Here is a 111,904-nt window from a genome sequence, read left to right on the forward strand (position 1 = left end):
GCGTAGGCGCCGTCGAGGTTCTTCGCCACGGCCGCCAGGTCGGCCGGGACCGCACCCGCGTACGCGCCCTTGACCTTCAACTCCGGCGCGTAGGACGGCTGCAGTTCCGCGGCCGCCGCCGAAGCGCCGCCGCCCTGCGAGTATCCGGCGATCGCGACCGGTCCGTCGTCGGGCAGGTTCGCCGCTTCGAGCCGCTGCGCCGCGCGGATCGCGTCGAGCACGGTGTGCGCCTGCGACTCGCGGTTGGCGTAGGTGTGCGTGCCGGGCGTGCCGAGGCCCTCGTAGTCGCTGACCACCACGCCGTACCCGCGCAGCAGCAGCCCCGAGATGAACGGGCCTTCGTACTCCATGCCCGCGGCCATCGCCCTGGACGGCGCGCAGTTGTCGCCGACGCCCTGGGTGCCCGCCGCGTAGCTGACGATCGGCCGCTCGCCGCCGCCGGTCCACGCCTGGTGCGGGGTGAGCACGGTGCCGGTGACCGCGATCGGGTCGCCGTGCGTGTCGCGGCTGCGGTACATGATCCGCTGGACCTTGGCCGGCGCCCGGATGAGCTTCACCGGGTCGATGAAGAAGTCGGCCGGTTCGTGCTTGATGATGTCGCCGTTCTCGCCCGCCGGCAGCGGGGACGGCGGATCGTAGAACGATCCTGCGGTCGCCGGTGCCGCGACGAACGCCACGAGGCCCGTGAACGTGAGGGCGGACAGGGCCGTGGCGAACGCACGGCTGAGTGATCGGCGCAAGGTGGCTCCCCGTTGAGCTGCGCAACTTTTCCGACGACAGTGTCGGAAATATGGTCAGGTGAGGTGGCGCACATGTCAAGACGGGTGGGCAGGCCGCGGAAGCTACCGGTCGACGAGCAGCGCGCGCTGATCCTGGGCGCGGCCAGGAAGGTGTTCGCCGGGAGCGGGCTCCAGGCGGCCACCGTCGAGCAGATCGCCAGTGCCGCCGGACTGACCCGCCAGGCCGTCTACGAGACCTACGGCGGCAAGAAGGAACTCTTCGCCGAAACCGTGAAGGCCACCGAGGAACTGGTGCACGCCAAGGTCGGCAAGCCCGCGCTCGACGCTTCCGAGCCGAAGCTGCGGGTGTGGGCGCGCGCGAACTACGCCGCGATGTTCGCCTTCGTCGCCGAGCACCCCGACGCGCTGCCCCTGCTGCTCCAGGCCGAGCGCGCCGGTGATCCGGCGATGAACCGCGTGCGGGCCAGGCTCGCGACGATCTACGCCGAAGCGAGCCGGGCCCGGTGGGCCGCGCAGGGGGTCGAGTCCGGGCGGACCGACAAGGCACTGGTGGCCATGTACTTCGCGATGACCGAAGCGCTGGTCGGCATGAGCTGGGACGACCCCGCGCCCGACCCGGAGGCGCTGATCGACCTGCTCACCGAATTCACCGTCGGCGGCGTCCTGCGGCTACAAGGCCACGCACCGGAGATCATCGCCCGTCTGCGCTAGCCGGCGCACGCCTCCGCGAGGTCGCGCTAGTGCGCTAGCTCCGGCACGCCCCCGCGAGGTCGCGCCGGAGGCGCGGCCAAAGATTCAGCACCTACCGAGCATGTCCGTCAGCGCGGTCTTCTCGGCGTCGTTGACGGTCAGCTCCCACTTGTGCTTCACGCCGACCCACATGCGCGCGTAGGTGCACCAGTAGCCGGTCGACGGCGGCTTCCAGTCTTCCGGCGACTTGTCGCCCTTCTCCTGGTTGACGTTGTCGGTGACGGCGATCAGCTGCGGCGCGTCGAGGTCGTTGGCGTACTGCTCGCGCTTGGCGTCGGTCCAGCTCGCCGCACCCGTGCGCCACGCGGCGGCCAGCGGCACCACGTGGTCGATGTCCACATCGGACGCGTTCGTCCAGGTGGCGTCGTCGTACGGGCTGAACCAGCTGCCGGAGGTGGCCGCGCAGTCGGTGCCGGTCTCCACGCCGGTGCCGTCGCGCTTGAGCACCACTTCGCGGGTGTTGCAGCTGTCGCCCTGGTCGCTCCAGTGCGGGAACTTCTCGCGGTCGTACCCGTCCTGGGACCCGTCGGGGGCCACGGTCAGCTCGCCCAGCTGGGTCTGCGCGGTGCCCGCGTCCGGGATGTTCGGCGGCTCGGCGGAAGCGATCCCCGGCAGCCCCGCGACGAGCAGGGCGGAGATTCCGAGCGTGGCCAGTGCGGTGCGGCGATGCAGGGTCACCCTTGTCACCTTCCGATCAGCTGTTGGGAACTTTCTGACCTTGACTCACAAGGGTGAAGCTAGCAACGCCCCGGGGTGAACAGTAGGCACTTTCGTCTGGCGTCAGACCAGGCCGCGCACCAGCCGCAGGTCCTCGGTGTGCCGGTACCAGGTCCAGCGCTTCATCTCGCGCGGGTACGGCACGCCGTCGGAGACCGGGACCGCCGGGATGCAGCCGAGCTGGAACGCGCGGCCGTAGAAGGTGACCGGCCGCCGGAAGATCAGCCCCTTGGTGACCTGGACGACCAGTCCGGCGCCGCCTTCGGTGTCCGGGGTGACCACAATGGACCGCGCGCGACCACGCAGCGCGACCTGGTCGTCGCAGTAACCGACGCCCTGCGCCGGGCCGATCTCGCCGCGGCCGAGCAGCACGCCGCCCGCGTCGTCGCGGATCAGCGGGACCGGGTCGACGTCACCGCGCACGGCCAGCCGGAAGGCCGTCGCCGGGTCCCGCGGCAGCCCCCACAGGCCCGCCACCTCGGACTCCCCGCCGAGCGGGACGAACCCGACCGTGGTGGCGCCGAGGCGGTCTTTTCGCAGCAGCCGCAACACGATCGCGGCCAGGTCGGCGTCGGTCCCGGCGACCACCAGGTGCCCGGATCCGGGCAGCAGCGGGTCCACCTCGGCCTTGCCGGGACGGGCGGGCAACGCCTCGGTGGTGAGTCCCTCGATCGCCGGAAAATCCGGCGCGCCGGGCCCGCAAACCAGCACCACTCCACGCACGCCCAGGTCCTCCGTTACAGTCATGCACCGGCATTTACCAGCGCCAAGTCCTTGTTGCCGAAACCTCATGGAGTGTCACATGCCGGCCATCGTGCTCATCGGTGCCCAATGGGGCGACGAAGGCAAGGGAAAGGCCACCGACCTGCTCGGCGACCGCGTGCAGTGGGTCGTCCGGTACCAGGGTGGTAACAACGCCGGGCACACCGTGGTGCTCCCGGACGGCCAGGACTTCGCGCTCCACCTCATCCCGTCCGGCATCCTCACCCCCGGCGTGACCAACGTCATCGGCAACGGCGTGGTGGTCGACCCCGGGGTGCTGCTCGACGAACTCGCCGGGCTCGAAGCGCGCGGGGTGGACACCTCGCGGCTGCTCCTCTCCGCCGACGCGCACCTGATCATGCCGTACCACGTGGCGATCGATAAGGTCACCGAGCGTTACCTCGGCGCGAAGAAGATCGGCACCACCGGCCGCGGCATCGGGCCCTGCTACCAGGACAAGATCGCCCGCGTCGGCGTCCGCGTGCAGGACCTGCTCGACGAGAAGATCCTGCGCCAGAAGGTGGAAGCGGCGCTGGAGTTCAAGAACCAGGTGCTGGTCAAGGTCTACAACCGCCGGGCGCTCGAGCCCGAGCAGGTGGCCGACGAGGTGCTCTCGGCGGGCGAGAAGTTCGCGCACCGCATCGCCGACACCCGCCTGGAGCTGAACAAGGCCCTCGAGCGCGGGGAAACCGTGCTGCTGGAGGGGTCGCAGGGCACCCTGCTCGACGTCGACCACGGCACCTACCCGTTCGTCACCTCGTCGAACCCGACCTCGGGCGGCGCCAGCGCCGGGTCCGGCATCGGGCCGGGCCGGATCACCACGGTGCTCGGCATCCTCAAGGCCTACACCACGCGCGTGGGCTCCGGGCCGTTCCCGACCGAGCTGCACGACGAAGCGGGCGAGAACCTGCGCAAGGCCGGTGGCGAGTTCGGCGTGACCACCGGGCGGTCGCGCCGCACCGGCTGGTTCGACGCGGTCATCGCGCGCTACGCCGTGCGGGTCAACGGGATCACCGACTACTTCCTGACCAAATTGGACGTTCTCTCCGGGCTGGAGAAGGTGCCGGTGTGCGTCGGCTACGAGGTGGACGGCATGCGCACCGACGACATGCCGATGACGCAGACCGACGTGCACCACGCCGTGCCGATCTACGAAGAGCTGCCCGGCTGGTGGGAAGACCTGTCGGAGTGCCGCAGCTTCGAGGACCTGCCGGCGAACGCGCGGGCGTACGTGGAGCGGCTGGAGGAGTTGTCCGGGGCGCGGATCTCGGCGATCGGCGTCGGCCCCGGCCGTGAGCAGACCATCGTGCGCCACCAGTTCCTCTAGTTCTCCGGGAATCCTGGCTCGCGGGCGTAGGTTGGGCCGGTTATGAGACTGGGAACAGCCATCGCCCCGGCCGCCGGCGCGGTCAACGCCGTGGACGACGTCGTCGGCCAGGCCCGCCGCGCGGCGGCCGCCGGGGTGCGTTCGGCCTGGTTCGGCCAGGTCTTCAGCTACGACGCGATCACGCTGGCGACGGTGGTCGGGCGCGCGGTGCCGGAGGTGTCGGTCGGCGTGTCCGTGGTGCCGCTCGCCGGGCGGCACCCGCTGCTGGTCGCGTCGCAGGCGCAGACCGCGCAGGCGGCCACCGGCGGGCGCTTCACCCTCGGACTGGGGCTGGGGGCGGCGCAGTTCGCCGAGCCGGTCTTCGGCACGCCCCACGACCGCCCGATCGCGCGGCTGCGTGAGTTCCTGACGGTGGTGCGGTCGGTGTTCGAGACCGGCACCACGGCGTTCGAGGGTGAGCTGATCACCGCGAAGCCACCGATGCCGGCGAAGGTGGCGGGCGCGAACCCGGTGCCGGTGGTGGTCGCCGCGATGGGCCCGCAGGCGCTGCGAGCCGCCGGCGAACTGGCCGACGGCACGCTCCCGTTCCTCGCGGGCCCGAAGGCGCTGGCGAACCACATCGTCCCGGCGATCACGGCCGCGGCCGACGCGGCGGGCCGCCCGGCGCCTCGGATCGTCGCCGCGCTGCCCGCCGTGGTGACGGACGACCTGGAAACCGCCCGTCGGCGCGTCGCCGAGCAGACCGGGTTCTACGACACGATCCCTTCGTACCAGCGGATCGTGGCGTTGAGCGGCGCCTCGAAGGCAGCTGAGCTGGCAGTGGTCGGCGACGAGGAATTGGTGGCGGCGGAGATCCGGCGGTACTTCGAAGCGGGGGCTACGGAGGTCGTGGTCACGCAGTCGGATCTGGTGGGCACGACGGATCAGCTGCGGACCTGGCGGTTGCTGGGTGAGTTGACTCGGAGCTTGTAGTGGTTCTTGGCCACCCCGGCTTTTTAGTGTGACTACGGCGGGGATGGCTTTGGACCGGGGTGAGGGAGGGACTGGGCGGTCTCGTCGGTTCACGTCGCTGGCTTCGGTTTGGGAGGGGCGCGGTCTCGTTCGGGCTTCGGCTTGGCGGGGTCGGTGACGCTTGCTTCGGCTTCGGAGGTTCGCGGGTCTGCTTCGGCTGGGGTTCGGGTGCTCGGACTCGGCCTCCCGAAGGTGGGACTCGCCCGGGCGCGCTGGCCTGGCAGCTTCCCTCGCTCGCCACCCGGCCCTTGGATCGTTCCAACTCAGGCGCCCGAATGCGGCGTTCGGCTGCGCGAGCGTGGGGGTCGGCTGCGCGAGCGTGGGGGTCGGCTGCGCGAGCGTGGAACTCGGCTGCCTGAACGTGGGACTCGGCTACCCGGATGTGGGACTCGGCTGCGCGGGTGTGGGTTTCGGCTACCCGGATGTGGGACTCGGCTGTTTGGACGTGGGGTTCGGCTGCGCGGGTGTGGGTTTCGGCTTCCTGAACGTGGAACTCGGCTGTTTGGACGTGGGGGTCGGCTGTTGGACGTGGGGCTCGTGGGGGCGTTTCATTGGGTGGAATGGGGGCTTCGTGGGGTGGGGCTGGCCACTCATGATGGGACGCCGGAAGGTGGAGGTGTGGTGTGAAGCCCTCGGCGGTGTTGCCCCTGTGCTGGGCCGCGGTCCTGCTCGACGGGTTCGACCTGGTGGTGCTGGGCACGGTGATCCCCGTGCTGCTGGAGGACGGGGTGTGGGGGTTCACCCCCGCCACCGGCTCCGCGGTGTCGACCGTCGGACTGGTCGGGATGATGCTCGGCGCGCTCGCGATCGGGACGGTCACCGACACCATCGGCCGCCGCAAGGCGCTGATCGCGGCGGTGGCCGGGTTCTCCCTGTTCACCTTGCTGTGCGCGTTCGCGCCGTCGGTGCTGGTGTTCGGGATACTGCGGTTCCTCGCCGGGCTCGGGCTCGGCGGGTGCCTGCCGACGGCGATCACGCTGGTCACCGAGTTTTCGAAGGGCAAGGTCGGCAGCGCGGCCACCACGATCATGACCGGCTACCACGTCGGCGCGGTGCTCACCGCGTTGCTCGGCATCGCGGTGCTGCCCGCGGCAGGCTGGCGCTGGATGTTCGTCATCGGCGCCGCACCCGCGCTCGTGCTGGTGCCGCTGATGATCAAGTACCTGCCCGAGTCGGAGGTCTTCGAGAAGGCCGAAAAGGTCGGCATGAAGGCCGTCGCCGGGTTGTTCAAGGGCGGGTTCCTGCGCGCCACGCTGGCGTTCTGGGTCGCGTCCTTCATGGGGCTGCTGCTGGTCTACGGGCTGAACACCTGGCTGCCGCAGATCATGCGCGTGGCCGGGTACGAACTCGGCGCCGCGCTGTCCCTGCTGCTCACCCTCAACGTCGGCGCGATCGTCGGGCTCGTCGTCGCCGGGCGGGTCGCGGACCGCGCCGGGGTGCGGCCGTCGACCATCGCGTGGTTCGCGGCGGGCGCGGTGTTCCTGGCGCTGCTGAGCGTGCGGCTGCCGACCGTCGGGCTCTACGTGGCGGTGTTCCTCGCCGGGTGCTTCGTGTTCAGCGCGCAGGTGCTGGTCTACGCCTACGTCGGGAGGACCTACCCGGCCGAGGGCCGCGCGACCGGGCTCGGCTGGACCGCCGGGATCGGCAGGCTCGGCGCGATCACCGGGCCACTGCTCGGCGGCGCGTTGCTGTCCGCCGGGATCGCCTACCCGTGGGGCTTCTACGTCTTCGCCGGGGTCGGCGCCCTGGGCGCCCTCGCCGTCCTGGCCGTGGGCGCCCGGGCGCTGACCCTTACCCAGCAGCCTCGATAGCGGTGTCGGGGTGGTCGGCGAACACGCCGTCCACCCCGGCCTTGAAGAACGCTTCGAACTCACCGAACGCGTTGCCCCACTCGGCCGGGTTCGCCGACGAGCGGAAGTTCAGCGGCAGGAAGTTGTTCTCGTTGCGGAAGGTGTAGGGCACGACCGGCAGCCCGGCCTTGTGCGCGTCGGCCACCAGTGAGGTCGCCGAACCGAGGTTGCCCGCCGCGTCCCGGCCGATCACCTGGTTCTTCTCCGGCCCGAGCGAGTCGGCGTACCCGGCGATCTCCTTCAGCCCGGCCGGGGTGACCAGGTCGGCGTAGGTGCGCGGGTCGCCGCTCTCGACGAAGTCGGCGGGCGCCCCGGTGGCCGAGGTCAGCTGCACCAGCCGCACCTTGAGCTGCTTGTTCAGCTCCTTGAGGTTGCCCACCTCGAACGACTGCACGATCACCGGCGCGTTCTTGCGGTTGAGCCCGTTGCGCTTGATCAGCTCGACCAGCTTCGGCTCGGTCGGGTTGCCGATCTTGCGGAAGTACGTCGAGTGCTTGACCTCGGGGTAGGTGCCCAGCTCCCGGCGCAGCTCGCGGCCGAGCTCGCGGGTCAGGTCCAGCACCTCCTGGTAGGTGGCGATCTGGAAGCGGCCGTCGTAGATCTTGTTGTTCGGCCGCAGGTCCGGGATGCGCTCCTTGGCCCGCAGCGTCTTCAGCTCGGCCAGGGTGAAGTCCTCGGTGAACCAGCCGGTGTAGCTGGTGCCGTCGATGACCTTGGTGGTCTTGCGGCCGGCGAACTCGGGGTGTGCGGCGACGTCCGTGGTGCCGCCGATCTCGTTCTCGTGCCGGGCCACGAGCTGCCCGTCCTTGGTCGGCACGAGGTCGACGTCCACCCAGTCCACGCCCTGGCGGTAGGCCAGTTCGTAGGAGGCCAGCGTGTGCTCGGGCCGGTAGCCCGGCGCACCGCGGTGTCCGACGATCACCGGCTCATCGTGCCCCTTGCCGAAGCCCGTCCGCACCTCGCCCGCCTGCGCCGCGGCGGGCACGGCGGCGAGGCCGAGCACGGCCAGCCCGCTCAGCGCCAGCACGGCGAGTCTCTTACGCACCATCTTCGTCCTCCTCGTGTGTGGGTCGGCGCTACCTTCACCGCCCCGGAAGTCCGGCCGGTTGATTACGGGTTAACGGGATCTGGATCAACCCTTCAACTGTGAGCCGGGACACCGTAGCGTGCATTCAGCGTGGTGGCGTGCGAGCGGAGTGTGCCTTGGCCGAAACGACGAAAGCACCGGAAACAGCGGATGTGGTCGCTGTTCAAGACGAGGAACGGCCCGCGCGGCAGCTTTCGCGCCGGCCGGACCTGCTCGTCGGCGTGGTCTGCTTCGCCGTCTCGCTGCTGGTGCTCAAGCAGGTGTTCTTCCCGTTCGCCCAGGGCGTCCAGTACTACCTGGTGATCTTCCTCGGCTGCACGCTGCCCGCGGTGTTCCTCTGCTACCGGCCGCGGTCGCGAAAGGACACCAGCGAGACCGACGACCCCGGCGTGCTCGACTGGGTGCTCGCGGTGATCGCCCTGCTGACCGGGCTGTACCCGGTGCTGCCGATCCCCGGCGGCGGCTTCGACGACTTCCTCGACCGCCAGGGCATCCTGTCCACAATGGACATCGTGGCCGGGGCGCTGCTCCTGCTGCTGGTGCTGGAGGCGACCAGGCGGACCACCGGGCTGGTGCTGCCGCTGGTCTGCGTCGCCTTCCTGGCCTACGCCTACTACGGCGGCTTCCTGCCGCAGAGCTGGGGCGTCGCACACGCCGGCATCGACTTCGGCCAGATCGTCAACGCGCTGTACAACGACGCGAGCGGCTTCTACGGCACCCCGCTGGACGTGGCCGCCAGCTACATCGTGCTGTTCACCATCTACGGCGCGGTGCTCAACGCCTCGGGCGCCGGGCAGTTCTTCGTCGAGTTCAGCTTCGCCCTGTTCAAGCGCTCGCGCACCGCGCCGGGGCGCACCACCGTCCTCTCCGGATTCCTGCTCGGCACGGTTTCCGGTTCCGGCACCGCGACCGCGGTCAGTCTCGGCTCGATCACCTGGCCGATCCTGCGCAAAGCCGGTTACCCCAAGGAGAACGCGGGCGGGCTGCTGGCCGCCTCGGGCATCGGCGCGATCCTGTCGCCGCCGACGCTGGGGGCCGCCGCCTTCATCATCGCCGAATACCTGCAGACCGAGTACCTGACCGTGCTGGTCTGGGCGATCGTGCCGACGCTGCTCTACTACCTCGGCATCGTGCTCGCGGTGGAGGCCGACGCCCGCCGGTTCGGCGCCAAGGCCGTCGAAATGGCGCACGGGAAGGCCGGGAAGCTGCTGCTGCGCGGCGGGTACCACTTCCTGTCGCTGGCGATCATCGTCGTCTTCCTGGCACTGGACATCCCGCCGTTCGCCGCGGTCGTCTACGCCACCGGTGTCGCGGCGTTGTTCGCGCTGATCGCCAGGCTGACCCGGGGTGAGCCGGTCAGGGACTGGCTGAAGGACATGGGCGTCGCGCTGGCGCTCGGCGTGCGGGGCGCGCTGCCGGTCATCGCGGTCTGCGCGGCGGCCGGGATCATCACCTCGACGATCACCAAGACCGGCCTCGGCCAGGTGCTCGCGGACGCGCTCGTCCAAGCGGCGCAAGCGATTTCGAGCGATCCGACCGCGGTGCTCGTGCTCACCGTGTTGTTCTCCGCGGTGGCGGTCGGCGTGCTCGGCCTCGCGGTGCCGGTGACCGCCTCGTTCATCATCGCCTGGGTGGTGCTCGGCCCGGCGCTGGCCGACGTCGGCGTCGCGGACGCCGAACGCGCGATGTTCATCTTCTACTACGCCGTGCTGTCCGAGGTGACCCCGCCGACCGCGCTGGCCGCGGTGGCCGCCGCCGCGATCACCGGCGGTTCGGTGATCGGCACGATGTGGCAGGCGTGGAAGTACACCCTGCCCGCCTTCCTGGTGCCGATCGCCTTCGTGCTCACCGACAACGGTTCGGCCCTGCTGCTCCAGGCCGATTTCGTGACCGTGCTGTGGGTGGCGGTGGTGTCCGCGCTCGCGGTGGCCGTGCTCGCCGTGGTCACCGGCGGCTGGGCGGCGGGCCCGGTCCGCTGGCAGGTGCGGGCGCTGTGCGTGCCCGCCGCGGTCTGCCTGCTCTACCTGGAACCGATCGCGATCGCCGTCGGCGTCGGGCTCTGCCTGGTCGCCGCGGTCGCCCACTTCGTCTGGCGTGAGAAGCAACCCGTCCGCGAAGCCGTCTAAGGAGAAGAGAGAGTCATGCGTTCGAAGCTTTTGCTGGCAGGCGCGCTGGCCGTCGTGCTCTCGGCGACCGCGTGCGGGGGCAAGCAGACCTCGGAACCCGCGCAGGGGCAGGGCGGTCAGGTCGCCTGCGAGGCGGCCGACGGCCGGATCACCATCGCCACCGGCAACGTCGGCGGCGTCTACTACGTGGTGGGCGGCGGGATCGCGCAGCTGCTCAGCAACAACTCCAAGCTCAAGGCCACCGCCGCGGAGACCGGCGCCTCGGTGCAGAACATCCAGCAGCTCACCGGCCGCGAGTACGACCTGGCCTTCACCCTGGCCGACACCGCGGCGGACGCGGTCAACGGCAAGGGCGCCTTCGACGGCAAACCGCAGAAGATCCAGGCGCTCTCGCGGATCTACCCGAACTCGACGCAGGTGGTGGTGCGCGCGGACGCGGGCATCAACTCGGTCGAGGACATGCGCGGCAAGCGGATCTCCACCGGCTCGCCGAAGTCGGGCACCGAGGTGATCGCGAACCGGCTGCTCACCGCGGCCGGGCTGAACCCGGACGCCGACATCCAGGCTCAGCGGCTGGCGCTGGGCAAGTCGGTCGAGGGCATGAAGGGTGGCACGATCGACGGGCTGGTGTGGTCCGGCGGGCTGCCGACGCCCGAGATCACCGACCTGACCACCTCGATGGGCACGGGCGTGAAGTTCATCGACATCACCCCGCTGCTGCCGAAGCTGCAGCAGATCAACCCGGTGTACGAAGCGGGGACCATCCCGGCGGCCACCTACCAGCTGCCCGCGGACGTGCCGACCATCGTGGTGCCGAACCTGCTGGTCGTCCGCGACGACTTCCCCACCGGGGACGCCTGCGCGGTGACCAAGCTGATCTTCGACCGGAAGGCGGAGCTGGAGCAGGTGCACCCGGCGGCGAAGCAGATCGTCAAGGAGCACGCCGGCCACACCGACCCGGTCCCGCTGCACGCCGGCGCGAAGCAGGCCCTGGGCAGCTGACCCGAATGCTATGAGTGGGGCATTACTAGCGCCTTCCCGTCGCCCACCACCACCCTCAACGGAGCTGCGCACAGTTCTGTTCAACGCTAGTAATGCCCCATTCACAGCGTTGAACGCTAGTAATGCCCCACTCCTGGCAATCCCGGCGGTGACCCGGGTACGCCTCACGTCTACCCTGGTCCCGTGCGTGTCCTGGTAATCGGGTCCGGTGCCCGTGAGCATGCCCTTGTCCTGGCCGTGTCGCACGATCCGGCGGTGACCGCGATCGCCTGCGCGCCCGGCAACGCGGGCATCGCCGCGCTGGCCGAGCCGCTCGCCGTCGACGTCTCCGACGCCGCCGCGGTCGCCGAGCTGGCCATCCGCTGGAAGGCGGACCTGGTGGTGATCGGCCCCGAGGTCCCGCTGGTGGCCGGGGCCGCCGACGCGGTCCGCCGGGCCGGCGTCCCGTGCTTCGGCCCGTCCGCCGCCGCCGCCCGGATCGAGGGCTCGAAGGCCTTCGCCAAGGACGTGATGAAGACCGCCGGGGTGCCGACCGCGCACAGCGAGGTCGTGGACAACCCCGCGCACCTCGACGCCGCGCTCGGCCGCTTCGGCCCGACCTGGGTGGTCAAGGACGACGGCCTCGCCGCGGGCAAGGGTGTGGTGGTCACCAGCGACTTCGACCGCGCCCGCGCCCACGCGATGACCCTGCTCGACGGCGGCCACCCGGTGCTGCTGGAGTCCTTCCTGGACGGCCCGGAACTGTCGCTGTTCTGCCTGGTCGACGGCCGGACCGTGGTGCCGCTGCTGCCCGCGCAGGACTTCAAGCGCGTCGGCGACGGCGACGCGGGCCCGAACACCGGCGGCATGGGCGCCTACGCCCCGCTGCCCTGGGCCCCGCCCGGCCTGGTCGACGAGATCGTGCGCGACGCGGTGCAGCCGGTGGTCGACGAGCTGGCGAACCGGGACACCCCGTTCTCCGGCCTGCTCTACGCCGGGCTCGCGCTGACCTCGGCCGGTCCGCAGGTGATCGAGTTCAACTGCCGCTTCGGCGACCCGGAGACCCAGGCGGTGCTGGCCCTGCTGCACACCCCGCTGGGCGGGCTGCTGCACGCGGTGGCCACCGGCGAGCTGGCCGAGCACCCGCCGCTGGACTGGGAGCCGGGCGCCGCGGTCACCGTGGTGATCGCCGCCGACGGCTACCCCGGCGTGCCGCGCTCCGGTGACGTGATCACCGGCTCCGAGGCCGACGGCGTGCTGCACGGCGGCACCCGCCGCCGCGACGACGGTGCCGTGGTCGCGCACGGCGGCCGCGTGCTGTCGGTGGTCGGCATCGGCACCGACCTCGCCGCCGCGCGCGACGAGGTCTACGCCAAGGTCGGGAAGGTCCACCTGCCCGGTTCGCACCACCGGACCGACATCGCGCTGCGCGCGGTCCACGGCGAGATCGCGGTTCCGGCGGGCTGAGGGGGAACCGCCACCGGGTTCTCCGCGTCCAAGAGCGGTCCGCCGTTGTCCGTGCGTTGGTAGCCTGCCAGCACAGGCGAGGAGTAGGTGGGGTGCGCAGATGTCAGAGAACCAGCCGTCGGTGACCGGGGCGGTCTACCGGCAATCCTCGTCGGGTCTGCCCGCGGCCGTGCCGTCGGTGCCCGGGGTGAAGGACCTCCAGGTCCAGCCCGGCCAGGTGGACGCGGTGGCCAAGGTCATCCACGACCAGGCCGAGCAGCTCGAGCAGCGGCTCGCGCAGCGCCTGGGCCAGCTGTGGATCGATCCGCCGTCGGAAGACATCGTGAGCAGGCACGCCGTGGAGGCGTGGAACGAGGTCGTGGTCGCGGGCGAGGGTTCGTACGAGAAGCAGGTCCGCGCCTACGTGTCCGGTCTGCGCACGCTGGCCGACCAGCTCCGGACCGCTTCGCAGACCTACCAGGGCAACGAGGAAGCGACCGTGGGCGCCCTCGAGGACCGGCGTGTCCACCCGGCTTAGGCCTGTCGTGTTCCTGGCCGCCGGGTTGGTGGCGGGCTGCGGGTCCGCGCCCGAACCGGCGCCCGTGCCTCCGCCGTCCGCGGCCGCGGTGGCGGGTTTGCCCGCGCGCCCGGCGGAACTGCGGCTGGACGGGGTCGACCCGTGCAAGCTGTTCACCGAGCAGCAACTGGACGAACTGAAGATCACCGAGCAGCCGGAGCCGCTGCCCGCGGACAACCAGCGCGAAGGGCCGACCTGCTCGCTGCCGGTGGCCCAGGGCGAGCCGCACTACACCTACTACGTCGAGGCGATCACCCAGGCCGATGTCGAGGCCTGGCGTTCCGGTGACCGGCGCAAGAGCAGCAAGAACACCGAGCCGATCGCGGTCGGGGACTATCCGGCGCTGGCCCACCACGGCCGCGGCAGCTCACCGAGCGACTGCGAGACGCTGGTCGGCGTGGCCGCCGGGCAGACGCTGCGGGTGCAGCTCTACCCGGTCACCCGTGACGCGTTCGACCAGCGGCAACTGTGCGAAATGTCCGCCAACGCCGCGACGCTGGCGGTTCGGACCTTGGGATCCAGGGGTTAGGGGAGAGATCGTGGACATTGCGGCGATGGTGGAGCGGATCCGCGGCCACCGATTCGACGGGTACACCCCCAACGGCATCGCGGACGAGATCGACAAGTTCCGCTCGGGCGCCGGGGTCGGCGCCATCGGCGAGGCGGTCGACGCGATGAAGGCCGTGGCCACCGAGCTGGCCGAGACCGACAAGACGCTGCGCGAGGAGCTGGCGAAGCTGGGCGTGGCCTGGACCAGCGGCGCCGGCGGCCGGGCCAGCGCGGTGCTGGTCGAGCAGGCCGGGTTCTCCAGCGACGCCGGGGACAAGGTCACCCAGTCCGCCGAACTGATCTTCGCCCAGGGCGAGGCGTTCACCCGCACCCTGCACAAGCTGCCGGAGTCGAGCGCGATCCGCGCCGGTTCGGGCGGGTACTCGGTCGGCGACGGGCTGATGAGCCTGATCGGCTACGAGACCGACCACGCGAAGGCGGTCAAGGCCTCCCGCGAGGCGAAGGAGCAGGCCGTCGGCGTGCTCAACGACTACGCCAAGGCCAGCGGCGACAACCTGTCCTGGACCGAGGCGCTGAACGCGCCCGAGGCGCTCAACCTGGCCGGGGCGCCGGGCGGGCCCAGCCCGCTGGACATCGGCACCCAGGCCGCCAACGTGCACGCCGGTGGCTCGCCGATCGACGACTGCCCGCCCACGAGCGGCGGCAAGGGCTCGATGCCGACCACGAAGTCCGGCGCCGGTTCCTTCGACCCGCCCACCCCGCCGATGGGCATTCCCGCGCAGTCACAGGGCGGCAGCCGCCCCGGTGTGTCCATTCCGGACTCTTCGACCGCGCCGAGCGGGGCGACCCCGCCCGCGGCCGCGCCCCCGGCGGCCGCTCCGCCGGTGTCCGGTGGCCCGGTCGTGCCCGCCCGCCCACCGCAGCACGGCACGCCGAACCACCCCAGCCCCACGCACCCCGGCGTCCCCGGTGCTCCGGGGGTGCCGCACACGCCCGGCGGGATCGGCCAGACCCCGCCCGGCGGGCAGAGCGGCGGCAAGCCGTTCCCCGGCGGCATCGGCACGCCCGTCTCGCCGGGCGCCCCCGGTGCGCCGGGGTCGACCGGTGGGTACGCGGGCAAGCTCGGCGGCCTCGCCGGTGGTGGTGGCGGTGCGGACAACCTGGTCGGCGGCAAGGGTGGTGCGCCGGGCGGTGGCACGGCGGACGGTCCGCTGGGCAAGGGCAAGGTCTTCGGTTCCGGCCCGCAGGCACCCACTCCGCAGTCGGTCGGCGGCGGGTTCACCGCGGTGCCGAAGCCGGGCGGGGTCGGTGACTTCGCCTCCGGCGCGGCGGCGCTCGGCGCCGGTGCGGTCGGCGGGGCGATGGCCGGTGACGGCGACCGGCGTGGTCGCGGGGTCGGCCGCGGTGGTTCCGCCGGTGCGTTCCCGCGGGCGAACCAGGTGCCGATGGGCGACCTCCCGGAGGAGGAGTCACGGGCGCTGCGCCGGTCCGGCCAGGGCGGCGAGACCGACAAGCGCCGCGGCTTCCTGGAGCAGGCGGCCACCCAGGACGGCGAGCACGACGCCGAGCACGTGCGCAAGTTCGGCATCGACGACAAGGATCTGTTCACCGACCAGCGGATGGTGGCGCCCGACGTGATCGGCCGCGACGATGCCGGCGACGCGCGCTGAGGAGCAACGAAGACGTGGGTTCGCCCAACGGCAGCCTGGTGCTGTCCGCGCTGGAATTCGACATGCTCTGGGAGGCGCAGGGCCTGCCCGATCGGCATGTCGCGCTCGACGTCCCGACGCCGGGCCACACCCACGCCGAACGGGCCGCGCTGGTCGAGCGCGCCTGGCGCACGCTCGCCGGGCGCGGCCTGGCCAGAGGGCGCCGCGCTGACGGCGCGGTGCTCGACATGCTCAACCTGCTCGCCCGTCCCAAGGTCAGCATCGACGTCTGGGTGTGGGCGGAACGGGAGATCCACGGGCTCGCGGTGAGCGTGGGCAGCGAGGCGCTGCTCGGCGTGGTCGACGGCGACGAGGTGTGGCTCATCCCGACCAGGGACAGCGCGCTGGCCGAGGCCGCGGTCTCGGTGCTCGGCGAGGTGCAACCGGGGGTGGGCCGTTCGGTGAGCCTGCCGCACGAGGTGCTCGTCGAGGCCGACGCCGACGCCCGCGGTGACGCGAAAGCGCTGGTCACCGCGTTGGAGGACCGCGGTGTGCCGTTGTGGCAGTGCCAGGAACTGGCGGGCATGCTGATCGGCACGGTCGCCCGCGGCCAGTTCGGCGTGGAGCGGCAGAGCCGGGACGGGCAGGTGCACCGGGCGTCCCGGGTGGTCGCCTTCCACGACACGGACGCCGGTCGCTACCTGTTCCAGCTGACCCGCAACACCGACAACCGGAACTGGGCCACCGTCGCCCCGGCCGACAACACCCTGCTCGCGCAGCGCGTCTGGGAACTGCTCGAAGAGGTCTAGACCTTCGGCAGCTTGGGGAGCACGCTCTTGGCCGCGTCCTCGGCTTTCGCGCAGGCGTTGCCACCGGTCGACGAGTAGTAGGTCAGCCGGACGTTCTCGCCCTCTTTGCCGTCCGACTGGCCGTGCACCCAGGTCAGCGCGCACGACAGCGAGCCGGAGCCCGAGGTTTCCTTGCGGCGGGCGGGAGTTCCGGCGAGGTCGAGCTCCTCGCCCTCGGTTTCCGGGTAACCCCTGTCGAGGACGACGGTGAGCGTGTCCCGCGCGGCCCACTCGCACCGGCGCAACGCCTTCGACGCCGGTTTCACCGCGGCGCCGAGGAGTTGTTGCGCGGTCGCGTCGTCGACCACCGAGCACGGGTCCACGGTGAGCAGGCTGCCCGGCACCGCCGGCCGGTCCACCACCGGGCTGCGGAGTTGTTCGAGTGCCTCGCGCAGCGCTTCCTCGGCGACCGCGCACGGGTCGCCGTCGCTGTTCTCGTTGTAGATCATCACGCTGGACCCGGGACGCGACGGCAGCCGGACCATCGCTTCGCAGCCCGCGCTGATGTCCGACAGCAGCACGCCGTGGCCGTCGATCACCGTCGGCGAGGTGCGGATGCCGGTGGTGGACAGCTCGTCGCCGAGCACCAGGTCGAACCGCACGTCCCCGGTGCCGGTGTACTTGCAGCGGTAGGTGTAGGAGTTGCTGTCGTCCGGGGTGTACTCGCTGTCGAGCACCTTGCAGGGATCCGCGCGCAGCAGGCGTTCCGGGGTCAGGGCGTCCTCAATGGACATCGCGGCCGGTGGGTCCCGCCGGTCCTTGTCGTCCTTCGCCAGGCGGTAGACGGTCACCGAACCGGCCACCAGCAGCACGGCGAGCACCGACGCGGCGGTCACCCAGATCCACCGCCGCGACTTCTTCGGCTTCGCGGGCGGGCGCCACGGCGGCAACGGCAGGGACAGCACGGCGCGTACCTCGGCGTCCTGCTGCCTGATTCGCGCGTGCACAGCTTCGGGCCAGGGCGCGGTGCCGGGCGCGACGTGGCCGAGGAAGTCGAGCAGCTGCGCCGGGGTCGGGCGGTGCGCGGGGTTCTTCGCCAGGCACGGCTCGGCGATCCGGCGCACCTCCGGCGGCACGCCGCTCAGGTCCGGCTGCGTGTGCACCACGTTGTAGAGGGTCTGCGCGGTGGTCGTGCCGGTGAACGGGCCGCGCCCGGTCGCCGCCATCACCAGCAGCGCACCGAGCGAGAACACGTCGCTGGCCGGGGTGAGCGGCGCGGTCCCGGCCTGCTCGGGTGACATGAACGCGGGCGAGCCGATGATCGCGCCGGTGCCGGTCAGCTCGTGCCCGTCCCCGGCGGCCCGCGCGATGCCGAAGTCGATCACGCGCGGACCGTCGTCGGTGAGCAAGACGTTGCTGGGCTTGAGGTCCCGGTGGATCAGCCCGGCGCGGTGGATGTCCAGCAGTGCCGCGGCGAGGCCGGTGGCCAGCTGCCGGACGGCCGCCACGGGCAGCGGTCCGGCCGCGTCCACCGCCTCCCGCAACGACGGCCCGGTGACGAAAACCGAGGCGAGCCAAGGGGTTTCGGCTTCCGGGTCGGCGTCCATCACGGCCGCGGTGTACGCGCCGGACACCATGCGCGAGGTGGCCACCTCGCGGCGGAACCGCTCGCGGAAACCGGGATCGTGCGCGAACTGGGCGTGCACCTGCTTGACCGCGACCAGCCTGCCGTCCGGCGCGACGCCGAGCAGCACCCGGCCCATGCCGCCCGCGCCGAGTGCGGCGACCAGGCGGTAGTGACCGAGCTGACGGGGTTCGTCCGGGGAAAGCGGCTGCACGGCGCGACTCTACGGTTTCGGCAACTTCGGCAGGATCAGCTTGGCGAAGTTGAGCGACGGCCCGCAGACCTCCTCGGGCGCGGGCCGGCTCCCGGTGATGCTGTGGTGCATCTGGACCACCTCGGCGCTGCGGTCGTCGATGGGGCGGTGCAGCCAGGTCAGCGTGCAGCTCGCAGCGGCGCCGTCCCGGTACTTCTTGGTCAGGTACACCGGGATGCCGTCGACGTCCACGGTGCCGGTGACGTCGTAGTAGCTGTCCTTCGACTGCGACGGCGGGTAGTTGGTGAGCAGCTCGACGTCCAGGAAGCCGGAGACCTCCCAGCGGCAGCCGTGCAGCGCCTTCGGCTCGACCTTGAGCACCGGCCCGAGCACGGGCTGGGCTTCGGCCGGGGAGGCGAGCGCGCAGACGTCGACCGGGATGATCGTGCCCGGCGGCTGCTCGTGCTGGGGCGGGTCCGTCCGCAGGCGCTGGACGGCCTCGGTGAGCATGGCCTTGGCGACCTCGCACGGCTGGTCCAGCTTCGCGCTGGCGCTGGTCGACGCCTTGATCACCACGTCGCTGCGGCCGTGGACCGGCACCGCCACTTCGCACGACTTGCCGTCCTTGACCGTCAGCGGCAGCCCGGCCAGCTCACCGGACGGCACGCCCTGGAGCGGCGGGGTGTCGCCGAGGCCGAGGTCCACCCAGTCGCCGTTGGGCCCGGTGTAGGTGCAGGTCCACAGGTGCACGTCGATCTCGGGTTCGAGCACGCCGACGCCGGGGACGGACCGGCCGTCGAGCACCTGGCACGGGTCCACCGTCCGCAGCTTGTCGGCGCCGAGCGGATCGGGGTCGGGCGTCCTGGTGGTGGGAGGCGCGGGCTGGGCCGCGGCGGCCGGTGGGGCGGGCGGCGGGTCCGCCGAGGTCAGCTCGACCACGAGAATGGACCCCGCGACCAGCGCGACCACCCCGGCCGCCGCCCCCGCGATCACCAGGCCACGGCGTGATTTCCGGGGCTTGGGCGGGTTCAGCGCCGCCTGCACGGCGACGCGCTGCTGTTCGATCAGGTGCGGCACGACCGGCGGCCACGGCCCGGCGACCGGCGCGATCGGGCCCAGCTGTTCGAGGATCCACCCGGGACCGGGCCGCTGCGCGGGGTCCTTGGCCAGGCACGGCTCGGCGATCCGGCGGAGCTCGGGTGGCAGGGCCCGCAGGTCGGGCTGGTTGTGCACGACGTTGTAGAGCGTGTGCGGGGTGGACGTGCCGGTGAACGGGCTCTGCCCGGTGGCCGCCATCGCGAGCAGCGCGCCGAGTGAGAAGACGTCGCTGGCCGGTGTGAGCGGGCGGCCCTCGGCCTGCTCGGGCGACATGAAGCCGGGCGAGCCGATGATCGAGCCGGTGTGCGTGAGTTCGGAGCCGCCCTCGACCGCGCGGGCGATGCCGAAGTCGATCACGCGCGGCCCGTCCACGGCGAGGATCACGTTGCTGGGCTTGAGGTCCCGGTGCACCAGCCCGGCGCGGTGGATCTCGGTCAGCGCCAGCGCCAGCCCCGCGGCCAGGTACCGCAGTGAGCCGGGCGGGAGCGGCCCACCGGCGGCCACGGCCTCGGTCAGCGACGGCCCCGGCACGAACACCGACGCCAGCCAGGGGGTGGGCGCGTCCGGATCGGCGTCCATCACCGCCGCGGTGTAGGCGCCGGAGACCATGCGCGAGGTGGCGACCTCCCGGCGGAAGCGCTCGCGGAACCCGGGATCGTGCGCAAAGCCGGGGTGGACCTGCTTGAGGGCCACCAGCCGCCCGTCCGGCGCGACGCCGAGCAGCACCCGGCCCATGCCGCCTTCCCCGAGCGCGGCCAGCAACCGGTAGCGCCCGACCTGACGCGGGTCTCCCGGATTCAACGGCTTCACGGCACCCTCCCCGGGTGGAGATGCTACAAACACCTCAGCGGGGGAAACCACGCACGCGGGGCGGCGGAAGTTCTAGGGTGGTCGAGGGAACCGCCGCCGTGACTTCTTCGTCTGATCGGCGGACGTTGGCTGGGTGAAGGGGATGACCGGACGTGCCTGTGTACGACTCGGAGTCGATGGGGATCGCGGCGCGGCGGGTGGCCAAGCTGCGCGACGAGTTCGACAAGTCCAAGGGCAAGGTCCTGCCGGTCGAAGGGGAGCACAACCCCTTCGGCGACATGGGCGGCTCGGAGGACGTCAAGGGAGCACTGGGCGGTTTCCAGACCGGGGTGCACTCGGAGTTCGAAGCGGGCGGCAAGCTGATGACCTCGCTCAGCGACGCACTGCTGCGAGCCGCGGGCTTGATCGCGGAGAACGACCAGGCCTCCGGCGAGGCCATTGCCCGGCAGCAACGCCAGGCGTGACATTTCTTCTGGCGTGAAGGGGCGGAATCGTGGCACTGGGTATGCCGGCCATCTGGCCGGAGGTGGAGAACAAGGCCAAAGAGGTCGAAAAGGTCAAACCGGCCACCATTCAGCAGGCGGCCGACGAATTCCGCGAGGCTTCCGCCGGCGCTGAGGACCACGCCGCGGAACTGAAGAACGCCGCCGCCTCCCTGCAGGACGGCAAGGTGTGGGACGGCCCGGCGGCCGACGAGTTCTTCGCCTACGTGGCGAAGGTCGGGGACGCGGGCAAGAAGTTCAAGGACAAGCTCGACGAGGTCGCGGAAAAGCTCGAGGGGCTGCAGAAGGACCTCGGCACCATCAAGCAGCAGATCGAGAGCAAGTTCAGCGACGCCAAGGGCAAGATCGAGGGCAACATCACCTCGGCGAACTCCGCCGCCGCGCTCGCGCAGCAGGCGGTCGACCGGGGTGAGAAGCCGAACCCGGGGCCCGAGCAGATCATCGCGACCGCCAAGGAAACGAACGACACCATCGCGAGCAACGCGAAAACGGACATCCAGGGCCTGCTCGACGACGCCAACGTCAAGATCGGCGAGGCGCAGAAGCTGATGAAGCAGGAGATCGAGGGCGGTTTCTCCTCGGTCACCCCGCCCGGCACTGCCAACGGCAACGGCAACTCCACCGGGGGTGGCGGCAGCAGCAGCTCCGGTGGCGGTGGCGGCTCGTCCAGCGGCGGTGGCGGCGGTGCCTCCGGCGGGGGCGGCGGCCTCGGCCCGAGCGGGGGCCCGCCCTCGAGTGGCCCGCCGCCCGGCAACGTCGAGCAGTGGATCCGGGAAGCCATCAAGATCCTGCAGGAGAACGGCATCCCGGTCACCGAAGAGAACATCGACGAGATCTGGACGATCATCGAGAAGGAGTCCGGCGGCAACCCGCACGCCCTCAACGACTGGGACTCCAACGCGGCGAAGGGCACCCCGTCCAAGGGCCTGATGCAGTGCATCGACCCGACGTTCCAGGCGCACAAGCTGCCCGGCCACGACGACATCTACAACCCGGTGGACAACATCATCGCCGGCGTCCGCTACACCTTCGACCGCTACGGCGGCTTCGAAGGCCACCCCGGCCTGAAGGCCATGGCCGGCGGCGGCGGTTACCAGGGCTACTGACCCCCAGCCAATGCTATGAATGGGGCATTACTTGCATAAGTACCGCGCGCAGCTCCGTTGAGGGTGGCGGTGGGCGACGGGAGGGCGCAAGTAATGCCCCACTCATAGCATTGCCGGCTGGCTGGCGTGAGGCCGTGAATGTGGAACTCGGCTGCCCGAGTGCGGGGTTCGGCTGCCTGAGTGTGGATTTCGGCTGCGGGAACGTGGGACTCGCCGCGGCCGAGGCCCTAGGACACGGGTCAGCGCACGACCTGGACGGCGTCTCCTACTTTCAGGGTGGAGAAGTACTTCGCCGAGGCGCCTGGCGACAGGTGGATGCAGCCGTGCGACTGCTGCGACAGGCTGCCGGCGTGGAAGGCGATGCCCGGTACGAAGAACACCGAGTTCGGCATCGGCGCGTCGAACTCCCTGCTGTGGTAGTTCTTCACCTTGTGGGACACGCTGAACGTGCCGACCGGCGTCGGGTGGCCCTTCTTGCCCGCGGTGATCGGCACCGGCCCGTAGGCCACCGCGCCGTCCCGCAGGATCCAGGTCTTCTTCGCCGACAGGTCCACGCAGGCCCCTGAGGTGATCGAGCACGGCACCCCGGCCGCGGGCTTCGGCTTCGGCTTGGGTGCGGGCTTCTTCGACGACGGCTTCGGCTTCGTGGTCGTCGGCTTCTCCGAGGTGGACGACGGCGCGGGTGCGGTGCTCGTCGTCTCCACCGGCGCCGGGGGCGGCGAAGTCGTGGTCACCACCGGCGCGACCTCACCGGCTGGCGCGGCCGCCCCGGCCGGGGCCCCCGACCCGCCCCCGGCCGAGCACGCCCCCAGCACGACGGCCGCGGCCACCCCGGTCGCCGCCAAGATCAGCTTTTCACGTTCCAACCCCCAGAAGGTCCGGTACACCCTTCTGGACGCCGAACGCGCTGTTCAGTTGCGGCCGCGGAGATCACACTTGCGCAACGCACCTACGCTCGGCCCCATGGCCACGTTCCCCGGTCCGGCCCGCCGCGCCGACGTCCCCCCGTTCCACGTGATGGATGTGCTCTCCGCCGCCCAGGCCCGCCGCCGTTCCCACGGCGACGTCGTCTCGCTCGCGGCAGGCCAGCCGACCGCGGGCGCACCGCGTCCGGTCCGCGAGGCCGCCGAGAAAGCACTGCACGACGACAACCTCGGTTACACCGTCCAGCTCGGCATCCCGGAGCTGCGCGAAGCGATCGCCGAGCACTACGACCGCCAGTACTCGCTCGAGGTCAGCGCCGACGACGTGATCGTCACGACCGGCTCCTCCGGCGGCTTCCTGCTCTCGTTCCTGTCCGCCTTCGACCCCGGCGACCGGGTCGCGATGGCCCGCCCCGGCTACCCCGCCTACCGCAACCTGCTGACCACGCTCGGCTGCGAGGTGGTCGAGTTCGGCGTGGACGCGAGCACCCGCTTCCAGCCCACCGTGGACCTCCTCGACTCGCTCGGCCCGATCAAGGGCCTGATCGTGGCCAGCCCGACCAATCCGGCGGGCACCGTGCTGCCGCCGGGTGAGCTGGCCGCCATCGCCGGCTGGTGCTCCTCCCACGGCGTGCAGCTGATCAGCGACGAGATCTACCACGGCATCACCTACGACACCGAGGCCGCGTGCGCCTGGCAGAGCTCCGGCGAGGCACTGGTGCTCGGCTCGTTCTCGAAGTACTTCGCGATGACCGGCTGGCGGCTCGGCTGGATGCTGGTGCCGCAGCGGCTGCACCGCGCGGTCGACGTGCTGACCGGCAACTTCACCATCTGCCCGCCCGCGCTGGCCCAGCGGGCCGCGGTCGCCGCCTTCCACCCGGAGTCCTACGCCGAACTGGACGGGCACGTCGCGCACTACCGCGCCAACCGCGACCTGCTGCTCGACGGCCTCCGAAGCATCGGCCTGGAGAACGCGGCCCCGGTCGACGGCGCCTTCTACGCCTACGTCGACGTCTCCGCGCACACCGACGACAGCCTGAGCTGGTGCCAGCGGCTGCTCGCCGACACCGGGCTCGCGATCACCCCCGGCATCGACTTCGACCCGGTGCACGGCGGCAAGTTCGTCCGCTTCAGCTTCGCCGGGGCGAGCGAGGACATCACCGAGGCCGTCCGGCGCCTGGGTGGCTGGCTCGGGGGAACCCCGGCTTTTCCCTGAACGTTGCCCGGATGACGAGCTGATCAGGCACCCGGCGTGGGAGTGTGGGGGCAAGTCGAGCAACGCGGAGGATGCCATGTTCTGGAAGATCGTCGGGGCGCTGATCGTCATCTGGCTGGCGTTCACCGTGCTCGGATTCGTGGTCGAGGGCCTGTTCTGGCTGGCGGTGATCGGTGGCGTGCTGTTCGTCGGTACCGCGGCCTACGGCGCCATCAAGGGCAAGAAAGACCCGAAGCGCCTGCGTCCCTGACCCTCGCGCGCGGGGCCGCCGGCGCGGCAGACTGACCGGATGACCTCCAGCGGCCTGGTGTTCTCGCCCCTGTCCGTCGTGCTGGCCGCGGTGTTCTGCGCGGCGGGCGGGTCGAAGCTCGCGGGCGCGCCCGCCATGCGGCAGTCGGCGGCGCACCTGCGGGTCACCCCGGCCAGGGACAGACTGGTCGGGGCGCTGGAACTGGCCGCGGTCGCCGGGCTGCTGATCGGCTTCTGGGTGGTGTGGCTGGGTATCGCCGCGTCGGCGGGGCTGGTGCTGCTGATGGCCGGGGCGGTCGTGGTCCACCTTCGGGTGCGTGACCAGCTCGGCCGGTACCTGCCCGCGCTGGTGCTCGGCCTGCTCGCGGCGGGCAACGTCGTACTGCTGGCCCTGTCCTAAGGCTTTCGGGCCACCGCGCACAGCATCATCCGGTGCAGGTTGTGCACCGGCAGGATGCGCGGGCCGTCCGGCCACCATTCGTGCGCGTGCACCAGGCCCGGTTCGAGGATGTCCAGGCCGTCGAGCAGGGAGGCGATCTGCTCCCGGCAGCGGGCCACCGCGCTGAGCGGGGTCCCCTGGTAGAGCTTCAGCACCTCCTTGGTGACGCGGTCCGCCTCGCTGCCGTCGCCGGCGTCGTGCATGTGCGTGAGCAGCACGTACGACCCGGGCGCCAGTGCGTCCACGTACCCGTGCAGCACCTTCTTGGCCTGGCCGAGGTCGTCGAGGTGGTGCAGCAGCGCGCAGACCACCAGCCCGACCGGCTGGTCCAGGTCGAGGTGCACGGCGAGGTCGCCGAGCGTCTCCCTGGGGTCGGTGTAGTCGCAGCCGAGGAAGTGCGTGGAGTCGTAGTTGGCCATCCGGGCGCGGCCGTGCGCCAGCACGAGCGGGTCGTTGTCCACGTAGACCACCTGCGCGCGCGGGTGGAACTGCTGCACGACCTGGTGGATGGTCGGTTCGGTGGGCAGGCCGGCGCCGAGGTCGGCGAACTGCGCGACCTCGCACCGCTCGGCCAGGAACCGCACCGCCCGCAGCATCCACTGCTGGAGTTCCCGCACCACCACCGGTGCTTCGGGTGCGACCTCGAGCACCCGCCGCATCATCGCCCGGTCCGCCTCGTAGTGATCGACACCGCCCAGCAGCGCGTCGTGGAAACGGGCCTGGCTCGGCTGCGAGTAGTCGATCGGCACCGGGCCGGGACCGGTCATGCAAGCACCTCGGAAAACTGTGACGGAAGCAACAGACGGTGCCCACTCTAGGTGGTGCCGCTCGTCAACTGAACGGCAGCGGCCCCGCAGCACTCTTCCAGCCCAACTGCGACCGCGCTCCCGCGCTGCCGATCCACCTTTCGGCGTGCAATCCAGCAGCGATCGCACCATCGACATTCGTCTGGCGGTCGTCGAAGAAGAGGCATTCTTCACCGGGTGCACCGAGCCGGTCCAGCAATGCGGCGAAAATCGCCGGATCGGGTTTGAGCACGCCGAGGTCACCGGAAAAGATCAAGTGCCGGAAATGCCGTGCCCACTCCTGCTCTTCCACCCAGCGGCCCATGGACGACGAGGCATTGGACAGCAGGGCCAGCGGCACGCCTGCCTCGTCCAGTTCGGCCAACAGGGCCAGGGTTTCCGGGTCAGTGCGTGACCAGCCCTCGATGTCCAGCGCGGTGAGTTCCGCCGAACGGGTGTCATCCACCTCGGTGCCGAGTTCGGCGCCGATCGCGCACCAGTATTCGAGGTCGCTGCCGCCCGCGTCGAAGTCGTCGCGGTATTTCCAGTAGACCGGCTCGAAGTCGCCGAGCGAAGCGCCGAAACGCGTGGCGAGTTCCGGCAGTGCTTCCGTGCGTTGCACGATCACTTCACCGAAGTCGAAGACCACCCAGTTCATCGTGTTCCTTTCACTGACCGGCAACGGATTTGATCCGGCGGAGCGCCTCGTCGATATCCGGCGCGGAAACGTCGCGGTGGGTCACGAACCGCACCTTGCCCGCCATCGGCGAGGCGAGCACGCCCGCGTTCTCCAGCCGGGAAATGGTCAGCGGCACGTCCGGGACCCCGGCCAGCACGATGTTCGTCTGCGGCGCGCCGACCGTCCAGCCGATCTCCGCCAGCCCCTCGGCCAGCCGCCGCGCGTTCTCGTGGTCCTGGGCGAGGTCGTCCATGTTGTCCAGCGCACGCAGGCAGGCCGCGGCGAGCACGCCGCCCTGGCGGACCCCGCCGCCGAGCATCTGACGCATCCGCCGGGCCTGCTCGATGAACTCGCGGCCGCCGACGAGCGCGGAGCCGACCGGCGCGCCGAGGCCCTTGCTGTAGCAGACCGACACGGTGTCGGCCCCGACGGCGAGCGCGGCCACCGGCAGGTCGAGCGCGACGGCGGCGTTCCACAGCCGTGCGCCGTCCAGGTGCACCTTGAGCCCGGCTTCCTTCGCCGTGGCGGCCAGTTGCGCGTGCTCGTGCGGCGGGATCACCGAGCCGCCCGCGGCGTTGTGGGTGTTCTCCAGGCAGAGCAGCGTGGTCCGCAGCAGCAGGTAGCTGTTGTCGCGCGGGCCGATCGCCCTGGCCAGCGAGGCCGCCGTCGGGCGGCCGGGACCGGCGTCGGGTTCGAGCGGCTCGGGCATGCCACCGGCCAGCCACGCCGAGGTGCCCAGCTCGCGCACCAGGACGTGGGCGTCGCGCGGGGCGAGGAAGCGGTCACCGCGGCCGAGGTAGAGGGTCAGCGCGATGACGTTCGCCATGGTCCCGCTCGGCACCCAGAGCGCGGCGGGCAGGCCGAGCAGTTCGGCGGTGCGCTCCTCGAGCTGCCGCATGGTGGGGTCGACGTCGATCACCGCGTCCCCGACCTCGGCGGAGGCCATCGCGGCGCGCATGGTTTCATCCGGGCGGGTGACGGTGTCCGATCGAAGGTCGATGGTCGGGCTCGTTGCGAAGGTCACGGGCGGATCACACCATATCGTTCGTTGCGCTTTCAAACGTTCCGGTGGAATCACGGTTCCGGTGGATCCGTTCGCGAACCCGTGCAACCGTGGACGGACCCGGTTCCGTCTACCCTATCGAACACCCGAGGAGCGGAGAGCCGACCGCGTGGACCAGCGCGAGGAGCAGGAGTTCGCGGAGTACTTCGCCGCCAAGCGGGACTCCGTGCGTAGAACCGCGTACATGCTCTGCGGCGACTGGCACCGCGCGGACGATCTCGCGCAGACGGCGTTCGTCTCGCTGCACCGGCGGTGGCGGAAGATCCGCGACCGCGCGGCGACCGACGCCTACCTGCGCAAGACGCTGGTCCGTGCCTCGATCGACGAGTCACGGCGGCCGTGGCGGCGGGAGCGGCAGGTGGAAGAGCTGCCGGAACCCGCCGGTCAGGGCGGCCCCCGGCTCGACGATCAGGTCGCGACCAGGGAGGACCTCCTGGCCGGGCTGCGCGGGGTGCCGTCGAGGCAGCGGGCGGTGCTGGTGCTCCGGTACTTCGAGGGGCTGGACGTCAGCGGCGCCGCGAAGGCGCTGGGGTGTTCCGAAGGGACGGTGAAGAGCCAGACCGCCCGCGGGTTGGAGAACCTGCGGAAGGTACTGGGTGGACTCGGTGAGGAGGTGGACTCCCGTGGATGACCGGCAGCTCGAGACGTTGTTCCGCGACGCGCCGGGTGAGCCCCCCGAGCCGACGTTCGACCTCGGCCGGGTGACCAGGGCGTCACACCGGGCGAAGGTGCGCAGGCGCAACGCGGTTTCGGCGGTTTGCGGCGCCGTCCTGGTGGTACTCGTGGGTGCCGGGGTGATCACGGGCGTCCGCGAGAGCGGGGACGAGATGTCCGCGGCGGCGCCCGCTTCGACCGAAGAGGTGAACGGCAACACCCAGTTGGGCCCCATGGGGCAACCTGGGGACCGGCCCGGACGTCCACCGGTCGCGGCACCAGAAAGCTTCCCGTCCGACTCGCCCATGCAGGGGGGCGAGACGACCGGGGAGACCGGCCCTCGGGCCGAAGGCACCTTCGGGTGCGACCAGGCGGACCGGGAGCTCGCCACCGCCCTCGCTGGCGAGCTCCCGGTCCCCGCCCCGGACGGGACGGCGATGCCCGGTCGCGTGTGCTCGACGGATTTCCGGTCTGCCTCATTCCCGGTCAACGGCGGGGTGGTGTCCGCGTCGGTGGTGCCCGCCGGGCTCTCGCTGACCCTGGCCACCCAACCGGAGGGGACGCTGCGCGCGGAGGCCCAGTCACCGACCGGCGCGACCGTGCTGGTGCTGAGCATCCCGGCCGCCGGTTCGACCGACGCCCCGTTCGCCAAGGACATGCAGGGTGTCGCCGACGCGCTCGCGAAGCGGTTCTGACCGGCCGGCGCGTGGCGGACTGGCAAAATGTCCGCCCATGACCACTGCCGCGAGCACGCCGAAGGGTGAGCGCCGCCGCGCCGCGCTCATCGAGGCGGCTTCGCAGCTGCTGGCCGAGAGCGGTTTCGACGCGATCCGCCACCGGGCCGTGGCCGAACGCGCGGGGTTGCCGCTGGCCTCCACCACGTACTACTTCGACTCGCTCGAGGAACTGGTGACCGCGGCCGTCGAGCACCACTCGCGGCTCGAACTGGTGCAGGGCAGGCAGTGCCTGGAGGAGACCGGGGACCGCTCGCTGGTCGACCTGGTGCTGGAACTGCTGCTCGGCCCGAAGCGGGACGACCGCGAAGCCGACGCCGAAGCGGTGTTGCTGCGGTACGAACGCCTGGTCGCCACGGGACGGCGGAAGTACCTGCGCCCCCTGATGCGGACCCTCTCGGCGGAGCTGGACCACCTGCTCCTGGAAATCTTCGCCCGCTCCGGCACGCCGGTGGACGCCGCCGAGCTGGAACGCCTGGTCGCCCTGGTCGACGGCGCCGTGGTGAACGCCCTGATCGAAATCGACCCGGACCCGAGAGCGGTGGCCGGTCGCATGCTGCGGGAAGCCCTGTCGTAGTTGTCCACACTCAGCTCCACCTGTGGACAACCTCTGTGGACAACGGGGATGCGTGGGTGGGGGGCGGTAGACTGGGCTTGGGGACGCCCCCCGAGGTGGGTGGGGGGATGTACTCGGTGTTCTGGCTGGGGGCCACCCCCGGATTTTTAGTGTGACTACGGCGAAGGTCTCCAGGTCAAGGCGGGAACGATGCCTTGACCTGGAGACCTTCGCCGTGTTTTTGGCTGGGGACCGGGGATGGGGAGGGCTGGGTGGGCTTGGGGGCAAGTTTTGGTGCCCGGCTTTCTTTGGGCGGGGATGGTGGGGTTCCTGGCTTTCCTTTGAAGGGGGCGGGCGAGGTTCTCGGCTCGCGGTTTGGCGGGCGGCCTGGGGGCGAGTGAGGTGCCCCGCGTTCCTTTTGAAAGGGCGGGTGGTCTTGGGGCGAGTGAGGCTCCCGGGTTTCGGTCTGAAGGGGGTTGCCTTCCGGAGGGGAGGGTGAGGGCGTCGGGGGGTGTCACGAATGTGGCTTTCGGGACGCAGGACGTCTCGAAAGCCACATTCGTGACATGAGGCACGGGCACCCCGGGAGGTTGGGTGATCGGGGGATAGCCTGAGCCGGTGAGTGAGAAGCCCTCCATCCCCAATGTGCTCGCCGCCCGTTACGCCTCCGCTGAGCTGGTCGCGTTGTGGTCCCCGGAGAACAAGGTCCGGCTCGAGCGTGAGCTGTGGCTCGCGGTGCTCCGCGCCCAGCGCGAGCTCGGGGTCGAGGTGCCCGACGGGGTGATCGAGGACTACGAGCGCGTGCTCGGCCAGGTCGACCTCGCGTCCATCGCCGAGCGGGAGCGGGTCACCCGTCACGATGTGAAGGCTCGCATCGAGGAGTTCAACGCGCTCGCCGGGCACGAGCACGTGCACAAGGGGATGACCTCCCGCGACCTCACCGAGAACGTCGAGCAGCTCCAGCTCAAGCGTTCCCTCGAGCTCGTCCGCGGGCGCGTCGTCGCGGTGTTGGGCAAGTTGGCGAGCCTCGCCGTCGAGCACACGGATCTGGTGATGGCCGGCCGCTCGCACAACGTCGCCGCGCAGGCGACCACGTTGGGCAAGCGCTTCGCCACCGCCGCCGACGAGTTGCTGGTGGCGTACGACCGCCTCGAGAACCTGCTCGAGCGCTACCCGCTGCGGGGCATCAAGGGGCCGGTCGGCACCGGGCAGGACATGCTCGACCTGCTCGGCGACAAGTCCACTTTGGACGAACTCGAAGCGAAGGTGGCCACCCATCTCGGCTTCACCAACCGGTTCGACAGCGTCGGCCAGGTGTACCCGCGCTCACTGGACTTCGACGTGCTGTCCACTGTGGTCCAGCTCGCCGCGGCGCCGTCCAGTCTGGCCAAGACGATCCGCCTGATGGCCGGGCACGAGCTGGTCACCGAGGGCTTCAAGGCCGGGCAGGTCGGCTCCTCGGCCATGCCGCACAAGATGAACACCCGCTCCTGCGAGCGGGTCAACGGCCTCGCCGTCGTCCTGCGCGGGTACCTGTCGATGATCGGCGAACTCTCCGGCGACCAGTGGAACGAGGGCGACGTCTCCGATTCCGTGGTGCGCCGCGTCGCGCTGCCCGACGCGTTCTTCGCGCTGGACGGCCTCTTCGAGACCTTCCTCACGGTGCTCACCGAGTTCGGCGCCTACCCGGCCGTCGTCGACCGTGAGCTCGCTCGCTACCTGCCGTTCCTGGCCACCACCAAGGTGCTGATGGCCGCGGTGCGGGCGGGCGTCGGCCGTGAGACCGCGCACGAGGCGATCAAGGAGAACGCGGTCGCCGTCGCGCTGGCCATGCGCGAGGAGGGCACCGGCGAGAACAACCTCGTCGCGCGCCTCGCCGCCGACGAGCGGATCCCGCTGGACGCCGGTGAGCTGGAGAAACTGCTCGCCGACCGCATCTCGTTCACCGGGGTCGCCACGGCCCAGGTCGGCGCGGTGGTCAAGCGCGTCGAGGGCGTGCTGCGGCGCTTCCCCGAGCACGCGGACTATGCGCCGGCGCCCATCCTCTAGACCTCCTGTGAGCAAGCGCACCGGGGCGTGTCCACGGTGTGGGACGGCATTTCCGGAACGGGCGAAATCCTTAGTGTTGGCGCGAACCTGCCGCGCCGACGCGCGCCCGAACCCCGGAAAGAAGCATGAGATCCACGCTGTCCAGAACCCTTGCCATCGCCACCGCGCTGCTCGCACTGGCCGGCTGCGGGTCGTCCGCCGGTGACCCCGCCGGGCAGACCCTGCGGGTCGGCACCCTCGCCGACGCGCCGCCGTCGATCTACCTGGAGAACGGCACCTTCACCGGCTACGACAACGAGCTGCTGCGCGACATCGCCCGCCGCGAGGGCTTTTCGGTGGAGTTCGTCGGCACCGAGTTCGCCAGTCTGCTGGCCAGCGTGAACAACGGGACCTTCGACATCGGCAGTTCCACCATCTCCACCACCGACGAGCGCAAGAAGACCGTCGCCTTCTCCAACGGCTACAGCACCGGCTTCACCACGATCGTGACGAAGAAGGACGCTGGGCTGAAGGAGATCCCGCAGTTTTCCGGCAAGCGCCTCGGGGTGGTCCAGGCCTCCGTGCAGGACGATTTCGCGAGCAAGAAGGTCGCCGGCGCCGAGGTGGTGCGCTTCCCGGACTACAACGCCGGTTTCGCGCAGCTCCGCAACGGCACGCTCGACGGCTGGGTGGTGCCCAAGGACATCGGGCAGAAGTACCTCGACCAGAACCCGGACGTGCCGCTGGAGTTCGGCTACACGGTCGAGACCAAGGACACCCCGTCCGCGTTCGCCGTGCGCAAGGACAACAAGGAACTGCTGGACAAGCTCAACCGGGGCCTGTCCGCGGCCATCGCCGACGGCACGGTCCAGCGCCTGCACGGGCAGTTCTTCAAGACCGAGCCGCTGCCCGCCGAGCTGGTGCCGGGCGGTCCCGGCCTGCCGGTGCCGAACCCGGGTCTCTGAGGGGAATGACGATGAAGAAGGCACTGCTCGCCACCCTTTCCGCCGCGCTGCTGCTCACCGCGTGCAGCGGCGGCGACGATGGTTCCGCCGCACTGCGTGTCGGCACGCTCAGTGACGCGCCGCCGAACATCTACCTGGAGAACGGCAACTACACCGGTTTCGACAACGAGTTGCTCAAGGCCATCGCGGCCAAGCAGAACCTCCAGCTCGAGTTCTCCGCGACCGAGTTCTCCGCGCTGCTCGGCCAGGTCGCCAACGGCCAGTTCGACCTCGCCAGCTCCGCGATCGCGCAGACCGATGAGCGCAAGAAGAACGTCGACTTCTCCGCGCCCTACAACTACGAGGTGATGAGCATCCAGGCCAAGGAGGGCTCGCCGGTCACCGACGAGAACTCGCTGGCGGGCAAGCGGGTCGCGGTGATCCAGGCGACCGTCGGCGACAAGTGGCTGACCTCGACCGTGCCCGCCGCACAGGCGGTGCGCTTCCCCGACTACGCCGCCGCGCTCACCGCGCTGAAGACCGGCTCGGTCGAGGCCTACATCCTCGACCTGACCATCGCGGAGAAGAACGTCACCGACAACCCCGACGCGAAGCTCAAGGTGGTCAAGCCGTTCACCACCGACGTGCCGCACGGGTTCGCCGTGCGCAAGGGCAACACCGAGCTGCTCGGCAAGCTGAACGAGGGGCTCGAGCAGGTGATCGCCGACGGCACCTGGGCGCGGCTGCACCAGCAGTTCCTGCCCACCGCACCGGCCGCTCCCGAGTTCAAGGCGTCCTGAGTGGACGTTCTGCTGGACACCTTCCTCAACTGGGAGTACATCTGGGCGGTCTTCCCGGAGCTGCTGGGGACCGGCCTGCTGAACACGCTCATCTTCGCCGTCTCCTCGGCGCTGCTGGGCACCCTGCTCGGCATGGTGCTCGCGGTGATGGGCCTGTCGGCGAAGTGGTGGCTGCGCTGGCCCGCCCGGGTGTACACCGACATCTTCCGCGGCCTGCCCGCCATCCTGACGATCCTGCTGATCGGCCAGGGGCTCGGCGTGCTGGCGCGGGACATCGTCGGCAACAACCCGTACCCGCTGGGCATCCTGGCGCTGAGCCTGATCGCCGCCGCCTACATCGGCGAGATCTTCCGCTCCGGCATCCAGAGTGTCGAAAAAGGACAGTTGGAGGCCAGCCGCGCGCTCGGCATGGGCTACGGCAAGGCGATGCTGCTGGTGGTCATCCCGCAGGGCGTGCGGCGGGTGCTGCCCGCGCTGGTGAACCAGTTCATCGCGCTGATCAAGGACTCCAGCCTGGTCTACTTCCTCGGCCTGCTGTCCTCGCAGCGCGACCTGTTCCGGATCGGCCAGGACCTCGCGGCGAACACCGGCAACCTCTCGCCGCTGGTCGCCGCCGGGTTCCTGTACCTGGTGATCACCGTGCCGCTGACGCACCTGGTCAACTTCATCGACAAGCGCCTGCGCCAGGGACGCAAGATCGACCGGCGCGACGAGGACGAGCTGGACCTGGTGGCCGGCGGGAAGGTCGGCCCATGAGCGGCGCGGCGAGTGTGGAACTGCGCGACATCCACGTGTCCTTCGGCACGCTCGAGGTGCTGCGCGGGGTCGACCTGCGGGTCGGCAAGGGCGAGACCACCTGCGTGATCGGCCCGTCCGGCTCCGGGAAGTCCACCCTGCTGCGGGTGGTCAACCGGCTGCAGGAGCCGGATTCCGGCGACATCCTGCTCGACGGCGAGAGCGTGGTGGCCACCGACGCCGATCAGCTGCGCCGGCGCGTGGGCATGGTGTTCCAGCACTTCAACCTGTTCCCGCACCGGACCGTGCTGGACAACATCACCCTGCCGCTGCGCAGCGTGAAGCGGCTGGACAAGGCCGAGGCGGAGCAGGTCGCACGCGACCGGCTGGCCGAGGTCGGCCTGGCCGACAAGGCGCCCTACCGGCCCGCGGCGTTGTCCGGCGGGCAGCAGCAGCGGGTGGCCATCGCCAGGGCGCTGGCGATGGACCCCGAGGTGATGCTGTTCGACGAGGCCACCAGCGCGCTGGACCCGGAGCTGGTCAAGGGCGTGCTGGAGCTGATGGCCGGGCTCGCCGAGCGCGGGCTGACCCTGCTGGTGGTGACCCACGAGATGGGCTTCGCGCGGCAGGTCGCCGATCACGTCGCGTTCATGGACCACGGCCGGATCGTCGAACTGGGTGAACCGGCGCAGGTCTTCGAGGAGCCGGAGAGCCCGCGGTTGCAGCGGTTCCTCTCGCAGGTCCTTTAGCCTGGTGGCGTGGCCCGTATCGCGAAGCTCGTCCACTACCCGGTGAAGGGGTGCGGCGGCGTCGAGCTGTCCGTCGCCGAGGTGACCGCCGCCGGGATCCGGCACGACCGCACCTTCATGGCGGCCGCGCCGGACGGCACCTTCCGCAGCCAGCGCCGCTACCCGGTGCTGGCCGCGGTCCGGGTCGAGGTGCTCGACGACGGCGCCCGGCTGCGCCTGCGCGCGCCGGGCGTCGAGGACCTCGTGCACGAGGTCGCCGTGGACGGCACGCGGCACGCGGCCTCGGTGTTCACCTTCGAAGGCAAGGGCGTGCACCAGGGCGCCGAGGCCGCCGAGTGGTTCTCCACGGTGCTCGGCGAGCCGTCGGTGTTCCTCCGGGTCACGCCCGAGCACGAACGGGTGACCAGCGGGCTGACCGCGGGCACCGCCGCCTTCGCCGACGGCCACGCCGTGCTGGTGGTCTCGGAGTCCTCTTTGGACTCGCTCAACGAGCGCATCGCCTCGGCGGGCGGGGACCCGGTGCCGATGAACCGGTTCCGCGCCAACATCGTGGTCGCGGGCTGGGCCGAACCGCACGTCGAAGACACCGTGCGCACCTTCGCCGCCGGTGGCGTCGAACTGGCCTACGCGAAGAAGTGCCTGCGCTGCACGGTCCCGCTGGTCGACCAGGAGACCGGCGAGCGCGCCGGTTCCGAGCCGATCCGCTCGCTGGCCAAGTACCGCCGGGTGCCGGCCGGCAAGATCGCCTTCGGCATGAAGGCCGCCGTGGTGCGGCCCGGTCAGCTCGCCGTGGGCGACGCGGTCACCGTGCAGACCTGGGACGCCGAACCTCCCGAGTAGTTCGGGGGTGCGGGGGTCGTCCCCCGTGCGGACCACGCGGGGTGAAGGCCGAGTGACGCGGCCGCCGAACCGCCGTTGACCGCCACCGCCAGCTGCTCGGCCGAGTCGGTGAACAGCACGCCCTCACCCGGTGGCAGGTCCGCGAAGGTGCGCCCGCGGCTCACGACCAGCTCGTGCGCACCACAGCGCACGACCAGGAACCCGGACAGTTCGGCCAGGTCGAGGTCCAACGCGGTGGCGGCGAGTTGCACGTTGCCGAACCGGTCCACCGTCAGCACCTCGGAGACCAGCTGACCCGGGCGGGCTAGCACCTTGGGGTCGGGCAGCCGGACCAGGTCGGACACCGGCTCGCCGAAGTCCGCCGGATCCGCGCCCAGCGCCAGGTGCGCGGCGGCGGGCGCGAAGATGTCGCGACCGTGGAAGGTGGCCGACACCTGCCGCAACCGGTACCGGGGCTCGGTCAGCTGGTAGGCCGCGCGCACCCCGCCGAGTGCTTCGGCCGCGGGCAGCAGCAGGCCGTTGTCCGGCCCGACCAGCAGCCCGCGGTCGGTCACCACGACCACGCCGAGCCTGCTGGTGCCGACGCCGGGGTCGACCACCGCCAGGTGCACGGCTTCGGGCAGGTAGGGCACGGTCTGGGCGAGCACGGCCGAGCCGTGGCGCACGTGCTGCGGGGGAATGGCGTGGCTCACGTCGAGCACGCGGACGAGGGTCGCGCGCTGGGCGATCACCCCGCGGCAGGCCGCGACGAAACCGTCGTCGAGGCCGTAGTCGGTGGTGAAGGAAATCCAGTCATAGGCCGTTCGGGGCATTTTTCTCCGCACCGCTCACCATCTGGGAAGTGCTGGAACAGCACGTGGACGTCTGGGACCATCGTGATCGTGACGACGCAGGTGCACCTCCTCGATGTAGTCGCGCTGGTCCAGCGCAGGCACATCGATCTCGTGCGCGTCGATTCCGCTCTCTGCCGCCGCTGACCCGCGGCCCTCTTCGTTCAGTCGAATTCTTCCTTTCTCCCTCCCCGTTCACGGCGGTTCCGGCAATCGTGCCGCCATCCTGCGAACCGAGGTTCCCATGCGCACGTTCCTGTTGTTCGGATTGGCTGGCCTGCTGGCCCAGCTCGTCGACGGCACCCTGGGCATGGCGTTCGGGGTGACGGCCACGACGACCCTGCTCGCGGTCGGGACCGCCCCGGCCGCCGCGTCGGCCGCGGTGCACCTGGCGGAGGTCGGCACGTCGCTGGCCTCGGGCCTGTCGCACTGGAAGTTCAAGAACATCGACTGGCGCACGGTGGGCATCCTGGCCCTGCCCGGCGCGATCGGCGCGGTGCTCGGCGCCTACGTGCTGACCTCACTGTCCACAGAGGACGCGACGGTGTGGATCACGCTGATCCTGCTGCTGCTCGGGCTCTACGTGCTGATCCGGTTCTCCTTCCTGAAGCTCAGCAAGCTGATCACCGGCACTCGGCCGGGCGCCAAGTTCCTCGCCCCGCTCGGCCTGGTGGCCGGGTTCGTCGACGCCACCGGCGGCGGTGGCTGGGGCCCGGTGGCGACCACCACGCTGCTCTCGTCGGGACGGCTGGAGCCGCGCAAGGTGGTCGGCTCGGTGGACACCTCGGAGTTCATCGTCGCGCTGGCGGCGAGCCTCGGCTTCCTGTTCACCCTGTCGCAGGAGGACAACCTCAACTACACCGTGGTGCTCGGGCTGATGATCGGTGGCATCATCGCCGCGCCGGTGGCCGCCTGGCTGGTCCGCCACCTCCCGCCGCGCCTGCTGGGCGCGCTGGCCGGTGGCCTGATCGTGTTCACCAACGCACGCACCCTGCTCAAGGAGTTCGGTGCCGCGGACTGGGTCTACACGGTCACCTACGCCGCGATCGTGGTCCTGTGGGCGGTCGGCGTCTTCGCCGCGGTCCGGTCGCTGCGCGAGGAGCGCAAGCTCAACGCGGCCGCCGGCGAGGACGACGCCCCCACCAAGGAACCCGTCGTGCAGTAGTTCCTGCCCCGCCTCCGGGAAGTCACCTCGCGGTCACTCCCGGCGCGCTTACTGGGCGGGTGGACACCAAGCTGCTCGTTTCCCTTTCCGGCATGAACCCGAGGACGCTGCACCGCTGCGCCGAGCTGGCCGAAGAGCTGGATCGGCGCAGCGTGCCGCTGTCCATGCTGTGCACTCCGTCGACCGGGGTGACGTCCTGGCTCAAGCAGCGCGTCGACCGCGGTGACGACCTGCTGCTGCACGGCTACGACCACACCGTCCCGCCCACGCACCGCACGGTGAACCTCGGGCGCAAGGCGGAGTTCGCCGCGCTGCCCGCGCACGAGGCGCGCCTGCGGCTGATCGCCGCGACGGCCCAGCTCGACCACGCCGGCCTGCGCACCGAGGGGTTCGCCCCGCCGCGCTGGCTGGCTTCGCGCGGCACGCTGGCCGCCCTGCGGGAACGCGGCTTCCGCTTCTGCGCCGACGTCACCTCGATCCGGGACCTGGAGACCGGCGAGGTGCGGCGGGCGCGGGTGCACGGTTTCGGCAGCCAGAAGCAGCGGACCGAGACCCTGCGCTGCTTCGCGCTCGTCCTCACCGCCGCCCGCGTGGCCCGCCGGGGTGGCTTGCTGCGCCTGGGCGTGGACGCCAGCGACCTGCTGCGCCCCAGCCGCCGCCAGGCCTTCCTCGACGCCGTCGACGTGGCACTGGAAACCGGCGCGCGGGGTGCGACTTATGGGCTGGTCGCCGCACCAGCACGCGTGGCCTAGGACGAGTGCCCACCGCTACAGCCGCGTCGGTTCGCCCTCGCGGAGCGGGCGGACCTCGGTTCCTTCCGGGCCCAGGTTCGTGAACATGCCGTACATCATTTCCGGCATGGCCAGGATCTTCTCGTGGATCGGCACCGCCACGCGGGGGCTCACCGCCCGCAGGAAGTCGATGCCCTCCGAGGCCTTCAGCCACGGCGCCGCCGTCGGCAGGCCCAGCACGTCGATCTGCTGGTCGGGCACGAAAAGCGCGTCGCCGGGGTGGTAGAAGGCGCCGTCGGCGAGCAGGTAGCCGACGTTCGGCACGGCGGGCAGGTCGCGGTGGATCTCCGCGTGGTGCCCGCCGACCACGTCGACCTCGGTGTCGCCGAAGGTGAAGGTGTCGCCCGGCAGCGCCGTCCGCGACTCGAGCCCCAGCTTCTCCACGGCCTCCTGCGAACCCGGGTCGATGATCAGCTTGGCACCGGGGTTCGCCTTGAGCAGCGCGGGCAGGCGATCGCCGTCGAGGTGGTCGAAGTGCTGGTGGGTGATCAGCACCGCATCCAGGTCGCGGACGTCCTCGAACCCACGCGAAAACGTGCCCGGGTCGAACAGGATCCGCGCGCCGTCCGTCTCGGCCAGCACACAAGAATGTCCAAAATGGACGAATTGCATCTCGTCATCCCTTGTCTCATCGGGTACTTCTCAGGCTAGCCGCTGTCCTGCAAGTCACGCTCGCGGTCTCCGCGCCCAGGCGGCCCCTGGCGGCACGAAGCCCATCGACCAGACTCACAGGACAGCGCCTAGGCCCCGACCAGGTCAGCGCCAAGTCGAGTGCGGGCGTACCGGACCGACCGGCCGGTGCGGGTGGCCGTCAGCAGCCCGGCCCCGGCCAGCGCGCCCAGGTGATCGGACACCGTGCCGGGCGCCAGGCCCAGCCGCCGGGCCAGCGCGGTGGTGGTCGACGGCTCGGCGAGCACCTGCAGCAGCAGCGCCCTGGTGCGCCCGAGCACCGCCACCAGCCGCGGGTCCGGGTCCTGCGCCGGCCGCCACAGCTTCGCCACCCCGCGTGCCGGGTACAGCAGCGACGGCTGCCACGGCGGCACCAGGATCACCCCGACCTTCGGCCAGGCGAACACGCTCGGCAGCAGCAGGAGTCCGCGCTCGTCGAGCGGCGTGCGCGCCCGGGTCGCGCTTTCCACGGTCAGCACGTCACCGGTGAGCTTCACCCGTGAGTGCAGATCGGCCAGCGCCAGTTCGATGCCGCCTTCGCCGAGGCGCCGGGTGCGGTGGTCGATGTCGGCGGCCAGCACCTCGTGCAGGCGCGGCCACTGCGGCTCGATCAGCTCGTGCCAGGCCAGTTCCAGCTGGTCACCGAGCAGATCGCGGGCCTGCGCCGGGTCCTCGGGCAGGTCGCTCAGATCGGCGTCGACCATCGCCAGCTCCAGCGCGACCTGCTCGGGTGGGGTCCGGCGCAGCTCCGCCAACTGGGCTTCGACGGTCGTGCGCGGGCTCTGCGGCGGCGGGCTGAGGAACTCGGTGATGTACCGGGTCGCGCTCAGCACGGTGCGCAGTTCCTTGATCGGCAACCCGTGCGGCGCGGTGCTCAACCACGGGCCGTACGCGGGATGACGACGGACGCCCTGCAGCACCTGGACGGCGCCGAGCACCTCTTCGAGCGGGGAGATCGCGAACCGCAGTCGCTGCGCCCCGGTGGCGGTGAGCACCAGCTCGATCATCGCGTCCTTTCGGCCATAGCCGAATCATTATCGCTCATCGGGACCGCCGAACAGGCTCTTCGCATGACGACCACCACCGAGAGCCTGCTGCGTCACCGCGCCTATTGGCGCTGGTCGATGGGGGTGCAGCTGGCGCGGTTACCGGCCACCATGGCACCGCTCGCGTTCACCGTGCTGACCACCGCGACCACCGGCTCCTACCGCCTCGGCGGCGTGATGATGGCCGTCTTCGTGGTCGCCGAACTCGCCGGTTCAGTGCCCGCGGGACGACTGCTCGACCGGATCGGGCCGTCACGCGGGCTGGTGGCCTTCCTGCTGTGCGCGGCGCTCGGCCTCGGCGCGCTGGCGTTCGCGGCCTCGGCGGGTGCGTCGCCGGCCGTGTTGCTGGTGCTGGTCGTGCTGCCGGGCACGATCGCGGGCGGGTTGTCCGGCGGGTTCCGCTCGCTGCTCGCGGGCACGGTCTCCGGTCCGCTGCTGCCGCGGGCGGTCTCGGTCGACGCCATGCTGATCGACGTGGTGATCATCGGCGGGCCGCTGCTGGTCGCGCTGCTCACCACGGTCCACGCGGTGCTGCCGATCGCCGCGATGGCGGTGGTCTTCGCGCTCGCCGCGCTGCTGGTGCCACGCCGGGAAGCACCGGTGCCGGTCGCCGGCGAGCGGCCGCCCCTGCCGATCCGCGCGGCCGTGCCCTGGCTGGCCTGCCAGTTCACCATCGGCCACCTGCTGTCCACGGTCGAAGTCGCGCCCTACGCGCTCGCGCAGCGGCTCGGGGCCGCGGAAGGCGCGGCGGCGCTGATCATCACCGTGCTCTCCGGCGCCAGCATCGCCGGTGGCGTGCTGTACGCCTGGCGTGGCATCCGGCTGACCGTGGCGCCGCGGGTGCAGGCGATCACGCTCCTCACCGGCTTCATCGCGGGCGGCTGCACGGTGGCGCTCGACCTCGGCTGGCCGGGGCTGCTCACCGGGGTGGCGCTGATCGGGTTCTGCACCGGTCCGCTGGTCACCGTGGCTTCGGTGCAGATGCAGGGGCTGCTGCCGGAGGGCCGCCGGTCGGAGGGGTTCTCGCTGACGTTCGTGGTGCAGGCGAGCGGGTTCGGCATCGGGTCGCTGACGGTCGGCGTGCTGCCGCTGTGGCTGGCGCCGGTGTTCGGCGTGGCCAGCGCGGTGCTCGCCTGTGCCATCCTGGGAAGAGGCCCCGCCAGAGTAGTTGGCACACCGCCAGCAACCTCGTAGCCTGGGGTCCCCCGACCCGAGTCAACTCCGGAGACGCCGATGACCGCCGTCCAGCCGAAATCCGCCGCTACCCAGGAGACCTTCGACTCGCTGAGCCCGGCCACCGACGAGGTGGTCGGCACCCACCCGGTGCACACCGCCGCCGAAGTCGAGGCCGCCGTCGCGCGGGCGCGCGAAGCGGCCGTCTGGTGGGAGTCGCTCGGCTTCGGCGGGCGTGCCCAGCGCCTGCAGCAGTGGAAAGGGGTGCTCACGCGCCGGCTGAAGCAGCTCTGCCAGGTCGTCCGCGACGAGACCGGCAAGCCGATCGCGGACGCGCAGCTGGAGTCCGTGCTGGCCATCGAGCACATCTCGTGGGCGGCCAAGAACGCCCGCAAGGTGCTCGGCCGCAAGCGCCGCTCCGCCGGGCTGCTGATGTCGAACCAGGCCGCGACCGTGGAGTACCTGCCGCTCGGCGTGGTCGGCGTGATCGGCCCGTGGAACTACCCGGTGTTCACCCCGCTCGGGTCCATCGCCTACGCGCTCGCCGCGGGCAACGCCGTGGTGTTCAAGCCGAGCGAGTTCACCCCGGGCGTCGGGAAGTGGCTGGTCGACGCGTTCGCCGAGGTCGTGCCGGAGCAGCCGGTGCTGCAGCTGATCACCGGTTACGGCGCCACCGGCGCGGCGCTGACCCGCGCGGGCGTGGACAAGATCGCCTTCACCGGCTCCACCGCGACCGGCAAGAAGATCATGGCGGCCTGCGCCGAGACGCTCACCCCGGTGGTCATCGAGGCGGGCGGCAAGGACCCGGTGCTGGTCGACGCGGACGCCGACCTCGAGGCCGCCGCCGACGCCACGGTGTGGGGCGCGTTCTCCAACTCGGGCCAGACCTGCATCGGCGTCGAGCGCGTCTACGTGCACGAACGGGTGCACGACGAGTTCGTCGCGAAGGTGGTGGAGAAGAGCCAGGCCGTGCGCGCGGGCTCCGATGAGGACGCCCAGTACGGCCCGGTGACCATGCCTTCGCAGCTCAAGGTCATCAAGCACCACATCACCGACGCGTTGTCGCGCGGTGGCAAGGCGCTGGTCGGCGGGGCCGAGGCGGTCGGCGACCGGTACGCCCAGCCGACCGTGCTGGTCGGCGTGCCCGAAGACGCCGAAGCCGTGCGCGAGGAGACCTTCGGGCCGACCGTGACCATCGCGAAGGTGGCCTCGATGGACGAGGCCGTGGAGAAGGCCAACAACACCCGCTACGGCCTCGCGGCGACGGTCTTCTCGAAGTCGCGTGGCATGGAACTGGCCCGGCGCCTGCGCACCGGCATGGCTTCGATCAACGCGCCGCTGTCCTTCGCCGGAATCGCTTCACTGCCGTTCGGCGGCGTCGGCGACTCCGGCTTCGGCCGCATCCACGGGCCGGAAGGGCTCCGCGAATTCGCCCGCACGAAGGCCATCGCGCGTCAGCGGTTCACCGCGCCGATCGCGCTGACCACCTTCGACCGCAAGGAGAAGACCGACGCGCTGGTGGCCAAGCTGATCACCGTCATGCACGGGAAGCGCTGATCAGGTCAGCCGCCTTTTCGGCGACCATGATGGTGGGCGCGTTGGTGTTGCCCCTGGGCACCACGGGCATGATCGACGCGTCCACCACCCGCAGGTTCTCCACCCCGCGCACCCGCAGCTCGGGGTCGACCACGGCCTGCTCGCCGGTGCCCATCGCGCAGGTGCCGACCGGGTGGTACAGCGTCTGCGTGTTCTGGCGGACGTGCTCGCCGAGCGCGTCGTCGTCGATGTCGTGGCGGTCGGGCAGGAACGGCCGGTCCAGGTACCGCTGGAGCCCGCCGCCGCGGCCGATGTCCATCAGCGTGCGCAACCCGGCCAGCATGGCGGTGAAGTCGGCCGGTTCGGCGTAGTACGACGGGTCGATTTCGGGGCGCCACAAGGGATTCGCCGACCGCAGGCGCAGGCGTCCGCGGCTGGCCACCTCGACCAGCGTGGCCGCGGCGGTGAAGCCGGGGGTGGTCGGTTCGCGCATCCCGTTGTCGTAGAACAGGGTCGGCGCCACGTGGAACTGCATGTCGGGCGCGTCCAGGCCGTCGATGGTGGGCATGAAGCCGCCCGCCTCGCCGATGTTCGAGGCCAGCGGCCCGCGCTTGGTCAGCTGGTAGCGCACCATGCCCAGCGGGGTGGCGGCGCTGACCAGGTCGGACGTGCCCTTGGTGGCCCAGATGACCCCGGCGGCCGGGTGGTCGTGCAGGTTCTCGCCGACGCCGGGCAGCGCGGCGACCACGTCGATGCCGTGCTCACGCAGGTGCTCGGCCGGGCCGACGCCGGAGAGCATGAGCAGCTGCGGTGAGTTGACCGCGCCGCCGGAGAGCAGCACCTCGCGCGCGGCGTGGACCGCGCGGTCGGCACCTTTGTCCAAATAGGACACACCGATCGCCTTGGTGCCGTCGAACAGCACGCGGGTGGTCTGCGCGTGCGTGCGCACGGTCAGGTTCGGCCGGTCCATCGCCGGACGGAGGTAGGCGTCGGCGGTGGACCAGCGGCGGCCCTGGTGGCAGGTGACCTGGTACTGGCCGACCCCCTCCTGGCTCTCACCGTTGAAGTCGTCGGTGGGCTTGAGGCCCCAGGTGGTCGCGGAATCGACCCAGGCGTGGGACAGCTCGTGGGTGAACACGCGGTCCTCGACGTGCAGCGGGCCCTCGGTGCCGTGCAGCGGCCCGCCGAGGCGGGTGTTGCGCTCGGCGCGGACGAAGTACGGCAGCACGTCGTCGTGCCCCCAGCCCACGGCGCCGTGCTCATCGCGCCAGCGGTCGTAGTCGGCGCGGTTGCCGCGGATGTAGATCATCGCGTTGATCGAGGAGCAGCCGCCGAGCACCTTGCCGCGTGGCCAGTAGGTGCTCTTGCCGAGGTACTTCTGCTCGACGGTCTCGTAGTTCCAGTCGTGCCGGGTCTTGAACAGCGACGGGAACGCGGCCGGGATGTGGAACTCGTCGTCGGTGTCCTCGCCGCCCGCTTCGAGCAGCAGCACCTCGACCGAGGGGTCCGCGCTGAGCCGGTTGGCCAGCACGCAGCCCGCACTGCCCGCCCCGACGATGACGTAGTCGAAAGTCTCCCGCTCGGCCACGTTGCCTCCTGTTGTTGACCTTCCGCCAAGGCGATGATGGTCTGCTCGGACCCCCGGGGGAAGAGGTGAACCGAGTGTCCCCCGGATGTCGGCGTTTAGCCACGCTCCGTGGTCGTCACGGGGCCGATCCGGTTAATTACCGACTCGCAAGCAACCATTTCCGTGGTCGTCACGTCCAGTCATCAGCAGCACACCAAACACGAGCTCGCACCAGCGAGCGGATGGGAGGCCCACCATGGGAACGCTGCGGAAGATCACCGGTGTGGTCGCGGGTACCGCGGCGATCAGCGCACTGGGGCTCTTCGGTGCCCCTGCGGCGAGCGCTGGTTCGTCGACGTCGATGCCGTGCAGTGCGAAGGCATCGGCCTGCGTGGATCTGAGCGCCAAGCAGGCGTGGCTGGCCGAAGGTGGCGACGTCACCTACGGACCGGTGCCGATGGCGTCCGGGAAGTCCGGCTACCGGACCCCGCCGGGCACGTTCAAGGTCACTTACAAGGACATCGACCACTGGAGCAAGGCCTTCGACGGGCCCATGCCCTATTCGGTGTTCTTCACCAACAGTGGCATCGCCTTTCACAAAGGGAACATCAAGCAGCAGTCGCACGGCTGCATCCGCTTGACGCACGACGCGGCCGTCACCTTCTACAACGCCCTGCAGCCGGGCGAAACGGTGGAGGTCGTGCGCTGAACCGGTCCGGTGGGTGGCTTCTGTCGGGGGGCTACCCACCGGTTCGCCGGTGGGCGTCAAGTACGCTCGTGGGGTACCGCTGACCTGCACACACATGGAGCGACCAGCCGTGGCCCGAGTCGTCGTAGACGTCATGCCCAAGCCGGAGATCCTGGACCCGCAAGGCCAAGCGGTGGCGGGCGCGCTGCCCCGCCTCGGCTTCGAAGGCGTGAGCGATGTCCGCCAGGGCAAGCACTTCGTGCTCGAGGTCGACGACTCCGTCGACGACGAGACGCTCGCCAAGATCGCCGAAGGACTGCTGGCCAACCCGGTGATCGAGGACTGGACCGTGCGGCGGGTGGACGCGTGACCGCCCGCATCGGGGTCATCACCTTCCCCGGCACCCTCGACGACGTCGACGCCGCCCGCGCGGCGCGCTATTCCGACGCCGAAGCCGTCCCCCTGTGGCACGCCGACCACGACCTCCGCGGCGTCGACGCGGTGATCGTGCCCGGCGGCTTCTCCTACGGCGACTACCTGCGCGCCGGGGCCATCGCCAAGTTCGCGCCGGTGATGACCGAGGTGATCGAGGCGGCGGGCAAGGGCATGCCGGTGCTCGGCATCTGCAACGGCTTCCAGATCCTGTGCGAGGCCGGACTGCTGCCGGGAGCGCTGGTGCGCAACCACAAACTGCACTTCGTCTGCCGTGACCAGTGGCTGCGGGTGGAGAACAACACCACCGCGTGGAGCACCCGGTACGAGCAGAATGCCGAAATCCTGATCCCGCTGAAGTCCGGTGAAGGCGGCTACGTCGCCGACCAGTCCACCCTGGACCAGCTGGAAGGCGAAGGCCGCGTGGTCTTCCGCTACGTCGGCGCGAACCCGAACGGCTCGCGCAACGACATCGCCGGCATCACCAGCGCGAACGGCCGGGTCGTCGGCCTCATGCCGCACCCGGAACACGCCATCGACGCCCTCACCGGCCCCTCGGACGACGGCCTGGGCATCTTCTACTCCGCCCTGGACGCCCTAACCCCCGCCCTAACCAGCTAACCCCGGCCCCCCACACTCGCGCACCCGAGTTCCACACTCGCGCACCCGAACCCCACGTTCGGGCACGCGCGTCCCGCGCTGGGGAAGCCGAACCCCACATTCAGGCACGTGAGTCCTGCACTGGGAAAGCCGAGTCCCACGTTCAGGCGCCCGAGTTCGACATTCGGGCAGCCGAGTTCCGCATTCGGGCCGATGAACCCCGCGTTCGCGGCGTGGGTACGAACGCGGGTTCGGGCGCGCGAATGCCCGACTCACCCACGCGAACGTGGGGTTCGGCTGCACGAGTGTGGGGTTCGGATGCCTGAACGTGGGGTTCGGATGCCTGAGTGTGGGACTCGCCCGGGATGGGGCGCCGGTCGGGCGTGTCCCACGTTCCTGCAGCCGAGTCCCACGTTCGGGCACCCAAGTCCGACACTCGGTTAAGCGAGTTCCACATTCGGCTGGCGAATCCACGTTCGCCACGCAGGTGTGTTCGGGCGCGCGAATGTCGAACTCGCCCGCGTGAACGTGGAGTTCGGCTGCACGAGTGCAGGGTTCGGGTGTCTGAACGTGGAACTCGGGTGCACGAGTGTGGGGTTAGGGGGTGGTGGAGCGGGTGGCGCCGATGGAGGCGGCGACGACGCAGCAGATGGCCAGCCATTGCGGCACGTGGAGTGCTTCGCCCAGGACGATGAGGCCGGCGACGGCGGCGACGGCGGGCTCCAGGCTCATGAGGATGCCGAAAACGCGTGGCGGGATCTTGCGCAGCGCCTCGAGTTCGAGTGAATAGGGAATCACCGAGGAGAGCAGCGCGACCATCAGGCCGATGAACAGGACCCACGGGTCCAGCAGGCCGGTGCCGGTTTCCAGGATGCCGGTGGGCATGGCCACCAGCGCCCCGAACGCCATGGCCAGTGCCAGGCCGTTTCCCTCGCTCGTGCGATTCCCGAGCGCCGCGCCCAGCAGGATGTAGGCGCCCCAGCAGAGACCGGCGGCGAGGGCGAAGGCCATGCCGAGCATCGACAGGTCCCCGCGCGTCTCGGAAAGCAGGATCACCCGCCCGCGGCGAGCAGGGCCCAGATGGCGTCTCGCCAGCGGCGCGAGCCTGCGAGCGCCACGCCCAGCGGGCCCAGGAACTCGATGGTCACCGCGATGCCCAGCGGGATCCGGGCGATCGCCTGGTAGAAGAAGATGTTCATGGCCGCCAGCACCAGGCCGTACCCCAGCACCACGGGCACCGCGCGGCGGTCCATGCGCAGGGCCGGGCGCCAGATCAGCAGCAGCACCACCGCGGCGAAGAACAGGCGCAGGGTGACCGTGCCCGCCGGCCCGGTGACCGCGAACAGTTGCTTCGCGAAAGCGGCCCCGACCTGCACGCTGACGATGCCGATGAGCACCTGCAGCGTGGGCGGTATCGCCCCGAGCGTCCGCCCGGCGATGGCGATCAGACCGGACCGGGGCAGCGGCTGCCCCGGTCCATCGATGTACGCACTGACCATGAGCCGAACGTACCAACCGCCCCCGACGATCCCGGATGCCGCAATCTATTGGAATGGAGCATTCCGTTCTGATACACTAGCGGCATGTGGATGAAGACGCTCGAAGAAGCACACGAAGCCCTCCGTACCGTCGTCCGCGGCGTACCCGCCGACGGCTGGCAGCTGCCGACCCCCTGCGACCAGTGGAACGTCACCCAGGTCCTCCAGCACGCCGCCGGCGACCAGCTCGGGTTCGCCGCGTTCCTCACCGGTGGCCCCGGACCGACCGAAGACCCGTTCGCCCCGTCGGGTGAACTCGACGGCAAGGACCCCAGAGCGGTGGTCGAGGCCGCGATCGGCACCGCCGCCGCGGCCTGGGCGACCGTCGACGAGGACGCCACCGAGGTCCCGGTGCCCGTGCCGCCGAACAAGCTGTCCGCCGCACTCGGCTCGGGGGCCTGCGCGCTCGACGCCGCCGTGCACGCCTGGGACATCGCCATCGCCACCGGGCAGCCGTCGCCGCTCACCGACGACCTCGCCCGCGCCCTGCGGCCGGTGGCCGAGGCCATCGTCGAACCGCTGCGCGCGTACGGCGCCTACGCACCCGCCCTGGAAAGCGAAAACGGCGGCGAGGCCGCGGAACTGCTCCGCTACCTCGGCCGCCGTCCGCGGTGAAGGATCCTCAGCCGAAGCGGCCGGAGATGTAGTCTTCGGTCGCCTTCTGGTCGGGGTTGGAGAAGATCTTCTCCGTGTCGTTCAGCTCGACGAGCTGCCCCGGGCGGCCGACCCCGGCCAGGTTGAAGAAGGCCGTCTGGTCCGACACGCGCGCCGCCTGCTGCATGTTGTGCGTGACGATGACGATGGTGAACTCCTTCTTCAGCTCGGCGATCAAGTCCTCGATCGCCAGCGTGGAGATGGGGTCCAGCGCTGAGCACGGCTCGTCCATCAGCAGCACGTCGGGCTGCACGGCGATCGCCCGCGCGATGCAGAGCCGCTGCTGCTGACCGCCGGAAAGGCCACCGCCGGGCTTGTTCAGCCGGTCCTTGACCTCGGTCCAGAGGTTCGCGCCGCGCAGCGCCCGCTCGGCCACCTCGTCCAGCTGCTTCCGGTTCTTCGTGCCAGCCAGCTTCAGCCCGGCCACCACGTTGTCCCTGATGGACATGGTGGGGAACGGGTTCGGCCGCTGGAACACCATGCCGATGGTGCGCCGGACCTGCACCGGGTCCACCGAGTTCGCGTAGATGTCCTCGCCGTCGAGCAGCACCTGGCCCTCGACCCTGGCACCCGGGATCACCTCGTGCATGCGGTTCAGCGTCCGCAGCACGGTCGACTTGCCACAGCCGGACGGCCCGATGAACGCCGTCACGTTCCGCGGCGGCACCGACAGCGACACGCTGTCCACCGCGTGGAACTTGCCGTAGTAGATGTCCACGTCCTTGACGTCGATGCGCTTGGCCATGCTCTTCCTACTTCTTCTTGGGAGCGACCAGGCGCCCGAGGACGGTGGCCGCGAGGTTGATCAGGGCGATGATGAGCACCAGCGTCAGCGCGGCGCCCCAGATGCGGTCGAAGCCGACGCTGCCCTCGGTCATCGAGTTCGTCGCGCGCTCGTTGTTGATCAGCAGCGGCAGCGAGGCCATCTCGCCCTGGAACATGTCCCAGTGCACGAAGGACGAGTACCCGACCAGCACCAGCAGCGGCGCGGTCTCGCCCATCACCCTGGCCAGCGCCATCATGATGCCGGTGATGATGCCGCTCAGCGCGGTCGGCAGCACGATCTTCACGATCGTCTTCCACTTGGGCACGCCCAGCGCGTACGAGGCCTCGCGCAGGTCGTCCGGCACGATCCGGAGCATCTCCTCCGAGGACCGCACGACCACCGGGATCATCAGCAGCACCAGCGCCAGCGACACGGCGAAGCCGTTGCGCGGCAGGCCCAGCGTGGTGATCCAGAGCGCGTAGATGAACAGCGCGGCCACGATCGAGGGCACCCCGGACAGGATGTCGACCATGAACGTGGTCACCTTGGCCAGCCGGGTCCCCCGGCCGTACTCCACCAGGTAGATCGCCACCAGCAGGCCGAGCGGCACGGCGATGAGCGCGCAGACCAGGCCCTGCAGCAGGGTGCCGACGATGGCGTGCAGCACGCCGCCGCCGACCTCGTCGGAGAGCACCAGCGAGAAGTCCTCGGTCCACCAGTTGGAGAACGGGATGCGGGTGATCCCGCTCTCCACCACCGTCCAGAGCACCCAGACCAGCGGCACCACGGCGACCAGGAAAGCCAGCCAGACCAGGACCGTCGCCAGCCCGTTCTTGCTCTTGCGGGCCAGGCTGACCTGCTGGAACGCGGGTGTGGTGGCCGGCCGGTCGGCGTCGGGAATCGTCGCGGTCATGGCTCAGTCCCCCTTCTTGTCGCCGATGATGGACCGGGCCGCGAAGTTGACCACGAAGGTCAGCAGGAACAGCACCAGCCCGGCGGCGATGTAGGCGCCCGCCGAGGTGACGTCGTTGAACTCCGCGTAGTTGGAGGCGATCTTCGAGGCGAAGGTGGCGCCGCCGTCGAACACGCTCCAGTCGAAGGTCCGCCCGACCGGGATGAACAGGATGATCGACAGCGCGATCGTCTCCCCGAGCGCGCGGCCGAGGCCGAGCATCGAGGCACCGACGTACCCGGCCTTGCCGAACGGCAGCACGGTGGTCCGGATGACCTCCCAGCGCGTCGCGCCCAGCGCCAGCGCGCCCTCGATCTGCGCGGTGGGCGTGCGCTCGAAGACCTCGCGGGTCAGCGAGGTGATGATCGGCAGCACCATCACCGCGAGCACCACCCCCGCGGTGAAGATGGTGCTGCGGATGTTCGGCGCGATGTTGCCGTCGCTGAAGATCGGGATCCAGGCGAAGGTGTCGTTGATCCACTGCGCGAACGGCTCCATCGCCGGCGCCAGGAACAGCAGGCCCCACAGGCCGAAGATGATCGACGGCACGGCGGCCAGCAGGTCGATCACGTAGGCGAACGGCCTGGCGAGCCGTGGTGGCGCGTACTGGGTGAGGAACAACGCGATGCCCAGCGACACCGGCATCGCGATGACCAGCGCGACCAGCGAGGTGGCCACGGTCACCGACAGCAGGTCGGCGATGCCGAAGCGCAGGTTCTTCGAGTCCCCGGTCTCCCAGACGCTGGAGAAGAAGCTGACCTGGTTGGCCTGCAGCGCGGGGATCGCCTGCAGCAGCAGGAACAACCCGATCAGCGCGATCAGGACGACCACGAAGATGCCGCTGCCGGTGGTGAGGTTCTTGAAGATGCGGTCACCCGGCCGCACCTTGCCCTTCCTGGGGGCGCTGGCGGGGGCTGGTTGCTCGGAAATCGGACCCTCCGGCACGGATGCGGACGGCGGACGCCCACCGGTGTCACCGGTGGGCGTCCGCGTCGAGGTTGGCTCGTTCATCGGCATGATCGCCTTGGCCTGTCTCTACCCTCGTCTCAAGCTGTCCGCAAGCAGGTCAGGCGATGGCCTTGACCGCGGTCAGCACCTTCTCCTGCAGGCTCTGCGGGATGGACACGTAGCCCTTGTCGGCCAGCGGCTGCTGCCCGTCGGTGGCGGCCACGTTCAGGAAGGCGCGGACGGCCTTGGCCACCTCGGGGTCGGCGTACTTGGAGCAGACGATCTCGTAGGTGACCAGCAGCAGCGGGTAGGTGCCCGCGGCCTTGGACGAGTAGATCGCGTTCAGGTCGAGCGCGAGGTCGTTGGTGCCCTCGGTCTTGAACTTCGCGCTGTCGAGCGTCTTGGCGACGTTCTCCGGGGTCAGCTCGACCGCACCGGCACCGCTGTCGATCTGGGCGGCCTTCACGCCGTCCTTGGCGAACGCGGCTTCGACGTAGGTGATCGCGCCGTCGGCGGCCTTGGCGGCCTCGACCACGCCGTTGGACTTCTCCGCGCCGTTGCCCACGCCGCCCTTGAACTGCTTGCCGGCGCCCTGGGTCCACGCCTGCGGGGCCGCGGCCTGCAGGTACAGCTGGAAGTTGTCGGTGGTGCCCGACTCGTCCGAGCGGGAGACGACCTGGATCGGCTTGGCGGGCAGGGTCAGGCTCTCGTTGCCCTTGACCGCCTTGATGGCCGGGTCGTCCCAGGTCTTGATGCCACCGTTGAAGATCTTGGCGGTGACCTCGGGGGTGAGGACCAGCTTGTCCACGCCCTGCAGGTTGTAGGCGACCGCGACCGGGCCGACCACCAGGGGCAGGTTCCAGGCGTCGCTACCGGCGCAACGCTCCTTGGCGTCGGCGACCTCGCCCTTCTCCGCGCTCAGCGGCGAGTCCGAACCGGCGAAGTCGACCTGGCCGGCGATGAACTGCTTGACGCCGGCACCGGAACCGCTGGGGTTGTAGTTCACCTGCTGACCGGCGCACTTGCGCTGGTACTGCTGGGAGAAGATGTCGATCGCGGCCTTCTGGGCCGAGGACCCTTCCGCCGAAAGCGGGGTCTTGCCACCGCAGTCGACCTGGGCGGTGCCCGACGGCGCCGCGGCGGCACCCGTCTGCGGCGCGTTGGTGTTGGTCGCCGCGGGGTCGGAACCACAGGCCGTCAGCACGAGGGCGGCGCCAGCCACCAGGCCGATGACCGCGTGCGGCCGCTTGATCTTCACTGCATTTCCTCCGCGTGGAAGAGAGTCCGTGGGTGTTCGCCGCGGCTAGTGACCGCGCCGATTCCGGACAGTAGGCAGCGACAATGGACGGATGGCCGTCAATAAATGAACGGAAGGTGAACAAGGCCGCCATTGTGAGCAGCGCGACTAGTCTCGACAGCCCCTCGTGTCCTGGCCGTGACCTGGGCGTTTGCCGACCGTGACGAGTTCATGGCTCCGGGTTAACGGGAATATTGCACGTCGACTTCGTAGCGCTGGAAACCCAGTTTCGTGTAAACGGCGACAGCGGGTGCGTTGTCCCCTTCGACGTACAGGATCACTCGCCGCAATCCCCGCGCGCGCAGATATCGGAGCCCGGCCAGGGTCAGTGCTTTGCCGAGGCCGCCGCCCTGCGCCCCGGGGTCCACGCCGACCACGTAGACCTCGCCGACGGGCTCGCCGTCGAAGCGGGTCGGGTTCGGTGGGTGCACCTTCGTCCAGTGGAAGCCGATCACGTCACCGTCGCGCTCGGCGACGAAGAAGCCGTCGGCGTCGAACCAGGATTCACGCTCGGTGGCCAGGAGTTCGTCGACGCTGAACGCGCCCTGCTCGGGGTGCCAGTCGAAGGCACGCGCGTTGACCGCGATCACGGCCTGCTCGTCGCGGCCGGGTTCGAAGGTGCGCAGGGAGACCGCGTCGGCGAGCTTGGGCTCGGGCCAGTCCTGGCCTTCGACCTCCGCGCTGAGCACCAGCAGCTCCCGCGCGCGCCGCATGCCGAGCTTCGAAGCGATCTTGGCGGCGCCCGGGTGGTCGCCGTGGGCCCAAACGCGCAGTTCGCCGTCACGGGCCAGTAGCGCCTGCGCCATCGCGGTTCCGTGCCCGCGACGGCGGTGGTCCGGGTGCACGACCAGCTCGGCGACCTGGCGGCCGAAGGAATCCCCGGCGGTGTCGAGGTGGGTGTGACCGACCAGCTCCCCACCCTCGCGCACGAGGAGGTGCAGCCCACCGGAGGGCGGTTCGACGTCTTCCGGGCGGCCGTCGGCCTCACGGGCGGCGAGCAGCAGCTCGCGCACCCGCCCGGCGTCGGCTTCGTCCAGTTCCTCCGACCACTGCGCGTTCATACAACCAAGTTAACGGTTGCTGTACTCCTGGCGCGGCACCTCGGCCTGCGGCTCGGCGGCCATCGACTTGCCGGCGCCCTTGACCGGGCGCTCGAACTTGTAGCCCACGTTGCGCACGGTGCCGATCATCTGCTCGTGCTCGGGGCCGAGCTTGGCGCGCAGCCGCCGGACGTGCACGTCGACCGTCCGGGTGCCGCCGAAGAAGTCGTAGCCCCAGACCTCCTGAAGCAGCTGGGCGCGGGTGAACACCCGGCCCGCGTGCTGCGCGAGGTACTTGAGCAGCTCGAACTCCTTGTAGGTCAGTTCGAGGGTGCGCTTGCGCAGGCGCGCGGTGTAGGTGGCCTCGTCGATCACCAGGTCACCGATGCGGACCTCGGCGTCGGCCTGCTGGCCACCGCCGTCGCGGGTGCTGACCAGCCGCAGCCGGGCGTCCACCTCGGCGGGACCGGCGGTGGGGAGCATGATGTCGTCGGTGCGCCACTCGGAGCTGACCGCGACCAGGCCGCCCTCGCCGACCACGGCGATCACCGGGGTGGCGGTGTCCTCGTCGCCGGCGCCCTTGAGCAGGCGGCACAGGCTCTTCGCCGAGGCCAGATCGGTGCGGGCGTCGAGCAGGATCACGTCGCGGTGGCCCGCGTCGAGCAGGGCGGTGACCTCCGGCGGCCGGACGCGTACGGTGTGCGGCAGCAGATCCAACGCGGGGAGCACCGAAGTGGCATCCGGTTCCGCAGTGAGTACCAGCAGGTCCAGGCTCATCGCCACACCGCCTTATCGTTTCGCGAGCACGCCGCTTCGGAACTGCTCGGGTCGGTGCTGAGTGAGAATAGCGACTGAACACGGGAAAGACATCCTGCTGCCGCCTTGGTCACATCCGATCACGGCAGCTTGCGTCGATCCAGAACCCCTGGTGAGAGGAAGCGCGGACGAGTGAGCGGCCCGGTGACCCAGTACGACACGAGCGCCCCCCGGCCCGATGGCCGGCCGCGCGGGAGACGGGCCCGGCGGATCATCATCGTGGTGGTCGTGCTGGCCGCGATCCTGACCGCGGCCGATTTCGGCGCCGCCGCGTTCGCCGAGCACACGGTGTCGCAGAAGACCCGCGAGCGGTTCCAGCTGACCGACGACCCGGCGGTCACCGTGCACGGCTTCCCGTTCCTGACCCAGGCGCTCGGCGGTGAGTACGGTCACATCTCGCTGTCCGCCGCCGGGGTGCCGATCCAGGACATCCTGCGCGACGTGGAGCTCAAGGCCGACCTGCGCGACGTCGACGCCCCGCTGTCCGACCTCATCGGCGGCAAGCTGGAGACGATCAAGATCGGCACGCTGGAGGGCTCGGTCAAGATCAAGGACAGCGACATCGCCCGCGTGGAGCCGCTGACCAAGATCGAGAACCTGCGCATCGACCCGGCCGACGAGGACTACGTGCGCAACGGCGGCTCGGACCCCGACGCCCCGACCACCATCGAGCCCGGCGACGAAGCGCTCGACGACGCCTCGGCGGGGGTGCGCATGTCCGGCACGCTGCAGCTGGCCGGGGAGAAGCTCGAGCTGTACTGCTTCGCGATGATCGAGCTCGACGGCACCGCCATCCACATCACCCCCGAGCGGCTCCAGTTCGGGAATGACGGCGAGACCACGATCGTTCCACCCCAGGTCCAGAAAGCACTGCTGCCCAACTTCAAGGCCACCGTCGACGCCGGCAGCCTCCCGTTCGAGGTGACGCCGAAGGCGGTGCGCGTGGAGGAGGGCGCGGTGATCCTGAAGGGCGAGGCGAAGAACGTCACCTTCGCCGGAGCCGGAGCCACCGCGGGAGGATGACTTGGCCGGAATCTGGGTGCTGCTCGGCACGCTGGTCGTGGCGACCGCCGCGGGCCTGCTGCTGCAGCGGCGCAACGGCCGGATCAAGCAGCCCAAACCCGTGACCGCACTACCCGCACCGGTGGCCGGCGCGCTCGATCCGGGCGCCCCGGTCACCCTGGTGCAGATCTCCACCACCTTCTGCGCGCCGTGCCGCCAGACCCGCGCGCTGCTGACCCACCTCGCCGGGAAGACCGACGGCCTCGCGCACGTCGACCTGGACGTGACGAACCAGCCGGAGGTCGCCCAGCACCTCGGTGTGCTGCGGACGCCGACCACCCTCGCCTACGCGCCGGACGGCCGGGAACTGCTGCGCGTCGGCGGCGTCCCCAAGGCCGCTGACCTGCTGGAAGCACTCGAGCCCTACCTCAAGACGTCCGCATAGCGGGATCCGTCTCATCAGGTGAGCGATCTTCCCACTCTGAGGGAGCGTGGGTACGCTGACGCTCGTGCACTCGCCCCAGCCGGATTCCTCCATGCGGCGCTGGTACCTCACCCAGCGGCGCGCGGTCGACCTGTGCCGGGTCCGCAGCAGCCTCTGTCGCCGCTGACGCGTTCACCGCACCCTTCTGTCGTCGGTGAACCGCTTTCCCCAGCTCATTTCGTGTGTTTTCCGCGCGTGCCCGCGCCGCAAACAGAGCCAAGGAGGTGCCATGCCGGCAGGACCAGCGGTCGATCCACGGGGCCCCCGGTTCTCGGCCGTCCTGACCACGATCGTGCTCGCCGTGGTCCTGGTCACCGGGTGGTGGCCGCTGCTGGCCGCCCAGACGGTGGTCTTCGCCATCGGCGCCTTCATCGGCCTCAAGCCCGCCCCCTACTCCCTGCTCTACCGCTACCTGGTCGCCCCGCGGCTGGCACCGCCCACTGAGCGGGAGGACGCGGCGCCGCTGCGGTTCGCGCAAGCCGTCGGCTTCGTGTTCGCGCTGGCGGGCACCATCGGCTACGCCACCGGGATCACCGCGCTCGGCGTCGTCGCCACGGCGTTCGCCCTGTTCGCGGCCTTCCTGAACGCGGCGTTCAACTTCTGCCTCGGCTGCGAGGTGTACCTGCTGGTGCGGCGGTTCACGCCGACGGCGAAACCCACCTGATCACCGGAAAGTCCCGAACCCAAGAAAGGCAGTGCCGCTCCATGAGCCGTGAAGACGTGCTGGTCACCACAGCATGGGCAGAAGAGAACCTCGACACCCCCGGCGTCGTCTTCGCCGAGGTCGACGAGGACACCACCGCCTACGACGGCGGCCACATCCGCGGCGCGGTGAAATTCGACTGGCGCAAGGACCTGCAGGACCCGGTCCGCCGCGACTTCGTGTCGAAGGAGGGCTTCGAGGCCCTGCTGTCCGAGAAGGGCATCGGCAACGACGACCGGGTCATCCTCTACGGCGGCAACAACAACTGGTTCGCCGCCTACGCCTACTGGTACTTCAAGCTCTACGGCCACGAGAACGTGCAGCTGCTCGACGGCGGCCGCAAGAAGTGGGAGCTCGACGGGCGCCCCCTCGACACCGGTGACGTCAAGCGCGAGCGCACCGAGTACCAGGCCAAGGAACAGGACCACTCGATCCGGGCCTTCCGCGACGAGGTCGTGCAGGCCATCGGGCAGAACAACTTCGTCGACGTGCGGTCCCCCGACGAGTTCTCCGGCAAGCTGCTCGCCCCGGCGCACCTGCCGCAGGAGCAGTCGCAGGTCCCCGGCCACATCCCCGGCGCGCTGAACGTGCCGTGGGCGAAGGTGGCCAACGAGGACGGCACCTTCAAGACCGAGGAAGAGATCAAGGAGCTGTACGCCGCCGAGGGGCTCGACGAGTCCAAGGCGACCATCGCGTACTGCCGGATCGGGGAGCGCTCCTCGATCGCCTGGTTCGCCCTGCGCGAGCTGCTCGGCTACCAGAACGTGAAGAACTACGACGGATCGTGGACCGAATACGGCTCGCTGGTCGGCGTGCCGGTCGAGACGGGAGCGAAGTGATGGCGGACGACGGTTGCGGCGCCCCGGCGCAGGAGGCCACCCCGGCCGACTTCGACACCAACGGCCAGGTCGTGCTCGCAGGCAAGGTGACCGGCGAGACCGGGCCGCTGGGCGGTGCCTTCGTGCGCCTGCTCGACTCCGGCGGCGACTTCACCGGCGAGGTGGTCTCCTCGGCCGACGGCGACTTCCGCTTCTACGCCGCGCCCGGCGAGTGGACCGTGCGCGCGCTGCACCGCAGCGGCAACGGTGAGGCGAGTGTCACCGCCGAGGGCCCCGGCCTGCACCGGCTGGCGGTCGCGGTCTCCTGACCACGGCTTTGTGCGCGAGGGGCTCTCCCAGGCGGGAGGGCCCCTCGTTTCGTCTCCGGTTATCCTGCTCGCGTGCATATCTTCTTCACGGTGATGCTGGTGCTGTCGGGAGTCTTGGTGACGTGGTTCGCCGCCTACGTGGTGTACCGCCTCTACACCGACAGCCGCTGACCCATGTCCTCCGGCGACGACGCGATCCAGGCCGCTGCTGAACGCGCGGAGCAAACGCGCGCGCTCAACCTGCCCCAGTTCGACGACCTGCCCATCCCGGCAGACACGGCGAACCTGCGCGAAGGCCCCGAGCTGCACGAGCAGTGCGTGCCCCTGCTGCCGCTCGTCGGCGTCTGGCGCGGTGAGGGGGAGGTCAACTACCCCACCATCGACGGCCCGCGCCGCCTCGCGCAGCAGCTGACCATCGCGCACGACGGCCGCCCGTTCCTCTACCACGAGGCGCGGTCCTGGCTGCTCGACGAGAACGGCGAGGTCATCCGCCCGGCCGCCCGTGAGACCGGCTGGTGGCGCCCGCAGCCGGACGACTCCTTCGAGCTGCTGCTGACGCACAACACCGGCATCATCGAGCTGTTCTACGGCGAGCCGCGCAACCTGACGTCGTGGGAGATGGCCACCGACGCGGTGGTGCGCAGCAAGTCGGCCAAGGAGGTCACCGGCGCCAAGCGGCTGTACGGCCTGGTGAACAAGACCGACCTCGGGTACGTGGAGGAGCGCGCGATGGTCGGCCAGGAGATGCAGCCGCACGTTTCGGTCTACCTGCACCGCGTGGTGGGCTGAGCAGCGGCCCGATGCGCTGGCTCCCCTATGGACCCGACGCCACGCTGATCGAGTGCTCCTCGCTCGAGGAGGCCGGCGCGGTCCGCGCCGTGGTCGCGACAGCCGGGCTGCCCGAAGTGACCGAGATCGTGCCGGGCGCACGGACCGTGCTGGTCGCCGTGGCCCCCGGCGCCGGGCTCGCCGGACTCCGTTCCCTGTTCGAGGCCGCTGATCTGGACCACCCGCCCGCCGGGGACCCGCGTGAGATCACCCTCGACGTGCACTACGACGGCGCCGATCTGGACGAGGTCGCGCGGACCGCGGGCCTGGCCCCCGCGGAGGTGGTCGACCTGCACACCGGCGCCGAGTACACCGTCGCGTTCACCGGGTTCGCGCCCGGCTTCGGCTACCTGACCGGGCTGCCGGAGCCGCTGCGGCAGTCGCGTTTGGACAGTCCGAGGACGAAGGTGCCCGCCGGGTCCGTCGGCCTGGCCGGCGAGTTCACCGGGGTCTACCCGCGGTCCTCGCCCGGTGGCTGGCGGCTGATCGGGCACACCGAAACCGTCTTGTTCGACCCGCGCGCGGACCGGCCCGCGCTGCTCTCCCCCGGTGACAAAGTCCGTTTCCGGAGCCTCTCGTGAGCAGTTCGGGGGTCCGGGGGTCGTCCCCCGTGCAGACCACACAGCGGGCGCTCGAAGTGGTGGACCCCGGCCCGTCGGCCCTGGTCCAGGACCTCGGCAGGCCGGGGCTGGCCCACCTGGGCGTGCCGCCGTCCGGCGCGCTGGACGTGCCCGCGCTGCGCCTGGCCAACCGGCTCGTCGGCAACCCGGAGTCGGCGGCGGGTGTCGAAGCGCTGCTCGGCGGGTTGCGCGTGCGAGCCGGGGCGTCGTGCACGGTCGCGGTGACCGGCGCGGCGGTGCCCGTCCTGGTGGACGGCGGGCCGATGGGTTCCCATGTCCCGCTGCACCTGCGCGCCGGTCAGACGCTCGCGCTCGGCACCCCGGCCACGGGCCTGCGCTGCTACCTGGCGGTGTCCGGCGGTATCGCGGTCGAGCCGGAACTGCGCAGCCGGTCGCGGGACGTGCTCTCGGAGATCGGCCCGCCGCCGCTCGCCGCGGGTGACGTGCTGCCGGTGGGCCCGCCGACCGGGGTGCCCGAGGGCGCCGACGTGCTGGCCCCGCCGGTCTTCCCCGGTGAGCTGAGCATCCCGGTGCACCTCGGCCCGCGTGACGACTGGTTCGACGACGCGGCCGCGCAACTCGCGGGACCGTGGACGGTCACCCCGGAGTCCAATCGGGTGGGGCTGCGGCTCGACGGACCGGCGTTGCGCCGATCGGTTGAACGTGACGGCGTGGAACTACCCAGCGAAGGCATCCTCACCGGCGCCATCCAGGTGCCGCCGAGCGGCCTGCCAGTGGTTTTCCTCGCCGACCACCCGAGCACCGGGGGCTATCCGGTACTCGGGGTAGTGCGAGCGAGATCACTCGCCGCGCTGGGACAGGCACGGCCAGGAACCAGACTGCGCTTCCGCTCGTCGACCTGAGTATGGAAGAGGTCACGGTCACCGGCGGCGCGGGCGTCGTCGAGGTCAGGGGGAGCGTCACCGAGCACGGGTACGTGGAAAGTCTGCTGTACCTCGGTGGCGCCGTGGCACTACTGGACAGTTCGGCGTACGAGGGGTCGATCGGGCGGCTGATCGCCAGGGCACCGTTCTCGCCCACCCGCCCGGAGGTGGCGGACCGGCTGCGGATCGCGCTGGCCACCGGGCAGATCCGGCGGCCGCTGACGGAGACGCTGCGGCCGCTCACCGCGTTGCTGGCGGACGGGCGCTACGAGCTGAGCGGCCCGGAGCCGCTGTTCACCGCGTCCGCCGACCAGCGCGGCTGGTACGTCATGGGGGTCGAAGCCGACGAGCCGAAGTGGATCTACGAGGAGCAGGACGACCGCTACCTGGTGCCCACGGACGTGTGGCCGCCGGAGGACGAGTCGCGCGTCGGCTACTACCGCACGGCGATCCGCGCGGGCTACCGGCCGACAGCGGTGCTGCTGCACCTGGCGGGCAAGCAGCGCTACAGCGGCTACATCCTGGACGGGCACCACAAGGTCGCGGCGTACCTGGCCGAGGGCGTGGTGCCGCAGGTCGTGCGGATCTCGCGGGTGGACGCCCCGGCGATCACCGCGGCCGACGTCCGCGAGGCGTTCAGCGCCAAGGCGCTGGCGCACCGCGACTTCGGCAGCCTGTTGCGCGTGCTGGAGCGGTGAGGGCTCAGGCGTAGACGGCCTCGTAGGCGGCGCTCAGCTCCTGGTGCAGGGCGCTCGCCTCGGGCACGGTCTTGCCGTCCAGCGTGTGGACCCTGGTCAGCTTGCGCACCGAGGAAGCCAGGAACAGGCCGTCGCCGGAGTGCAGGTCGTCCACCGTCAGCGATTCGATCCGGCAGGTGAACCCGGCCCGCTCGGCACCGCGGTAGACCGCGGCCTGGGTGGTGCCGGGCAGGATCCCGATGGTGGCGGGCGGGGTGTAGAGCGTCCGGCCGCGCACCAGCACCACGGTCGCGGTCGGGCCTTCGAGCACCGAGCCGTCGGTAGCGGTGAAGATCACATCCGAGGCGCCGCGGCGGTCCGCTTCCCGCAGGGCGGCCATGTTCACCCCGTAGGACAACGACTTCGCGCCCAGCAGCAGCCACGGCGCGCGCTCGGCGAGCCCGGGGTCGATGCCGCGCTCCAGCGTCACCGCGGCGACGCCATCGGCACGGGCGCGCAGCACCTTCGGATCGATCTCCAGCCCCAGCGCGAAAGCGGTCGGCGCGGCGGCGGGATCACCTTCCAATCCCCTGGTGTAGACCAGTTTCACCGCGATTTCGCCGTCACCGGGCCAGTTCTCGATGACCAGCCGGACCGCGCGCTCCCACGCGGCCGCGTCCGGCTCCGGCAGGTCCAGCATCGCCGCCGAACGGGCGAGCCGGTCGAGGTGGGGCCGCAGTTCCCTCGGCTCCCCGTTCGCCACCAGGATGGTCTCGAACACCCCGTCACCGCGGAGCAGGCCGAGGTCGGTGACCCGGAGGTGGGCGGCGTCGGGATCGGCCAGAGTTCCGTCCAGGAAAGCAAGCACGCGCATGGGGCGACAGTACTCACTAGCATGGACCCATGCCCTACAGCTCACCTTTGCTCGAACTTCCGCGCGCGGTCGCCACACCGGACGACCATCCGGAGGCGGGCGTGCCATGGCACTGGGGTGATCCGTTCGCCGAGCAGCGGACCGCGGCCAGGTCGGTGGCCGTGGTGGACCGCTCGCACCGCGAGTTCATCAGCGTCAGCGGGCCGGAGCGGTTGTCCTGGCTGCACCTGGTGATCTCGCAGCACGTCACCGAGTTGCCCGCGGACAGCGGCACCGAGGCGCTGGTGCTGGACACGCACGGTCGCGTGGAGTCGCACATGGTGCTGGCGCACACGGGCGAGACCGTGCACCTGGACACCGATCCGGGTGCGCTGGCCACCAGCGCGCTGCCCAAGGGCGGGCAGCAGCCGCTGCTCGGCTACCTGGAGGCGATGAAGTTCTGGTCCCAAGTGGACATTCGCGACACCACCGCCGAATTCGCCCTGCTCACCCTGCTCGGCCCCGACGCGGACAAGATCCTGGGCGCACTGGACATTTCGCTCGGGGACGCGCCGTACAGCGTCACCGGGTTCGAGGGCGGTTTCGCGCGGCGCATGCCGTGGCCGGGCCGCAGCAGCGTCGACCTCGCCGTGCCCCGGGCCGACCTCTTCGCCTGGTGGACGCGCATCACCGACGCCGGGGCACGCCCCACGGGCAGCTGGACCTTCGACGCGCTGCGCGTGGAATCCCTGCACGCCCGCGTCGGCGTGGACACCGACGAACGCACGATCCCGCACGAGGTGAACTGGATCGGCTCGGCCGCGCACGTGGCCAAGGGCTGCTACCGCGGTCAGGAGACGGTCGCCAAGGTGCACAACGTCGGCCGCCCGCCGCGGCAGATGGTGTTGCTGCACCTGGACGGGTCCCCGGAGATCACCCCCGAGACGGGTGATCCGGTGCTGCTCGGCGAGAAGACCGTCGGCCGGGTGGGCAGTGTCATCCAGCACCACGAACTGGGCCCGATCGCGCTCGCCCTGCTCAAGCGGTCCGCGCCGACCACCGAAGAGCTGCTGGCCGGGGCCGAGGACCGCCGCATCCAGGCCACCGTCGACCCGGACTCGGTGCCGGCGGAAAAGGCGGCTCCGGGACGCGAAGCAGCCGCCCGGCTGCGCGGCTGAGGGGGCAATCCCTTCCGCAAGCGAAGTTTTGCGCCACACTGGTACCCCATCGCGGAACCCGGGGGGTAGCACGAAGGATGATCACGTGATTGAAGTCCGGCCTGGTGGACGCCGTCGCATCGACCGCGTCCTGAACCCCGAATACGTGCGCGGGCTCGACGAACTCACGCTCAACACCTTGCGCGAGCGCCGCAACGAGGCCGCGCAGGAGGAGACCGATCTGTCCTACCTGCGCCGCGTGCTGCACGCCCGCATCGACATCGTGCGCGCCGAGCAGCAGCGCCGGTCCAGCGGCGGGCTGAACGGCAGCGTGGTCGACCAGCTGGCGGCGATCCTGTCCGACAACGCGCTCGGCCACGACCGCCGTCAGCTCGGCAGGCTCCAGCAGCTGGAGCCGTCGCGCGCGGGCGACTACCGGCGGCAGGCCGAGGCGCTCGCGGGCAACTCCGACCTGACCGACGTCACCGAACTGGCCGACGCCAAGCTCGCCGCGACGCTGGCCGAGTACGGCCGCGCCGAGGAATCCGTGTCCACGCGCCGCCGCGAGGTGCAGGCCGTGGTCGACACCATCAACGGCGAGATCGCCGGCCGCTACGCCGAAGGGCTGGCCTCGGTCGACGAACTGCTCGCCAGTGAACGAGGGAAACGCGAGGACGCTTCTTGAACCCCACGCTCGTCGAGGTGGTCCGCTCCGGTTTCGTCGAGAGCGTCCACCGCGGGTCACTGCTGATCACCGGACCCGGCGGCGAGCCGGTGCTCGACCTGGGTGAGACCGGGGTCCCGGTGTACCCGCGCTCGTCGAACAAGCCGCTGCAGGCACTCGGGATGCTGCGTGCCGGGCTGGAGGTCGACGACGAGGACCTGGCGATCATCTGCGCCTCGCACAACGGCGAACCCGAGCACGTCCGCCGGGTCGCCGCCCTGCTGTCGCGGTACGGGCTGAGCGAGTCGGACCTGCGGTGCCCGGCCGACTACCCGCTGCACGGCCCGAGCCGGATCGCCGCGATCCGCGCCGGTGAGCCGGACAGGCTGGCGATGAACTGCTCCGGCAAGCACGCGGGCATGCTGGTCACCTGCGTGCAGCGCGGCTGGTCCACCGAGGACTACCTCTCACCGGACCACAAGCTCCAGCGGATCATCGGCGAAGCCGTCGAGGACGTGATCGGCGAAGAGATCGCGCACACCGGCGTCGACGGCTGCGGCGCACCGCTGTTCGCCTTCTCGCTGGCCGCGCTGGCGCGCTCGTTCTCCCGGCTGGTCACCTCGGCCGACGAGGCCGAGCGGCGGATCGCCGCGTGCATGCGCGCCAACCCGTGGCTGATCGGCGGCACCGGCCGCGAGGACACCGTGCTGATGCTGGCGGTCGAGGGACTGCTGGCGAAGGGCGGCGCGGAAGGCGTGCACGCGGTGGCGCTGCCGGACGGGTCCGCGGTCACGGTGAAGATCGACGACGGCGGTCAGCGCGTCCGTGAGGCGGTGCTGGTGACCGCGCTGCGGCGGCTCGGGCACACCCCGGCCTCCGAAGCCGCGGCGTCCGTTTTGGACGGTCTCGCGCGCGGCGCCGGGTGGGTGCTCGGCGGTGGCCGTGAGGTCGGCGGGTTCCGGGTGACGTTCTAGTTGAAGCGCTCGCGGGCGGCGAGCTCGCTCCAGTAGTCGCGCAACTCGCTGAACAACTCCGCCAGCTCTTCGACGTTGCCCTCGCGCAGCGCGTCGAGGATGTTGTGGACGTCCTCGGCGGTCTTGTCCGACTCCAGGATCGGGTCGGCGATGAGCTGCACCAGGCCGCCGTAGTCCAGTTCCACCGCGGAGCCGGGGTGGAAGTGGGCCAGCCAGCGGCCGGTCTCCTCCAGCACCCGGCTGGGGCCGGAGTCGCCGAAGGTCTGCTCGACCAGCTCGTAGGCCTCCTCGACCCGGCGCTGGGCGTCACCCATGGCCACCCGCCAGGACAGCTCGCGCCGCGGGTCGTGGCGGGACGCGCCGAGCACCAGGCGCCGCTGGTCCGGGTCGACCAGCGCGAACCACGGCAGCGGCACGGTCCAGGTGGTGGACAGCACGTGCACCACCGAGCCGCGCAACTCCGCCAGCGCGGCGGCGGTCTTGGCGCGGAGGGACTCGGCCGTCACGCCACCGGAGGTGAGCACGGCGGCCCGGAGCGCGGGATGGGCGTCGCCGAGGAAGTTGACCAGTGCGGCGGCCGAGCGGGCGCGGAGGTCCAGCGGGCAGACGAGCGGACCGGGGCCGATCTCGGCGCCGCCGTCGGGCACCACCGGCACCTCGGTGGGATCGAGCACCAGTACGTCGCTTTTCGCGCTCGGCGCCGGGCGGCCGTCGATCAGCTCGGCCGGCAGCAGGCGGGCGGGCGTGGTCACCTGTGACCTGAGCCACATGCGCTGTTCGCGTTCACCCGCACCGGCGCGGGTCAGCATCGCCTTCTCCACCGCGTCGGCGAGGCGCGGGTCGACGGGATCGCCGAACGCGGACAGGGGCTCGTACACCCGGAGGTAGGCCACGAACGGACGAAGCACTCATGAATCGTGACACGGCTACCTGCGCGGATCACCACCGGAGGTCAATGTCGCGTCTTGCACACCGTGCCGCGTCGCATTCCACCCCCCGGACACGGTACGGTGTGTTCAGGAAAGAATTGTCGAGACGATGCGGGGCCGCCGCTACCCCCGGCCGCCCCGCCCCTGTGCGAGGGGGTCGAGCCATGGGGCGCGGCCGGGCTAAGGCTAAGCAGACGAAGGTGGCGCGGGAGCTCAAGTACTCCTCCCACGAAACCGACTTCGACGCTTTGCAGCGCGAGCTGTCTGGTAGGTCCTCCGACAGTAGCGAGAAGCGCGAGGACGATCAGCGATACGAAGACCCGTACGACGAGTACGACGAGTATCGCCGCTGAACGCGAGCACGCGAGGGTGGGTCGGCCGGTTACCCCGGCGCCCACCCTCGCGTCACGCGTGCTGCCTCCACGGACAGGGTCCACAGGGTCCAACTAGGAGGCACGGATGCGGGTTGAACGAGTCGGAGTGATCGGCGCGGGCCTGATGGGCTCGGGTATCGCCGAGGTACACGCGAGGGCAGGCCTCGACGTGGTGGTCAACGAGGTGTCCCAGCCTGCGCTGGACGCTGGGCGCAAGCGCGTCGAAAAGTCGCTCGAGCGCGGCACCCGCAGCGGCAAACTCTCCACAGAGGACGCCGAGGCGGCGCTGGGCAGGCTGACCTTCACCACCGACCTCGACGCGTTCGCCGATCGCGACCTGGTGGTCGAGGCCATCCTCGAGCAGGAACAGGCCAAGGTCGAGGTGTTCGGCACGCTCGACAAGGTGGTCACCCGCGAGGACGCGATCTTCGCCTCCAACACCTCGTCGATCCCGATCATGAAGCTGGGCATGGCCACCAAGCGGCCCGCCCAGGTGGTCGGCATCCACTTCTTCAACCCGGTTCCGGTGCTGCCGCTGGTCGAGCTGGTGCCTTCGCTGCTGACGAGCGAAGAAACCGTGCAGGCTGCGGACCGGCACGCCACCGAGACGCTGGGCAAGACGGTGATCCGCTCGCAGGACCGCGCCGGGTTCATCGTGAACTCGCTGCTGGTGCCGTACCTGCTCTCGGCGATCCGGATGATCGAGTCGGGCTTCGCCTCCGCCGAGGACATCGACCGCGGGATGGAGCTGGGCACCGCCCACCCGATGGGCCCGCTGCGGCTGTCCGACCTGATCGGGCTGGACACCATCAAGGCGATCGCGGACTCGATGTACGCCGAGTTCAAGGAGCCCCTGTACTCGTCGCCGCCCCTCCTGCTGCGCATGGTCGACGCGGGCCTGCTGGGCAAGAAGACCGGCCGGGGCTTCTACTCCTACAGCTGAGCACCCGGCTGGCGGATGCTATGAGTGGGGCATTACTTGCATTGAACGCTAGTAATGCCCCACTCATAGCGTTGGCCGGAGGCCGCGCGGGGCTAGGGGCGGAAGGTGACGGGGGCGGAGAAGGCGGCGCGCCGGGAGGCTCGCCGCAGGGTGGCCAGGACGGCGGGGCCGACCAGCACGATGGCGATCAGGTTCGTCACCGCGCGGCCGGTGTCCCAGCCGAAGGTCGAAGTCAGCAGCGAGAAGACGAAGAACCGGTGCAGGTTCGCGCCGACGTCGTCGCCGGGGACGAAGGCCAGGCCGGCGGTTTCCGGCGACATCGAGGTCCCGGCCAGGAACGGCCAGAACCACATGTTCATCACGAACCCGAAGAAGTACGCCGCCACCACGCCGTAGGCGCCGAGCATGGCGATCTCCGCCTTGCCCCGGACCCGGTGCGGCAGCAGTCCGGCCCCCAACCCCAGCAGCGATGACGACAGCATCTGGAACGGCAGCCAAGGCCCCACCCCCGCGGTGAGCAGCGCCGAGGCGAACAGCGAAGTCGAGCCCAGCACGAACCCGAAGCCCGGCCCGAACACCCGCCCGGCCAGCACGATCAGGAAGAACACCGTCTCGATGCCGCCGGTGCCCGCGCCCAGCGGCCGCAGCCCGGCGTTGATCGCCGACAGCACGCCCAGCATGGCCAGCGCCTTCGAGTCGATGCCGCCGCCGGAAACCTCGGCGAGCACGATCAGGATCAGCACCGGCAGGGTGAACATGAAGATGAACGGCGCGTCCGCCGAGTGCGCCTGCGCGTTCGGCTCCGGTGAGGCGAACAGGGGCCAGAAGAACATCGACAGGCCGAGCACCGCGGCGATGGTCAGCACCAGCGCCGAGCGCGGGGTGATGCGGACGACCTTGGGGCGTTCCAAGAAGTCGGTCATGCCAGCGCCTTCGCCACCTGGTCGACGGTGAGCCATTCCGCGGGCGCCAGCACCTTCGCCACCTGCGGCGCGAAGGCGGGCGATGCGACCACCACCTCGGCGGTCGGGCCGTCGGCGACCACGTCACCCTCGGCCATCACCACCACGCGGTCGGCCGCCGTCGCGACGAACTCCACGTCGTGGGTGGCGAGCACGATGGCCGCGCCCTCCGCCGCCAGCTCGGCCAGTACCGCGCCGAAGTGCCGTTTGGCGTGGTAGTCCAGGCCGCGCGTCGGCTCGTCGAGCAGCATCACTTCGGGCCTGGCGGTCAACTGGATCGCCAGCACCAGCGCCAGCCGCTGCCCTTCGGAGAGGTCGCGCGGGTGTTTGCCGCCGTCGATGCCGGGGGTGAGCCGATCGAGCATCGCGCGGCAGCTGCCCTGCCCGGCTTCGGATTCGAGGTCGGCCTGCGCGCATTCGGCGTCGACGGAATCGAGGTAGAGCAGGTCACCGGGGGTCTGCGGCACCAGGCCGACCAGCTTCCGCGCGCGGTGCGGCTTGAGCGACTTCGGGTCCTGCCCGCCGACGTCCACCTTGCCGCCGTGACGCGGGCCGCTGCCCTGCAACGCCCACAGCAGCGACGACTTGCCCGAGCCGTTGCGGCCCATCAGCGCGGCGATCTGCCCGCCACGCAGGTCCAGGCTGACCTCGCGCACGGCCACCAATTCGCCGTAGCGCACCACGATCTTCGACGCCGCCAGCTTCACCGGCGTGTCCACGCGTTCGGGGGCCACCGGCGTCCGCCCGGCGAGCCGTTCCCGCAGCGGCCCGGCGCGGCGTCGCGCGTCCCGCACCGAGAGCGGCAGCGGTGACCACCCCGCCAGCCTGCCCAGTTCGACCAGCGGGGGCGCGACATCGGCGTCGGTCAGGATCTCGGCGGGGGTGCCCGAGCGGATCGAGCCGTCGCCGGGCAGGTAGAGCAGCCGGTCGGCGTACTGCGCGACCCGTTCCATCCGGTGCTCGGCGACCACCACGGTGGTGCCGAGGTCGTGCACCAGCCGGGTGATCGCGGCGAGCACCTCCTCGGCCGCGGTCGGGTCCAGCGCCGAGGTCGGCTCGTCCAGCACCAGCACCTTCGGGTGCGCGGTGAGCACCGAACCGATGGCCACCCGCTGCTGCTGCCCGCCGGACAACGTCCTCAGTGGACGGTGGCGCAGATCGGCGACGCCCAGCAGGTCCAGCGTCTCCTCCACCCGCTTGCGCATCACCTCGGGCGGCACGGCCAGCTGCTCCATGCCGTAGGCCAGTTCCTCCTCGACGGTGTCGGTGACGAACCCGGCCAGCGGGTCCTGCCCGACCACGCCGACCAGCTCGGCGAACTCCCGCGGCGGGTGCTGCGAGGTGTCCTTGCCCGCCACCCGCACGCTGCCGCGCAGGTGCCCGCCGGTGAAGTGCGGCACCAGGCCGTTGATGGCGCCGAGGAAGGTCGACTTGCCCGAGCCGGTCCGCCCGGCGACCAGGCACAGCTCGCCCTCCTCCACCAGGAGGTCCACATCGGACAGCACCGGCGTGGTGGCCTCGGCGTAGGTGAGGCTCACCCGCGAGAACTCGATCATGACCGGACCCCCTCCCCGGAGAGCAGCGGTGGCGGCGCCAACCAGGCGGGCAGCACCCCCAGCAACAACGCCCCAGCGTGCCACGGGGAAACCTCCGGCCAGCGCAGCGGGTTCAGTGACGGGTAGAGGTTCGCCGCGTCGAGCTGGGTGGTGGCGAACAGCAGCGCCGCCGCGCCGACCCCGGCCACGGCCACCGCGGTTTCCGGCCAGTGACACGGGTCCGGCCGGTAGGTGGTGCGCCGGATGCGGCGGCCGCCGAGCAGGAACCCGGTCACCGACACGACCAGCCCGCCGACCAGCAGGGGCGCGCCCAGCCAGGTCGACGTGCCGTCGAGCACGCCGTAGACGCCGACGCAGACGCCGGTCAGCCCGGCCAGCACGCAGGTCCCGACGACGATCCGCACGGACCGCGGCAGGTAACCGCGACGCCCGTAGCCACGCGAATCCATCGCCGAGGCCAGCATCAGCGAGCGGTCCATGGCGTCTTCGAGCACCGGGATGATGATGCCCTTCAACGCCCGCATGCCCTTCTGGCGCCCCGCCCGCAGCCGCCGCGCGCGGCGCACCCGCAGCACGCTCTCGGCGAGCTGCGGCGCGACCGACAGGGCGACGGTGACCGCGGTGCCGACCTCGTACAGCGCGCCCGGGACCGCCTTGAGCAGGCGTTTCGGGTTCGCCAACGCGTTCGCCGCGCCGACGCAGAGCACCATGGTGGCCAGGCGCAGGCCGTCGTAGAAGCCACCGAGCAGTTCCTCGGCCGTGGTCGGGCCGAGCAGGGTGATCCCGGTGGCGATCGCCGGCAGCGGGATCTCCGGCAGGTCGAACAGCACGTGCCCGCCGTCCATCCCGCCGATCAGGATCCGGAACAGCACCCGCATCACCACGATGAACAGCCCGATGTAGGCGTAGAGCCGGAAGGCCAACGCCCAGGGCGCGTCACTGCGCCGGTTCGCCACCACGAAGCACAGCACGGCGATGATCAGGCCGAGCAGGAACGGGTTGGTGGTGCGGCTGGCGGCGACCGCGAGCCCGAGGGCCCACAGCCACCACGCGGCCGGGTGGAGGTTCCTAGGAAGCACGGTGGCGACGGTAGGCGGTGACCCCCGCGGCCCCGCCGACCAGGAGCACCGCGGCCCCGCCGAGCACCGCGCCCCACGGGAAGCCGGAGTCCTGGGTGGACGGCAGCGCCTCACCACCGGTCCAGGCGACCCCGCCCGGCGCGACGCCACCGGCCAGCGACTCGGCGGGCGATGCCGTGGCCGGTGCCGCGACGGCGGCCGACGACGTGGGCGCGGCCGAACTGGTCGGCGCGGGTGGCTCCGCGAGCGGCGCGTCCACAGCCGGAGCGGCTTCCTCCGGCGCGGGCGGGGCGATCGGCACCCCGTCGTGGCCCGGGATCGCGCCGTTCTGCTGGTCGGCGGGCGGCGGTGGCTCGACGGCCTGGCCCGGCCGGACCGGGCCGATGCGCGGTGCCGGATTGGTCTGCGCGGTCTTGCCCAGCGAGAACGACCAGCCCTCGAAGCTGCCCAGCGGCGGCTTCCGGTTCATCACGCCGTACTGGCTGTAGGACCAGCCGCCGCCGTTGGGCGCGTGCCAGTAGCCCCAGTACGCCGTGGTGGGCGGGGTGTCGATGCAGGCTTCGGACTCCGGGCCCGGCTTGCCCTCGACCCGGCAGACGAACGACAACCCCCAGCGCTGCACGCCGGTGAGCTCCAGCCCGGCGTTCTGCAGCGCGCTCAGCCCGCTCGCCTGATCGCCCGGGGCGCAGCGGATGATCGAGTCGCCGCCGAGCTCGTGGAAGTCGATCACCACGGTGACCCCGTTGCCGTCCGGGCAGTACCCGGGCGTGCCCCTGCCGTGGTCGACGGCCGAAGCGGTGGCCACCGGCGCCACGGCCAGCACCAGTGCGGTGGCCGCGGCGATCCGCGCGAGTCTCATCGGAGGCTCCTCCTTCGTCCGGCGACCAGCAGGCCGACGCCGGCGGCGACCAGCACCACACCGCCGACGGCGAACTCCGCGACCGGGGCGCCGGTCTGGGCGAGTTTCTTCTGCGGGGAAGAGCCGGCGGTGTTCTGGGGCGCCGCCGCGAAACCGGCGGAGGAACTCGTGCCCGGCTGGGTGCTGCTCGACTGGCTCGACGAGCTGGACGCGGGCGGAGCCGACGAGGACGACGACGGCACCGAGGTCTCCGACGGCGGGTCGACCGGATCGGGGCCGGGACCGGGGTCGACGGGCGTGTGGGTGATCGGCACCTTCGCCAGCGCCAGCAACGCCTGCGCGGTAGTCCGGCGCCACTGGTCGCGCTGCATGTCCGGGATCCTGCCGCCGACCGCGTTCGCCACGGCGTCGTCGAAGGACTCCTTGTGGTAGGCGATCGCGCCCAGTTCGCCGGTGGCCTTCCCGGCGTTCTGCGTGGTCAGCTGGTGGGTCACCACCCAGTCGGCGGCTCGGTTCGCGGCCGTGGTGTTCCCGCTGGCGGCCAGCGCCTGCCCGGCGAGACCGGTCGAGTTGGTGTTGGAGCCGACGGTCGGCCCCGAACCGCCGAACGAGCCGTCGGCGCGCTGGGTCCGCGCCAGGTAGGCCGCGCCCTTGTCGACGGCGGCCTTCGCCCCGGCGATCCCGGTCTTGTCGGCCTCCAGCAGCGCCTGCACCGCCATGCCGGTGGAATCCGGGTCGATGGTGCTGTCGTCGGTGCAGGCCATCGAGCCTTCGGCGAAGGAGCCGCCGAGGCGGAAGCCACCGGCCGGGCACTGCTGCTTGACCAGGAAGCCGACCGCGTCCGGGGGCACGCCGCCGCTGCGGGCCAGGCCGAGCACGGCGAGCGCCTGGTCGAAGGTGTTGCTCTCGTCGTTGCCGGTGTTCTTGCTGCGCAACTGGCCCTTGAAGTCGCCGTCGGGCGCGATCAGCTCGAGGGTGGCCTGCCGGATGTCGCGGCCGGTGAAGTTCTTCGGGTCACGACCGGCGCTGACCGCGGCGGTGAGCGTCTTGGCCGTGGCCCCGGCGATCCAGGCGGTCGTGTTCGCGTCGATCGGGAAGGTGTAGTAGCCCGCGCCGCCGGTGTTGATCGCGTCGGCCACGGCCGTCACCTCGGGCCGTCCGGTGGCGCTGAGCGCGAACAACGCGTCGATGGTCAGGCCCCAGTCGGTGCCCATGAAGCCGGGGAGCGTGCCGCCGGTCAGCTCACCGGCCAGCCACTTCGCGGCGGTGGCCCCGGCGGCGGTGTGCTTGTCGGCTTCGGCGGCGGGCGAGGGCAGCGCGATCGCGGCCACGAGCGCTCCCGCACCGGTGATCCCGGCGAGCGCACGGACGAAGGCACGCATGAACGACCTTTCCCGGGACGCCCGGGAAACACGCGCGGCGCGGAGCCACTTCCCCAGGACTCCGCCCGCAATCCTCGACAGTGGAGCCTTGCCTGCTCGGCGGGCAGTCCGGCTCACGCCGCGAGGCGGCGTTCACGGTTGCGGGTCAGCGCCGGAATCGCACCGGCTTCCCCCACACGAGCACTTGACAGTAACCCACAGCGGTGGAACCACGGAAGCGATCAGGCAGAGCGCTTCCGCCGGTAGACAGTGATCCCGGCCGCTCCGCCGACCAGGAGCACCGCGGCTCCGCCGAGCACCGCGCCCCACGGGAAACCGGAATCCTGCGGCGCCGGAAGTGCCTCGCCGCCGTTCCACGCGACTCCGCCCGGCGTGACGCCGGAGGTCCCGGTCTGCCGGACCGGCGCGAGCCGCGGGGCCGGGGTGGCGTCGGCGCTCTTGTCCTTGGCGAACGACCAGCCTTCGAAACTGCCCGCCGGGGGCTTCGAGTCCTGCACGCCCGACTGCGCGAACGCCCAGTTCCCGCCCTCCGGCGCCTGCCAGTAGCTCCAGTACGCGGTGACCGGCGGGTAGTCGGCGCAGCCCTCGGCCTCCGGCCCCGGCTTGCCCTCGATCCGGCAGAGCGTGGCCAGCCCCCAGCGCTGTGAGCCGGTCAGCTCGAAGCCCGCGTTCTGCAGCGCGCTCAGGCCGCTGGCCTGTTCGCCGGGGGCGCAGCGGACGATCGGCTCCCCGCCCAGCTCGTGGAAGTCGACCACCACGGTGACCCCGTTGGCGTCCTGGCAGTACCCCGGCGTGCCTTTGCCCTGGTCCACCGCGGCGGCGGTGGTCACCGGAGCGAGGGCCGCGGTGAGCACCGCGACCGCGAGGACTGACCGAAGCCGGCGCATGGGACGACCTTTCTCCAGAGGGCACCAGACGTTAACCCACGCCAGGCGTGAGGCAGGATGTCACCGTGGATCAGCAGTTGCGCGTAGGCCTTGTCGGTGGCGGTCCCTGGGCGAAGACGGTGCACGCGCCGGGATTGGCGGAGCACCCCGGCACCGCGCTGACCGCGATCTGGACTCGCCGCCCCGAAGCCGCGCGCGAACTGGCCGAGGCGCACTGCGCCACGGCCGTGGAAACGGTGGACGACCTGCTCGAGCAGGTCGACGCGGTGGCCTTCGCGGTCCCGCCCGCCGTGCAGGGCGAGATCGCCATCCGCGCGGCGGCCGCGGGCAAGCACCTGATCCTGGAGAAGCCGATCGCCGCGGACCTCGAAACCGCCGAACGGCTGGCCGCGACCGTGGCCGAGGCGGACGTCGCCGCGCTGGTCATGTTCACCCTGCGGTTCGCCATCCAGACGCAGGAGTGGCTGGCCGGGCTCAAGGAAGCGGGCGGCTGGACCGGCGGCAGCGCGCGCTGGCTCTCCGGCGCCCTGCTGAACGAGACCTACCGCGACTCGGCGTGGCGGCACGAGGTCGCGGGCGCGCTCGCGGACGTCGGACCGCACGCATTCGACCTGCTCGACGCGGCGCTGGGCCCGATCACCGGCGTGCTCGCCGCGCACCGGAACGACGGCGACCTGTGGACCGTGCTGCTCGAGCACGAAGGCGGCATCACCAGCACCGCCACGCTCACGCTGCGGCTGCCGATCATGCCCACGGTGGTGGAACTGGCGGTGTACGGCGAGACCGGGTTCCGCTGCGTGAACCAGCGGCCGGGCACGCCGCAGGACAGCTACACCGCCCTGCTCGACGACTTCGCCGCGCTGATCGCCAGCGGTACGCGGGCCCATCCGTGTGACGTCCAGCGGGGGCTGCACATCCAGCGCGTGATCGACCAAGCCCTTCGGGTGGTTTCGAAGTAGCCCGGATAAGGCGGTACCCGGCGCGTTCGCGGCCGGGAAGAATTCCCGATCATGCGCTGGATCAAGAGTCTCGCGGCCACTCTGGCCCTGTTTTCCGCGGTGCTGGTCGTGCCGCCGACGGCTTCGGCTTCGACCGAAGGCCACCTCACCGAATGCTCGGCGGACTTCTTCCACGACGACAAGCGGCTGGGCCCGGAACGACTGCCGAAACTCGGCGTGGTCGGCTGGCAGTTGCTGGGCTACCACCGCACCGGGCACCAGCCGGTCGACCGGTTCCTCGACGAGTACTACGACGAAGCCGCGGGCAGCTGGCGCTATCCGCCCGCCGACGGTTACGTGATCGGCCCGGACGGGCAGCCGGACCGCGAGGTCGGCGAGCTGGAGCCGGGCGAGCGGATCGACCGCTACGGCAGTGAGTACGGCGGTTTCCTGGCCCCGAAGGGCTCGCACTACGGCGCCCGCGCGATCCCGCCGTCGAACCTCGTCGGCACCCCGGCCGAACTGTGCAACTACCGCGCCTACCGGGTGCTGCGCGAGTTCGACGTCTACGAAGGCCCGGTCGCGCCGTGGTTCGCGCAACCGGGCGGCGGACAGCAGTTCCAGCTGAACGGTTCCTTGGTGCCGGGCGCCCCGGCCCAGCTGAACGTCCTGTGGCTGGTCGACAACGGCTACCTCGCCCGCCTCTGAATGCTATGAGTGGGGGCAGGCGTGCCTCATCGGGAGCCGGGCGAGTCCCACGTTCCTGCAACCGAGTCCCACGTTCAGGCAGCCGAACCCCACACTCGGGGCCTCAAGCCAGCCAAGTCGGCTTAGGCGAATGCTATGAGTGGGGCATTACTAGCGTTCAATGCTAGTAATGCCCCACTCATAGCATTGGCACCGTCAGGCGTCGATGCGTTCCTGGGCCGGGGTGCGCGACTTGCGGAGTTTGCGCAGCAGCGGCCAAGCCAGCAGGATCGCGATGATCACGTAGACCACCACCGCCATCGGCGAGTTCACCAGGCCGGACAGCTGACCGTCGGACAGTTGCAGCGCCCGGCGCATCTGTTGTTCCGCGCTCGGCCCGAGGATCACGCCGAGCACCGCGGGCAGCACCGGCAGCCCGTAGCGCCGCATGGTGAACCCGATCAGCCCGATGATGAACAGCAGCACCAGGTCGATCACCTCACCGCCGACCGCGTAGGCGCCGACGCTGGCGAAGAACAGGATGCCCGCGTACAGGTACGGCCGCGGGATCCGCAGCAGCTTCGCCCACACCGGCGCCATCGGCAGGTTGATCACCAGCAGCAGCACCGTGCCGACGAACAGGCTGGCGATCAGGCCCCACACCAGCGCCGACTCGCGTTCGAACAGCAGCGGTCCCGGCTGGATGCCGTACTGCTGGAACGCCGCCAGCATCACCGCGGCCACCGCGGTGGTCGGCAGGCCCAGCGTCAGCATCGACACCAGCGTCCCGGCGGCCGAGGCGCTCGCCGTGGATTCGGGACCGGCGACGCCTTCGATGGCGCCCTTGCCGAACTCGTCCTTGTGCTTGGAGAGCCGCTTTTCCGTGACGTAGGACAGGAAAGTCGGGATCTCCGCGCCACCGGCTGGGATCGCGCCGAACGGGAACCCGATCAGCGGCCCGCGCAGCCACGGCTTCCAGGTCCGGCGAAGGTCCGCTTTGGACAGCCACGGCCGCCCGACCGGGATCGGCTTGGCCTGCTTCTGCCGCAGGTGCGCGGCCACCCACAGCGACTCGCCGACGGCGAACAGGCCGACCGCCACGATCACCACGTCGATGCCGTCGGACAGGTGCAGCGAGCCGAAGGTCAGCCGCGACTGCCCGGTCATCTCGTCCAGCCCGACCAGGCCGATGGTCAGCCCGATCAGCAGCGAGGCGAACCCGCGGACGCGGGACTTGCCGAGCACCGAGGTCACCGCGATGAACGCGAGCACCATGATGGCGAAGTAGTCCGGCGCGCCGATGTCCACCGCGAGCTTGGCCACCAGCGGCGCCAGCAGCACCAGCGCCGTGGTGCCGATGATGCCGCCGATGAAGTGCCCGATCGCCGCCGCGGCCAGTGCCTGCGAGCCGCGGCCGTTGCGAGCCATGGGATTGCCTTCGATGGCCGCGACCACCGCCGCGCTCTCACCGGGGGTGTTCAGCAGGATCGAGGTGGTCGAACCACCGAACATGCCGCCGTAGTAGATGCCGGCGAACATGATGAACGCCGCGGTCGGGTCGAGCCCGTAGGTCACCGGCAGCAGCAGGGCCACCGCCATCGCCGGGCCGATGCCCGGCAGCACGCCGATCGCGGTGCCGAGGATGACGCCGATCGCGGCGAAGAGCAGGTGCTGCGGGGTGAGCGCGGTGCCGAACCCGTCCAGCAGATTGGTCAGCGCGTCCATCACAGCACTCCCATCAGCGGGCCGCCGGGCAGCGGGACCCCGAGCAGTTCGTTGAACGCCAGCCAGGTGATCACCGAGACCGCGGCCGCGATCAGCGGATCACGCACGTGGTTGCGACTGCCCAGCGCGAACGCGGCACCCCAGAACATCAGCGCCGAGGAGATCGGGAAGCCGACGGTGTCGATCAGCGCCGCGTTCAGCAGGAACGCCCCGGCCAGCATCAGCACCGTGCGCCAGTCGGTCGGCGCGTCGAGGTCGATGTCCTCACCGGCTTCGGCCTCACCACGACCGCCGCGCAGCACGTTCACCGCGAGCAGGGCGGCGACCAGCACCAGCGCGGAACCGACCAGCACCGGCACCGCCTTCGGCCCGACCGGCCCACGCTGGGTGAAGTCGGTCGGAATGCTCAGCGCGTCGGTGAGCACCAGCACACCGGTGGCCAGCAGCAGCACGCAGATGCCCAGCTCGGAGTGCTCGCGCCACCAGCTCTGCTTCTCCGGCGGCCGGTCGTCCACCGGCTCGTTGTCCACTGTGGTCGTCATGCCAGCCCCAACTCCTTCAGCACCGAAGCGACCCGGTCGTTCTCCGCCTTGAGGAAGGCGCCGTACTCGTCACCGGCGGAAAACGCGTTGGTCCAGCCGTTGAGCCGCAGCGCGTCCTGCCACTGCTGGGTGTCCTGCAGCCGGGTGAACAGCGACACCAGCTTTTCCCGGTCCCCGTTGGAGATCCCCGGCGGCGCGACGATGCCGCGCCAGTTCGTGAAGCTGACGTCCACTCCGGACTCCTGCAGCGTCGGCGCGTCCATGCCGGGCACGCGCTGCGGGCTGGTGACCGCCAGCGCGCGCAGTTCGCCGGCCTCGATCTGGTCGCGGGTCTCGCCGACGCCGGAGACGCCGAAGCCGACCTTGCCGCCGAGCACCGAGGCCATCAGCTCGCCACCGCCGTCGAACGGCACGTAGTTCACCGTGGCCGGGGCGATTCCCGCGGCCTTGGCCATCAGCATCGGCGCGAGGTGGTCGGGTCCGCCGGGGGCCGAGCCGCCGCCGACCGGCACCGCACCGGGGTTGGCCTTCCAGGCTTCGATCAGCTGGCCGATGTTCTGGTACGGCGAGTCCTTGCCCACCACCACGACGTCGGATTCCTCGGTCAGCTTCGCGATCGGCGTGGTGTCCTGCAGCGAGGAGGGCGAACGGTTGGTGTAGACCGCGCCGACCACGCCGAGGCCCATCGACATCGCGAGCTTGCCGTTGCCGCGTTCGTTGACCAGCCTGCCGAGGCCGACCGTGCCGCCGGCGCCGGGCAGGTTGAACACCTCGGTGGAGCCGTTGAGCCCGGCTTCCTCGATGGCCTTGACCGCGGTGCGCGCGGTGATGTCGTAACCACCGCCCGGCGAGTTCGGCACCATCACCCGGAAGTTGCGGATCTGGTCACCGGTCTCGTCGCTGCCGGTGGACACCAGCGGTGGGATGAGCAGGACCAGCAGTGCGGCGACCAGCACCGACAGCCAGGTCTTGGGGTTCTTCATCAGGCACTCCGTTGTACGCCTGGGTGACCTCGGTTACCCCGAGGCCCGGTTAGCGAGTCATCGTGCCTCCGGGCGGGGCATCTGTCTCGCTTGCGCGCTTATCGGTACTTGTGTTCCTTTTGCTCACGGCGGCATCAGGTCGCGGAGGTGCGATAGTGGCTGGATGCAGCGAGGATCACTGGCGCGCCAGCTGCTCGGGTGGCAGCTGGTGATCGTGTTCGCCCTGCTCGCGTGCGTCGCGCTGTTCTCGGTGGCGCAGTCGAACAAGTCGTTCGCCGACGTCGAGGGGCGCCGCCTGCTGTCGGTCGCGGAGAACGTGGCCGCCACGCCCGGGGTGCGCGAGAACCTGCCCGACCCGCTGCGCCGCGACCCGCTGCCGGTGTTCGCCGAGGGCGCGCGCAGCCTTTCCGGCGCCGATTTCGTGATCATCACCGACCGCGCCCACCGGATCATCACTTCGCCCGATCCCAAGCAGGTCGGCACCACATTGGACCTCGGCGACAGCATGATCACCAGCGGCCGCGCCTGGGTCGGCGAGCTCGGCGGCTCGCTGGTCGCGCACGTGCCGGTGATCAGCGACCGCGGCACGGTCGACGGCATCGTGGCCGCGGGCAAGGCCACCCCCGGCTTCTTCGAAGGCATCGGCAACTCCGCCGGTGACGCGCTCGCGTTGCTCGGCATCGCCACCGTGCTGGGCATCGCCGGTTCGGCGCTGCTGGCGTGGCGGGTCAAGCGGCAGACGCTCGGCATGGAGCCGCGCGAGATCGCCGGGCTGGCCGAGCACCGCGAGGCGCTGCTGCACGGCATCAAGGAAGGGGTGCTCGGCCTGGACCAGCAGCACCGGATCACCCTGGTGAACGACCACGCGCGGGAACTGCTGGCGCTGCCGGACGAGTGCGTCGGCACCGCGGTCGCCGACCTGGAGATCAACGAACGGCTGAAGGACGTGCTCACCGGCCGGGCCGAGGGGGTGGACCAGATCGTGCTGCGGGCCGGGCGGGTGCTGGTGATCAACCGGTTGCCGATCGCCGAACTGGGTGCCGTGGCCACGCTGCGCGACCGGACCGAGCTGGTCAACCTGCGGGAAGAACTGGCGGCCAACTCCCGCGCCACCGACACGCTGCGCGCGCAGGCGCACGAATTCACCAACCGGCTGCACACCATCGCCGGGCTGATCGAACTGGGCGAGTACGACGAGGTGCGCGAGTACGTCGACCTGGTGGCGCACGAGCAGGGAGAGTGGCAGGACAAGGTGACCAGCCGGGTGGCCGACATCGCGGTGGCCGCGCTGCTGATCGCCAAGGCCAGCCTCGCCGCCGAGCAGGGCGCCGGGCTGCGGCTGACCGACGACAGCAGACTGGGACCGGTGGACGAGCGGCTCTCCGGTGACCTGGTCACCGTCGTCGGCAACCTGGTGGACAACGCGCTCGACGCGCTGCGCGCGGCCGGGCCGAAGCTCGGGGACTGGATCGAAATCGGCATCCGGCACGGCGAATCGCAGGTGGAGGTGGTGGTGCGGGACTCCGGACCGGGGGTGGCGCCGGAAATCGCCACCGAGGTGTTCGCGCACGGCTTCACCACGAAGGCCGCCGAGCACGGTGGTCAGCGTGGGCTCGGGCTGGCGCTGACCAGGCAGACCTGCATCCGGCGCGGTGGCACGGTGGAGGTGCACAACGCCGCGCCGCCCGCACGGGGGACGACCCCCGGCCCCCCGAACCGATCGGGAGGGGCGGTGTTCACCGCCGTGCTGCCCCTGATCGCGGAACGGGTGACGCGGTGATCCGGGTACTGGTGGTGGACGACGACTTCATGGTCGCGAAGGTCCACAGTGGATACGTCGAACGGGTGGCGGGCTTCAGCGTGGTCGGCGTCGCCCACACCGGCGCCGACGCCCTGCGCGCGGTCCGCGACCTGCGCCCGGACCTGGTGCTGCTGGACATCTACCTGCCCGACATGGACGGCATCGCGGTACTGCGCGCGCTGCGGGCCGATCCGTCCACTGTAGACACGGACGTGGTGATCATCAGCGCCGCGCGCGACGTGGACACCGTGCGCAACGCCATGCGCGGCGGGGTGCTGCACTACCTGATCAAACCCTTCTCGGCCTCGGCGCTACGGGACCAACTGCAACACTTCGCCGCGCTGCAAGCAAAACTCGCGCGCTTGTCGGAACGACGTGAAGTGTCGAACCAGGAAGACGTGGACGACGTGTTCGCCGCTCGCCCGCGAGGCACCAGCGTGTTGCCGAAAGGGCTCACGCAGCAAACCGCGGAACTGGTGGAACAAGCCCTACGCGCCCGCCCGGACGGCCTCTCCGCCACGGAATGCGCGCAGGCCACAGAACTCTCGCGCCCCAGCGCACGCCGGTACCTCGAATACTTCGCCGACACCGGCAAAGCCGACGTGCGCCTACGCTACGGCGGCACCGGCCGCCCAGAACGCCAATACCACTGGATCGGGGAGTAACCCATGCCGTGAATGTGGCTTTCACAGCACATTCCGCCGTGAAAGCCACATTCACGGCACCCCACCCCCAACGCGACCGCCGCCCGGGGGCATCCACCGCGAGCGCCCGCCCAGACCCCCCCACCCCACCCCGGTCCACAGCCAAAAACACGGCGGGGATGGCCTTGTCAAGGCATCATTCCCGCCTTGACAAGGCCATCCCCGCCGTAGTCACAATCAGAAACCGGGGCGAAACACACCCCTCAATCCTCGAACCCAGACCGACGTTTCCTCTTCACATCCGACCGCCGCTTCTTAGCCGCGATCCGACGTTCCTTCGACCCCCGCGTCGGCTTAGTAGGACGCCGCGGTGGAGGCGGAGGCGCAGCAGCCTCCGCCAAAGCCATTGCCAGCCGAGCCCGGGCGGCTTCCCGGTTCGCCAGTTGCGCCCGGTGCTCGCTCGCCGCGATCGTCAGCACACCGTCCACCAACCGCCCCGACAGCCGATCGAGCAGGCGGGCCCGCAGCGACTCCGGGACGGCGGCCGAGTGTGCCACGTCGAAGGAGAGTTCCACCCGCGAGTCCGTGGTGTTCACGCCCTGCCCGCCCGGCCCCGAAGACCGCGAGAACCGCTCGCTCAGCTCCCCGGCCGGGATCACGAACCGGGAGCCGACGCGCAGGTCAGAACCGGGGGTGGTCACCGGACAGCACCGCCCGCGGACCGTCGGGGTCCTCGGCGGGGCGGACGTCACCGAGCACCCACGCCGGCACGTGCCGCGCGGTCAGCACGGCGAGCGCGCGGTCGACCTCCTCGGACGCCACCACGGCGACCATGCCGACGCCCATGTTGAACGTCTTCTCCATCTCGGCCCGCTCCACCCGGCCGCGGTGCGCGATCAGCGCGAACACCGGCGCCGGCGTCCACGTGCCGCGTTCCAGCGAAGCGGTCAGCCCGCGCGGCATCACACGCGCGAGGTTCGCCTCCAGGCCACCGCCGGTGATGTGCGCGAACGTGCGCACCTCGGTCTCGGCGGCCAGCGCCAGGCAGTCCTTCGCGTAGATGCGGGTCGGCTCCAGCATTTCCTCGCCGAGCGTGCGACCGAACTCCTCGACCTGCCCGTCCAGCGGCATCCGGGCGATCTCCAGCAGCACGTGGCGCGCCAAAGAGTACCCGTTCGAGTGAAGTCCGGAAGATCCCATCGCGAGGACCACGTCGCCGGGGCGCACCCGCTCCGGCCCGAGCACGTCGGCGGCCTCGACCACGCCGACCCCGGTCGCCGAGATGTCGTAGTCGTGCTCGCCCATCATCCCGGGGTGCTCCGCGGTCTCCCCGCCGAGCAGCGCGCACCCGGCCTGCACGCAGCCTTCCGCGATGCCGCCGACCAGCGCCTCGATCTTCTTCGGCACCACCTTGCCCACGGCGATGTAGTCCTGCAGGAACAGCGGCTCGGCCCCGGTCACCACCAGGTCGTCGACCACCATCGCGACCAGGTCGATGCCGACCGTGTCGTGCTTGTCCAGCGCCTGCGCCACGGCGATCTTGGTGCCGACGCCGTCGGTGGAGGAGGCCAGCACCGGCTCGGTCCAGCGGTCCAGCTTCAGCGAAAAGAGCCCGGCGAACCCGCCGACCCCGCCGAGCACCTCCGGCCGCGTCGCCCGCTGGGCATGCGGTTTGAGCAGCTCGACGGCCTCGTCACCGGCATCGATGCTGACGCCGGCCGCGGCGTAGGTGGCGTTCGTGGACTCGCTCACGAAAGCGGTCTCCGTCCTTGGGAGAAAATCGGCTAGGGACGCCGGACGGCGTCTTCGGCACCGTACCCCGCAGGAGTGACGGGTTTGGCGGCACCTTCGGCGGCCGCGGCGCCGTTCATGCCTTCCAGCAGGTGCTTGCCGATCAGCGCGTCGTCCGGCAGCGGGATCGGGTACTCCCCGTCGAAGCAGGCCGAGCACAGCCGGGATTTCGGCTGCTCGGAGGCCGCGATCAGGCCCTCCAGCGACACGTAGCCGAGCGAATCCGCGCCGATCGAACGGCGTACACCGTCGGCGTCGACGCCGTTGGCGATCAGTTCCGCGCGCGAGGCGAAGTCGATGCCGTAGAAGCACGGCCAGCGCACCGGCGGCGACGCGATCCGGACGTGGACCTCGAGCGCACCCGCCTCGCGCAGCATCCGGACCAGCGCGCGCTGGGTGTTGCCGCGCACGATCGAGTCGTCCACCACGACCAGCCGCTTGCCGCGGATCACGTCCCGCAGCGGGTTCAGCTTCAGCCGGATGCCCAATTGGCGGATGGTCTGCGACGGCTGGATGAACGTCCGGCCCACGTAGGCGTTCTTGACCAGGCCCGAGCCGTACGGGATGCCGGAGGCCTGCGCGTACCCGATGGCCGCGGGCGTGCCGGACTCCGGGACCGGGATGACCAGGTCACCGTCGGCCGGGTGCTCCTTGGCCAGGCGCTTGCCGATGTCCACGCGGGTGGCGTGCACGCTGCGACCGGCGATCGAGGTGTCCGGCCGGGCCAGGTAGACGTATTCGAACACGCAGCCCTTGGGCTCCGGGGTGGCGAAGCGCGAGGACCGCAGGCCCTCGGCGTCGATCGCGATCAGCTCACCCGGCTCGACCTCGCGGACGAACGAAGCGCCGACGATGTCCAGCGCGGCGGTCTCACTCGCGACCACCCAGCCGCGTTCGAGCCTGCCGAGCACCAGCGGGCGCACCCCGTGCGGGTCGCGCGCGGCGTACAGCGTCGACTCGTCGGCGAAGACCAGGCAGAACGCGCCACGCAGGGTGGGCAGCAGTTCCATCGCGGCGGCCTCGATGCCGCGGTCGGCGGCCTGGGAGGCGAGCAGCCCGCAGACCAGGTCCGAGTCGCTGGACGAGCCGGTCAGCCCGGCGTGCGGCTTGAGCCCGGCGGCCACGGTGCGTTCGCGCAGCTCGGCGGTGTTGACCAGGTTGCCGTTGTGCGCGAAGGAGATGCCGCTGCCGGTGTCGGTGGTGCGGAAGATCGGCTGCGCGTTCTCCCAGATGGTCGCGCCGGTGGTCGAGTACCGGCAGTGGCCGACGGCGATGTGGCCCTGCAACGAGGACAGCACCTGCTCGTCGAACACCTGGCTGACCAGGCCGAGGTCCTTGAACACGACGATCTGGCTGCCGTCGGAGACCGAGATGCCCGCGGCTTCCTGCCCGCGGTGCTGAAGTGCGTAGAGCCCGTAGTAGGCGAGTTTCGCGACCTCCTCGCCGGGCGCCCAGACACCGAAGACACCGCATTCTTCGCGGGGTTCCGGGTCGGGCTGGTCGGTTGGGGCAAGTCCAGTGTTCGACTGGTCGGATACCACCGAGGAGCTCCCTGGAGAAGTGGTCAGGCAGTTTCAGTGTAAACGGTGATCGCGGCGATCCGCCGTGCTGCGCGCGGCATCACAACCGGCGCCGCGTCCACTGTGTACGACGGGGTGCGGCGTGGTCGAACCGGGCACGCGGAAGCCCCGGGTGACCAGGTCACCCGGGGCTGGTGTGCGGCACGGGGGCTCAGGCGCTCGCGGGCAGCCACTTGGCCGCCCCGGCGCGTCCGGGCACCCAGCAACCCCGGCCGCTGTGCTCCGGCTCGGGCGCCGCCGGGCGTTCCGGCAACGCGAGCAGCTGGTCGATCACGGTCGGCACCGAGCCGATGACCCGCCACAAGACGGTCCGCGGGGCGAGGATGTCCGGCTCACCGCCGGGCATCCTGGTGGCGATCACGTCGTCCTCGGCGTGGAGCTGGACCACGTCGATGACGTCCTCGTGCGCCCGGATCCCGACCACGGCGAGCACTTCACCCTCGGGGCTGCGCGGGTGCACGAACTGGTAACCGCGGTCGATCAGGCGCCGCAGCCTGGTCTCGGTGTCGCTGATCGGGGTCGCGGCGGCGTCCGCGAGCTCAGCTGAGGACATCGTCGAACTCTCCGTCCTTGGCGCCGGCCAGGAAGGCGGCCATTTCGGCCTGGGTGTAGACGAGGGCGGGCCCCGCCGGGAACCGCGAGTTGCGCACCGCGATGGAGCCGTCCGCCAGCGGGGCGACCTCCACGCAGTTGCCGAGCGCCCCACTGCGGGAGCTCTTCTTCCACCGCGCACCGGCGAGCAGGTCGGCCCGCATGCCGTTCGAGATCTGCGTCACCCCGGTCCCCACCTTCCCCGGCTCAGTTGTTCAGCGGGTGCAAATGCACGTGCATTTGACTTGTGCCGATGACTTTAGCACGCAGCTACGCCGATGAGGGTGCACGTGCAGCAATTAATGCACGCGTTGTCACAGAGTGAGGTCAAAGATTAACAATAACTCACGACAGTGTTAACAGAAGCTGGACTGGCCTAGTCGGCAGCTACACAGCGTGAAATTCAGAGGTCCGCACGGACCTTCGCGATGGTGGTGCGGCTGCGCTCGGGAGTTTCCGCGTCGACCGCCAGGCGGTCCAGCGCGCGGCTGTACATCTCGAAGTCGGCCAGCTTCTCCAGGTAGAGCGCCCCGGCGAGGTGCTCGATGTAAACGATGTTCGGCAGTTCAGGTTCGGCGAATCGCAGCAGCGTGAACGCGCCCTCGGCCGAGTAACCGCTCAGCCGGTACGGCACCACCTGCAGCGAGATGTGCGACATCGTGGTCATTTCGAGCAGTTTGTCCAGCTGCTCCTTGAACACCTTTCGGCCGCCGATCGGCCGGTGCAGCACCGACTCGTCGATGACCGCCCACAGCCGCGGCGCCTCCGGCCGGTTCAGCAGCTTCTGCCGCCGCATCCGGATCGCCACGCGGCGCTCGACGTCGTCATCGCGCGACTCGGGGCGGCCGTGGCTGACGATGGCGCGCGCGTAGTCCTCGGTCTGCAGGAGGCCGGGCACGAACTGCAGTTCGTAGGTCTGGATGCGCTGGGACGCCTCTTCCAGCCCCACGTAGTCGTCGAACCAGCGGGGCATCAGGTCGTTGTAGCGGTTCCACCAGCCCGGCTGGTTGGACTGCTTGACCAGCTCGACGAAGGCGGAGCGCTCTTCGGGGTCGTCGACGCCGTACATGGTGAGCAGGTCGACGACGTCGCGTTCCTTGAAGCCGACGCGGCCCAGCTCCATGCGGCTGATCTTGGATTCGGAGGCGCGGATGCTGTAACCGGCTTCCGCCCTGGTCACGCCCTCGCGCTCGCGCAGCCTGCGCAACTGGGTGCCGAGCACCATGCGGCGCGCGGTGGGCCCGAAGGACTCACCACTCGGCCCCTCGATCGAGGTCACTTGCGCTCCGCTCCCTGTTCACTCACACCAGCAGTGAGGCGACCACCCAACGTACATACCCATTGTGCACTGTCAAGCCCGCCGTCGTTTACCACCTGGGCGTGCACCTTTACGCTACGTGGAACGTGTCCCAGTTCACAATCCCAGGAGGTACACATGCCTGCCGGAACCGCTGCTTCGCCCGAACGCGCACCGGTGGGGGTGGACCCGACACGAGCGAGCATCGCCCGGGTCTACGACGCTTTCCTGAACGGCAAGGACAACTACGAGATCGACCGCGAGGTGCTGCGCGGGGTGCAGCAGAAGGCTCCCGAAGCGCAGGACCTGGCCACCGAGAACCGCGGTTTCCTGATCCGGGCCTGCCGCTTCCTGGCGTCGCAGACCGGCATCACCCAGTACCTCGACCTCGGGTCCGGCCTGCCCACCGCGGAGAACACCCACCAGGTCGTGCAGCGCCTGGTCCCCGAGTCGACGGTGGTCTACGTGGACAACGACCCGGTGGTGCTCGCGCACGGGCGCGCGCTGCTGGAGGAGAACGACCGGACCCACCTGATCTCGGCGGACATCTTCCACCCGCGCGAGGTGCTCGAGCACCCGGAGGTGTGCGCCCACCTCGACTTCAGCCAGCCGATCGCGCTGCTGCAGGCGGGCACGCTGCACCACCACGTCGGCGACCCGGCCGAGCCGGCCCGGCTCATGCGCGAGTACATCGACGCGCTGGCCCCCGGCTCGTACGTGGCGATCAGCCACTTCCTCGATCCGGAGAACGAGCACAGCCCGATCGCCCGCAAGATGGAGGACGTGTTCGTGCACAGCCCGATGGGCTCGGGCACCTTCCGCACGCACAAGGAGCTGCTGGAGCTGTTCGGTGACCTCGAACTGGTCGACCCCGGGCTGACCCGCTGCGCCGACTGGTGGCCGGACGGCCCGCGGATCAAGCCGCTGAACCAGGTCCAGCACTGCATCGCCGGTGCCGTCGGACGGAAGAGATAACTAGAGACGAAGAACCGGCAGCAGGTGGGCGAGGTCGGCGCGACTGCCCGAAGCGCTGACCCGCCCACCGTCCAGGGCGCTCGCCCAGTCGAGCCGCCCGGTGGCCAGTTCGAGCCAGGTGCGCGGATCGGTCTCCACCACGTTCGGCGGGGTGCCGCGGGTGTGGCGCGGGCCTTCGACGCACTGCACGGCGGCGAACGGCGGCACCCGCACCTCCACCGACCGCCCCGGTGCGTCGGCGGCCAGCGTGCGCAGGCTCAGCCGGACCGCCTTGGCCAGTTCCGGGCGCGCGGGCTCCGGGCCGGCACCGGTCAGCCACGGTGCCACCGCGCCGACCGCGGCACGTAACTCAGCGGGGTCGACCGAACGCGAAGCGGGCATGCGCTCCACAGTAGAGTGGAGCACCACTCGGCTTGCCCGAAACCCAGTATTCGTCGAAGGGACGACATGGCGCAGCGCGATGACTCGGACCGGGCCACGGCCCAGGACGTCCCGGTGAGGGCACCCAAGATCACCGACGAGATGCGCGCGAACGCCAGGGCCAACCCGGACAGCTGGCTGTACGTGATCGACGAGGCCTTCGACCCCCAGGGCCCGGTGCCCTCGTGGGCGGTCGTCGGCGCCTACCCGGTGAACACCGCGGGCCAGGTGATCGAGGACTTCCACCCGAACGATCGCTACCGCCCCTCGCCCAAGGCGCTGGGTTTCCCCGAGCCGGGCAACGACCTGGAGCGGCTGCTGCAACTGGTCCGCACCCAGCACCGCCCGGCGGGCGACCTGCCGCGGGTCATCCTCGATTCCACCCTGTTCGTCTACGCCCTCTCGCCGGTGCAGCGCACGGTGATCGGCTTCCACAACACCGACGGCCGGGTGCTGGTGCCCGCCTACACCGCGAAGAACCTGGTGCCGAAGGACTGGCCGCACGCCCGCGCGGTGCTCGGCCGGGACCTGGTCGAACTGCTCGCCGGTCACCCGGTGGCGATCAACCCGCACGAGGCCGTCACCGCCGTGGTGCCCGCCGAGCACCTGCTCAAGGCGCTCGCCGAGGAAGCCGCTGACCAGGGCTGATTCACTCGATCAAGCGACGCTCACCGAGCGAGGTCGCCGCGATGGGGGGATCGTCGAGAGTGGACGAACAGCCCCCCACACGGCAGGAGCGATGCCATGCGCCGGTTTCCCTGTCTCGCGATCTGTGCCGGTCTCGCGCTGACCACCTTCACGGCGATCAGCGCCGTCCCGGCCGTCGCCGACTACTCGCTCGCTGAGGACAATCACGCGGGCTCGCAGATCGCCGCCGTCGAAGGCGTGCACGGGCTGCCCGACCACACCCGCTACACCGCCGAGGGCCAGACCCTCGGCCACGACGTGAGCGGGCACCAGGGCGCGGTCGACTGGCACGCCGCCGCCGGTGCGGGCGCCAGGTTCGTCTACGTCAAGGCCACCGAGGGCACCGGGTTCACGAACCCGCAGTTCGGGCAGCAGTACAACGGCGCGCACGGGGTCGGCCTGATCCGCGGCGCCTACCACTTCGGCCGCCCCGACGTCTCCGGCGGCGCCGAGCAGGCGAACTACTTCGTGGACAACGGCGGCGGCTGGGCCGGTGACGGCAAGACCCTGCCCGGCGCGCTCGACGTGGAGTACAACCCGTACAGCGACGACAAGTGCTACGGCAAGGACGCCGCCGGCATGACCGCGTGGATCAAGGACTTCTCCGACACCTACGCGCGGCGCACCGGCCGTCCGCCGGTCATCTACACCTCCACCGGCTGGTGGAAGAAGTGCACCGGCGACAGCACCGCCTTCGGCGGCTCGAACGCGCTCTGGCTGGCCCGCTACGCCCCGGAGATCGGCCCGCTGCCTGCCGGCTGGGCGTACCAGACCATCTGGCAGTTCGCCGACAGCGGGAGCCTGCCCGGCGATCAGAACTACTACAACGGCACCGAGGACCGCGTCGCCGCGATGGCGCGCGGCTGACCCGTCCCGGGTTGCCGCGCGAACACTCGAAAATTACTCACCGCGGATACATCTTTCCCGCGATTTCGTGACAAAGCCGACCCCGGTCGTCAACAATCAACGACCGGACGGCCACCTGCAGTGAGCCGTTCACCGCGAGGGTATATGTGAAGGGAATTCCCCTATGTCCATGCGAAGAGAAAGCCGGGACCGCCACAGCCGCCTGCACGGCGCGGTCGTCACCGTTGCGGCAGGCCTGCTCCTGCTCGGTTCGCTCGTCCCTGCAAGTGCGAGCACCTACAACGACGACACCGGCTCAGCACCCGAGGAAACGGTCCCCGCGTTCATCGACGGCATGCCCGTCGACGAGTACGTCCGGACCTTCGACCACCCGCTGGGTTCGCAGATCCGCCGGGTGGAAGGCGACCACTCCACCGAGGAGACCAAGGCCGCCGCGCAGAAGGAACCGGCGATCGGGCCCGGCGGCGTCCAGATCACCGCGAGCGTCGAGGGCATCGACGTCAGCGGGCACCAGGGCAACGTCAACTGGCAGCACTGGTGGAACCAGGGCAAGCGGTTCGCCTTCGTCAAGGCGACCGAGGGCACCGGCTACCAGAACCCGTACTTCACCCAGCAGTACAACGGTTCCTACAACATCGGGATGATCCGCGGGGCGTACCACTTCGCGCTGCCGGACCGCTCGTCGGGCACCGCGCAGGCGGACTACTTCGTGAACAACGGCGGCGGCTGGTCCGGTGACGGCAAGACGCTGCCGGGTGCGCTCGACATCGAGTTCAACCCGTACGGCGCGACCTGCTACGGCAAGTCGCAGGCGTCCATGGGCGCGTGGATCCGCGAGTTCCACGACCGCTACCACGCCAGGACCGGCCGCTGGCCGGTCATCTACACGAACACCAACTGGTGGAACGAGTGCGTCGGCTCGACCCAGAACTTCGGCGCCACCGTGCCGCTCTGGGTCGCGCGGTACAGCTCCACCGTCGGGCCGCTGCCGTACGGCTGGAGCTTCTACTCCTTCTGGCAGTACACCTCCACCCCGATCGACTTCAACCGGTGGAACGGGGACTACGCCCAGCTGCAGAAGATGGCCACGAGCTGACGGCCGGTCCCGGGGGATCCGGTTCGACCGGGTCCCCCGGGCTCCCACCTGCGGTTTCAGCTGAGCTAAGGGCCTTCCAAGCCGATTTCGGTAGACCTGCGGGACGACACCCGCGGCGAAGTGGAAGGCAGCCCGATGACCTTTGTCGAACCGGAGGACGGCGGCGGCCGGAAACCGCCCACCGCGTTGTTGATCGGTATCGCCGCGGCCGTGGTGGTGCTCGCCGTGCTCGCCGTGACCGCGTTCGTCGCGCCGGGCTTCCTGCGCGGGGACCCCGCGCCGGTGGCTGGTGCGACCACCAGCACGCCGGTCCGGACCACTGAGCCACGCCCCACCGCGACTCCGGCGCCCGCCCCCACTTCCACCCCTGCGCCGAGCACGCCGGAGCCGGCACCCGGCGGCCGCGGTGGCACCGGTCCCGCCGATCCCGGCGTCGAGAAGGTGATCAAGGACTTCGTCGCCGCGTTGAACGCGGGCGACGCGGGTGGCGCGAAGGACCTGATGTGCGCGGGCGGCCGCGGTGACGACTCGGCCGTGGGCACGCTCGCCGCGCAGAAGCCGTCGCTGGAGGTGAGCGGACTTCAGGCGAAGTCCTCGAAGGTGCTCACCGGACAGGTCACCGGCACCGCGGACGGCAAACCCGTCGAAGCGAGCGTGACCGCGACGGCGGCGATCGGTGAAGCCTGCGTCGGGTTGTTCACCCTCTCCTGAACTGGTGTTTCCGGCGAAGTGGCTCCCGTTCGGTCACGATCGGACGGGAGCCGCTGTGCTTCCGGCGGTCCCAGCCGGAAGAATGGGCCGCGCCACGGCTCGGACTGTGGTGAGATTCCGACCCGGAACACCCGCTTTACGGAAGGCAGCCTGATGACCTACCCACCGCAGCCGGGGCAGCCCTACGGTGAGCAGCCCGATCCGTACGGCCAGGGCGGCTACGGCCAGCCGGGTCAACCGCAGTCCGGTGGTTTCCCGCAGCAGGGCCAGCCATACGGTCAGCAGCCCGGTTACGACCAGTACGGCCAGCAACAGCAGCAGCCGTACGGTCAGCAGCCGCAGTACGGACAGCAGCCCGGCTACGACCAGTACGGGCAGCCCCAGCAGTACCAGGGCTACCCGCAGGGTGGTGACGGCTTCGGCGGCCCGCCGCCGAAGAAGAGCAAGACCGGGCTCCTGATCGGCCTGGCGGCCGGTCTGGTCGTGCTGATCGCGGTGGGCATCACCGGGTTCGTCGCGCCCGGCTTCTTCCTCAGCAAGGACGAGCCCAGCGCGGCCGGGCAGACCAGCAGCGAAGCCCCCGCGCCCAGCAGCGAGAAGCCCAGCTCCGCGCCGTCCTCGCGCAAGCCGTCGGCGGACAAGCCGTCCTCCAGCAGCAAGCCCGCCCCCGGTGGCACCGGGGACGCCGCGGTGGAGAAGGTCATCCGCGACATGGTCGACAAGATCAACGCGGCCGACGCCTCCGGCGCGATGGGCTTCGTCTGCAAGGGCTCGGAGGGCTCCACCGAGTCGACCGTGCAGGAACTGGTGGCCAAGAAGCCGAACCTGAAGATCGACGAGGTCACCTCGGACACCCCGGGCACCGTGGTCGCCACGGCCACCGGTTCCGCGGGCGGCGACCAGGTGCACGCCACTTTCGGCGCGGGTGACCTGAGCACCGGCCCGTGCGTGGCCGCGGTGTTCGCTTTCTGATCCCAGTTGGCCCACGGCCTCGGCCGACCAGGCAGAATGCCGGTCAGGGGCAACGCGCACGGACTCGGGGAACCCGGACCTCCGTCACCGCGTCGCAGCTATGGGGCGCAGCTCGCGCACGCAGTACTCACGGAGGCTTGACATGACCTACCCACCTCAGCCGGGGCAGCCGTACGGCCAGCAACCCGATCCGTACGGCCAGGGCCAGGGCCAGGGCGGGTACCCGCAGTCGGGCGGCTTCCAGCAGCCGGGCCAGTACGGGCAGCAGCAGCCCGGGTACGACCAGTACGGCCAGCAGCAGCAACCGGGCTACGACCCGTACGGTCAGCAGCAGCAGGGCTACGACCAGACCCAGCAGTACCAGGGCTACCCGCAGCAGGGTGGGTACGGCGCCCCGCCGCCCAAGAAGAAGAGCATGGCCGGGCTGTGGATCGGCCTGGCGATCGGTGCGGTCGTGCTGATCACCGTGGGCATCACCGGGTTCGTCGCGCCCGGCTTCTTCCTCGGTGACGAGGAGGGGCCCGAGGGCACCACGAACGCGATCGTGGCCGCGCTGAACACCCAGGACAAGACCGCGATGCAGGGGCTGATCTGCGCGGACGCCTCCGATGTGGTCAAGGCCGTGCCGGACAACCTCGACGACCTGAGCGCGGCCCGGCTGGTCAGCGGGCCGACGAAGAAGTCGGACACCGAGTACGTGGCCACCGTCGAGGTGACCGAGAAGAAGGACGGCGACACCACCCAGTTCGACGGCACCGTGAGCAAGTCGGGCGACAAGTGGTGCTGGAAGGCGCTCGGCGACGGCCCCACGACGGGTTCCAAGTCGGAGCCGACCTCCAAGCCGAAGACCACCAGCCCCAAGTCCTCGTCGTCGAAGCCCAGCACCAGCCCCGGCGGGTCCGGCAAGTCCGACGGCAAGGCGCTGATCGACGACTTCATCAGCAAGGTCAACTCCGGCGACAAGTCGGGCGCGCTGGCGATGGCCTGCTCCAGCACCGCGAGCCTGCTCGAGACCACGGTCGGCTACGCCATCGACGGCCAGGGCAACTACTCCGTCGCCTCGGCCCCGCCGGACGAGACGCTGGTGAGCGCGGACATCACCGGCACCGAGAGCGGACGTTCGGTCTCGGGCTCGGTGAGCGCGACGAACTTCGACGACGCCGGGTTCTGCATCAGCACCTTCTACGCCTTCTGATCGGCGTGCGGCGGGCGTTGAAGTCCCCGCTGGCGCTGACGATCGCGCTCGCGGTCGTCCTGCTGGTGGGGATCAGTGTCTGGCTGCTGACCGACCCCAAGACCACCCGTGCCGACGCACTGCGCACGGGTGGTCTGGCCGGTGGGGCCATCGTCGCGCTGTACGCGCTGTGGCTCAACGACCGGCGGCGCAAGGTCGAAGAGGGCAGGCAGGAGATCGAGCGGCAGCGGCACGACCTGGAGAGCCGCCGGGCCGAGCGCGACCTGGAACGGGTGGCCGACGAGCGGTTCGCGAAAGCCGTCGAACTGCTGGGCGATGACGCGGACCAGGTCCGGGTCGGGGCGCTGCACGCGCTGGCGGGCCTGGCGCGGAACCGGCTTTCGTACCGGCAGACCGTGCTGGACGTGCTGTGCTCGTACCTGCGCCGCCCGTTCGACCTGGCGGAAGACACACCGGAAACCGCGCGTGAAGGCGTGGTCCGGAAGACCGCGCAACGGCTGATCGCCGACCTGCTCCCGGCCTGCGAAGACCGGGAGGCGGCGACCTACGACCTCGACCTGACCGCGGCCACGCTGGACCACTTCGACCTGTCCGGGCGCCGGATCGGCGAACTGACCCTGCGGGAAGCGGACCTCCACTCCACCACCCGCTTCCACGAACTGCGGGTCGAAGGTCCGCTGTGGATGACGAAGGCGACGGTGCACGGCCACCTGCGGCTGCACGACTCGACCTTCGGCAGGGGCTGGTTCAGCGGCACGAAGTTCCTCGCGACGGCCAACTTCGAGCGCAGCGAGTTCACCGGCCCGGTGACCTTCAGGGACGCGGAGTTCTCGAAGGAGGCGCTGTTCGGCGGCACCACCTTCGCCGAGTCGCTCAGCCTGTACCGCACGAAGTTCGACGACTACGTTGACCTGCGCGTCACCGCGGTGCCCTCGGCGCTGGAGCTGCACAACACGCTGGTCCGCCCGGAACGCACGCACGACCTGCCGGACGGCCTGACCACCCAGCGCCAGCCGAACGGGGACGTGCGGATCGTCCCCGTCCGGGGCTGAGCGTCAGTCGAACAGCGCCGGGAACGTGCGCTCCCAGGTCTCCCGCAGCTCGTCGAGGCCGAAGCTGGTCACGCCCTGGATCTCCAGCGCGCCCGACTCCGGGTCCACCACACCGGTCTTGCGCCACGGCAGCCCGCGCGCGGTGCACATCTCGGTGAAGCGCAGCTCCTCGCTGCGCGGCACGGCGACCAGCACGCGGCCGGCGGACTCGGAGAACAGCTGCACGAACGGGTCGAGCTCGTCGTCCAGCACCACCCGCGCGCCGCACTGTCCGATGAGAACGGTCTCGACGAGGGTCTGCGCGAGGCCGCCGTCGGAGAGGTCGTGCGCGGCGGAGACCATGCCGTCACGCGAACCGGCGACCAGGATCTCGGCGAGCAGCTTCTCGCGCTGCAGGTCCACCTTCGGCGGCACACCACCGAGGTGCCCGTGCACGATGTGCGCCCAGGCCGAACCGTCCAGCTCGTCGTGGGTTTCCCCGAGCAGGATCAGCGTCTCGCCCGCCTCCGCGCCGATGCCGGTCGGGATGCGGCGGCGGACGTCGTCGATGACGCCGAGCACGCCGACCACCGGCGTCGGCAGGATCGCGGTGTCGCCGGTCTGGTTGAAGAAGCTGACGTTGCCGCCGGTCACCGGCACGCCGAGTTCGGCGCAGCCGTCGGCCAGGCCGTGCACCGCGCGCTCGAACTGCCACATCACGCCGGGGTCGGTCGGCGCGCCGAAGTTCAGGCAGTTGGTCACCGCGACCGGGGTGGCGCCGCTGGTGGCCACGTTGCGGTAGGACTCCGCGAGCGCCAGCTGGGTGCCCAGGTACGGGTCGAGGAAGACGAACTTGCTGTTGCAGTCGGTCGACACGGCGACACCCCGGCCGCTCGACTCGTCGATCCGGATCACCCCGGAATCGGCGGGCTGGGCCAGCACGGTGTTGCCGCGGACGTAGCGGTCGTACTGGCTGGTGATCCATTCCTTGGACGCCTGGTTCGGCGAGGAGATCACCTTGAGCACGGTCTCGTGCAGCTCGTCACCGGTCGACGGGCGCGCGAGCGAGGCGCTGGTGTCCGCCTGGAGGGCGTCCTGGGTGGCCGGGCGCGCGTAGGGCCGCTCGTAGACCGGGCCCTGGTGCGCCACGGTGCGCGGCGGCACGTCCACCACGACCTCGTCGTGCCAGGTGATCACCAGGTGCTCGCCGTCGGTCACCTCGCCGATCTCGGTGGCGGTCACGTCCCACTTGGCGCAGACCGCCATGAAGGCGTCCACATCGGAGGGTGCGACCACCGCGCACATGCGTTCCTGCGACTCGCTGGAGAGGATCTCCGCCGGGGTCATGCCCTCGGCGCGCAGCGGCACCCGGTCCAGCACGATGTGCATGCCGCCGTCACCGGCCGCGGCCAGTTCGGACGTGGCGCAGGACAGGCCAGCGCCGCCGAGGTCCTGGATGCCGACCACGAGCTTCTCCGCGAACAGCTCGAGGCAGCACTCGATGAGCACCTTCTCGGTGAACGGGTCGCCGACCTGCACGCTGGGCAGCTTCTTGCGGCCGGTGTTCTCCGAGAAGCTGTCGCTGGCCAGCACCGACACGCCGCCGATGCCGTCGAGGCCGGTGCGCGCGCCGAACAGGATGATCTTGTTGCCGGTGCCCGAAGCGTGCGCGAGGTGCAGGTCCTCGACCCGCATCGCGCCGACGCACAGCGCGTTCACCAGCGGGTTGCCCGCGTAGCTCTCGTCGAAGACCACCTCGCCGCCGATGTTCGGCAGGCCGAGGCAGTTGCCGTACCCGGCCACCCCGGCGACCACGCCGGGCAGCACGCGGCGGGTGTCCGGCGCGTCGGCCGGGCCGAAGCGCAGCGGGTCGGCCACCGCGAGCGGGCGCGCGCCCATCGCCAGGATGTCGCGCACGATGCCGCCGACGCCGGTGGCCGCGCCCTGGTAGGGCTCCACGTAGGACGGGTGGTTGTGGCTCTCCACCTTGAAGGTGACCGCCCAGCCGTCGCCGATGTCGACCACGCCGGCGTTCTCGCCGATGCCCGCGAGCATCTTCTCCTGCATCTCGGGTGTGGTGGTCTCGCCGAAGTACCGCAGGTGCACCTTGGAGGACTTGTAAGAGCAGTGCTCGCTCCACATCACCGAGTACATCGCCAGCTCGGCGTCGGTGGGCCGGCGGCCGAGGATCTCGCGGATCCGGGCGTACTCGTCCTCGGCCAGGCCGAGTTCGAGGTAGGGCTGCGGCACGTCGGGCGTCGCCGCGGCGTGCTCGGTGGTATCGGTGCTGGTCACGGTGTCCGCGTTGGGAATCGCCACAGCGCCGAGGGTACTGGTATGACGAGGCGCACCCCGCCGGGTGGTCGCCGGAAAATGGGTCGCCCCGGCACACCGGTCCCGCATACCGTCGGAAATCGTGCCCCCGAAACCGTATCCCGCGCCTGACGTGCGGTTGCCCGAGCGACTGACCCCGCTGCGGTACCTGCTGGCGGTGTTGCGGTCACGCCCGTGGCTGGCCACGGGGGCGGCGGTGCTGGGCGCGGCCTGGCTGGTGCCGGGCGCCCTGCTGCCGCTGGTGGTCGGCCGGGCGATCGACGCGGGCATCGCCGGGGCGAGCACCCCCGAGCTGGTCTGGAACGTGGCGCTGGTGGTCGGGCTGGGCGTGCTGCAGACGGTGTTCGGCGCGGGACTGCTCTTCGCCGCGCACGGCATGTGGCTGCACGCCGCGTCCACCACCCAGCGCCTGGTTTCGCACCACACGCTGCGGCTGGGCGCTTCGCTGCGCGGGCAGGCGGACACCGGCGACATGATGGCGATCGCGTCCTCGGACGAGAACCGGGTGGGCGCGATCTTCGAGGTGTTCGGCCGGGTGCTCGGTGCCGTGGTCGCGTTCCTGACCGTGGGCATCGTGCTGCTGGGCACCTCGCCGTTGCTGGCCGCAGTGGCGCTGGTCGGCGTGCCACTGGCGGTGGCCGGGATCGGGCCGCTGATCGCGCCGCTGCAGCGTCGTCAGGAAGCGCAGCGCGAGGACCTGACCACGGTGAACGCGCTGGCCGCGGACATCGTGTCGGGCCTGCGGGTGCTGCGGGGCGTGGGTGGTGAGCGGCAGTTCTCGAAGCGATTCGCCACGGCCAGCCAGCGGGTGCGCGAGCAGGGCAACGGCGTCGCCAGCAGCACGTCGTGGCTGGTCGGCGCCGAGGTGCTGCTGCCGGGACTGGTCACCGTGGCGATCACCTGGCTGGGCGCGCGGCTGGCGGTCGCGGGCACGATCACCGTCGGCGAGCTGGTCGCCTTCTACGGTGCCTCGGCCTTCCTGATCATCCCGGTGAGCACCGCCACGGAGGCGGCCGGCACGTTCTCCAGTGCGATGGTGGCGTCGCGGAAGGTCTGCAAGATGCTGGCCCTGCGGCCGAAACTGGCCGACCCGGCCGAGCCGATCGCGCTGCCCGACGGGCCGCTGGAACTGCACGACACCGAATCGGGCTTCACCGCGGTCGCCGGGAAGCTGACCGTGGTCGAAACGAAGGACGCCGAGGAGCTGGCCGCCCGGCTGGCGCGGTTCACCGACGCGCTGAAGCCGGTGATGGTGTCCGGGGTCGACATCCAGCGCGCTTCGCTGGCCGAGGTGCGCTCGCGGGTGGTCTGCGCGCACAACCAGGACGTGTGGTTCTCGGGCGTGCTGCGCGAGCAGATCGTCACGCCGGGCGCGATCACCGTGGGAGCCGCGCTGACCGCGGCGGACGCCGACGACATCGTGGACGCGCTGCCGCTGGGGCTCGACGAGCTGATCGGCGAGCGCGGCCGGGAGGTCTCCGGCGGACAGCGGCAGCGGCTGAACCTGGCCAGGGCGCTGGCGCTGGACGCCGACGTGCTGCTGCTGGACGAACCGACCTCGGCGGTCGACGCGCACACCGAGGCCCGCATCACCGAACGGGTGGCCGAGCTGCGACGCGGCCGGACGACCGTGGTCTTCAGCCAGAGTCCGCTGTGGCGGGCCGTCGCCGACGAGTACGTCAACAAGGAGAAGGAACCGTGCAGCTGAAGCTGCCGCTGGCCGACGTGGCGCAGGCCCGCGGCTGGGCGATCGGCACGATGAGGGCGTTCCGCCGGGACTTCGTGCTGGTGATCCTGCTCTTCTGCCTGGCGGGCGCCGCCGGGCTGGTCGGCCCGCAGATTCTGGGGCTGCTGGTCGACTCGGTGACCGAGGGCGGCGGGCTGTCGTTGGACCTGCTGGCGCTGGTCTTCGTCGGCATCCTGGTGGTGCAGGCCGTGCTGAAGAAGGCGGCGAACCGGCGGGCGGGGCTGCTGGGTGAGCGGGTGCTGGCGAAGACCCGCGAGGAGTTCGTCGACGACGCGCTGAAGCTGCCGCTGGGCACCGTGGAGGCGGCGGGCACCGGTGACCTGCTCAGCCGCGCGACCTCCGACGTCGACAAGGTCGACTACGCGATGCGGTACGCCGTCCCGGAGATCACCGTCGCGCTGATCACGGTCGCGCTGACCGTGGTGGCGATGGTGTTCACCTCGCCGCTGCTGGCGCTGGGCCTGCTGGTCGCGGTGCCGGTGCTGTACCTGCCGACGCGGTGGTACTGGCGGCGGGTGCCGCCGACCATCGAGAAGATGCTGGACGCCTGGGGTGACGTGCAGTCGGGGCTGCACGAGTCGACCGAGGGCGCGCGGACCGCGGACGCGCTGGGCCTGGTCGAGCGGCGGCTGGCCGAAGGTGACCGCCGGCTGGCGCGGGCCGTCGACGAGGAGCGTGAGCTGCGGAAACTGCAGGTGCGGTGGGCGCCGTGGCTGGAGCTTTCACACGCGCTGCCGGCGGGCGCGATGCTGCTGATCGGGGCGTGGGCGTACACGCAGGGGTGGGCCGGGCTGGGCACGATCACCACGATGGTGTTGTACGTGCAGGTGCTGGCGGGTCCGCTGGACGAGCTGCTGTGGTGGATCGAGGATGTCCAGGTGTCGGCGACGGCGCTGCGACGGGTGATCGGCGTGCGGAACGCGGCTTCTCCGGTTTCCCCTGGATCCACGGTGCCTTCGGGTACGGAGATCGAGGTGCGCGACGTCCGGTTCGGGTACTCGGCGGACCGGGAGGTGCTGCACGGGATCACCCTGTCGATCCCGCGGGGCCAGCGGCTGGCGATCGTCGGCCCGTCGGGTGCGGGGAAGTCGACGCTGGGCAGGCTGCTGGCAGGCATCGCCACCCCCGGCTCGGGCTCGGTGACCATCGGCGGCGCGGAGGTCTCGCAGCTGCCGGAGGACGTGCTGCGGGGTGAGGTGCTGCTGTTGACGCAGGAGCACCACGTGTTCGCGGGCACCCTGCGGGAAAACCTCACGCTACCTGCGGGTTCGTGGTCGGATGCCGCCCTGTTCGACGCCCTGGACTCGGTGGGCGCGGGCTCCTGGTCCCGGTCCTTGCCGGACGGCCTGGACACCAAGGTCACCCCGGCCTCGGTGCCCGCCGCGATGGCGCAGCAACTGGCGCTGGCGCGCGTGGTGCTGGCGGACCCGCACACCCTGGTCCTGGACGAGGCGACCTCCCTGCTGGACACCGGCTCGGCGCGGGAGCTGGAACGCTCGCTTTCCCAGGTTCTCGCAGGTCGGACGGTCATCGCCATCGCGCACCGGCTGCACACCGCCGCCGCCTCGGACCGCGTCGCCGTCCTGGACGGCGGCACCATCACCGAACTGGGCAGCCACACCGACCTCCTAGCCGCCAACGGCCCCTACGCCCGCCTAGTCCAAACCGCCACCCCCTAACCCCCGCCCGACCCCCACACTCACGCACCCGAATCCCACGTTCAGACACGCGAGTCCCACGCTCGTGCACGCGAGTCCCACGTTCAGACACGCGAGTTCCACGCTCGTGCATCCGAACCCCACACTCGCGCAGCCGAGTTCCACATTCGTGACATCGCTGCATTCGTGACCGCCGCCGCGCGTCCTGGAACCCTTCCTGCGCTGAGGAAGCATCCCGAACGTGAATGTGAACTTTGTGCCAGGAGCGTTGCCGCGCACGGTAATCAGCCACAATCACCCGTCTGCGAATGTGACTTTTGTGCCACCCCGGAACCTCGAAAACCTTTGCGGATCAACGGATCCGGCCTCGCCGAGCCGCATCCCGCGCTGATCGTGATCGAGAGTGGCATGTGCCACTATTGATCAGACGAGAGGGGGCGTGGAGATGGTTCGACGACGGAATCAGCGGGCCTTCGTCCGGCTGATCAGGAGCAACCGCGACGTGGGCACCGTGATGATGCGCCTGGTCCGCGAGATCGACGAGGCCGAGTTCAGTGCCGCTGAGCTGCGGGAACTCGCCGATCTGCTGGCCGGGATCGCGGACGAGGCGCGTGAGCGCGCCGGGCGGATCGAAGGGGCGGGCAGGTGAGCGGCACGGCGGTCGACCCGGACTTCGACCAGGCGCTCCGCGAGGCGCTCGGCGAGCGGCTTCGGCAGCTCAGGCGCGCTCGGCAGCTCAGAAGGGAGGAAGTGTGCGCGCTGCTGCACAACGACCTGTCGATCGGCACGCTGGGCAGCTACGAGTCCGGCGCCCGGCGGTTGACGGTGTCACGGCTGGTGGAGCTGTGCGAAGTCCTCGGCACGACCGCGCACGAGGTGCTCGCCCAGGTCCACCGCGATCTGCGGCGCCCGGAGCTGAGTCTCCGGCTGCGGCTGAAGGTGATCACCCAGACCCAGGATCCGGAGCTGGGCCCACTTCAAGCGTGGGCGGAGGCGAGAGCCGCTGATGAGCACGCGGCTGCGGACCCGGTGATCGAGCTGGACGAGGTCACCCTCCGGCAGGCAGCCGTCCTGTGCGGCATGACCCCACTCCAACTCCTGCGCCGACTCCAGGAGGAGGCCGACTGATCCTGATCGAAAGACGCGTCTGCTGTTCGAAATCGAAGTGCTCGCGCCGGAAGGCGAGGCATCCGGAATGAACGTGGAACTCAGCTACCCGAGTGCGGAACTCAGGTGCGCGAACGTTGCACCCACTTGCCGAGCGCGGGACTCAACCGCCTCAACGTGAAACTCGCCCGCCCCAGCGCAGAACTCAGGTGCGCGAACGCGGAACTCGCTTGCCCCAACGAGAACTCGGCTGCCTGAACACGGAACTCGGCTGCCCCAGTGTGGAACTCGGCTATCGGAGCGCGGGATTCGGCTGCCTGAATGTGGAAATCAGCTGCGCGAGTGTGGAACTCGGCTACCTGAGTGCGGGACTCATTTGCCCCAGTGTGAAACTCGGGTGCCTAACGTGGGATTCGGTTGCGCGAGCGCGGGACTCGCCTGCCTCGAAGTGTAACTCAGCTGCCGGAGCGCGAAACTCGCTTGCCCCAACGTGAAACTCGGCCACCTGCGTAGAAATCCGCCCGCCCCGACACAAAATCCAGGCGCGCGAACGTGGAACTCACCTGTTCCAGTGCAGAACTCGCCTGCCCGAATGTGGGACTCGGCTACGCGAGTGTGGAACTCGCCTGCCTCAATGTGGAACTCGGGTGCCCGAGTGTGGAACTCGCCTGCCCCAACGTGAGACTCGGCCACATCGGCAGGAATTCGCCCGCCCCCAACACGAATCCAGATGCGCGAACGTGGAACTCGCCTGCCTCAACGTGGAACTCGGGTGCCTGAGTGTGGAACTCGGCTGCTCCAACGTGGGGTTAGCGGCGGGGGCGTGGGGGGCGCCAGACGACGAGGGCGGTTTGGTTTCGCATGGGGACGAGGTCTTTGCGGTATGAGGCGTGTACCGCGGCGGCGGCCTGTTCGGCGGCGGCGTAGGCCGAGGCGAGTTCTTCGGTCAGCTCCGCGACCCGCGAACGCAGGGCGTCGACCTCGTTTTCCAGGTCGATGATCCGCTTGATCCCGGCGAGGTTGACGCCCTGCTCCTGCGAGAGCCGTTGCACCTCGCGCAGGAGGGCGATGTCCCGCATGGAGTACCGCCGACCTCCCCCGGCCGTGCGGCCGGGGGAGACCAGGCCCTGGCGGTCGTAGGACCGCAGGGTCTGCGCGTGCAGCCCGGAGAGCTGGGCCGCCACGGAGATCACGAACACCGGGGTGTCTTCGTCCTGCGGCACGCCACCCGGCAGCGAAGAACCGAACATCTCAGCTCCGTTCCCTGATCAGGGCGGTGATCTCCGGACGCGGGTCGTGCTGCGCGGAGGCCTCCGCGTAACTCTCCAACGCCGCCCGCGCCTGGTCGTCCAGGCGGGCCGGCACCGCCACCTGCAGGGTGACCAGCAGGTCGCCCTGGGTGCCGTCTCGCTTGGTGATGCCCTTGCCGCGCACCCGCAGCACCCGCCCGCTCGAGGTGCCCGGCGGCACCTTGACCGAGACCTTGCCGTCGAGTGTCGGCACCGTGATGGTCCCACCCAGCGCCAGTTCGGTGAAGCTCACCGGCACGGTGATGGTCAGATCATTGCCCGATCGGCCGAACACCGTGTGCGGTGCCACGTGCACCCGGACGTAGAGGTCACCCGGTTGCGCGCCGCCCCGGCCCGGTTCGCCCTGCCCGGCCAGCCGGATGCGCTGGTCGTCGTCGACCCCGGCGGGGATCCGGACGGTCAGCGTGCGGGTGCGGGTGCTAATGCCCTCGCCACCGCACTCACCGCACGGGTTGTCGATGATGGTGCCGCGGCCGCGGCAGTCCCGGCACGGCTCCGAGAAGGCGAACGCCCCCTGGCTCCGGCTGACCAGCCCCGATCCGCCACAGGTCCCGCAGGTCCGCGGCGTGGTGCCCGGCTTGGCGCCGTTGCCACCACAGGTGCCGCAGGTCGCCGGGCTGGACAACCGCAGTGGCAGGGTCGCGCCCTTGACCGCCTCGATGAAGTCGATCCGGACGTCGGTCTCCACGTCGGCGCCCCGCTGCGCGCGGCTCGCCGTGGCACCGGCGGCCCCGCGACGGCCGAACAGGCCGCCGAGGATGTCACCGAGGCCACCGAAACCCCCGCTTTGCCCGGCGGCGTTTCCGAACATATCGCCGAAGTCGGTGCCACCGGCTCCGCCTCCGGGAAACCCGAAACCCCCGGGGCCGCCCGACCCGAAAAGGCGCCTGGCCTCGTCGTACTCCTTGCGCTTGGTGCTGTCGGACAGCACGCCGTACGCCTCGGACACGGCCTTGAACTTCTTCTCGGCCTCGGCGTTGCCCGAGTTGGCGTCCGGGTGGTTCTCCTTCGCCAGCTTGCGGTAGGCCTTCTTGATCTCATCCGCGGAGGCGTCGGAGGAGACGCCCAGTTCGCGGTAGAAATCCTTGCCGATCCACTCCCGAGCACTCATCGGGCGTCTCCTCCCTCCGGACTTCCGTCAGCGACTGTTCTCATCAAGGGGCAGCTCACCGGACTGCGTGGCGTCCAGTTCCGGCGCCGATTCCGGCTCCGGCGCGACCTCAGGCGAGGCCGAGGCCGAGGCCGCGGGCGCAGGCGCGGGTGCCTCGCCGGGCTCGTGGTCGGTCACGCCGACCAGCGCCGCCCGCAGCACCCGATCGCCGAAGCGGTAGCCGCGGCGCATCACCAGGGTCACCGTCGGACCGGCCACCTCGGACGAGGTGTTGTGCTGCACCGCCTCGTGCACGCTCGGGTCGAAGGGCTCGCCCTCCGCGCCGAACGGCTCGAGCCCGGCCCGCTGCAGGCTGGCCACCAGCTTGTCGGCCACCGCCTTGAACGCGCCGGTGAGGTCGCCGTGCTGGTCCGCCCGCTCGAGGTCGTCGAGCAGCGGCAGCAGGTCGCCGACCACGCCCGCCTTCGCGGCGTTGACCACCTGCTCGCGGTCGCGGTCCACCCGGCGGCGGTAGTTGGTGTACTCGGCCTGAAGCCGCTGGAGGTCCGCGGTGCGTTCCTCCAGCTGCTTCTCCAGGTCGGACACCGGCTCCACCGCCGCGTCCACGATGGTCTCCCCGAGCGAGGGACCCGCGTGCTTGCCCGCCACGGGCGCTTCCTCCTCTTCGAGCACCGGCTGCTCGCGCAGCTCACCGGTCACCGGGTCGATCTTGCGGCGATCGCGCACCACGACTCGCGGCTCCTCTGGTTCTTCACCGATCCCGTGCCGGGGACCCTCGGAGTTTTCGCGATTCGCGTGGGTCACTTCTTCTCGCCCTCCGCGCCCTTCTTGTCGTCCTCGTCCACGATCTCGGCGTCGACCACGTCGTCCGCCTTGGCCGAAGAGGACCCAGCCGAAGCACCCGCGTCACCACCGGCCGCGCCGGCGGCCTCCTGGGCGGCGTTCGCGTTGGCGTAGAGCGCGGTGCCCAGTTCCTGCGAAGCGGTGTTCAGCTTCTCGATGGCCTCGCGGATCTTGGCCGAGTCGGTGCCCTTGAGCGCCTCGTTGGCCTCGTCGATCGCGGTCTTGACCTTGCCCTTGAGCTCGTCGGGCAGCTTGTCCTCGTTGTCCTTGACGAACTTCTCGGTCTGGTAGACCAGCGTCTCGGCCTGGTTGCGGGTCTCCGCTTCCTCGCGGCGCTGCTTGTCCTCCTCGGCGTGCGCCTCGGCGTCCTTGACCATGCGCTCGATGTCGTCCTTCGGCAGCGCGGAGCCACCGGTGATCGTCATCGACTGTTCCTTGTTGGTGCCCAGGTCCTTCGCGGTCACGTGCACGATGCCGTTGGCGTCGATGTCGAAGGTGACCTCGATCTGCGGCACGCCACGCGGCGCGGGCGGCAGCCCGGTCAGCTCGAACATGCCGAGCTTCTTGTTGTGCGCGGCGATCTCCCGCTCACCCTGGAAGACCTGGATCTGCACCGAGGGCTGGTTGTCGTCCGCGGTGGAGAAGATCTCCGAACGCTTGGTCGGGATGGTGGTGTTGCGCTCGATGAGCTTGGTGAACACCCCGCCCTTGGTCTCGATGCCCAGCGACAGCGGGGTCACGTCGAGCAGCAGGACGTCCTTGACCTCGCCCTTGAGCACACCGGCCTGCAGCGCCGCGCCGACCGCGACGACCTCGTCCGGGTTCACGCCCTTGTTCGGCTCGCGGCCGCCGGTCAGCTCCTTGACCAGGTCGGAGACCGCGGGCATGCGGGTGGAACCACCGACGAGCACCACGTGGTCGATGTCGCCGACGGCGACCCCGGCGTCGCGGATGACGTTGTTGAACGGCTTGCGGGTGCGCTCGAGCAGGTCCGAGGTGATCCGCTGGAACTCGGCGCGGGACAGCTGCTCGTCGAGGAACAGCGGGTTCTTGTCCGAGTCCACGGTGATGTAGGGCAGGTTGATGCCCGCGGAGTTCGAGCTGGACAGCTCGATCTTCGCCTTCTCGGCCGCCTCGCGGATGCGCTGCAGCGCCATCTTGTCCTTGGTGAGGTCGATGCCGTTGGAGGCCTTGAACTTGTCGACCAGCCAGGTGACGATGCGCTCGTCCCAGTCGTCACCACCGAGGTGGTTGTCACCGGAGGTGGCCCGGACCTCGACCACGCCTTCGCCGATCTCCAGCAGCGAGACGTCGAACGTACCGCCACCGAGGTCGAAGACCAGGATGGTCTGTTCCTTCTCGCCCTTGTCCAGGCCGTAGGCCAAGGCGGCCGCGGTCGGCTCGTTGACGATGCGGAGCACGTTCAGCCCGGCGATCTGGCCGGCTTCCTTGGTGGCCTGCCGCTGCGCGTCCTCGAAGTACGCGGGCACGGTGATCACCGCGTCGGTGATCTCCTCACCGAGGTAGGACTCGGCGTCGCGCTTGAGCTTCATCAGCACGCGCGCGCTGATCTCCTGCGAGGTGTAGGCCTTGCCGTCGATCTCGGTCTTCCAGTCGGTGCCGACGTGCCGCTTCACCGAGCGGATCGTCCGGTCGACGTTGGTGACGGCCTGGTTCTTCGCGGGCTGCCCGGTCAGCACTTCGCCGTTCTTGGCGAAGGCGACGATGGACGGGGTCGTCCGCGAACCTTCCGAGTTGGCGATGACCGTCGGCTCGCCGCCCTCCAGGACGGCGACGACCGAGTTGGTCGTACCGAGGTCGATGCCGACCGCTCGCGCCATGGTTCGTTCCCTCTCTCTGTGCTTCTGGGTTCGTGCGCCCGCCGTGGTTGAGCGGTGCTCACTCAAGTTCTAACCGGAGCCCCGCCACTTGGTCAACTAGGACTTGAGCGGAGGGGGCTCAACCTTTCTGCTGGCTCAACGTACCGGGTCCGCCGGTTGTTCCCGGCGGGTGCCACCGATTTCCGGGAGCGCGCCGTTGACCAGGTACTCCGCCGCTCGCCGTACCCGCTGCCCCCTGCGCAGCGGGTACGGCGAGCACGGTCAGGCCCGGTGCGGCAGCCGGATCACGCGGTGCGGACCGTCACGTCACCGGCCGACGCGTCGACCTCCAGCGCGTGCGGCGCGTCGGCGGTGGTCGGCACCGAGATGTGGGTCTCGCCCGCCCTGGCCTCGGTCCGCACCCGGTACGCGCCCTGCGGCACGGTGACCGTCACGTTCCCCGCGCTCGCCGTCACCTTCGCGTCGGCCGCCGTGGCCAAGCCGATGTCGACGTTGCCCGCCGAGGCTTCCACCTGGGCCGAACCGGCGAGCTGGTCGAGCACCACCCGACCGGCCGCCGCGCGCACGTCGGTCGCCCCGGCACCGGTGATGGTCACGTCCCCCGCCGCGAGGCTGCCGGTGATCGGCAACGCGGCCGGGATGACCACGTCGTAGTCCACCGAGCAGTCGTCACCGCACTTGTCGAGCACGAGCGTGTCGCCGTCGACCCGGTGCGACCGCCCCGGCCGGTCACCCCGGTAGTGGACCTCGCGCCGCAGTGAGACCGGCGCCCCCTTCTCCACCCGGATCTTCACCTCGCCGGCGGGCACGTCGAACCGCACCTTGGTGATCTGCTCCGGCACCGGCGTGCCGTCGCTGAACGTCTCCCCCGGCGTCATCGAGGCGCACCCCGTCAGCGTCAGCGCCGACACCGCCACCCCGGTCAGCACCCAGCCTGCTTTCCCCATTGCCCCTGATCCCCTTCGTTCGTTCAGGCCTGGCGGACGGTGACGTCACCGCTGTCGGTGTCCAGCTGGAGCAGCACGGCCGCGCCGCTGCCCCCGGTCGGGATCGAGATGTCCCGGTTCCCGCTGTCGCTGTTGCCCTCCACCCGGTACGAGCCCGCGGGGACGGCTACCTCGACGTGCCCGCTGTCGGCCTGCGCGCGGACCTCCTGCGCGGCGGCCATGGTCAGCTCGACGTCCCCGGAATCCGCGTCCGCCTCGACCCGGCCCTTGATGCCGGTGCCGGTGATGTGCCCCGAATCGGCGGTGACCTTCACCGCTTCGCCGATGTCGGCGAGCGTGATGTCCCCCGAAGAAGCCTGCACGGTGACCGGGCCCGGCACGTTGCGCACCTCGACGTCGCCGGAGTCGGCGCTCACGTCCGCGCTGGCCACGCCGGTCAGCACGACCGCGCCGGAGTCGGCGTGCCCCGTCACCGCTGTCCCCATCGGCACGACCACGTCGTAGTCCACCGAGCACCAGTCGCCGCAGTCGGCGAGCACCAGCTCGTTCCCCTCGACCGAGTAGCTCTGGCCCGGCTCGCCCCAGCGGTAGTCGAAGCGCTGGACGACCGTGCTCTCCCGCACGTCCGCGGTGCGGATGTGCACGTTGCCCGAGTCGGACGCGATCCGCACCCGCTGGACCGGCTCGCTGACCTGCGCCGTTGCCTCGCTGGTCGAGGGCCACCACCACCCCAGCCCGATCGCCGCTCCGGCCACGATCAACGCGATACCGCCGATGGCTAGCCCAGGCCGCGCCATTGAGTCCTCCCGATGCAGGTTTCTTCTGTGCACAAAGCTAGGGCTCGGACGGCCTTCGGTACATCGGGGTGAACCCCCGGATGTCCCCGGGGGTTGTCCCTACCCCTGCCCGGGGTGCGCCGCGCCGATAGCCTTTGGCGGTAGCCCACGTAGGAGGAGGACTGGAATGCCTCAACCGCCCAACCCGTACGACTTCCTGCCCGAGGTGCCGGAGTTCACCGTGCGCAGCGGCGATCTGGCCGAGGGCGCCGCGCTGGCCACGCCGCAGCTGAGCGGCATCTTCGGGGCCGGCGGCGACGACGTCTCGCCGGAGCTGTCGTGGGAGGGCTTTCCCGCGGAGACCAAGAGCTTCGCGGTCACCTGCTACGACCCCGACGCCCCGACCGCCAGCGGGTTCTGGCACTGGGCCGTGTTCGACATCCCGGCCACGGTGACCTCCCTGCCGACGGACGCGGGGAAGAACCCGGAACCCGTTCCCGGCGCGGTGACCCTGAAGAACGACGGCGGCCTGAACCGCTTCCTCGGCGCCGCACCGCCGCCGGGGCACGGGCCGCACCGGTACATCTTCACCGTGCACGCGGTGGGGGTCGAGTCGCTGGGCATCCCGGACAGCTCGACGCCGGCCTTCCTCGGCTTCAACCTGTTCTCGAACACCGTGGCCAGGGCGCACCTGACCGGCATCCACGAGAACAAGGCCTGACCCGGTGCCGTGAATGTGGCTTTCACGGCGGAATGTGCCGTGAAAGCCACATTCACGGCGCGGCGACGAGGTCGGCCATCGCCCCGAGCACCACGTAACCGCCGTTGTTGTACGAGAACCGCGTGCCGGGTGCGGAAACGGCGGGCAGCCCGGCCATCGCGGCCAGGTAGTCCGAAGTGGACGCCAGCAGGCACTGGCCCGGCGGCGGGTTCTCGTCGTCGGGGCAGTAGTCGCCGATGCCCGAGGTGTGCCGCAGCAGGTGCCCGACGGTCACCTCCGGGTGCACCAGCGGCAGTTCGTCACCCAGCACCGAACGGACCGTGGCCGACTCGGTGAGCAGCCCCGAATCGATCAGCGAAAACACGGTCGCCGCGGTGAAACCTTTGGTACCGCTGGCAAGCGCGAACCGCGTCTCCAGCGTGTTCGGCACGCCGTACGCCCGGTGCGCGAAGCCGTGTGCCTCGGCGAACACCGTCTCGCCACCCCGGTCGGCACGCGCGACCCCGGTGAACATCAGTGCGGTTTCAGCAGGTAGTCGACCACCGGCCGCAGCTCCTCGGCCGACGGCGGTTCGTCGTCGATGAGGCCTTGGACCAGCAGCCCGTCGATCCCCGCGAGGAACACCCGGAACGCCACCTCGTCATCATGCCGGACCATCGACGTCAGCACGTCCAGCCAGCGCCGGGCCGCGGGCCGCAGTTCCGGGCGCCGCGCGGCGAGCAGGTACAGCTCGTACTCCGCCATCGTGCGCCCGCGCCGCGGCCCGAGCGCTTCCGCGAGCAGCGCCGCGACCTCCTCGGCGCCCCGGCTCCCGCGCGAGCGCGCGCGGTCGATCATCCAGTACACCTCGGTGGCCATGTCGCGCGCGCACGAGATGAGGGTGGCGATCAGCAGGTCGTCGAGGCTGTCGAAGTGGTACGTGGTCGAGGTCAGCGGCACCCCGGCTTCGGCGGCCACGGTCCGGTGGGTGACCCCGGCGACGCCGTCGCGCTCGATCACCCGCAGCGTGGCGTCGATCAGTTCCGCACGCCGCTTCTCCCCGCGCGCCCTTCGCCCGTCCGCCTGCCGTTTCAGTGCGCTCGCCCCAGTTCCAGCAACACGACACCGGCGATGACCAGCACGAGCCCTGCCCCCATGGTCCAGTTGAAGCCCTCGTTGAGGAAGACCGCGCCGATCAGGGCGACCAGCGCGACCCCGGCCGCGGCCCAGACGGCGTAGGCGACCCCGATCGGCAGCCCCGCCTTGAGGACCTGGGCGAGCATCGCGAACGCGAGCCCGTAGCCGAGCACGACGATCACCGAGGGGATCGGCTTCGAGAAGCCTTCGGAGAGCTTCAGTGAGATCGTGGCCGTGACTTCGCCCGCGATGGCGATGGCCAGGAGGAGGTACGGGCCCATCCCCCGAAACTACCTGAACGATCGTTCCACTAACCAGCGAGGTTTGCGCCACATCAGGGGGACGCCGAGCGCGCCGATTGGTTACTGATGAGTAATCAGCGCTACCCTCCTCGCACCACCACATGCCAGATGAACCCCGGAGGCCCCCGACATGGGTGCTGTACAGCTCACGCTCGGGCTGATCGCCGTCGCGGTCAGCCTGGTCGCCTGGAGCATGTTCGTCGTCACGATCGTGCGTTTCGTCAAGATCATCCGCCTCGGCCAGCCGGACCCGACCCGGAACGGCCCGTTCGGCCCGCGGATGAAAACGCTGATCAAGGAGTTCGCCGCGCACACGCGGATGAACAAGCTCAAGCACGTCGGCCCGTGGCACTGGCTGGTGATGTGGGGCTTCCTGATCGGCTCGCTGGCCCTGTTCGAGGCCTACGGCGAGGTCTTCGAGCCGACCTGGGGCTGGCCGATCCTCGACCACTGGTCGCTGTGGCACCTGCTGATGGAACTGCTCGGCGTCGGCACCATCGTCGGCGGGCTGGCGCTGGCGGTCATCCGCCAGCGGAACCACCCCCGCCGCGCCGACCGGGTGTCCCGGTTCGCCGGGTCGAACTTCCGCCAGGCGTACTTCGTCGAGTTCATCGTGGTCTTCGAGGGCATCGGCATCCTGGGCGTGCGGGCGGCCAAGTCCGCGCTCGGCTCCCACGACCTGCCGACCTGGGCCGCCTTCGTCTCCGAGCCGCTGGGCAACCTGCTGCCCGCCAGCGCCACCCTGGTCTCGGTGTTCGCCTTCATCAAGCTGATGGGCGCGATGGTCTGGGTCTGGGTGGTCGCCAGGAACATGACCATGGGCGTGGCCTGGCACCGGTTCAGCGCCTTCCCCAACATCTACTTCAAGCGCGAGGACGACGGCGGGGTGGCGCTCGGCGCGCTCAAGCCGATGATGAGCGGCGGCAAGCCGCTCGACTTCGAGGAAGCCGATCCGGAGAAGGACGTCTTCGGCGCGGGCAAGATCGAGGACTTCAGCTGGAAGGGCTGGCTGGACTTCACCACCTGCACCGAATGCGGCCGCTGCCAGTCGCAGTGCCCGGCGTGGAACACCGGCAAGCCGCTGTCGCCGAAGCTGCTGATCACGCAGCTGCGCGACCACGCCTACGCGAAGGCGCCGTACCTGCTCGCCGGTGGCCGCAAGGACGTCACGGGTGAAGAGGTCGGGCTCACCGGCGACAACCCGCACGCCGGGATCGACGTGCTGGCACTGGCCGAGGCCGGGCGCCCGCTGATCGGCGGGCCGGACGAGCTGGGCGTCATCGATCCCGAGGTGCTGTGGTCGTGCACCAGCTGCGGTGCCTGCGTGGAGCAGTGCCCGGTGGACATCGAGCACGTGGACCACATCGTGGACATGCGCCGCTACCAGGTGATGATCGAGTCGAACTTCCCGACCGAGCTGAACGGGATGTTCAAGAACCTGGAGAACAAGGGCAACCCGTGGGGCCAGAACGCCAAGGACCGGCTGGCCTGGGCGGACGACCTGGACTTCGAGGTGCCGGTGTTCGAGGGCGAGTTCGGCGACACCGAGTACCTGTTCTGGGTCGGGTGCGCCGGCGCCTTCGAGGACCGCGCGAAGAAGACCACCCGCGCGGTGGCCGAACTGCTGCACATGGCCGACGTCAAGTACACCGTGCTCGGCCCGGAGGAGACCTGCAGCGGTGACCCGGCGCGGCGCGCGGGCAACGAGTTCGTCTTCCAGATGCTCGCGCAGCAGAACGTCGAAGTGCTGAACACGGTGTTCGAGGGCGTCGAGCCGCTCAAGCGCAAGATCGTGGTGACCTGCGCGCACTGCTTCAACACCCTCGCCAACGAGTACCCGGAGCTGGGCGGGCAGTACGAGGTCGTGCACCACACGCAGCTGCTGAACCGCCTGGTGCGGGAGAAGCGGCTGGTGCCGGTGGCGCCGATCGCCGAGGACGTCACCTACCACGACCCGTGTTACCTGGGCAGGCACAACAAGGTCTACGACGCGCCGCGTGAGCTGGTCGGCGCTTCGGGTGCTTCGCTGCGGGAGATGCCGCGGCACGGCGACCGGTCGATGTGCTGTGGTGCCGGTGGTGCGCGGATGTGGATGGAAGAGCGCATCGGCAAGCGGATCAACGTGGAGCGCGTGGACGAGGCGCTCGGCACCGCACCGTCGAAGATCGCCACCGGGTGCCCGTTCTGCCGCGTGATGCTGACCGACGGCGTCACCTCGCGCCAGAGCGACGGCCTGGCCAGCGAAAAGGTCGAAGTGGTGGACGTGGCGCAGCTGCTGCTCACCGCGGTCAAGCGCAAGCCGGCGCCGGTTCCGTCCACTGTGGACACCACGCTGCCTGCGAACGGCTCGGACCCGCTGGAGGAGCCGGGCGGGGAGGCCCAGCCGGACGGCAAGGCCGACACCCCCACGGACGAGGTGCCCACCGGCACCCCGCTCCCCGACGAGGACAAGTAGCCCTCCGCCCAATGCTATGAGTGGGGCATTACTAGCGCCCTCCCGTCGCCCACCACCACCCTCAACGGAGCTGCGCGCGGTAGCGTCTTTGCAAGTAATGCCCCACTCATAGCGTTCTTCACACGTGAAACCTGTTCGGTTCGGGCTCGATCGTCCCTAGCCTGGGCCTCATGACAGTCGTGCGGGTCAGCCGGCGCCGGGAGATGGCCGCCCTGTTCAGCGGGGTCGCGTGCATGAACATCGCGATGGCCGGAGCCGGTACCGCCGGGGTGCTGATCGCGACCGAGTCGCCGGGGCCCGGCTGGAGCGGGGTGCCGTCGGCGGCCGGGGTGCTCGGGACCGCGGCGGGTGCGCTCGGCTCGGCCCGGCTGGTCGCGGCACACGGACACCGCCGGTCACTGCTCACCACCTACGGCATCGGCTCGCTCGGCGCCCTGATCGCCGCGGCGGGGGCGATCACCGGGCTGTTTCCCGTGCTGCTGGCCGGTTTGCTCGTGCTCGGCCTCGGCAACGGCGGCGCGCAGCTGTCCCGGTACGCGGCGGCCGACCTCTATTCGGACGAGCGCAAGGGCCGGGCGCTTT

115 protein-coding genes, 1 pseudogene and 1 riboswitch (2 of these 117 cut by a window edge) are annotated in these 111,904 nt (G+C 70.5%); of the genes and pseudogenes, 67 read left to right on the forward strand and 49 right to left on the reverse strand.

The window, feature by feature from the left end; translation table 11 throughout:
- Positions 1-704 carry the 5' portion of an alpha/beta hydrolase family protein gene (locus L3Q67_RS09375; protein ID WP_499191472.1) on the reverse strand. The gene continues 484 nt to the left of window position 1, outside the view, so 704 of the gene's 1,188 nt are visible here — the first part of the coding sequence; the start codon lies at positions 702-704; its stop codon lies beyond the left edge, outside the window.
- Positions 705-812: 108 nt separating this feature from the next.
- Here L3Q67_RS09375 and L3Q67_RS09380 point away from each other — a divergent pair, with 108 nt between their 5' ends.
- Complete coding sequence (locus L3Q67_RS09380) at positions 813-1,451, forward strand: TetR/AcrR family transcriptional regulator (protein ID WP_499189149.1); 639 nt, start codon at positions 813-815, stop codon at positions 1,449-1,451.
- An 84-nt stretch (positions 1,452-1,535) separates the two neighbouring features.
- Here L3Q67_RS09380 and L3Q67_RS09385 read toward each other — a convergent pair whose 3' ends face one another.
- Positions 1,536-2,162, reverse strand: a complete 627-nt coding sequence (locus L3Q67_RS09385) for an HNH endonuclease family protein (protein ID WP_499191473.1) — start codon at positions 2,160-2,162, stop codon at positions 1,536-1,538.
- A gap of 108 nt (positions 2,163-2,270) precedes the next feature.
- Complete coding sequence (locus L3Q67_RS09390; RefSeq protein WP_499189150.1) at positions 2,271-2,954, reverse strand: hypothetical protein; 684 nt, start codon at positions 2,952-2,954, stop codon at positions 2,271-2,273.
- 55 nt (positions 2,955-3,009) lie between these two features.
- Here L3Q67_RS09390 and L3Q67_RS09395 point away from each other — a divergent pair, with 55 nt between their 5' ends.
- The 3 genes from L3Q67_RS09395 (at position 3,010) to L3Q67_RS09405 (ending at position 7,118) form a co-directional block, all read left to right on the forward strand.
- Positions 3,010-4,296 (forward strand): adenylosuccinate synthetase, encoded by a 1,287-nt coding sequence (locus L3Q67_RS09395; protein ID WP_499189151.1) that lies wholly within the window; start codon positions 3,010-3,012, stop codon positions 4,294-4,296.
- Positions 4,297-4,338: 42 nt separating this feature from the next.
- Positions 4,339-5,268 carry an LLM class oxidoreductase gene (locus L3Q67_RS09400; protein WP_499189152.1) on the forward strand — a complete coding sequence of 310 codons (930 nt, stop codon included), beginning with the start codon at positions 4,339-4,341 and terminating at the stop codon, positions 5,266-5,268.
- Between the two features lie 662 nt (positions 5,269-5,930).
- Positions 5,931-7,118, forward strand: coding sequence for an MFS transporter (locus tag L3Q67_RS09405; RefSeq protein WP_499189153.1), 1,188 nt, complete (start codon positions 5,931-5,933; stop codon positions 7,116-7,118).
- Here L3Q67_RS09405 and L3Q67_RS09410 read toward each other — a convergent pair.
- Complete coding sequence (locus L3Q67_RS09410; protein WP_499189154.1) at positions 7,099-8,205, reverse strand: glycerophosphodiester phosphodiesterase; 1,107 nt, start codon at positions 8,203-8,205, stop codon at positions 7,099-7,101. The genes L3Q67_RS09405 and L3Q67_RS09410 overlap by 20 nt on opposite strands.
- Before the next feature lie 155 nt (positions 8,206-8,360).
- On the opposite strand from L3Q67_RS09410, the gene L3Q67_RS09415 reads away from it, so the two are divergent.
- The 7 genes from L3Q67_RS09415 (at position 8,361) to L3Q67_RS09445 (ending at position 16,342) form a co-directional block, all read left to right on the forward strand.
- Positions 8,361-10,370, forward strand: a complete 2,010-nt coding sequence (locus L3Q67_RS09415) for a TRAP transporter permease (RefSeq protein WP_499189155.1) — start codon at positions 8,361-8,363, stop codon at positions 10,368-10,370.
- A 15-nt stretch (positions 10,371-10,385) separates the two neighbouring features.
- Positions 10,386-11,372 (forward strand): TAXI family TRAP transporter solute-binding subunit, encoded by a 987-nt coding sequence (locus tag L3Q67_RS09420; RefSeq protein ID WP_499189156.1) that lies wholly within the window; start codon positions 10,386-10,388, stop codon positions 11,370-11,372.
- 183 nt (positions 11,373-11,555) lie between these two features.
- Positions 11,556-12,818 carry a phosphoribosylamine--glycine ligase gene (gene purD / locus L3Q67_RS09425; protein ID WP_499189157.1) on the forward strand — a complete coding sequence of 421 codons (1,263 nt, stop codon included), beginning with the start codon at positions 11,556-11,558 and terminating at the stop codon, positions 12,816-12,818.
- 100 nt (positions 12,819-12,918) lie between these two features.
- Positions 12,919-13,335, forward strand: coding sequence for a hypothetical protein (locus tag L3Q67_RS09430; protein WP_499189158.1), 417 nt, complete (start codon positions 12,919-12,921; stop codon positions 13,333-13,335).
- Positions 13,319-13,903: a DUF3558 domain-containing protein gene (locus tag L3Q67_RS09435; protein ID WP_499189159.1), complete on the forward strand. Its 585-nt coding sequence runs from the start codon at positions 13,319-13,321 to the stop codon at positions 13,901-13,903. The genes L3Q67_RS09430 and L3Q67_RS09435 overlap by 17 nt, the downstream gene beginning before the upstream one ends.
- Before the next feature lie 10 nt (positions 13,904-13,913).
- On the forward strand, positions 13,914-15,554 hold the full coding sequence (locus tag L3Q67_RS09440; RefSeq protein WP_499189160.1) for a hypothetical protein: 1,641 nt from the start codon (positions 13,914-13,916) through the stop codon (positions 15,552-15,554).
- Between the two features lie 62 nt (positions 15,555-15,616).
- Positions 15,617-16,342, forward strand: coding sequence for an ESX secretion-associated protein EspG (locus L3Q67_RS09445; protein ID WP_499191474.1), 726 nt, complete (start codon positions 15,617-15,619; stop codon positions 16,340-16,342).
- On the opposite strand, the gene L3Q67_RS09450 is transcribed toward L3Q67_RS09445, so the two are convergent.
- Together L3Q67_RS09450 and L3Q67_RS09455 are read right to left on the reverse strand one after the other, a co-directional pair.
- On the reverse strand, positions 16,339-18,159 hold the full coding sequence (locus L3Q67_RS09450) for a serine/threonine-protein kinase (protein WP_499189161.1): 1,821 nt from the start codon (positions 18,157-18,159) through the stop codon (positions 16,339-16,341). The two genes, L3Q67_RS09445 and L3Q67_RS09450, sit on opposite strands and share 4 nt — an antisense overlap.
- Before the next feature lie 9 nt (positions 18,160-18,168).
- Positions 18,169-20,046: a serine/threonine-protein kinase gene (locus L3Q67_RS09455; protein WP_499189162.1), complete on the reverse strand. Its 1,878-nt coding sequence runs from the start codon at positions 20,044-20,046 to the stop codon at positions 18,169-18,171.
- Between the two features lie 152 nt (positions 20,047-20,198).
- Here L3Q67_RS09455 and L3Q67_RS09460 point away from each other — a divergent pair, with 152 nt between their 5' ends.
- Both L3Q67_RS09460 and L3Q67_RS09465 read left to right on the forward strand, forming a co-directional pair.
- Positions 20,199-20,510: a hypothetical protein gene (locus tag L3Q67_RS09460; RefSeq protein ID WP_499189163.1), complete on the forward strand. Its 312-nt coding sequence runs from the start codon at positions 20,199-20,201 to the stop codon at positions 20,508-20,510.
- 26 nt (positions 20,511-20,536) lie between these two features.
- Complete coding sequence (locus L3Q67_RS09465) at positions 20,537-21,655, forward strand: transglycosylase SLT domain-containing protein (protein WP_499191475.1); 1,119 nt, start codon at positions 20,537-20,539, stop codon at positions 21,653-21,655.
- Positions 21,656-21,894: 239 nt separating this feature from the next.
- Here L3Q67_RS09465 and L3Q67_RS09470 read toward each other — a convergent pair whose 3' ends face one another.
- Positions 21,895-22,209 (reverse strand): L,D-transpeptidase, encoded by a 315-nt coding sequence (locus L3Q67_RS09470; RefSeq protein WP_499189164.1) that lies wholly within the window; start codon positions 22,207-22,209, stop codon positions 21,895-21,897.
- Positions 22,210-22,618: 409 nt separating this feature from the next.
- On the opposite strand from L3Q67_RS09470, the gene L3Q67_RS09475 reads away from it, so the two are divergent.
- The 3 genes from L3Q67_RS09475 (at position 22,619) to L3Q67_RS09485 (ending at position 24,443) form a co-directional block, all read left to right on the forward strand.
- The gene (locus L3Q67_RS09475) at positions 22,619-23,794 is read left to right on the forward strand and encodes a pyridoxal phosphate-dependent aminotransferase (protein ID WP_499191476.1); all 1,176 of its coding nucleotides are present in this window, start codon (positions 22,619-22,621) and stop codon (positions 23,792-23,794) included.
- Between the two features lie 76 nt (positions 23,795-23,870).
- Entirely contained in the window at positions 23,871-24,044 is a 174-nt protein-coding gene (locus L3Q67_RS09480; protein ID WP_499189165.1) for a hypothetical protein, read from the forward strand.
- A 39-nt stretch (positions 24,045-24,083) separates the two neighbouring features.
- Positions 24,084-24,443: a DoxX family protein gene (locus L3Q67_RS09485; RefSeq protein ID WP_499189166.1), complete on the forward strand. Its 360-nt coding sequence runs from the start codon at positions 24,084-24,086 to the stop codon at positions 24,441-24,443.
- On the opposite strand, the gene L3Q67_RS09490 is transcribed toward L3Q67_RS09485, so the two are convergent.
- The 3 genes from L3Q67_RS09490 to L3Q67_RS09500 form a co-directional block, all read right to left on the reverse strand.
- On the reverse strand, positions 24,440-25,249 hold the full coding sequence (locus tag L3Q67_RS09490) for a class I SAM-dependent methyltransferase (protein ID WP_499189167.1): 810 nt from the start codon (positions 25,247-25,249) through the stop codon (positions 24,440-24,442). The genes L3Q67_RS09485 and L3Q67_RS09490 overlap by 4 nt on opposite strands.
- A 64-nt stretch (positions 25,250-25,313) precedes the next feature.
- Positions 25,314-25,925, reverse strand: coding sequence for an HAD family hydrolase (locus L3Q67_RS09495; protein ID WP_499189168.1), 612 nt, complete (start codon positions 25,923-25,925; stop codon positions 25,314-25,316).
- Positions 25,926-25,935: 10 nt separating this feature from the next.
- On the reverse strand, positions 25,936-26,970 hold the full coding sequence (locus L3Q67_RS09500; protein WP_499189169.1) for a threonine aldolase family protein: 1,035 nt from the start codon (positions 26,968-26,970) through the stop codon (positions 25,936-25,938).
- 148 nt (positions 26,971-27,118) lie between these two features.
- Here L3Q67_RS09500 and L3Q67_RS09505 point away from each other — a divergent pair, with 148 nt between their 5' ends.
- The 9 genes from L3Q67_RS09505 to L3Q67_RS09545 all read left to right on the forward strand — a co-directional run bounded on the left by L3Q67_RS09505 (position 27,119) and on the right by L3Q67_RS09545 (position 35,049).
- Entirely contained in the window at positions 27,119-27,640 is a 522-nt protein-coding gene (locus tag L3Q67_RS09505; RefSeq protein WP_499189170.1) for a SigE family RNA polymerase sigma factor, read from the forward strand.
- The gene (locus L3Q67_RS09510; protein WP_499189171.1) at positions 27,633-28,358 is read left to right on the forward strand and encodes a hypothetical protein; all 726 of its coding nucleotides are present in this window, start codon (positions 27,633-27,635) and stop codon (positions 28,356-28,358) included. The genes L3Q67_RS09505 and L3Q67_RS09510 overlap by 8 nt, the downstream gene beginning before the upstream one ends.
- 37 nt (positions 28,359-28,395) lie before the next feature.
- Positions 28,396-28,974: a TetR/AcrR family transcriptional regulator gene (locus L3Q67_RS09515; RefSeq protein ID WP_499189172.1), complete on the forward strand. Its 579-nt coding sequence runs from the start codon at positions 28,396-28,398 to the stop codon at positions 28,972-28,974.
- Between the two features lie 597 nt (positions 28,975-29,571).
- The gene (purB, locus tag L3Q67_RS09520) at positions 29,572-31,002 is read left to right on the forward strand and encodes a lyase family protein (protein WP_499189173.1); all 1,431 of its coding nucleotides are present in this window, start codon (positions 29,572-29,574) and stop codon (positions 31,000-31,002) included.
- 125 nt (positions 31,003-31,127) lie between these two features.
- Complete coding sequence (locus L3Q67_RS09525; protein ID WP_499189174.1) at positions 31,128-31,946, forward strand: substrate-binding periplasmic protein; 819 nt, start codon at positions 31,128-31,130, stop codon at positions 31,944-31,946.
- Between the two features lie 11 nt (positions 31,947-31,957).
- Positions 31,958-32,725: an ABC transporter substrate-binding protein gene (locus tag L3Q67_RS09530; RefSeq protein ID WP_499189175.1), complete on the forward strand. Its 768-nt coding sequence runs from the start codon at positions 31,958-31,960 to the stop codon at positions 32,723-32,725.
- Positions 32,726-33,481: an amino acid ABC transporter permease gene (locus tag L3Q67_RS09535; RefSeq protein WP_499189176.1), complete on the forward strand. Its 756-nt coding sequence runs from the start codon at positions 32,726-32,728 to the stop codon at positions 33,479-33,481.
- On the forward strand, positions 33,478-34,209 hold the full coding sequence (locus tag L3Q67_RS09540) for an amino acid ABC transporter ATP-binding protein (RefSeq protein ID WP_209663642.1): 732 nt from the start codon (positions 33,478-33,480) through the stop codon (positions 34,207-34,209). The genes L3Q67_RS09535 and L3Q67_RS09540 overlap by 4 nt, the downstream gene beginning before the upstream one ends.
- A gap of 9 nt (positions 34,210-34,218) precedes the next feature.
- Positions 34,219-35,049, forward strand: coding sequence for an MOSC domain-containing protein (locus L3Q67_RS09545; RefSeq protein ID WP_499189177.1), 831 nt, complete (start codon positions 34,219-34,221; stop codon positions 35,047-35,049).
- Here the strand turns inward: L3Q67_RS09545 and L3Q67_RS09550 are convergent.
- Positions 34,989-35,861, reverse strand: a complete 873-nt coding sequence (locus L3Q67_RS09550) for an SAM hydrolase/SAM-dependent halogenase family protein (protein WP_499189178.1) — start codon at positions 35,859-35,861, stop codon at positions 34,989-34,991. The genes L3Q67_RS09545 and L3Q67_RS09550 overlap by 61 nt on opposite strands.
- A gap of 69 nt (positions 35,862-35,930) precedes the next feature.
- Here L3Q67_RS09550 and L3Q67_RS09555 point away from each other — a divergent pair, with 69 nt between their 5' ends.
- The 3 genes from L3Q67_RS09555 (at position 35,931) to L3Q67_RS09565 (ending at position 37,796) form a co-directional block, all read left to right on the forward strand.
- Positions 35,931-36,026: a putative leader peptide gene (locus tag L3Q67_RS09555; RefSeq protein WP_499189179.1), complete on the forward strand. Its 96-nt coding sequence runs from the start codon at positions 35,931-35,933 to the stop codon at positions 36,024-36,026.
- Between the two features lie 97 nt (positions 36,027-36,123).
- On the forward strand, positions 36,124-37,044 hold the full coding sequence (locus L3Q67_RS09560; RefSeq protein ID WP_499189180.1) for a sulfite exporter TauE/SafE family protein: 921 nt from the start codon (positions 36,124-36,126) through the stop codon (positions 37,042-37,044).
- Between the two features lie 59 nt (positions 37,045-37,103).
- Entirely contained in the window at positions 37,104-37,796 is a 693-nt protein-coding gene (locus L3Q67_RS09565) for a DUF2334 domain-containing protein (protein ID WP_499189181.1), read from the forward strand.
- Positions 37,797-37,811: 15 nt separating this feature from the next.
- On the opposite strand, the gene L3Q67_RS09570 is transcribed toward L3Q67_RS09565, so the two are convergent.
- Both L3Q67_RS09570 and L3Q67_RS09575 read right to left on the reverse strand, forming a co-directional pair.
- Positions 37,812-38,447 carry an MBL fold metallo-hydrolase gene (locus L3Q67_RS09570; protein ID WP_499189182.1) on the reverse strand — a complete coding sequence of 212 codons (636 nt, stop codon included), beginning with the start codon at positions 38,445-38,447 and terminating at the stop codon, positions 37,812-37,814.
- A gap of 128 nt (positions 38,448-38,575) precedes the next feature.
- Positions 38,576-39,511 carry a DUF5937 family protein gene (locus L3Q67_RS09575; protein WP_499189183.1) on the reverse strand — a complete coding sequence of 312 codons (936 nt, stop codon included), beginning with the start codon at positions 39,509-39,511 and terminating at the stop codon, positions 38,576-38,578.
- Positions 39,512-39,574: 63 nt separating this feature from the next.
- Between L3Q67_RS09575 and L3Q67_RS09580 the strand changes: the two genes are divergently transcribed.
- Entirely contained in the window at positions 39,575-40,744 is a 1,170-nt protein-coding gene (locus L3Q67_RS09580) for an MFS transporter (protein WP_499189184.1), read from the forward strand.
- Positions 40,745-40,783: 39 nt separating this feature from the next.
- Complete coding sequence (locus L3Q67_RS09585) at positions 40,784-42,280, forward strand: aldehyde dehydrogenase family protein (protein WP_499189185.1); 1,497 nt, start codon at positions 40,784-40,786, stop codon at positions 42,278-42,280.
- On the opposite strand, the gene L3Q67_RS09590 is transcribed toward L3Q67_RS09585, so the two are convergent.
- Positions 42,261-43,847: a GMC family oxidoreductase gene (locus tag L3Q67_RS09590; protein WP_499189186.1), complete on the reverse strand. Its 1,587-nt coding sequence runs from the start codon at positions 43,845-43,847 to the stop codon at positions 42,261-42,263. The two genes, L3Q67_RS09585 and L3Q67_RS09590, sit on opposite strands and share 20 nt — an antisense overlap.
- A 235-nt stretch (positions 43,848-44,082) precedes the next feature.
- Here L3Q67_RS09590 and L3Q67_RS09595 point away from each other — a divergent pair, with 235 nt between their 5' ends.
- From L3Q67_RS09595 to purQ, 3 genes are all read left to right on the forward strand, one after another.
- The gene (locus L3Q67_RS09595; RefSeq protein ID WP_499189187.1) at positions 44,083-44,535 is read left to right on the forward strand and encodes a L,D-transpeptidase; all 453 of its coding nucleotides are present in this window, start codon (positions 44,083-44,085) and stop codon (positions 44,533-44,535) included.
- A gap of 109 nt (positions 44,536-44,644) precedes the next feature.
- Entirely contained in the window at positions 44,645-44,884 is a 240-nt protein-coding gene (gene purS / locus L3Q67_RS09600) for a phosphoribosylformylglycinamidine synthase subunit PurS (protein ID WP_209663632.1), read from the forward strand.
- Positions 44,881-45,567, forward strand: coding sequence for a phosphoribosylformylglycinamidine synthase subunit PurQ (gene purQ / locus L3Q67_RS09605; RefSeq protein ID WP_499189188.1), 687 nt, complete (start codon positions 44,881-44,883; stop codon positions 45,565-45,567). The genes purS and purQ overlap by 4 nt, the downstream gene beginning before the upstream one ends.
- Before the next feature lie 576 nt (positions 45,568-46,143).
- Here the strand turns inward: purQ and L3Q67_RS09610 are convergent.
- Positions 46,144-47,045, reverse strand: a pseudogene (locus L3Q67_RS09610) (EamA family transporter).
- A gap of 84 nt (positions 47,046-47,129) precedes the next feature.
- On the opposite strand from L3Q67_RS09610, the gene L3Q67_RS09615 reads away from it, so the two are divergent.
- The gene (locus L3Q67_RS09615) at positions 47,130-47,699 is read left to right on the forward strand and encodes a DinB family protein (protein ID WP_499189189.1); all 570 of its coding nucleotides are present in this window, start codon (positions 47,130-47,132) and stop codon (positions 47,697-47,699) included.
- A 7-nt stretch (positions 47,700-47,706) separates the two neighbouring features.
- On the opposite strand, the gene pstB is transcribed toward L3Q67_RS09615, so the two are convergent.
- The 6 genes from pstB to L3Q67_RS09645 all read right to left on the reverse strand — a co-directional run bounded on the left by pstB (position 47,707) and on the right by L3Q67_RS09645 (position 53,518).
- The gene (pstB, locus tag L3Q67_RS09620; protein ID WP_499189190.1) at positions 47,707-48,483 is read right to left on the reverse strand and encodes a phosphate ABC transporter ATP-binding protein; all 777 of its coding nucleotides are present in this window, start codon (positions 48,481-48,483) and stop codon (positions 47,707-47,709) included.
- Between the two features lie 7 nt (positions 48,484-48,490).
- Entirely contained in the window at positions 48,491-49,417 is a 927-nt protein-coding gene (gene pstA, locus L3Q67_RS09625; protein ID WP_499189191.1) for a PstA family ABC transporter permease, read from the reverse strand.
- A 3-nt stretch (positions 49,418-49,420) separates the two neighbouring features.
- Positions 49,421-50,341, reverse strand: a complete 921-nt coding sequence (gene pstC / locus L3Q67_RS09630) for a PstC family ABC transporter permease (RefSeq protein ID WP_499189192.1) — start codon at positions 50,339-50,341, stop codon at positions 49,421-49,423.
- 181 nt (positions 50,342-50,522) lie between these two features.
- Entirely contained in the window at positions 50,523-51,662 is a 1,140-nt protein-coding gene (gene pstS / locus L3Q67_RS09635) for a type 2 periplasmic-binding domain-containing protein (protein WP_499189193.1), read from the reverse strand.
- Positions 51,663-51,883: 221 nt separating this feature from the next.
- Entirely contained in the window at positions 51,884-52,762 is an 879-nt protein-coding gene (gene mshD / locus L3Q67_RS09640; RefSeq protein ID WP_499189194.1) for a GNAT family N-acetyltransferase, read from the reverse strand.
- A gap of 9 nt (positions 52,763-52,771) precedes the next feature.
- Entirely contained in the window at positions 52,772-53,518 is a 747-nt protein-coding gene (locus L3Q67_RS09645; RefSeq protein WP_499189195.1) for a response regulator transcription factor, read from the reverse strand.
- 183 nt (positions 53,519-53,701) lie between these two features.
- Between L3Q67_RS09645 and L3Q67_RS09650 the strand changes: the two genes are divergently transcribed.
- The 9 genes from L3Q67_RS09650 to L3Q67_RS09690 all read left to right on the forward strand — a co-directional run bounded on the left by L3Q67_RS09650 (position 53,702) and on the right by L3Q67_RS09690 (position 59,923).
- A complete protein-coding gene (locus tag L3Q67_RS09650) occupies positions 53,702-54,580 on the forward strand; it encodes an LmeA family phospholipid-binding protein (protein WP_499191477.1) in 879 nt (292 codons plus the stop codon).
- Position 54,581: 1 nt separating this feature from the next.
- Entirely contained in the window at positions 54,582-55,004 is a 423-nt protein-coding gene (locus L3Q67_RS09655) for a thioredoxin family protein (RefSeq protein ID WP_499189196.1), read from the forward strand.
- Positions 55,005-55,272: 268 nt separating this feature from the next.
- Positions 55,273-55,707: a DUF4395 domain-containing protein gene (locus tag L3Q67_RS09660; RefSeq protein WP_499189197.1), complete on the forward strand. Its 435-nt coding sequence runs from the start codon at positions 55,273-55,275 to the stop codon at positions 55,705-55,707.
- Positions 55,708-55,748: 41 nt separating this feature from the next.
- Entirely contained in the window at positions 55,749-56,585 is an 837-nt protein-coding gene (locus L3Q67_RS09665; protein ID WP_499189198.1) for a sulfurtransferase, read from the forward strand.
- A complete protein-coding gene (locus tag L3Q67_RS09670) occupies positions 56,585-56,893 on the forward strand; it encodes a DUF1416 domain-containing protein (protein WP_499189199.1) in 309 nt (102 codons plus the stop codon). The genes L3Q67_RS09665 and L3Q67_RS09670 overlap by 1 nt, the downstream gene beginning before the upstream one ends.
- Before the next feature lie 174 nt (positions 56,894-57,067).
- Positions 57,068-57,682: a heme-binding beta-barrel domain-containing protein gene (locus L3Q67_RS09675; RefSeq protein WP_499189200.1), complete on the forward strand. Its 615-nt coding sequence runs from the start codon at positions 57,068-57,070 to the stop codon at positions 57,680-57,682.
- Between the two features lie 11 nt (positions 57,683-57,693).
- A complete protein-coding gene (pxpB, locus tag L3Q67_RS09680; protein ID WP_499189201.1) occupies positions 57,694-58,302 on the forward strand; it encodes a 5-oxoprolinase subunit B family protein in 609 nt (202 codons plus the stop codon).
- Positions 58,303-58,358: 56 nt separating this feature from the next.
- On the forward strand, positions 58,359-59,204 hold the full coding sequence (locus tag L3Q67_RS09685) for a 5-oxoprolinase subunit C family protein (protein ID WP_499191478.1): 846 nt from the start codon (positions 58,359-58,361) through the stop codon (positions 59,202-59,204).
- Positions 59,205-59,206: 2 nt separating this feature from the next.
- The gene (locus L3Q67_RS09690) at positions 59,207-59,923 is read left to right on the forward strand and encodes a hypothetical protein (protein WP_499189202.1); all 717 of its coding nucleotides are present in this window, start codon (positions 59,207-59,209) and stop codon (positions 59,921-59,923) included.
- A 4-nt stretch (positions 59,924-59,927) separates the two neighbouring features.
- Here the strand turns inward: L3Q67_RS09690 and L3Q67_RS09695 are convergent, their stop codons facing one another.
- The gene (locus L3Q67_RS09695) at positions 59,928-60,776 is read right to left on the reverse strand and encodes an aminotransferase class IV (RefSeq protein ID WP_499189203.1); all 849 of its coding nucleotides are present in this window, start codon (positions 60,774-60,776) and stop codon (positions 59,928-59,930) included.
- Between the two features lie 29 nt (positions 60,777-60,805).
- On the opposite strand from L3Q67_RS09695, the gene ygfZ reads away from it, so the two are divergent.
- The 3 genes from ygfZ to L3Q67_RS09710 all read left to right on the forward strand — a co-directional run bounded on the left by ygfZ (position 60,806) and on the right by L3Q67_RS09710 (position 63,550).
- Positions 60,806-61,933, forward strand: coding sequence for a YgfZ/GcvT domain-containing protein (gene ygfZ / locus L3Q67_RS09700; RefSeq protein WP_499189204.1), 1,128 nt, complete (start codon positions 60,806-60,808; stop codon positions 61,931-61,933).
- A gap of 85 nt (positions 61,934-62,018) precedes the next feature.
- Complete coding sequence (locus L3Q67_RS09705) at positions 62,019-62,597, forward strand: RsiG family protein (protein WP_209663612.1); 579 nt, start codon at positions 62,019-62,021, stop codon at positions 62,595-62,597.
- Positions 62,594-63,550 carry an asparaginase gene (locus L3Q67_RS09710; RefSeq protein WP_499189205.1) on the forward strand — a complete coding sequence of 319 codons (957 nt, stop codon included), beginning with the start codon at positions 62,594-62,596 and terminating at the stop codon, positions 63,548-63,550. Before L3Q67_RS09705 ends, L3Q67_RS09710 begins: the two co-directional genes overlap by 4 nt.
- Here the strand turns inward: L3Q67_RS09710 and L3Q67_RS09715 are convergent.
- Positions 63,547-64,458, reverse strand: a complete 912-nt coding sequence (locus tag L3Q67_RS09715; RefSeq protein ID WP_499189206.1) for a DUF8083 family protein — start codon at positions 64,456-64,458, stop codon at positions 63,547-63,549. The two genes, L3Q67_RS09710 and L3Q67_RS09715, sit on opposite strands and share 4 nt — an antisense overlap.
- A gap of 185 nt (positions 64,459-64,643) precedes the next feature.
- Between L3Q67_RS09715 and L3Q67_RS09720 the strand changes: the two genes are divergently transcribed.
- Both L3Q67_RS09720 and L3Q67_RS09725 read left to right on the forward strand, forming a co-directional pair.
- Positions 64,644-64,832, forward strand: coding sequence for a DUF3073 domain-containing protein (locus L3Q67_RS09720; protein WP_499189207.1), 189 nt, complete (start codon positions 64,644-64,646; stop codon positions 64,830-64,832).
- A 106-nt stretch (positions 64,833-64,938) separates the two neighbouring features.
- Positions 64,939-65,796 (forward strand): 3-hydroxybutyryl-CoA dehydrogenase, encoded by an 858-nt coding sequence (locus L3Q67_RS09725; RefSeq protein ID WP_209663608.1) that lies wholly within the window; start codon positions 64,939-64,941, stop codon positions 65,794-65,796.
- A gap of 92 nt (positions 65,797-65,888) precedes the next feature.
- Here L3Q67_RS09725 and L3Q67_RS09730 read toward each other — a convergent pair whose 3' ends face one another.
- The 6 genes from L3Q67_RS09730 to L3Q67_RS09755 form a co-directional block, all read right to left on the reverse strand.
- The gene (locus L3Q67_RS09730) at positions 65,889-66,719 is read right to left on the reverse strand and encodes an ECF transporter S component (RefSeq protein ID WP_423577113.1); all 831 of its coding nucleotides are present in this window, start codon (positions 66,717-66,719) and stop codon (positions 65,889-65,891) included.
- Positions 66,716-68,314 (reverse strand): ABC transporter ATP-binding protein, encoded by a 1,599-nt coding sequence (locus tag L3Q67_RS09735; protein ID WP_499189208.1) that lies wholly within the window; start codon positions 68,312-68,314, stop codon positions 66,716-66,718. The genes L3Q67_RS09730 and L3Q67_RS09735 overlap by 4 nt, the downstream gene beginning before the upstream one ends.
- Positions 68,311-69,393: an energy-coupling factor transporter transmembrane component T gene (locus L3Q67_RS09740; RefSeq protein ID WP_499189209.1), complete on the reverse strand. Its 1,083-nt coding sequence runs from the start codon at positions 69,391-69,393 to the stop codon at positions 68,311-68,313. The genes L3Q67_RS09735 and L3Q67_RS09740 overlap by 4 nt, the downstream gene beginning before the upstream one ends.
- A complete protein-coding gene (locus tag L3Q67_RS09745; protein ID WP_499189210.1) occupies positions 69,383-70,252 on the reverse strand; it encodes an ABC transporter substrate-binding protein in 870 nt (289 codons plus the stop codon). Before L3Q67_RS09745 ends, L3Q67_RS09740 begins: the two co-directional genes overlap by 11 nt.
- Positions 70,249-71,634 carry a prenyltransferase/squalene oxidase repeat-containing protein gene (locus L3Q67_RS09750; RefSeq protein ID WP_499189211.1) on the reverse strand — a complete coding sequence of 462 codons (1,386 nt, stop codon included), beginning with the start codon at positions 71,632-71,634 and terminating at the stop codon, positions 70,249-70,251. The genes L3Q67_RS09745 and L3Q67_RS09750 overlap by 4 nt, the downstream gene beginning before the upstream one ends.
- Positions 71,635-71,715: 81 nt before the next feature.
- Positions 71,716-71,863, reverse strand: a riboswitch (cobalamin riboswitch).
- Entirely contained in the window at positions 71,856-72,521 is a 666-nt protein-coding gene (locus L3Q67_RS09755; RefSeq protein WP_499189212.1) for an SCO2322-related protein, read from the reverse strand. It overlaps the preceding riboswitch by 8 nt.
- Before the next feature lie 65 nt (positions 72,522-72,586).
- Here L3Q67_RS09755 and L3Q67_RS09760 point away from each other — a divergent pair, with 65 nt between their 5' ends.
- Positions 72,587-73,480 carry a Gfo/Idh/MocA family protein gene (locus L3Q67_RS09760; protein ID WP_499189213.1) on the forward strand — a complete coding sequence of 298 codons (894 nt, stop codon included), beginning with the start codon at positions 72,587-72,589 and terminating at the stop codon, positions 73,478-73,480.
- A 51-nt stretch (positions 73,481-73,531) separates the two neighbouring features.
- A complete protein-coding gene (locus L3Q67_RS09765) occupies positions 73,532-74,167 on the forward strand; it encodes a TNT domain-containing protein (protein WP_499189214.1) in 636 nt (211 codons plus the stop codon).
- Between the two features lie 195 nt (positions 74,168-74,362).
- Here the strand turns inward: L3Q67_RS09765 and L3Q67_RS09770 are convergent, their stop codons facing one another.
- The 3 genes from L3Q67_RS09770 to L3Q67_RS09780 are packed head-to-tail and all read right to left on the reverse strand — an operon-like array spanning position 74,363 to position 77,396.
- Positions 74,363-75,871, reverse strand: a complete 1,509-nt coding sequence (locus L3Q67_RS09770; protein WP_499189215.1) for a tripartite tricarboxylate transporter permease — start codon at positions 75,869-75,871, stop codon at positions 74,363-74,365.
- Entirely contained in the window at positions 75,871-76,413 is a 543-nt protein-coding gene (locus tag L3Q67_RS09775; protein ID WP_209663599.1) for a tripartite tricarboxylate transporter TctB family protein, read from the reverse strand. Before L3Q67_RS09775 ends, L3Q67_RS09770 begins: the two co-directional genes overlap by 1 nt.
- Positions 76,410-77,396 (reverse strand): Bug family tripartite tricarboxylate transporter substrate binding protein, encoded by a 987-nt coding sequence (locus L3Q67_RS09780; RefSeq protein WP_499189216.1) that lies wholly within the window; start codon positions 77,394-77,396, stop codon positions 76,410-76,412. Before L3Q67_RS09780 ends, L3Q67_RS09775 begins: the two co-directional genes overlap by 4 nt.
- Positions 77,397-77,559: 163 nt before the next feature.
- On the opposite strand from L3Q67_RS09780, the gene L3Q67_RS09785 reads away from it, so the two are divergent.
- Both L3Q67_RS09785 and L3Q67_RS09790 read left to right on the forward strand, forming a co-directional pair.
- Positions 77,560-79,176: a sensor histidine kinase gene (locus L3Q67_RS09785; protein ID WP_499189217.1), complete on the forward strand. Its 1,617-nt coding sequence runs from the start codon at positions 77,560-77,562 to the stop codon at positions 79,174-79,176.
- A complete protein-coding gene (locus tag L3Q67_RS09790) occupies positions 79,173-79,862 on the forward strand; it encodes a response regulator (RefSeq protein WP_499189218.1) in 690 nt (229 codons plus the stop codon). Before L3Q67_RS09785 ends, L3Q67_RS09790 begins: the two co-directional genes overlap by 4 nt.
- A 242-nt stretch (positions 79,863-80,104) precedes the next feature.
- Here L3Q67_RS09790 and arfB read toward each other — a convergent pair whose 3' ends face one another.
- From arfB to L3Q67_RS09820, 6 genes are all read right to left on the reverse strand, one after another.
- Complete coding sequence (arfB, locus tag L3Q67_RS09795) at positions 80,105-80,542, reverse strand: aminoacyl-tRNA hydrolase (protein ID WP_499189219.1); 438 nt, start codon at positions 80,540-80,542, stop codon at positions 80,105-80,107.
- Positions 80,523-81,593 carry a phosphoribosylformylglycinamidine cyclo-ligase gene (gene purM, locus L3Q67_RS09800; protein ID WP_499189220.1) on the reverse strand — a complete coding sequence of 357 codons (1,071 nt, stop codon included), beginning with the start codon at positions 81,591-81,593 and terminating at the stop codon, positions 80,523-80,525. Before purM ends, arfB begins: the two co-directional genes overlap by 20 nt.
- A 32-nt stretch (positions 81,594-81,625) precedes the next feature.
- On the reverse strand, positions 81,626-83,173 hold the full coding sequence (gene purF / locus L3Q67_RS09805) for an amidophosphoribosyltransferase (protein ID WP_499189221.1): 1,548 nt from the start codon (positions 83,171-83,173) through the stop codon (positions 81,626-81,628).
- 190 nt (positions 83,174-83,363) lie between these two features.
- The gene (locus tag L3Q67_RS09810; protein WP_499189222.1) at positions 83,364-83,765 is read right to left on the reverse strand and encodes a hypothetical protein; all 402 of its coding nucleotides are present in this window, start codon (positions 83,763-83,765) and stop codon (positions 83,364-83,366) included.
- Positions 83,752-83,967 carry a DUF397 domain-containing protein gene (locus L3Q67_RS09815; RefSeq protein ID WP_499191479.1) on the reverse strand — a complete coding sequence of 72 codons (216 nt, stop codon included), beginning with the start codon at positions 83,965-83,967 and terminating at the stop codon, positions 83,752-83,754. The genes L3Q67_RS09810 and L3Q67_RS09815 overlap by 14 nt, the downstream gene beginning before the upstream one ends.
- A 239-nt stretch (positions 83,968-84,206) precedes the next feature.
- Complete coding sequence (locus L3Q67_RS09820) at positions 84,207-85,082, reverse strand: Sco1979 family transcriptional regulator (RefSeq protein ID WP_499189223.1); 876 nt, start codon at positions 85,080-85,082, stop codon at positions 84,207-84,209.
- Positions 85,083-85,238: 156 nt separating this feature from the next.
- On the opposite strand from L3Q67_RS09820, the gene L3Q67_RS09825 reads away from it, so the two are divergent.
- Positions 85,239-86,075, forward strand: a complete 837-nt coding sequence (locus tag L3Q67_RS09825) for a class I SAM-dependent methyltransferase (RefSeq protein ID WP_499189224.1) — start codon at positions 85,239-85,241, stop codon at positions 86,073-86,075.
- Here L3Q67_RS09825 and L3Q67_RS09830 read toward each other — a convergent pair whose 3' ends face one another.
- Positions 86,076-86,456, reverse strand: coding sequence for a sterol carrier family protein (locus L3Q67_RS09830; protein ID WP_499189225.1), 381 nt, complete (start codon positions 86,454-86,456; stop codon positions 86,076-86,078).
- Between the two features lie 66 nt (positions 86,457-86,522).
- Here L3Q67_RS09830 and L3Q67_RS09835 point away from each other — a divergent pair, with 66 nt between their 5' ends.
- The 7 genes from L3Q67_RS09835 to L3Q67_RS09865 all read left to right on the forward strand — a co-directional run bounded on the left by L3Q67_RS09835 (position 86,523) and on the right by L3Q67_RS09865 (position 93,075).
- Positions 86,523-87,143 (forward strand): type VII secretion system-associated protein, encoded by a 621-nt coding sequence (locus L3Q67_RS09835; protein WP_499189226.1) that lies wholly within the window; start codon positions 86,523-86,525, stop codon positions 87,141-87,143.
- Between the two features lie 96 nt (positions 87,144-87,239).
- Positions 87,240-88,049 carry a lysozyme gene (locus L3Q67_RS09840; protein ID WP_499189227.1) on the forward strand — a complete coding sequence of 270 codons (810 nt, stop codon included), beginning with the start codon at positions 87,240-87,242 and terminating at the stop codon, positions 88,047-88,049.
- Positions 88,050-88,218: 169 nt separating this feature from the next.
- Positions 88,219-89,145, forward strand: coding sequence for a lysozyme (locus L3Q67_RS09845; RefSeq protein WP_499189228.1), 927 nt, complete (start codon positions 88,219-88,221; stop codon positions 89,143-89,145).
- Between the two features lie 135 nt (positions 89,146-89,280).
- The gene (locus tag L3Q67_RS09850) at positions 89,281-89,856 is read left to right on the forward strand and encodes a hypothetical protein (RefSeq protein WP_499189229.1); all 576 of its coding nucleotides are present in this window, start codon (positions 89,281-89,283) and stop codon (positions 89,854-89,856) included.
- Positions 89,857-90,009: 153 nt separating this feature from the next.
- A complete protein-coding gene (locus L3Q67_RS09855) occupies positions 90,010-90,828 on the forward strand; it encodes a flagellar basal body-associated FliL family protein (RefSeq protein ID WP_499189230.1) in 819 nt (272 codons plus the stop codon).
- A gap of 142 nt (positions 90,829-90,970) precedes the next feature.
- Positions 90,971-92,023 carry a hypothetical protein gene (locus L3Q67_RS09860; RefSeq protein ID WP_499189231.1) on the forward strand — a complete coding sequence of 351 codons (1,053 nt, stop codon included), beginning with the start codon at positions 90,971-90,973 and terminating at the stop codon, positions 92,021-92,023.
- Between the two features lie 5 nt (positions 92,024-92,028).
- The gene (locus tag L3Q67_RS09865) at positions 92,029-93,075 is read left to right on the forward strand and encodes a pentapeptide repeat-containing protein (RefSeq protein ID WP_499189232.1); all 1,047 of its coding nucleotides are present in this window, start codon (positions 92,029-92,031) and stop codon (positions 93,073-93,075) included.
- A 3-nt stretch (positions 93,076-93,078) separates the two neighbouring features.
- On the opposite strand, the gene purL is transcribed toward L3Q67_RS09865, so the two are convergent.
- Entirely contained in the window at positions 93,079-95,349 is a 2,271-nt protein-coding gene (gene purL / locus L3Q67_RS09870; protein WP_499191480.1) for a phosphoribosylformylglycinamidine synthase subunit PurL, read from the reverse strand.
- Positions 95,350-95,470: 121 nt separating this feature from the next.
- On the opposite strand from purL, the gene L3Q67_RS09875 reads away from it, so the two are divergent.
- The 4 genes from L3Q67_RS09875 to L3Q67_RS09890 all read left to right on the forward strand — a co-directional run bounded on the left by L3Q67_RS09875 (position 95,471) and on the right by L3Q67_RS09890 (position 99,921).
- Positions 95,471-97,096, forward strand: coding sequence for an ABC transporter ATP-binding protein (locus tag L3Q67_RS09875; RefSeq protein WP_499189233.1), 1,626 nt, complete (start codon positions 95,471-95,473; stop codon positions 97,094-97,096).
- 50 nt (positions 97,097-97,146) lie between these two features.
- Positions 97,147-98,814 (forward strand): ABC transporter ATP-binding protein, encoded by a 1,668-nt coding sequence (locus L3Q67_RS09880; protein WP_499191481.1) that lies wholly within the window; start codon positions 97,147-97,149, stop codon positions 98,812-98,814.
- A gap of 424 nt (positions 98,815-99,238) precedes the next feature.
- Positions 99,239-99,442 carry a hypothetical protein gene (locus L3Q67_RS09885; protein ID WP_499189234.1) on the forward strand — a complete coding sequence of 68 codons (204 nt, stop codon included), beginning with the start codon at positions 99,239-99,241 and terminating at the stop codon, positions 99,440-99,442.
- Entirely contained in the window at positions 99,439-99,921 is a 483-nt protein-coding gene (locus L3Q67_RS09890; RefSeq protein WP_499189235.1) for a helix-turn-helix domain-containing protein, read from the forward strand. The genes L3Q67_RS09885 and L3Q67_RS09890 overlap by 4 nt, the downstream gene beginning before the upstream one ends.
- A 788-nt stretch (positions 99,922-100,709) precedes the next feature.
- Here L3Q67_RS09890 and L3Q67_RS09895 read toward each other — a convergent pair.
- From L3Q67_RS09895 to L3Q67_RS09920, 6 genes are all read right to left on the reverse strand, one after another.
- Positions 100,710-101,150 carry a heat shock protein transcriptional repressor HspR gene (locus tag L3Q67_RS09895; RefSeq protein WP_209663580.1) on the reverse strand — a complete coding sequence of 147 codons (441 nt, stop codon included), beginning with the start codon at positions 101,148-101,150 and terminating at the stop codon, positions 100,710-100,712.
- A gap of 1 nt (position 101,151) precedes the next feature.
- Positions 101,152-102,321, reverse strand: a complete 1,170-nt coding sequence (gene dnaJ, locus L3Q67_RS09900; protein ID WP_499189236.1) for a molecular chaperone DnaJ — start codon at positions 102,319-102,321, stop codon at positions 101,152-101,154.
- A gap of 27 nt (positions 102,322-102,348) precedes the next feature.
- Entirely contained in the window at positions 102,349-103,080 is a 732-nt protein-coding gene (grpE, locus tag L3Q67_RS09905; RefSeq protein ID WP_499191482.1) for a nucleotide exchange factor GrpE, read from the reverse strand.
- Positions 103,081-103,121: 41 nt separating this feature from the next.
- Positions 103,122-105,005: a molecular chaperone DnaK gene (gene dnaK / locus L3Q67_RS09910; RefSeq protein WP_209663578.1), complete on the reverse strand. Its 1,884-nt coding sequence runs from the start codon at positions 105,003-105,005 to the stop codon at positions 103,122-103,124.
- A gap of 284 nt (positions 105,006-105,289) precedes the next feature.
- Positions 105,290-105,952, reverse strand: a complete 663-nt coding sequence (locus tag L3Q67_RS09915; protein ID WP_499189237.1) for a DUF4097 family beta strand repeat-containing protein — start codon at positions 105,950-105,952, stop codon at positions 105,290-105,292.
- A gap of 23 nt (positions 105,953-105,975) precedes the next feature.
- Positions 105,976-106,749 (reverse strand): DUF4097 family beta strand repeat-containing protein, encoded by a 774-nt coding sequence (locus tag L3Q67_RS09920; protein ID WP_499189238.1) that lies wholly within the window; start codon positions 106,747-106,749, stop codon positions 105,976-105,978.
- Positions 106,750-106,915: 166 nt separating this feature from the next.
- Here L3Q67_RS09920 and L3Q67_RS09925 point away from each other — a divergent pair, with 166 nt between their 5' ends.
- A complete protein-coding gene (locus tag L3Q67_RS09925) occupies positions 106,916-107,449 on the forward strand; it encodes a YbhB/YbcL family Raf kinase inhibitor-like protein (protein ID WP_499189239.1) in 534 nt (177 codons plus the stop codon).
- Between the two features lie 52 nt (positions 107,450-107,501).
- On the opposite strand, the gene L3Q67_RS09930 is transcribed toward L3Q67_RS09925, so the two are convergent.
- Genes L3Q67_RS09930 through L3Q67_RS09940 form a run of 3 tightly spaced genes read right to left on the reverse strand, consistent with a single transcriptional unit; the run spans position 107,502 to position 108,846 of the window.
- On the reverse strand, positions 107,502-107,963 hold the full coding sequence (locus L3Q67_RS09930) for a serine hydrolase domain-containing protein (RefSeq protein WP_499189240.1): 462 nt from the start codon (positions 107,961-107,963) through the stop codon (positions 107,502-107,504).
- Positions 107,963-108,523, reverse strand: coding sequence for a TetR/AcrR family transcriptional regulator (locus L3Q67_RS09935; protein WP_499191483.1), 561 nt, complete (start codon positions 108,521-108,523; stop codon positions 107,963-107,965). Before L3Q67_RS09935 ends, L3Q67_RS09930 begins: the two co-directional genes overlap by 1 nt.
- Positions 108,520-108,846 carry a DMT family transporter gene (locus L3Q67_RS09940; protein WP_209663573.1) on the reverse strand — a complete coding sequence of 109 codons (327 nt, stop codon included), beginning with the start codon at positions 108,844-108,846 and terminating at the stop codon, positions 108,520-108,522. The genes L3Q67_RS09935 and L3Q67_RS09940 overlap by 4 nt, the downstream gene beginning before the upstream one ends.
- Positions 108,847-108,997: 151 nt before the next feature.
- On the opposite strand from L3Q67_RS09940, the gene L3Q67_RS09945 reads away from it, so the two are divergent.
- On the forward strand, positions 108,998-111,322 hold the full coding sequence (locus L3Q67_RS09945; RefSeq protein WP_499189241.1) for a (Fe-S)-binding protein: 2,325 nt from the start codon (positions 108,998-109,000) through the stop codon (positions 111,320-111,322).
- A gap of 170 nt (positions 111,323-111,492) precedes the next feature.
- Positions 111,493-111,904, forward strand: the 5' end (the start) of a protein-coding gene (locus tag L3Q67_RS09950; protein WP_499189242.1) for an MFS transporter. Its footprint extends 749 nt past the window's final position; 412 of the gene's 1,161 nt are visible here — the first part of the coding sequence; its start codon is at positions 111,493-111,495; its stop codon lies beyond the right edge, outside the window.

It is taken from the genome of Saccharothrix sp. AJ9571, assembly GCF_021725495.1.
GTDB classification, from domain to species: Bacteria; Actinomycetota; Actinomycetes; order Mycobacteriales; family Pseudonocardiaceae; genus Amycolatopsis; species Amycolatopsis magusensis.

Coding starts and splice junctions, on each gene's coding strand:
- L3Q67_RS09915 (WP_499189237.1), bottom strand. CDS start 105,952: ATGGGGAAAGCAGGCTGGGTGCTGACCGGGGTGGCGGTGTCGGCGCTG.
- L3Q67_RS09880 (WP_499191481.1), top strand. CDS start 97,147: ATGAGGGCGTTCCGCCGGGACTTCGTGCTGGTGATCCTGCTCTTCTGC.
- L3Q67_RS09475 (WP_499191476.1), top strand. CDS start 22,619: ATGGCCACGTTCCCCGGTCCGGCCCGCCGCGCCGACGTCCCCCCGTTC.
- L3Q67_RS09420 (WP_499189156.1), top strand. CDS start 10,386: ATGCGTTCGAAGCTTTTGCTGGCAGGCGCGCTGGCCGTCGTGCTCTCG.
- L3Q67_RS09925 (WP_499189239.1), top strand. CDS start 106,916: ATGCCTCAACCGCCCAACCCGTACGACTTCCTGCCCGAGGTGCCGGAG.
- L3Q67_RS09690 (WP_499189202.1), top strand. CDS start 59,207: ATGGAAGAGGTCACGGTCACCGGCGGCGCGGGCGTCGTCGAGGTCAGG.
- L3Q67_RS09850 (WP_499189229.1), top strand. CDS start 89,281: ATGACCTTTGTCGAACCGGAGGACGGCGGCGGCCGGAAACCGCCCACC.
- L3Q67_RS09445 (WP_499191474.1), top strand. CDS start 15,617: ATGCTCTGGGAGGCGCAGGGCCTGCCCGATCGGCATGTCGCGCTCGAC.
- L3Q67_RS09515 (WP_499189172.1), top strand. CDS start 28,396: ATGACCACTGCCGCGAGCACGCCGAAGGGTGAGCGCCGCCGCGCCGCG.
- L3Q67_RS09945 (WP_499189241.1), top strand. CDS start 108,998: ATGGGTGCTGTACAGCTCACGCTCGGGCTGATCGCCGTCGCGGTCAGC.
- L3Q67_RS09380 (WP_499189149.1), top strand. CDS start 813: ATGTCAAGACGGGTGGGCAGGCCGCGGAAGCTACCGGTCGACGAGCAG.
- L3Q67_RS09670 (WP_499189199.1), top strand. CDS start 56,585: ATGGCGGACGACGGTTGCGGCGCCCCGGCGCAGGAGGCCACCCCGGCC.
- L3Q67_RS09530 (WP_499189175.1), top strand. CDS start 31,958: ATGAAGAAGGCACTGCTCGCCACCCTTTCCGCCGCGCTGCTGCTCACC.
- L3Q67_RS09755 (WP_499189212.1), bottom strand. CDS start 72,521: ATGCGCCGGCTTCGGTCAGTCCTCGCGGTCGCGGTGCTCACCGCGGCC.
- L3Q67_RS09560 (WP_499189180.1), top strand. CDS start 36,124: ATGCGCACGTTCCTGTTGTTCGGATTGGCTGGCCTGCTGGCCCAGCTC.
- L3Q67_RS09895 (WP_209663580.1), bottom strand. CDS start 101,150: ATGTTCGGTTCTTCGCTGCCGGGTGGCGTGCCGCAGGACGAAGACACC.
- L3Q67_RS09390 (WP_499189150.1), bottom strand. CDS start 2,954: ATGACTGTAACGGAGGACCTGGGCGTGCGTGGAGTGGTGCTGGTTTGC.
- ygfZ (WP_499189204.1), top strand. CDS start 60,806: ATGCCCTACAGCTCACCTTTGCTCGAACTTCCGCGCGCGGTCGCCACA.
- L3Q67_RS09860 (WP_499189231.1), top strand. CDS start 90,971: ATGACCTACCCACCTCAGCCGGGGCAGCCGTACGGCCAGCAACCCGAT.
- L3Q67_RS09825 (WP_499189224.1), top strand. CDS start 85,239: ATGCCTGCCGGAACCGCTGCTTCGCCCGAACGCGCACCGGTGGGGGTG.
- L3Q67_RS09765 (WP_499189214.1), top strand. CDS start 73,532: ATGCGCTGGATCAAGAGTCTCGCGGCCACTCTGGCCCTGTTTTCCGCG.
- L3Q67_RS09750 (WP_499189211.1), bottom strand. CDS start 71,634: ATGCGTGCCTTCGTCCGTGCGCTCGCCGGGATCACCGGTGCGGGAGCG.
- L3Q67_RS09830 (WP_499189225.1), bottom strand. CDS start 86,456: ATGCCCGCTTCGCGTTCGGTCGACCCCGCTGAGTTACGTGCCGCGGTC.
- L3Q67_RS09575 (WP_499189183.1), bottom strand. CDS start 39,511: ATGATCGAGCTGGTGCTCACCGCCACCGGGGCGCAGCGACTGCGGTTC.
- L3Q67_RS09645 (WP_499189195.1), bottom strand. CDS start 53,518: ATGAGCCTGGACCTGCTGGTACTCACTGCGGAACCGGATGCCACTTCG.
- L3Q67_RS09930 (WP_499189240.1), bottom strand. CDS start 107,963: ATGTTCACCGGGGTCGCGCGTGCCGACCGGGGTGGCGAGACGGTGTTC.
- L3Q67_RS09745 (WP_499189210.1), bottom strand. CDS start 70,252: ATGAGACTCGCGCGGATCGCCGCGGCCACCGCACTGGTGCTGGCCGTG.
- L3Q67_RS09835 (WP_499189226.1), top strand. CDS start 86,523: ATGGCGCAGCGCGATGACTCGGACCGGGCCACGGCCCAGGACGTCCCG.
- L3Q67_RS09615 (WP_499189189.1), top strand. CDS start 47,130: ATGTGGATGAAGACGCTCGAAGAAGCACACGAAGCCCTCCGTACCGTC.
- L3Q67_RS09525 (WP_499189174.1), top strand. CDS start 31,128: ATGAGATCCACGCTGTCCAGAACCCTTGCCATCGCCACCGCGCTGCTC.
- L3Q67_RS09840 (WP_499189227.1), top strand. CDS start 87,240: ATGCGCCGGTTTCCCTGTCTCGCGATCTGTGCCGGTCTCGCGCTGACC.
- L3Q67_RS09695 (WP_499189203.1), bottom strand. CDS start 60,776: ATGCGCGTGCTTGCTTTCCTGGACGGAACTCTGGCCGATCCCGACGCC.
- L3Q67_RS09845 (WP_499189228.1), top strand. CDS start 88,219: ATGCGAAGAGAAAGCCGGGACCGCCACAGCCGCCTGCACGGCGCGGTC.
- pstB (WP_499189190.1), bottom strand. CDS start 48,483: ATGGCCAAGCGCATCGACGTCAAGGACGTGGACATCTACTACGGCAAG.
- L3Q67_RS09480 (WP_499189165.1), top strand. CDS start 23,871: ATGTTCTGGAAGATCGTCGGGGCGCTGATCGTCATCTGGCTGGCGTTC.
- L3Q67_RS09485 (WP_499189166.1), top strand. CDS start 24,084: ATGACCTCCAGCGGCCTGGTGTTCTCGCCCCTGTCCGTCGTGCTGGCC.
- dnaK (WP_209663578.1), bottom strand. CDS start 105,005: ATGGCGCGAGCGGTCGGCATCGACCTCGGTACGACCAACTCGGTCGTC.
- pxpB (WP_499189201.1), top strand. CDS start 57,694: ATGCGCTGGCTCCCCTATGGACCCGACGCCACGCTGATCGAGTGCTCC.
- L3Q67_RS09855 (WP_499189230.1), top strand. CDS start 90,010: ATGACCTACCCACCGCAGCCGGGGCAGCCCTACGGTGAGCAGCCCGAT.
- L3Q67_RS09400 (WP_499189152.1), top strand. CDS start 4,339: ATGAGACTGGGAACAGCCATCGCCCCGGCCGCCGGCGCGGTCAACGCC.
- L3Q67_RS09815 (WP_499191479.1), bottom strand. CDS start 83,967: ATGCGGGCCGACCTGCTCGCCGGTGCGCGGTGGAAGAAGAGCTCCCGC.
- L3Q67_RS09430 (WP_499189158.1), top strand. CDS start 12,919: ATGTCAGAGAACCAGCCGTCGGTGACCGGGGCGGTCTACCGGCAATCC.
- L3Q67_RS09775 (WP_209663599.1), bottom strand. CDS start 76,413: ATGACGACCACAGTGGACAACGAGCCGGTGGACGACCGGCCGCCGGAG.
- L3Q67_RS09595 (WP_499189187.1), top strand. CDS start 44,083: ATGGGAACGCTGCGGAAGATCACCGGTGTGGTCGCGGGTACCGCGGCG.
- L3Q67_RS09550 (WP_499189178.1), bottom strand. CDS start 35,861: ATGCCCCGAACGGCCTATGACTGGATTTCCTTCACCACCGACTACGGC.
- L3Q67_RS09885 (WP_499189234.1), top strand. CDS start 99,239: ATGGTTCGACGACGGAATCAGCGGGCCTTCGTCCGGCTGATCAGGAGC.
- L3Q67_RS09735 (WP_499189208.1), bottom strand. CDS start 68,314: ATGATCGAGTTCTCGCGGGTGAGCCTCACCTACGCCGAGGCCACCACG.
- L3Q67_RS09940 (WP_209663573.1), bottom strand. CDS start 108,846: ATGGGCCCGTACCTCCTCCTGGCCATCGCCATCGCGGGCGAAGTCACG.
- L3Q67_RS09730 (WP_423577113.1), bottom strand. CDS start 66,719: ATGACCGACTTCTTGGAACGCCCCAAGGTCGTCCGCATCACCCCGCGC.
- pstA (WP_499189191.1), bottom strand. CDS start 49,417: ATGACCGCGACGATTCCCGACGCCGACCGGCCGGCCACCACACCCGCG.
- L3Q67_RS09660 (WP_499189197.1), top strand. CDS start 55,273: ATGCCGGCAGGACCAGCGGTCGATCCACGGGGCCCCCGGTTCTCGGCC.
- L3Q67_RS09725 (WP_209663608.1), top strand. CDS start 64,939: ATGCGGGTTGAACGAGTCGGAGTGATCGGCGCGGGCCTGATGGGCTCG.
- L3Q67_RS09770 (WP_499189215.1), bottom strand. CDS start 75,871: ATGGACGCGCTGACCAATCTGCTGGACGGGTTCGGCACCGCGCTCACC.
- L3Q67_RS09580 (WP_499189184.1), top strand. CDS start 39,575: ATGACGACCACCACCGAGAGCCTGCTGCGTCACCGCGCCTATTGGCGC.
- L3Q67_RS09665 (WP_499189198.1), top strand. CDS start 55,749: ATGAGCCGTGAAGACGTGCTGGTCACCACAGCATGGGCAGAAGAGAAC.
- L3Q67_RS09585 (WP_499189185.1), top strand. CDS start 40,784: ATGACCGCCGTCCAGCCGAAATCCGCCGCTACCCAGGAGACCTTCGAC.
- L3Q67_RS09780 (WP_499189216.1), bottom strand. CDS start 77,396: ATGAAGAACCCCAAGACCTGGCTGTCGGTGCTGGTCGCCGCACTGCTG.
- L3Q67_RS09720 (WP_499189207.1), top strand. CDS start 64,644: ATGGGGCGCGGCCGGGCTAAGGCTAAGCAGACGAAGGTGGCGCGGGAG.
- L3Q67_RS09410 (WP_499189154.1), bottom strand. CDS start 8,205: ATGGTGCGTAAGAGACTCGCCGTGCTGGCGCTGAGCGGGCTGGCCGTG.
- dnaJ (WP_499189236.1), bottom strand. CDS start 102,321: ATGAGTGCTCGGGAGTGGATCGGCAAGGATTTCTACCGCGAACTGGGC.
- L3Q67_RS09785 (WP_499189217.1), top strand. CDS start 77,560: ATGCAGCGAGGATCACTGGCGCGCCAGCTGCTCGGGTGGCAGCTGGTG.
- L3Q67_RS09540 (WP_209663642.1), top strand. CDS start 33,478: ATGAGCGGCGCGGCGAGTGTGGAACTGCGCGACATCCACGTGTCCTTC.
- L3Q67_RS09810 (WP_499189222.1), bottom strand. CDS start 83,765: ATGTCCTCAGCTGAGCTCGCGGACGCCGCCGCGACCCCGATCAGCGAC.
- mshD (WP_499189194.1), bottom strand. CDS start 52,762: ATGAACGCGCAGTGGTCGGAGGAACTGGACGAAGCCGACGCCGGGCGG.
- L3Q67_RS09675 (WP_499189200.1), top strand. CDS start 57,068: ATGTCCTCCGGCGACGACGCGATCCAGGCCGCTGCTGAACGCGCGGAG.
- L3Q67_RS09495 (WP_499189168.1), bottom strand. CDS start 25,925: ATGAACTGGGTGGTCTTCGACTTCGGTGAAGTGATCGTGCAACGCACG.
- L3Q67_RS09920 (WP_499189238.1), bottom strand. CDS start 106,749: ATGGCGCGGCCTGGGCTAGCCATCGGCGGTATCGCGTTGATCGTGGCC.
- L3Q67_RS09570 (WP_499189182.1), bottom strand. CDS start 38,447: ATGCAATTCGTCCATTTTGGACATTCTTGTGTGCTGGCCGAGACGGAC.
- L3Q67_RS09395 (WP_499189151.1), top strand. CDS start 3,010: ATGCCGGCCATCGTGCTCATCGGTGCCCAATGGGGCGACGAAGGCAAG.
- L3Q67_RS09490 (WP_499189167.1), bottom strand. CDS start 25,249: ATGACCGGTCCCGGCCCGGTGCCGATCGACTACTCGCAGCCGAGCCAG.